A 111239-nucleotide genomic window follows, 5' to 3' on the forward strand; every position below is an offset into this window, starting at 1 on the left:
GGGCTGCCGCGCCGCCGCATCCCGCTCACCCAGATCGTCGATGCCGCCTACATCCCGCACGTCACCCCCCGGCACTGGGGCGGCTGGGGCTACCGCTGGCGCCCCGAGAAGGGCACCGCCGTGGTCGTCCGCCGGGGCGAGGGCATCGTGCTCAGCCTGTGGGACGGCCACACCTTCACCATCACCGTGGACAACGCCGAGTCGGCCGTCCGCGTCATCCGGGCCCGGCTGCGCGCCATCACCCCGGACAACGCGCACTGACCCGCTCAGCCCACCGGCTCCTGCCGGGGCAGCGGCTCCGCGCGGGGCATCCGCTCCTCCTCGCCCCACGGGCGCGCCGTCGCCCACCCGGCCAGCAGGCCCGCGCCCGCCGTCACCGTGGTGAAGCTCAGCGCGTCGCCCACCGACGCGATCACCGCCAGCGCCGTGAGCGCCGCGCCCGCCGTCAGCACCACAGGCGTCGGCCGTGCCGCCCGCCACAGCGCGTACAGCACCCACCCGAACACGGCCGCCAGCAGCAGCGCTCCCACCAGCCCCTGTTCGGCCAGCAACTGGAGCGGCGCGGAGTGCGGCCGTCCCCCCGGTTCGCCCGGCGTCCCGAGGCGCCCCGGCCCCACACCCCCCACCGGCGCCTCATGGGCGAGCCGCACCGCCCGGGCCCACAGCCCCACCCGGTACGGCCCGATCCGCTCCGTGAACTCCGTGGCGCACCCGCCCGGCAGCACCCCGGACGCCAGCCCCCACACCGTGCCCGTCGCCACCCCGGCCACGACCGCCAGCCCGGCGAGCCCCGCACCCCGGTACGGCATCGAACCGGCGGCCACCGAGCACAGCAGTACGGCGCCCCCGGCAGCGCAGCCGCCCGGCGAGCCCAGCAGCGCCCCGGCCGGCACGATCGCGGCTGCCAGCAGCCACAGCGGCGGCCGCATCCCCGGCACCGGAGTCGACCAGGCGGCGCAGCACAGCGCGCCGGTGGCGAGCGCCAGCAGCGCGGCCACGGCACCGGCCTGCCCGAGCGGAGCCGCGTAGGCGGGGCCCGGCAGCGGGCCGGGCATCGTCACGGCCAGCACCAGCGCGGCCGCCGCCCCGGCGCACGGCGCGGCCACCGGGAGCAGCGCCCCCGACATCCGCCCCGCCGCGCAGCCCGCCGCCGTGGCGAGCACTGCCAGCAGCATCCCCTCCGGCCGCCCGTCGTGGGCCGCCGCCGAGATCAGCGCCCAGGCCGCGCACAGCCCGAGCAAAATCATCCCCGTCCCGTCGGACACGTTCCGTGCCGCACGGTCCGCGTCCGCCCCGGACACGGACCCCATTCCCGTCGGTATTCGCGTCGATGCCACCCGTAGCCCCTCGCACCCGGTCCCCCGACCTGTGGCCGCACCTCGCGACGGCATCCGGCCGGGACCGGCCGCACCGCCGAGGCCCGGATCACGCTAATGGCTGCGGGCCGATCTGTGGACGAGTTGAGCGGGAATACCGTGATGACCGGCATGTCAGGGGGTGTGCGGACCGCCGTACACTCCCCAGGGTGACCGTCACCGCAACTTCCGTGGACCAGTCGGAACGGCTTCGGCCGCCCCCGGCCAAGGGCGCCCGCGCCCGTCTGAACCGTCTGGTCCCGGCCCTCGTGTCCGCGCTGAGCGGCGTGCTCCTTTACGTCAGCTTCCCGCCCCGCACCCTGTGGTGGCTGGCGCTGCCCGCCTTCGCCGGCTTCGCCTGGGCGCTGCGCGGCCGGACCTGGAGGACGGCGCTCGGCCTCGGCTACCTCTTCGGCCTCGGCTTCCTGCTGCCGCTCCTGGTGTGGACCGGCGTGGAGGTGGGCCCCGGCCCCTGGATCGCCCTGGTCGTCATCGAGGCGGTCTACGTCGCCCTGGTCGGCGCCGGCATCGCCGCCGTGTCCCGGCTGCCCGGCTGGCCCGTCTGGGCGGCGGCGCTGTGGACCGCCGGAGAGGCGGTCCGTGCGCGGATGCCCTTCGGCGGCTTCCCCTGGGGCAAGGTCGCCTTCGGGCAGGCGGACGGCGTGTTCCTGCCGCTCGCCGCGCTGGGCGGCACCCCGGTGCTCGGCTTCGGCGTCGTCCTGTGCGGCTTCGGCCTCTACGAGACCGTCCGGCTGCTCCTGCGCCGCCGGGACGGCGAGGTGCGGCGGTCGGCCGCCGCCGTGGCGCTGCTCAGCGTCGCGGTGCCGGTGGCGGGCGCGGTCGGCGCGCGTGCGCTGGTCAGCGACCGGGCCGAGGCGGGGACCGCGACCGTGGCGGTGATCCAGGGGAACGTGCCGCGCGCGGGGCTGGAGTTCAACGCCCAGCGGCGCGCGGTGCTCGACTACCACGCGCGGGAGACCCGCAGGCTCGCCGCCCAGGTCGCGGCCGGCAAGGCGCCGCGCCCCGACTTCGTGCTCTGGCCGGAGAACTCCTCCGACATCGACCCCTTTGCCGCCCCCGACGCGGCCGCCGTCATCCAGGGCGCCGCCGAGGCGATCGGCGCGCCCGTCTCGGTCGGGTCGGTCGTCGAGCGGGACGGCAGACTCCTCAACGAGCAGATCCTCTGGGACCCGGTCAAGGGCCCCCTCCAGACCTACGACAAGCGCCAGGTGCAGCCCTTCGGCGAGTACCTCCCGATGCGCTCGCTCATCGGCGCGATCAACGGCGAGTGGACCAGCATGGTCCGCCAGGACTTCAGCCGGGGCGACAAGCCGGGCGTGTTCGACTTCGGCCGCGTCAAGGTCGGCCTGGCCACCTGCTACGAGGCGGCGTTCGACTGGGCCGTGCGGGACACCGTCACCCACGGCGCCCAGATGATCTCCGTGCCGAGCAACAACGCCACCTTCGACCGCAGCGAGATGACCTACCAGCAGCTCGCCATGTCCCGTGTCCGTGCCGTCGAGCACAGCCGTACCGTGACCGTGCCGGTGACCAGCGGCGTCAGCGCGGTGATCATGCCGGACGGGCGGGTCGCGCGGCACACCGGGATGTTCGTCCCCGCCCACATCGACATGAAGGTGCCGCTGCGCACCTCCGAGACGCCCGCCACCCGGCTCGGCATCCTGCCCGAGCTGGCGCTGCTGCTGGTCGCGGCGGGCGGCCTGGGCTGGGCGGGCGCGGCGGCGGTACGCGGCCGGCGCGCGCGTGGGGCGTAGCCGTACGGCCGGCCGAGCGCGCCTGGCCGTGGCGGCCGGCCGGTGTCCCGGCGTTTAGGGTCGGGGCCATGGCCACACCTGAATTCATCACCACACTCCGGGCGACGGCGGGCACCCAGTTGCTCTGGCTGCCCGGTGTCACCGCGATCGTCTTCGACGACGAGGGGCGGCTGCTCCTGGGCCGCCGCGCCGACACCCGCAAGTGGTCGGTGGTCGGCGGCATCCCGGAGCCGGGGGAGCAGCCCGCCGCGTGCGCGGTGCGCGAGGTCTTCGAGGAGACGGCCGTGCACTGCGTGCCCGAGCGGGTCGTGCTGGTGCAGGCTCTCCAGCCGATCACCTACGGCAACGGCGACGAGTGCCAGTACATGGACATCACCTTCCGCTGCCGGGCGGTGGGCGGCGAGGCGCGGGTCAACGACGACGAGTCGCTGGACGTGGGCTGGTTCGCGGTGGACGCGCTGCCGGAGCTGAACGAGTTCTCGCAGTTCCGGATCAAGCAGGCGCTGTCCGACGCACCCACATGGTTCGACCCCATGACTCTGGGCTGAAGTATGGGTGCTCGCCCCATGTGGTGAGCTGCGGCGCTTCATTAGGGTCGAGACATGATCTCGTCCAGCCTCCCGCCCAGTACCCCTTCCGCCCTGGACCTCTCCGGCCGGGTCGCCCTCGTCACGGGTGCCGCCGGCGGCATCGGCAGCGCGTGCGCGCTCCGGCTCGCCGCGGCCGGGGCCGAGGTGCGCGCGCTCGACCTGGACGCGGGTGGTCTGGCAGAGCTGGCCGGACGTGCCGAGGGTCTCGCGGGCCGGGTCGTGCCCCAGGTGGTGGACCTCACCGACCTCGACGCGGCCGAGCGGGCCGCCGCCGGGGCCGACGTACTGGTCAACAACGCGGGGCTGCAACTGGTGCGGCCGCTGGAGGAGTTCCCGCCCGACGTCTTCCACACCGTGCTGACGGTGATGCTGGAGGCGCCGTTCCGGCTCATCCGCGGGGCGTTGCCCCACATGTACGCGCAGGGGTGGGGGCGCATCGTCAATGTGTCCTCCGTCCACGGTCTGCGCGCCTCTGCCTTCAAGTCGGCCTATGTGGCGGCCAAACATGGGCTGGAGGGGCTGTCCAAGACGGCCGCGCTGGAGGGTGCCCCCCATGGTGTGACGTCGAACTGTGTGAACCCGGCCTATGTGCGCACGCCCCTGGTGGAGAAGCAGATCGCCGACCAGGCCGAGGCGCACGGAATCCCGGAGGAGCAGGTCCTCTCCGAGGTCCTGCTCAAGGACAGCGCACTGCGCCGGCTGATCGAGCCCGAGGAGGTCGCGGAGGCCGTCGCCTATCTGTGCGGTCCGCAGGCGTCCTTCGTCACCGGCACCTCATTGGTGCTGGACGGCGGCTGGACGGCCCACTAGCCGGTGCCCGAGCGGCCCTCGTGGGTTATCCACAGGGCTGACCGGCCGAACCCACGATGAGCGATCCTGTGGCCATGTCTCCCGATCAACTTCAGTCGGCCGCGCGCCCCGCCACCGGGGCCGCCGCGGCGGGGGCCGTCGCCTGTGCGGAGGCCCCCTACCTCGAACTGCTCGCCCGCGACGCCTCCCCGGAGGCGTACGAACGCCCCGTCCTCCTCGCCCGCGCCGAGGGAGAGTCCCCCGACCGGGTCGCCGCGCTGGAACACGCCAAGTTCCTCGCGCTGCGCGTCCGCGCCGAACTGGAGGGACGCCGCCGCCGGGAGGCGGAACTCTCCGCCCTCTTCGAGACCGCCCACGACCTGGCCGGGCTCAGGGACGTGGACGCGGTCCTACGGGCCATCGTCCAGCGCGCCCGCTCCCTGCTCGCCACCGACATCGCCTACCTCAGCCTCAACGACCCGGAGCGCGGCGACACCTACATGCTGGTCACCGAGGGCTCCGTCTCCGCCCGCTTCCAGCAGCTCCGGCTCGGCATGGGCGAGGGGCTCGGCGGCCTCGTCGCCCAGACCGCCCGGCCGTACGTCACCGACGACTACTTCCAGGACGCCCGCTTCCAGCACACCGACACCATCGACGTGGCCGTGCGCGACGAGGGCCTCTTCGCCATCGTCGGCGTCCCGCTGACCCTCGGCCCGCAGGTCATCGGCGTCCTCTTCGCCGCCGACCGGCGCGCACGGGTCTTCGAACGCGAACAGATCGCCCTGCTCGGCTCCTTCGCGGCCCTCGCCGCGGCCGCCATCGACACCACCAACCTCCTCACCGGCACCCAGGCCGCCCTCGCCGGACTCGAACGCGCCAACGAGGTCATCCAGGACCGCAGCGCCGTCATCGAGCGCGCCTCCGAGGTGCACGACCGGCTCGCCGAACTCGTCCTGCGCGGCGGGGGAGTCCATGACGTGGCCGCCGCCGTAGCCGAAGTCCTCGACGGAGCCGTGGAGTTCACGGAGACCGGCACCACACCGGCCGAGGCGCTGGAGGCGTCCCGCGCCGAGGGGCACGCCGTGCGCCACGGGCCCGACTGGATCGCGGCCGTGGCGGCGGGGGAGGAGGTGTTCGGCGCACTCGTCCTGCACGGCCACCCCGACCTCGACCCCGTCGACCAGCGCACCCTGGAACGCGCCGCGATGGTCACCTCCCTGCTCCTGCTGGCCCGCCGTTCCGCGGCCGAGGCCGAGCGGCGGGTGCGCGGCGAACTCCTGGACGACCTCCTCGACGCCCGCGACCGCGACCCGCGCCTGCTCCGGGAACGCGCCGCACGGCTCGACGCCGACCTGGACGCCACCCACGCCGTCCTCGCCACCCGCCTGGACGCGCCGTCGGCCGACGCCGACGAGGAGGCCGCCGCCCGGCGCCGCCTGTGGTCCGCCGCCTCCCACCTCGCCACCACCCGGCACGGCCTCGCCGCCACCCGCGACGGCGGCACCGTCCTGCTGCTCCCCCTCGGCCCCGCCGACACCGCCACGGAACTGGCCCGGCGCACCGCCCGCGAACTCGGCACCGCGGTCCGCCAGCCGGTCACCGTCGGAGCCTCCGCCCCCGTCACCGGCCTGGCCGCCCGACCCGACCAGGTGGCCGCCGCCTACGCCGAGGGCCGCCGGTGCCTGGACGCCCTCCACCTGCTCGGCCGGGCGGGGGACGGCGGGGCCGCCGAGGACTTCGGCTTCCTCGGGCTGCTGCTCGCCGGGGACCGGGACATCGGCGGCTTCGTGGAGCGCACGATCGGCCCCCTGGTGGCGTACGACGCGCGGCGCGGCACCGATCTGCTGCGCACCCTGGACGCCTATTTCGCCGCAGCGATGAGCCCGGCCCGCACCAAGGACGTGCTCCATGTGCATGTGAACACCGTCGCCCAGCGGCTGGAACGGGTGGGGCGGCTGCTGGGAGAGGACTGGCAGACGCCGGCTCGCGTCCTGGAGATCCAACTCGCGCTGCGGCTGCACGGGCTGGCCGGTCCGGGACGCCGCTGACCGGCACCCCGCGCGGGGTGCCGGCCGGCGGCGGTCAGGGGGCCGGGGTCTTCGCCACCGCCTCCACCGGGGCGGACGGGGCACCATCGGCCGTGACGTCGGCGAGGTCCCGGTCGCGGGTCTCGCGGGCCACTCCGATGGCCACCAGGGTCAGCAGGACAGCGCCGATGACGTACAGGGCGATCGGGGTCGCGCTGTGGTACTCCGCGAACAGGGCGGTGGCGATGAGCGGGGCGGGCGCACCGGCGGCCACGGAGGAGAACTGGGCGCCGATGGAGGCGCCGGAGTAGCGGACGCGGGTGGCGAACATCTCCGCGAAGAAGGCGGCCTGGGGCGCGTACATGGCGCCGTGGAGGATCAGGCCGACGACAACGGCCAGCACCAGCCGGCCGAAGGTACCCGCGTCCACCAGCGCGAAGAACGGGAAGATCCACAGGCCCACGCCGGCCGCGCCGAACAGGTACACCGGCCGCCGTCCGACCCGGTCCGAGAGCGCGCCCCAGGCCGGGATCACCGCGAAGTGGACGGCGGAACCGATGAGTACGGCGTTGAGCGCGGTCTGCTTGGAGAGGTCGGCGGCGGTGGTGGCGTAGACGAGGATGAAGGCGGTGATGACGTAGTAGCTGATGTTCTCCGCCAGACGGGCGCCCATGGCGATGAGCACCTCGCGCCACTGGTGGCGCAGCACGGACACCAGCGGCAGCTTCTCCGCCGCCTCGCCCTGCCGCGCCTCGGCCCGCGCCAACGCCTGCTTGAACACGGGCGATTCGTCGACGGAGAGACGTATCCACAGCCCCACGACCACCAGCACGCCGGAGAGGAGGAAGGGGACGCGCCAGCCCCAGGCGGTGAACGCGTCGTCCGAGAGGGTGGCGGTGAGCAGGGACAGCACACCGGTGGCGAGCAACTGCCCGGCGGGCGCACCGGTCTGCGGCCACGAGGCCCAGAAGCCGCGCCTGCGCGCGTCCCCGTGCTCGGAGACCAGCAGCACGGCACCACCCCACTCGCCGCCCAGCGCGAAGCCCTGCACCAGCCGGAGCGCGGTCAGCAGCACCGGCGCGGCGGTGCCGATGGTGGCGTGGGTCGGCAGCAGGCCGATGGCGAAGGTGGCGCCGCCCATCAGCAGCAGGCTCAGCACCAGCAGCTTCTTGCGCCCCAGCCGGTCCCCGAAGTGCCCGAACACCAACGCTCCGAGCGGCCGCGCCACGAACCCGGCCGCGTAGGTCACGAACGCCAGCAGCGTCCCCACCAGCGGATCGGAGTCCGGAAAGAAGAGCTTGTTGAACACCAGGGCCGCCGCCGACCCGTACAGAAAGAAGTCGTACCACTCGATGGTGGTTCCGATCAGGCTGGCGGCGACGATGCGGGGGAGCTTCGCCGGGGGCGGGGGAGCGGTGTGGTCGGCTGCCATGTGCGCCACTTCCTTGTGTGCGGTGGGGACGGGTGGTGTCGGCACACCGTAGGAAGGGGCAGGTCAGGGGCACATGTGGTGGGGCAACATAGTTCGGGCCGGGAGTGTGCGTGCGGCCCCCATATGGGTGCCGCGCCGGCCGGCGAGGGAAACTCCCGCGCGCCGGCGCGCCTACCTCTGCGATCATCCCCAAATGGCGCAGAGTTTCGAATCGCTGGTCATCCGGCACACCCACCGTCTTCCCTCCCCCGAAGGTTCGGCCGGTCAAGGCGCCGTCGCCGCGCGGCAGTTCGACGCGGTGCTGGCATCCGTGGGCTTCAAGCTCTCGGCGGAGCTGCTGGAGCGGCTGTCGGGGCTCTCCGCGGCCGCGGTCGTGCACACCGCCCGGCGGACGCTGCGCGTCGTGCGCGAGATGGTGGGCGACCATGTCCAGCACAACGCCTACTTCATCGACTTCCCCGCCAACGTGCCGGACACCGAGGACTTCTGGATGCGGTGCGTGGCGGACGCCCTCGGTGACAAGGCGTCACGCCGACGGGTGCTGGCGCAGGTCACCCGGGGAGCGGTGGACCTGCTCGGCCTCCCCGCGTACGGCAGGTACCAGCACAGCTACGAGGAGATGCTCGCGGCGCAGGACGAGCTGATCGCCTCGGCGGGCGACCGGATCACCGTCCTGCACCTCGGCCGCGACCTGGACGACGAACTCGGCGATCTGTACCTGGCCCTGGCCGGGAGCACGACCCCGCTCGACGAGGATGATCTGTGCGACCTCAAGCTTCTCGCCCAGCACTGCGCGCCCGGCCCCCAGCCCGAGAAGATCCCGGTCCGGGAGAACCGGGCGGTGATCAACGAGGCGCGGCTCGGCGTCGGGGCCGGCCTCCTGCTCGACACCGTCACCGACGTGCTGCGGCTGGCCTGTGCGCTGTCCGGCGGCGACGTCACGCTCCAGGAACCGACCCGGTTCCGCTCGATTCCACGGCCGCTGCGCCGAGGGCTGCTCGCGGGTCTCGACGCCGTGGTCGCGGCGAACCCCGCGAAGCTCGCCGACGTGCACGCGCACCGCGAGCCCTTCAAGCGGCTGGGTGAGCGGCTTCACCCGCACGAGTACCCGCAGTGGCCGCACGCCGCCGACGTGTTCGCGGTCGCGCGGGGCGAGAAGGAGGCGCGGTCCTTCGACAGCCGGATCGAGGAGCTGCTCGACGCCTCCGACGTCCTCGGCGCGGTGAAGGTGCTGGAGTCCGCTCCCGGCAAGCTGTTCCGCGCCCTGGACCTCCTGCTGCGCAGCGCCGCCGGCCAGGAGGAGCGGGACGCGGTGATCGCCGCCGCCGTGCGGGTGGCTCCTGACGTCTCCGGCCGCGTCGTGCTCTCGGTGCGCGAGCATCTCCACAACAGGGCACGGGAGACCGGGCGTTCCCGGATCTTCGTCAACCGCCGGGGCCGCGCCTGGGTGACGCCCGACCTCCGGCCGCCGGTACCGGCCGCCGACCGCGATCGTCTGATCGCCGCCCTCGACGCGGAGATGCGCCGTCGGCTCCCGGCGCCGGGCCGGCTGCTGCTCGACCCCGATGTCCTCGACGTGGCGCTCCCGCTGAGCGGCCGGGCCACCACGGCCGGGCTCGGCGTGCTGCCGCGCGGGTCGGTCTCCGCGGTCGACGGCGCACGGCTCCGCTTCTTCGTGTACTGGAAGCAGGCCGAACGCCGGACCGACTACGACCTGTCGGCACTGCTTCTGCGCGGCGACTACGCCACCGACTCCTGGCTCTCCTACACGTCCCTCAAGGGTGGCGGGGGCCGGCATTCGGGCGACATCACCGAAGCCCCCGACGGGGCCTCGGAGTTCATCGACCTGTCCCTGGACCGGGTGCGCGGCACGTTCATCGTGCCGCAGGTCAACATCTTCGCGGGCGAGAGCTTCGAGGAGGTGGAGGAGTCTTTCTTCGGCTTCATGCTGCGCGACGCGGAGCAGAAGGGGCGCCCGTTCGAGCCGCGCACGGTGCGGATGAAGTCCGAGCTGCGCGGGGCGGGCCGGGTGGCGCTGCCGCTGGTGTTCCGGCGCGGGAAGGACGGCACATGGCGCGCGAAGTGGCTGCACCTGTATCTGAGGGGCATCTCGGCGGCCAACCGGGTCGAGGAGAACCAGGCGTCCGTGTCCACGGTGGTACGGGCCCTCGTGGAGCGGGAGCAGTTGACGGTGCGGTACCTGGTCGACCTGATGTCCGACGAGGCCGCCCCCGTGGAGCGGTGGGACGGTGAGCGGGTTCCGGACGAGCCCGTGACGTACATCGGCCTCGGGCGGCCCGAGGGACTGCACCCGGACTCACGCGTCATCACCCTCGAAAATCTGCGCGACCTGATCCCGGCCTGAGTGCTAGCGTTGCCCACGGCGAGGCCATGAAGGGGCTTCCTTCTCAACTTCCTTTCTGAAACGAGTTCCTTCGCTCTCCTCGCCGCCGACTTGATCCGGGAGGTGCCCACGCGGGCGCCTCCCGGTTCTCGTATGCCGGAGGACTTGCGGAGGACTTGGGTCCGCAAGAGGGCTGGGCAGTGTCCTTGCATCGATGTAAAAGACCCGCATGAAGCCATTTCGCAGCTTCCAAGCTGCCCTCGTGCTCACGGTGTTGGGCGTCCTCGCCGCCCTGCTGTCGCTCTCCTCCGCCGGACCGGCCAAGGCGGAGCAGACCTCGCTGCGGGCCGCCGACCCGAGCGTCATCCGCGTCGGCTCCACCTACATCTCGGCGCAGTCCACCGGCGGCGGAATCGCCGTACGGCAGGCGTCCTCCACCGCTGGGCTCGCCTCCGCTCCGGCCCGCCAGGTGTGGTCGGACACCCAGGGGCGCGGGGAGGTGTGGGCGCCGGAACTGACCACGGACGGCGGGCGCTACTACATCTACTTCACCGCCGGACGGGGCGCCGCACACCGGATGTTCGTCATCAGCTCCGCCAGCCCCGACAGCGGTTACGGAGGCGAGACCCGGCTCGCGCTCCCGGACGACAAGTGGGCCATCGACGGCACCATGTTCAGCCTGGGCGGGCAGCGCTGGTTCGTCTGGTCGGGCTGGGCCGGTGACACCAACGTCGAGCAGAACCTCTACATCGCCCGGATGAGCAGCCCCACCACCCCGACCGGCGCGCGGTACATCATCTCCCAGCCGCGGGAGAGCTGGGAGCGGGTGGTCGGCAACCCGTACATCAACGAGGCTCCCGAGGCGATCCGGGACCCCAATGGCCAACTCCACATCGTCTACTCGGCGAACGGTAGCTGGAGCGACCAGTACTGCCTGGCCGACCTGCGGCTGCGCGCCGGCGGCGATCCGACGTACGTGTGGGACTGGTACAAGTCCAACGGCTGCCTCTTCGGCTCCAACCGCTCGACCATGATGGCCGGCTGGGACCCCACGCTGTACGTCAATGGGCCCGGCCATCACACGTTCGTCCTGCTCAATGGGGACATCGCCACCAGCCCGCCGGCCGGGCCGCGCTTCCCGCTGATGTTCCACGCGGTGGCCAAGGGCACGCCGTACTCCTGGGACAACCGGTACTGGTACACCGGGTCGTTCGCGTGGTGGGGCGACACCACATATCGGCGCGCCAATGTGCCCGGACCCACCTCGGACACCGGGTGGGGGCTGAAGTTCTTCGAGTAGCGGGATTCCGGGGCCCGGCACCATGCCGGGCCCCGGACCCGGTCAGCCCACCGGCACCGTCGAGGGGGCCGGCTCCTGAGCCTCGTCCCCGCGACGCAGCAGGTCCCGTTCGATCTGCTCCAGCGTCCGCCCCCGCGTCTCCGGCAGCAGCTTCTTGACGAAGATGCCGGAGGCGAGGGTCGTCACGGCGAAGATCACGAAGTTGGCGCCTGCGCCCCACGCGTGCAGGAGGGACGGGAAGACCAGCGCCACGGCCATGTTGAACAGCCAGTTGAACACCACACACACGCCCACCGCACCCGCGCGGATACGGGTCGGGAACAGCTCGGGCAGCATCACCCACTGCACCGGGCCCCACGACATGGCGAACGCGGCCACGTACAGGGCGACACCGAAGAGTGTCAGCGGGGCGAGCAGCGAGCCGTCGCCGAGCGGCGTCAGGTTGACCGCGGCCAGTACCACCATGCCGGCGCACATACCGGCAGAGCCCCACAGCAGCAGGGGCCGGCGTCCCCTGCGGTCGATCAGACGCATCGCCGGGAGGGTCATCAGCATGTTGACGACGCCGATGCCGACGTTGGCGAGGATCGCGCCGTTGTCGCCGAAACCGATGCTGGTCAGCAGCGTCGGGGCGTAGTAGATGATCGTGTTGATGCCGCCGAAGTTCTGGAAGAACACCAGCAGCAGACCGACGACCAGCATGGGCCGCAGCCGGGGCGAGAGCAGGTCGCGCAGCGTCAGGCGCCGCGTCTCGGCGCGCTCCTCCTCCAGCGTCCGCTCGATGTCGAGCAGCTCGCTGCGGGCCGCCTCGCCGTCACCGCGCAGGCGGGTCAGCACCTCGCGGGCGTCGTCCCGGCGGCCCCGTCCCACCAGCCAGCGCGGGCTCTCCGGCTGGGTGAGGATGCCGAGGGCGAGGACCGCGGCGGGGAGCACGCCGAGCCCGATCATCCAGCGCCAGGCTTGCGCCGGGGCCAGGGCGTAGTCGGTGAGGTAGGCCAGGAAGATGCCCACGGTCACCAGGAGCTGCATGAGCGAGGCGAGTCCGCCGCGCACCTCCACCGGCGCCAGCTCGGTCAGGTAGAGCGGCACGACGACCGAGGCGATACCGACCCCCACGCCGATCAGCACCCGCGCCCCGATCAGCAGCGACGCCTCGGAAGAGAAAGCCGCGCCGAACGTGCCCACGATGAAGACGAGCGCGGCGCCCAGGATCAGGCGGCGCCTGCCCCACGCGTCGGAGAGCTTTCCGGCCAGCCCGGCGCCCGCCATCGCGCCCACCAGCAGGCCCGAGACGACCAGGCCCTCCAGCAGCGGCGACAGCGCGATGTCCCGGCGGATGAACAGCATCGCACCGGAGATCACCCCCGTGTCGTACCCCCACAGGATGCCGCCGAGGGCGCCGAACACCCAGATCAGGGCGTTCCGCAGCCGTGGGCGCCGCTTCGGCGCCGCCTCCGGCGGGGCGCTCACGACGCCGCGTCCGCGACCGTGGCCGCCGCCGAGCGGATCGCCGCGGTGCGCGGGTCGTCGGCCTGCGGGGCGAGGTGGATCTTCTGTCCGGCGCCGGCGCGGAAGAGGGTGACGGCGTCGTCGAAGTTCTCCAGCGGCAGCACGTCGCTGACCAGCGGGTCGAGGTCCAGGCCGCCCGCGAGGATCTCCACGGCGGGCTGGAAACCGTTGTGCACCGCCATCGAGCCGATGATGTCGATCTCGCGGTTGTAGACCATGAAGGGCGAGAAGGTGGCCCGCCGGGCCGGGTCGGCGACGCCGAACTGGAGGAACGTGCCGCCCTTGCGGACCCGGCCGAGACCGTCCTCGATGGCCGCGATGACACCGGTGGCGTCGATGACGACCTCGAAACCGTGCTCCCTGCCCAGCTCGTCGGCGTTCGCGGCCGTGGCGTCGGCGCCCATGCGCCGGGCCAGCTCCAGCCGGCGGACGTTGGGGTCGACCACGGACACGGAAGCGGCGCCCGCGTTGCCGACCAGGGCCGCCATCATCAGGCCCATGGTCCCGGCGCCGTAGACCAGGTAGTGCTCACCGGGCCGCCGGGGGAGCCGGCTCAGGCCGTGGACGGCGCAGGACAGCGGCTCGACCAGTCCGGCCGCCGCCTCGGACAGACCCTCGGGCAGGACGTGGCAGCGGGCGGCGGGGACGGCCACGTACTCGGCGAAGCCGCCGTTGCGGGTCACGCCGACCGCCGTGTAGTGCTCGCAGAGGTTGCCCCGGCCGATCCGGCAGTAATGGCAAGCCCCGCAAGGGGTGTTGGGGTCGACGGCGACCCGCCGGCCGACGGCCGGGAAGAGCACGTCCTTGCCCGCCTCCACCACGACACCCGTCAGCTCGTGGCCGGGGATCAGCGGATAGGGCACCGACGGCAGCTCGCCGCCCAGGATGTGCATGTCCGTCCCGCACAGGCCGCACGAGCTGACGCGGACGACCACCTCCGAGGGACCGGGACTCGGATCGGGTATGACGGCAAGCTCGGCGCTTCCCGGCTGGGTGACCACGACAGCGCGCATGGCGCCTCCTCACAACAGCGTGCGGACGGATGTCCGAAGACGCCGCGAAACCTAATCCGCGCGTAAGCGTTTGCGCAAACGCTTACGTGTGACTTTTGATAGGTCATTGGCATCTCATGGACGGACGAGCCGGCCTCCCCCCGGTCTGCTCGGCCCCGGCCGGCTCCGGCGCGGGCGGGCGAACACGCGGCACGGGGCACACGAAGGAGAACCGATGCGGACGATGGCGGACGTGGCGAGACACGCGGGTGTCTCGGTGGCCACGGTCTCCCACGTGCTCAACGCCACACGCCCGGTCCGGCCGGCCACGCGGGACGCGGTGCTGCGTGCCATCGACGAGCTGGGCTACGTCCACAACACCCTGGCCCGGTCGCTGGTCACCTCCCGCACCCACTCGGTGGGCCTCGCCGTCTCGGCGATCAGCAACCCGTACTTCACCGAGATCCTCCAGGGGGTCGAGGCGGAGGCCCTCGCCACCGGCTACGGCCTCCTCATCGCCGACCCGCACGACGACCCCGCGCACGAGCTGAGCGTGGTCCGCATGCTCCACGAGCGCCGGGTGGACGGCGTGATCGTCGCCCCCTCCGCCGAACCGTCCGCGCTCCTCGCCTACCTGGAGCGCGCCGACGTCCCGGCGGTCTTCCTGGACCGCCTCGTCGACGAGGCCGAGCGACCCGCGTACGACCAGGTCTGCGCCGACGGCGTCGCGCCCGTACGGGAGTTGGTGGACCACCTCGCCGGGCTCGGGCACCGCCGGATCGCCATGGTGGCCGGACTCGCCGGACTGAGCACCACCAGCGAACGTGTCGAGGGCTACCGCCGGGGACTCGACGCGGCCGGCCTGCCCTTCGACCCCGCCCTGCTCGCCCACGGCTACTCCGCCTCCGAGGGCGCCCGCCACGCCACCGAGCGCCTGCTCGCCTCGCCCGCGCGTCCCACCGCCGTCATCGCGGCCAACAACGCGATGACCATCGGCGCGCTCCAGGCCCTCCGCGACGCGGACCTGCGCATCCCGGAGGACATCGCGCTCGTCAGCTTCGACGACTTCGAGTGGGCCGACCTCTTCTCGCCCAGCCTCACCGCCGTACGCCAGCCCAGCCGCGAGCTCGGCAGGCTGGCGCTGCGCCTGCTCCTGGAGCGGATCGACGCGCCCGACCGCCCCACGCGGACCGTCCGGCTGCCCTGCACCCTCGTCCACCGCACGTCCTGCGGCTGCCCGCCGGACGCCGTCGGCCTCCCCGGCTGATGTCCGCTTCGCCCCGCCGCGCCCCGGCGCACCGAAAGGAAACCGCACAGTGATCGTCGTCGCCGGTGAGGCCCTCATCGACCTCGTGCCCGCCCCCGTCGCCACCGACCCGGCGCCCGCCCTGCCCCCGCTCCTCCCGCAGCGCGGCGGCGGACCGTACAACGCGGCCGTCGCGCTCGGCCGCCTCGGCTCCCCGACGGCGTTCTGCTCACGCGTGTCCACCGACGCCTTCGGCGCCGCCCTGCTGTCGGGGCTGCGGGACGCCGGAGTCGACACGGCACTGGTCCAGCGGGGTCCCGAGCCCACCACGCTTGCCGTCGCCGACGTGGGCAGCGACGGCTCGGCCGGCTACGGCTTCTACACCGAGGGCACCGCCGACCGGCTGTTCGCCCTCCCGCCCGCGCTGCCGGACGGCGTCACCGCCCTCTCCGTCGGCACCTGCTCGCTGGTGCTGGAGCCCGGCGCGAGCGCGTACGAGGCGCTGCTGCGGCGGGAGTCGGGGAACGGGGTCTTCACCGCCCTCGATCCCAACATCCGGGCCGGTCTGATCGCGGACGCCGACGCCTACCGGGAGCGGTTCCTGTCCTGGCTGCCCCACGTGGCCCTGCTGAAGCTGTCGGTGGAGGACGCCATGTGGCTCGCGGACACGGGTGGCGACGAGGATCTCGACGGCCACCTGTCGGCGTGGCTGGAGCATGGGCCGGCGGCGATCGTGCTCACGCGGGGCGGCGACGGACTGAGCGTGTGGAGCCGGGGCGCCGGCCGGGTGAGCGTGCCGGGTACGCCGGTCACGGTGGTCGACACCATCGGGGCGGGCGACACGGTCAACGCGGCGCTGCTGCACCGGCTGCGCGAGATCGACGCGTTGAGCCACGCGGCCGTCGCGGGACTGGACGCGCAGGTCTGGCGCGACGTGCTCGGCTTCGCCGCCCGTGCCGCGGCCCTGACCTGTTCCCGTGCCGGCGCCGAACCGCCCTACGCCTGGGAGCTTTCGGCCTGAACAGGGCTGCGGCCACGCGCAGTTGAGCGCCGCCAGGAGAAGCAGCGACGTCAGCTCGCCGTCGTCGGCATGTCCGTACGACGAGATGGACGCCGCGTGACGGGCGGCGTCCATCTTTTCATCGGCTTCGGGCGTCAGCGGCGTCAGTGGCCCTTGCGCCTGCGGTCCTGTTCGAGGTCGCTGCCGGCCACGGACCGGTCGTCCTCGGAGATGTTCTGGTCGTCCAGAAGCTGGCCCGCCTCGGAGCCGACACGCTTGCTCGTGTGGTGGCCGCGCTCGGTGTCCGACAGGGCGCTGGCGGCGACCGAGCGCTCTTCCGGCGTGGCGTTCGGGTCGCTCATGATGCGTGCGGCCTCTGATGCGTCCATCTTGCCCGTCATGATCGCTCACCTTCCGTGTCGGGGAGCGTCCTGCCCGCACCCCTCGGTTCGCAGCCCCACGGGCACGTGTCGGCGCTCGCGCGGCTACGGCCGTATCCATGCTACCGATATTCATCGGATATGCCGACAAATGTGGACAGGCTGCAACCGTGCAGGTCAGCGGGCTGACAGGCGGCGCGCCAGGTGGTCGGCGGTGGGGCTGCCGCCCGCTCGGGCCACGTCCCGCGGGGGGCCCTCGGCGACGATGCGGCCGCCCTCGTCCCCCGCGCCCGGACCGAGGTCCACGACCCAGTCGGCGGCGGCGACCGTGCGCAGGTCGTGCTCCACCACGACGACCGTGTTCCCGGCGTCGACCAGACGCTGCAACTGCCCGATCAGCAGGTCCACGTCGGCCGGGTGCAGACCCGTGGTCGGCTCGTCCAGCAGGTACAGACTGTGGCCGCGCGGCGCCCGGTGCAGCTCGCTCACCAGCTTGATCCGCTGGGCCTCGCCGCCGGAGAGGGTCGTGGCGCTCTGACCCAGCGTCAAGTAGCCGAGGCCGATGTCGGAGAGCAGCCTGAGGACGCGGGCGGCCGGCTGCACGTCGGCGAGGAACTCGTGCGCCTCCTCCACGCTCATCGCCAGCACGTCCGCGATGGTCCTGTCGCGGTAACGCACCATCAGGGTGCCGGGGTTGTAGCGGGCCCCCTCGCAGACCGGGCAGGGGGAGGTCTCCGTGGGCAGGAAGAGGAGTTCGATGCTCACGACCCCGTCGCCCAGGCAGTGCGGGCAGCGGCCCTGGGCCACGTTGAACGAGAACCGGCTCGCGGTGTAGCCGAGTTCGCGCGCGGTCGGCTGGGCGGCGAACAGCTTGCGGACGCTGTCGAAGAGACCGGTGTAGGTGGCGAGGTTCGAGCGCGGGGTGCGGCCGATGGGCTTCTGGTCCACGACCACCAGCCGGTCGATGTGCTCAAGTCCCGTACTGGAGCGCACCGTCACCCGGTCCTCCGCCAGGTCCCAGACCGGCACCCCGGCCTCCTCCTCGTCGGCGGTCTCCACCGAGGCCGGGTTGCGGGCGATGTCCTCGGCGGTCTCGTCGGCGTGCAGATGGTCGCGGACCGTCTCCGCGAGGGCGCGCCGGACCAGGGTCGACTTGCCTGAGCCGGAGACGCCGGTGACGGCGGTGAGTGTGCCGAGCGGGAAACCGGCGTCCAGATCACGGAGGTTGTGCCCCGTGACCCCCTCCAGGCGCAGCCATCCCGCCGGCCGGCGCGGCTCCTTCGGCCCCGGCACGGTGGGCGCGTCCAGCGGGAGGTACCGGGCGGTCACCGACTCCGGTGCCTCGCTCAGCCCTTCGGCGGTCCCGTTGTAGAGGACCTGGCCGCCGTGCCGTCCGGCGCCCGGCCCCATGTCCACGATCCAGTCCGCGGCGGCGAGCACCTGTGCGTTGTGCTCCACCACGAAGACGCTGTTCCCGGCGCCCCGGAGCCGTCGCAGCGCGGTGAGCAGCAGCTCCGTGTCGGCGGCGTGCAGCCCGGCCGAGGGCTCGTCCAGCACGTACAGCACCCCGAACAGGCCGCTGCGGAGCTGGGTGGCCATGTGCAGCCGTTGCAGCTCGCCGCTGGAGAGGGTGGAGGTCGCGCGGCCGGTGGCGAGGTAGCCGAGGCCCAGGTCGGTCAGTGTGGCGAGCTGATCCTTCAGGCTGCCGATCAGGGCATGCGCGGCCTGCCTGCGCTCGGCGGGCAGGGCCAGGGTGTCGGGGTGGTCGCGGGCCGACTCCAGGAAGGCCGCGAGCCGGCTCAGCGGCATCGAGGTGGCGACGGAGATGTCCTCCCCGGCGATCGTCACCGCCAGCGCCGCCGGGTTGAGCCGCTTGCCGTGGCAGGTCGGGCAGATCTCCTCGGCCATGAACGAGGCGGCCTTCGCCCGCAGGTGCGCCGCCTTGGAGGTGGCGAATGTGTGCATCACCCACTTGCGGGGGCTCATGTATGTGCCCTGGTACGAGCGCTGCACCCGGTGCGCGTCACGGACCGGGTGCACGGTGACCGTCGGCTGCTCGTCCGTGGTCAGCAGCCACTCGCGCCGGGCGGCGGGCAGCTCGCGGAAGGGCACGTCGATGTCGATGCCCAGCTCGGCCAGGATGTCCCGGTAGTTCTTCCCCTGCCAGGCGCCCGGCCAGGCCGCGATGGCGCCCTCCCGGATACTCAGGGAGTCGTCGCCCACGAGCTTGCTCTCGTCGACGCTGTGCAGCCGCCCCAGGCCGGAGCAGGTGGGACAGGCGCCCACCGCCGTGTTCGGCGAGAAGCTGTCCGAGTCCAGCGGCGCGGCGTCGCGGGGGAACGTTCCGGCGAGATCCTCCGGGGTGCGTCCGGCCGGGTAGGTGCCGGCCCGGGAGTACAGCATCCGCAGCACGTTGGAGACCCGGCTGACGGTGCCCACCGTCGAGCGGGTGCTGCCGGCGCTGTGCTGCTGGCGCAGCGCCACGGCCGGCGGCAGACCGGTGATCGAGCCGACCCTGGGGGCCGCGCCCTGGTCGATCAGCCGCCTGGCGTACGGGGCGACGGACTCCAGATAGCGCTGCTGGGCCTCGGCGTAGATGGTGGCGAACGCGAGCGACGATTTGCCGGAACCCGACACTCCGGTGAAGGCCACGACCTGGTCACGTGGTACGTCCACATCGACATGCCGCAGATTGTGTTCGTCGGCACCACGGACCCTGATCAGCCCGTCCTGACCGGTGTCCTGTGGTGCGGCAGGCGATGGCGCGGGCGTCTGTCGTGGGGGTGGAGCCATGGGCAAAACCTAGCCTGACCGGCTGGTCCGTGCCGCGAGCGCCTGGTGATCGGGTGATGCCGTCATGTGTCCGCGGGAATGGGAGCTGGGTCTTGGTCTGGTCGCGGGAAAGCTGGCCCTGAGTCAGGATTTCTCGGGGGCCGGCGCCAGGTGCGCGGGGTGGCGACCAACACCGGCTGCACCTCGTACCCCGGCAGACGAAAGGAGCCCCCATGCCCGCACCCGAGCCCACCACCGACTTCGACCCCCGCTACAGCTCCGCCATCCATCCCCGCCCCGGCGCCGAGGACGCCACGCCCACCCCTTGGCCCGAGGCCGAGCGGCACTTGGAGGAAGCGGAGATCTTCTGGCTCTCCACCGTCCGCCCCGACGGCAGGCTGCACGTCACGCCCGTCATCGCCGCCTGGCACGACGGGGTGCTGTACTTCTCCACCGGGCCGGAGGAGCAGAAGGCGAGGAATCTCGCGCGGGACGCGCACTGCGCGCTGACCACCGGGCGGAACTCCCTCACCGAGGGACTCGATCTCGTCGTCGAGGGGAAGGCCGAGCAGGTCACCGATCCGGCCACGGTGGAGGAGGTGATCGCCGCGTACGAGGACAAGTACGGGGCGCACATCACCTCGCCCGAGGGCACCTTCCACGGGATCTCCGACGCGTTCCGGACCGGTCGGGCCGTGGTGTTCGCGGTGGAGCCCGACACGGCGTACGGATTCGGGCGGGAGGGCGGGGTGTTCACCCACACACGGTGGGTGTTCTGAGCGTCAGGCGAGGCGGTCGAGCCACTCCCCGAGGAGTTGCCGCTCCGCCCCGCTGAGGACGGTCTGCTCGGGCAGGGCGGCGCGCAGGGCGCGGGCCGCTCCTGCCGGGCCGGTGTCCCGTACCGCCGGCTCCGGGTCGGTGACGGCGTTGGTCATGGCGTCCCGGAGGGTGCTCAGCAGGGCGGGGTTGCGGGTCTCCTCGGGGAGGGACAGCCAGGTCAGGGCGGCACCCCGCGCCGTGGCGTGGATGATCTGCACCGCGAGGTCCTCGTCCACCCGGAGCCAGCCGCCGAGCGCGAGCCGGTGCACCCGCTCCTTCAGCATCCGCATCCCGGCCCGGAAGGCCGCCGAGCTGGCCCGGCTGGGCTCGCTGTACATCAGGGCGTACAGCGAGCCTAGGCGGGCAACTCGGCTGACGCGGGCAGCACATGGTCGCCGACCCGGTCCGTGCTCAGGCAGAGCGAGCAGACCACGGCGTCGTGGGTGGCGCACGCGGTCACGTCGGGCCGCTCGTACGCCTGGTGGCAGACATGGCAGTCGTACGCCGTGCCGCTCGGGTTGCCGTCCGCGTCCAGGAGCGGTTCCGCGATGCCGTCGTCGGTGCGCCGCAGGTAGTACCGGCCCCTGGTCGCCACGGCCGTCAGCGGGGTGAGCGCGAAGGCGATGACGGCGGCGGCGACGGGGGAGTACGGCTGGAGGGTGTCGCCGAAGGCGTGGAAGTACATCGCGATGGACAGCCCGGACGCGGCGACGAAGGACACCACGCCCACCGGGTTGACCGGGTGCAGCATGCCCCGGCGGAACTCCGGCGCGTGCGGGGAGAGTTTCAGCAGGTACTTGTTGACGCCGATGTCGGTGGCCACGGTGACGACCCACGCGATGGCGCAGTTGGAGTAGAAGCCCAGGATGCCGCCCAGGAAGCTGAACATGTCGGCCTCCATCAGGGCGAGCGCGAAGCCCAGGTTGACCAGCACGAAGACCATGCGGCCGGGATAGCGACCGGTGAGCCGGGTGAAGGAGTTGGTCCAGGCGAGCGAGCCGGAGTAGGCGTTCGTGACGTTGATCTTGATCTGGCTGATCACCACGAGCACCACGGCCAGCGGCACCACCAGCCAGGAGGGCAGCATCGCGTCGAAGGCGCCCTTGAACTGCTGGATGGGCTCGGGGGCTACGGACGGGCCGGCCGAGGCCAGGATGTAGACGGCGAGGAAGACACCGATCGCCTGCTTCAGCGCGCCGAGCAGCACCCAGCCGGGGCCGGCCATCACCACGGCCGTCCACCAACGGCGCTTGTTCGCCTGGGTCTTGGGCGGCATGAAGCGCAGGTAGTCGATCTGCTCGCCGATCTGCGCGATGAGGGAGAGGCAGACGCCGGCGCCCAGGAGTACGGAGGCGGTGTTCACGCCGCCGTCGCCGTCGGTGCCCGCGTAGGAGAGGAAGCGGTCGACCGTGCCCGGATCGGTGACGACCAGGTACACCAGCGGCCCCACCATCAGTACCAGCCACACCGGTGTCGTCCACACCTGGAGCTTGCTCAGCGCCTTCATGCCGTAGACCACCAGCGGGATCACCATCAGTGTGGAGACCAAGTAGCCCAGCCACAGCGGGAGTCCGAGGCCGAGCCGGAGGCCCTGGGCCATGATCGAGCCTTCGAGCGCGAAGAAGATGAAGGTGAAGCTGGCGAAGATGACGCTGGTCAGGACCGAGCCGTAGTAGCCGAAGCCCGAGCCGCGCGTGATCAGGTCCAGGTCGATGTTGTAGCGGGCGCCGTAGTAGGCGAGCGGGAAGCCGGTGACGAAGATGACCACGGCGGCCACCGCGATCGCCACCAGCGCGTTGCCGGTGCCGTGGGCCAGACCGATGCCGGCGCCGATCGAGAAGTCGGCCATGTACGCGATGCCGCCGAGCGCCGTGGTGGCCACCACCATCGGGGTCCAGCGGCGGTAACTCCGTGGTGCGTAGCGGAGGGTGTAGTCCTCCAGCGTCTCCTTGGTCGCCTGGCTCGCGGCCGGTGCCGCCGGGCCGTCAGCCGTCTCTGCCGTCGGTCGTGACTCTGTCGCGCTCATGCCACGCCTCTCTCCGTACGGGTACCGGGGGAGACCCCCGTCCGGCAGCGCTGCGGGACGGAGGTCGGCGGGCCAGGCTACGAAGCGCTTGTTTCCCTGAAGTCCCGCCCGAGGTGAACGGCCCGTTACGCGGGAGCGGCCCGGCTCAGCTCGGCGACCAGCGCGCGTCCCGCCCGTCCCCGCTCCTGGCGGAATGCCGCGACGGAGGCACCGGAAAGGCACCGCACCTTCACAGGGGCCCCCGCTGTGCGGACGCGCGGGGGGGCATCCGTACAGAGCTGTCTGCCGGGGAGGAGCCCCCACCGTGGCCATCGTCGCAATTCTGCTGCTGCCGGTCGTGACCCTGCTGCTGTACGGGATGGACCGTACCGAGGACTGGCTGGCACGGGCGCCGAAACCGCCCCGCCATGCCCGGGGCCGCCATCTGCGCCTGATCCACGGCGGCCGGCGGCAGACGGCGGCCCCGGCCGCACCCGAAGCCGAGACCGAGGCCGCGTAGACCCTCAGCCGCGCGGACTGCTGATCCGCTCCGGCTCGATGACATAGATCACGCGCACCTGGTCCCGGCCGCCGAACCACGGGTAGGGACCGCCCAGGTACTTCTGCGCGAGCGCCTCGATGTGATCGACCGCACCCTCGGTGGTCACCCGCGTCACCCGGCCGCGGATCTGCGTGTACGACGACGGGTCGGCCGGGTCGGAGACGGCGACCGCCACCCGCGGGTCCCGGGCGATGTTCCTCGTCTTCTGGTGGGACTCCACGCTGTTGATCAGGACGTGCTCACCATCGGTGTCCACCCAGGTCTGGGTGAGCTGGGGCGAGCCGTCGGGCATCGTCGTGGCGATGTAGCAGGTGCTGGCACGGCGCAGCAGCGCCACCAGATCGTCGCCGAGGGGTACGGGCACGGGGAGATCTCCGGAAGGTCGCGGGGTGATCGGGTGAAGACACGCAGGTGTGTCCGAGGGGGCTCAGGGTAACCGGGTCGCTGTAGGACCCATGTGATAGCTGGTCAGAGGGAGAACCCGAGATGCTGATGGCCCACCCCGCCGTGCTTCAGAACCTGATCGAGCAGTACGACGCGCTGCGCATCCTGCACGCCCAGGAGGGCAGCGCCGAAGTCCGGCAGCGGATGGACGACATCGCCTACACCCTGTGCGTCGCCACCGGCACCCGCCACATCGACGCGGCGCTGATCGCCGCCCGCCACCGGCTGCCCGGCGCACGCCCGCAGGACGACTCCCTCCTGCCTGCCTGAACTCCCCCCGCGCGCAGGGGAGTCGGCCGATCGAGAGGTCGATTTGGCCGAGTGTGGTGAATATGTGTGGAAATCTGTCGGGCGTTGCACGTGGCCGGTGGATGCGAGACCGTTGTCATCGGTAAACGTTCTCGAACCGCAGAAAGGTGGTGGAGCGCACGCTTCGCGCTCCCGACTGTGATCTCTTCTCCGGGTACACCCGAAAGTCCGCACGCCGCCGGCACCGCCGTGGCCACGGCGTGGGACGACGCCCCCTGCCCCGTCCTGGTGGTCGACGCCGACGGGACAGTGGCCGAGGCCAACGAGGCGGCACGGCGCCTGATTCCGCTCGCCGCGGGTGACCGCGTCGCGACGGCCGTGCCGTCCTGGCTCGCCGACGCGGACCGTGCGCTGCGCTCCTGCGGCACTCCGGCCGAGGCGGTGACGGGCGACGTGGCCGGCCGCAGCTTCGAGGCGTATCCCTCGCTCTGCGACGACGGCACCGTGGTGTGGTGGCTGCTGGAGGACACCGACCGCCGCCTCGCCGAGCGGGCTCTGCGCGGCGAACGGGAGCGTGCCGCCCTGCTCGCCGAGGTCTCCGGCGCCCTGCTCTCCTCGCTGAACGTCGAGCGGTGCATGACGGTCACCGCGCGGATGGCCGCGGGCCACCTCGCCGACGCCGCGATCATCGTCGCCCCCGCCCAGGGGCGCCGTCATCCGCTGACGTACGCGCGGGCGGGCGGCGAGGTCACCCAGACCATGCTCCCGATCGACCCGCGCTCGGTCGCCGGGCTCGCGGAGGCCCTCCAGGGCTTCCCGCCGGTCCCGGCCCGCTGGATCGACCCCGCGGAGCTGCCGGACTGGGCGGTGCCCGAGGACTTCGACGGCCCGATCGGGTCGGTCATAGTCACCCCGTTGCCGGGCCACGGCGTCCCCGCGGGCGTACTGATCCTGCTGCGCTCCAGCACCCATCAGGCGTTCACGGAGGGAGAGGAGGTCTTCGCCCGGCTCTTCGCCGCGCGCGCCGGGGTGGCGCTCTCGGCGGCGCGGCTGTACGCCGAGCAGCGGTCGATCACCTCCACCCTGATGCGCGAGCTGCTGCCGCCGCGACTGGAGCGCGTGCACGGCGTGGAGTATGCCGGCGCCTACCGGGCGGCACGCGATCACGAGCACGTGGGCGGCGACTTCTACGACGTCCACCCCGGCGCCGACGCCGAGAAGGAGACGTTCGTCGTCCTCGGCGACGTGGCGGGCAAGGGGCTGGAGGCCGCCGTGCTGACCGGCAAGATCCGCAGCGTCCTGCACGCGCTGCTGCCGCTGTCCGGGGACCACCAGCAGGTGCTCTCCCTGCTCAACGGTGCACTGCTCAACTCCCACCACACCCGGTTCGCCACCCTGGTGCTGGCTTCCGTCACCCGCCGGTCCGGCCAGGTCCGGCTCCGGCTGACCAGCGCCGGCCATCTGCCGCCGCTGATCATCAGAAGCGACGGCCGGGTGGAGGAGGCCCCGACGCAGGGGCAGCTCGTCGGCGCGATGCCCGACGTCACCGCGCGCAGCGCCCATGTGTCGCTGGCGCCGGGGGAGACCTGCCTGCTCTACACGGACGGGATCACCGAAGCCTCCGGCGGCCCGCTGGGCGACCAGTTCTTCGGCGAGGAGCGGCTGCGGGCGGCTCTCGGCCCGTGTGCCCGGATGCCCGCGGAAGCGGTGGTGGAGCGGGTGCAGATGCTCGCGACGCAGTGGCTGGGCGGGGGCCGTCACGACGACATGGCCAGCCTCGCCATCACCAACCCGGCCGGCGGTCACGGCGCCCTGCACTCCGTCGACGGCCACCACGGCACCAGGGCCCGGCGCACGGCGGTCCGCCGATGACCACGGACACGGGCACGGCCGTGGAGGAGCGGGCGGAACTGTCGGAGCGGCTGTGGGCCGCCGTGATCGCCAAGGACGAGTCGGCCGCCGTACGCGAGGTCTTCGCGGCGGCCGACGCGGGAGCGGACCGGGAGAACCTGCTGCTGGAGGTGCTCGGCGGGGTCCAGCGCCGGGTCGGCACCGAATGGGCCGCCGACCGGATCAGCGTCGCCGAGGAGCACGCGGCCACCGCGATCATCGACCGGGTCATCGCCGCCCTCGCCCACCGGGTCCCGGCCCCGGCCGGCGCCCCGGCCCGGCCCCGGATCACGGTCGCCTGCGTGGACGGTGAATGGCATGCGCTGCCCGCCCGGCTGCTCGCCGAGGTGCTCACCGGGCGCGGCTGGCAGGTGGACTTCCTCGGCGCCCACACCAGCACCCCCCATCTGATCGCGCACCTGCACGCGACCAATCCGGAGGCCACGCTGCTCTCGGCCTCGCTGCCGCTGCACCTGCCGAACGCGCACATCGCGGTGACGGCCGTGCAGTCCGTCGGCATCCCCGTCATGGTCGGCGGGGCGGCCTTCGGCCAGGACGGCCGCTACGCCCGCCTGATCGGCGCCGACGCCTGGGCTCCCGACGCCCGCGCCGCCGCCGGCCTGCTGGCCGACGGCCTGGTACGCCCCGCGCCGACCGCCAGGCAGCAGGTCGACGACCTGCCGCACCTCGCGGACCAGGAGTACACCCTGATCAAGGGCAACCGGTCCGCCCTCGTCCGGCAGTCCCTCGCGGCCCTGGACGAACGCTGGCCCGGCATGCGCGCGTACACCGAGGCGCAGCGCGAGCGCACCGCCGAGGACCTCGCGCACATCGTGGACTTCCTGTCCACCGCCCTCTACGTGGACGACGCGGAGCTGTTCACCGGCTTCATCACGTGGACCGCGGAGATCCTCCAGGCCCGCCGCGTGCCCCCGCACAGCCTGCGGACCGGGCTGGACATCCTGGCGGGGGAGCTGCGCGACTTCCCCCGCGCCCTCGGCTTCCTGAAGGAGGCCACCGGTGCCCTCCCCGCGCCGCCCGCCACCCGACCCCGTCCCGGCCCAGGAAAGACCGCATGACCCTCCACCAGCCCGTCGGCTTCTCCGTCACGGTCGAGGCCGTGGACCCGCCCGCGATACGCCTGACGCTCCATGGCGTCCTCGACTTCGAGTCCGGGGACGAGTTCCTCGACGTGGTGAGCCGGACACTGGACGCGCATGCCGTGGAGCACGGCCCGGTCCTGCGGGAGCTGCACATCAACTGCGCGGGCCTGCGCCTGCTCGACTCCAGCGGGCTGGCCGCCCTGCTGACGCTGCGGCGCCGGACCCATCCGGCGGGCGTCACCCTGCACCTGCGGCACAGGCCGGTGCAGTTGACCCGGATGCTGGCGCTCACCGGCACCGCCGAGTACCTCACCGCCCGCGCGGACGGCACCGCGGAGACCGTCGCGCCGGGCGGGGAACTCGCCGGCGAGGCCGAGTCGACCTCGTCCTGAGCCTCAGCGCTCCGGGGCCGGCCGCTCCGCGGGCCGACCGGTGGGCAGCTTCCACCATGCGGTGATCGTCTTGCCCCGCGCGGTGGGTGCGACGGCCGTGTGGTCGCTGAGCTTCTCCACCAGCCCCAGTCCCAGACCCCCTCGGCCGTCCAGGGGCGGGTTGGGGCGCGGGGACGGCAGCTCGGGGCTGTCGTCGGTGATCTCCAGGATGAGCTGGCCCTCCTCCAGTCTGAGGACGAGCGACCAGGTGCCGTCGGGGGTGTGCCGGACGGCGTTGGTGACCAGCTCGCTCACGACGATCTGCACCGCCTCCGTGTCCGCGCCGGGACAGTGTGCGTCCAGGTACGCCGCCGCGAGCCGGCGCGCGTCGGCCGGTGACGATGCCTGGGAGTGTGCGGTGAACATGAGCCCCTTTCGCGCGGGCGTGCTTTCCCTGCGCGTGCCCCCGCCCGGACGGTGCACGCCGGTGAGCGGGACGGAGCCGCTCACGGCCGTGCCTGACGCGGCAGCGTGGACAGGGCGGCGCGCGCCGACTCCAGGTCGGGATGCGAGGGCAGCACTTGGTCCGCTCCGGTGAGTTCGAGCAGGCGCCGTACGGTCCGGTCACCGCCGAAGATGCCGACGCTCCGGCGCCGCGCCGTACGCAGCAGATGGTTGAGCAGGGACGAGTCGCAGAAGCCGACTTCGCGCAGGTCGAACACGAGCGGCCCGGTCCAGCGGACCAGGGCGTCCTCGGTGGCGTCCTCGACCGTGTCCAGTTCCTCGGGGTCGAGATGCCCGCGCAGGCCGATGACCCACAGCTCTCCGTCGGCTCGCGAGTACGCCACCGCCGGGGGGATCACTTCCTCAAACGTCTGACCGCGGTTCACCATGAGGCCATGGTGCCGTACGGGGTCCACCGCGACACAGTCCAGGGGGTTTTCGGCCGGGACACCTCACGCTGAGAGGTCGCGCACGTGCTCTATGCAACCCGCGTAGACGCGCGCATCATAAAAGCGCTCCAGCGCTCCACCCCATCTCAGGTTTGTCATGTACCTGCAATCAGGGAGGACTGCACGATGGCTTGCGGATCGACCAGCCTCTGGGCCGGTGAGACCAGTTGGTTCTGCTGCGGCAACTCATGGGGGCCCTGCGGCAGCGCCGGCGGCGGCGCCTGCGGCAACTGCCAGTCCAGCGCGCACCACGGCGCCTGGCCCAACGCCTCGGCGGCGTGCTTCAGCATCACCCGCCCCGACCTCTGCGGCGAGAACATCCCCCGGCGCGGCTGCGGTTCGGTGATGAACGTCCGCCACCAGTGCTCCGGCGCCACGGTGTGCATCACCATCACCGACTGCGGCCCCCGCACCAAGGACTGGTGCGGCGAGGCGACCTGCTGCAACGGCGCGTGCCGCACCAACCGCGTGCTCGACCTGACTCCGGCCGCCTTCTCGGCGATCGGCAACCTCAGCTCCGGCAAGCTCCCCGTCTACATCTACGAGTGAGGAGGCCCGACATGAACGCACGGAACACCGCGGGAGTGCCGTCCGAGGGGATGCGCCGCCGCCGCTTCCTCACCACCGCCGCGCTCGGCGGCGCGACCATCGTAGGCGCCAGCGCGCTCGGCGGACTGGACGCCGACGCGGCCTTCGCCGCCGAGCCGTCGCTGGACCCGGCCATCGCCAAGTCCTCCTTCGTGGAGGGGAGAATCACCGGCATCACCGGCAGCGTGCTGGAGGTGGCCGGCTCCAGCGGCGGCCACGCACGGGTGCAGATGACCAACGTCACCAGCGTGTGGAAGGTACGCCCCACCACCGCCGAGGTCATCGAGGTCGGCGACGGACTCTACGCGCGCGGGGTCCCCATGCCCGACGGCACGGTGGCCGCCGACGCGGTCTGGGTGAACATCGTCAACCTCGACACCACGATCCGGGGCATCGCCAGGAACCGCGTCCACCTCGCCCACGGGCAGCACGAGGTCGTCGGCAACATCCTCACCGACACCGGCGCCTCCTACGCCGGGCGCGGACTGACCTCCGACCTGTCCCGGCTGCGCATCGGGCAGAGCGCCCAAGTGCTGGGCGCCTGGCGGCCGTCCGACGACTCCGTGGACGTCGTCCGTATCTCCGTCGGGCACTGAACCGGACGTTGGGAGAGGCGCAGATGCTGTCACTGACCACGGGACTCCTCCCGCTCCTCCTCGCCGGGCTGCTCGCCTGGACCGGCGCGGCCAAGGCCCTCGGCGGACACGTCGTCCGTACGGCGCCGAAGACCGCGCTGGCCCGCCTGCTCAGCAGCAGCGAGCGGGCCGTCCTGGTGCTGCGGGCCACCGGGTGGGCCGAACTGCTGCTGGCCGGGGCCTTGTCGGCGCTACCCGGCAGTGCGCTGCCGGGGGCGGCCACCGCCGTCCTCGGCGCCGGGTTCCTCGGCTATCTCGGCTACGGCCGGGCGCGGGCCCCGCAGGCGTCCTGCGGCTGTTCGGCGAGCGAGGACACGCCGGTCACCTGGCGGGCCTTCGCCCGCGCCGCGCTCGTCCTGGCGGGCGGGCTCACGGCGGCGGTGGAGCGCCGCACCTGGTGGGGCGCGCTCGGGGACCGGCCGGTGGCCTCGGCCGTACTGCTGGCCGCGGGCGCGCTGGTGCTGTTCGCCCTCTCGGCGGACCTCGACCGGTGGCTGCTGCTGCCGCTGCGCCGCACCCGGCTGCGCGTGTTCGGCCACCCGCTCACCGGCCGGACCGGGGCACGGCAGGTCCCGGTGGCCGCCAGCGTCGAACTGCTGGAGAACTCCCTGGCCTGGCACACCACCTCACCCGTGGTGCGCTCGGCCCTGCTGGACCACTGGGAGAGCGACGGCTGGCGCATCCTGCACTACTCCGGCGTCCACGGTGAGGGCGAGGCGGCCCGCCCGGTGGCGGTCCTGTTCGCCCTGGACGCCACCGCCGGCCGCGACACGCCCGGCGACCCGGTGATCCGCGTCAGTTACGTCGACGCGGACACGGGGGCGCCGGTGGCCGCCGAGGAGCTGCGCACGGCCCCGGCCCGCCGCTCGCTGCGCCTCGTGGAATAGCGGACGGCCCGGTGCGGGCGCCGTGCGAACACGGCGTCCGCACCGGGCCGGTGCGCGGTGCTCTCAGCGGCCGTGCCAGTCCAGGCACACCACCAGCGCGTCGTCGTCCGGTGCCGGGGTGCCCCGGTGCTCGGCCAGCTCGCGCAGCACCGCTCCGGGCACCTCCGAGGCCGGGAGCAGCCGGGTCGCCTGGATGGCCCGCGTCAGCGCCGCGTCCCCGTACGGCTCGCCCTTGGACGAGGCGACCGTGTACACGCCGTCGCTGACGAAGACCAGCCGGTCCCCGGGCTCCACCTGGAGGTCCTGGGTCACGTAGTCGGTCTCCTCGAACATGCCGAGCGGCAACTGCGCCTCGAAGGAGATCCGCTCCACGGCGCCGCCGCGCAGCCGGAGCATCCGCGGGCACCCCGCGTCCACCACCCGGGTGCGGCCGGTGGCGAGGTCGAAGTCCAGCATCAGCACCGACAGGTAGCGGTGTCCCCGGTACTGGGCGTACACCGCCTGGTCGGCCAGGGCCGCCTGGTCGGCGAGCGGGATGCCGGCCCGGCGCGCGTTGCGCAGCGCGTTGACCGCGAGGTTGGTGAGCAGCGCGGCCTCTATGCCCTCGCCCATGCCGTTGGAGACGTACAGGGTGAGCCGGTCCGCGGTGGACGACCAGTCGTAGTTGTCGCCGTGCATGGCGTACGCCGGTTCGAGCTGGGCGCCGAGTTCGAACTCGGGCAGGGAGCAGGAGTGGCCGGGCAGGAGCTGCCACTGCATCTCGGCGGCCAGGGTGAGCCGGTCCTGCCGCCGGGCCTGGAGGTACAGGTCGGTCTCGCGGTCGGCGACCAGCACCTCGTGTCCCAGCACCTGGGCGATCTCGGCCAGTTCGGGCAGTGCCGCGCGGCTGTCCTCGGTGTCGGGCAGGGTCACCGTGAGCACGCCCAGCCGGTCACCGTGCACGGTGACGGGCAACTGGACCCGGACCCGGTGGTCGGCGAGGTTCTCCACGAAGGGCTCCTGTGCGCCGAAGGCACGGCCCGCGGGGCCGTTGCGCAGGGAGACCGGGGGCAGCGCGTGCGGCGGCGTGGTGACCGGCTGGAGCATGGTGAGGCCGTAGTCGGCCAGGAGGAACTCCACGGTCTCGGCCGCGTAGAGCCCGGCCAGCTCCCGGCGGACGGTGTCGGCCAAGGCGTAGGGGGGCGCCGTGCGCAGTGCCCGCTCGACAGCCATGAATCTGTTCACGATCGTAGGTATGCCAATCTCTCACCCGTAAGAACGCTACGCCCGCCCCGCGATGGGCCGAGTGGTGGACGTATCGTGCCGTCTTCTTGGATATTCCGGACCGTCTTGCCTGCTAGTAGGCTGTGGGTCGTCCCCGTACCTGCGAGAGTGTGACCGTGACGAACTTCCACCCCCGCCCAGAACCCGTCGAAGTCGCGCGCGTGACCTCGACGGCCGCGGAACTGCTGGAAGTGCTCTGGGGGCGGGCCTCGACGGCTCCCGCCTCGGCGTCCCAGTTGCGCGTACTGCTCATTCTGGAACACCAGGAGGGCATCAACCTGCGGACTCTCGCGGACCATCTCGCCTCCACCCCGCCCTCCACCAGCCGCCTGTGCGACCGGCTCCAGGCCGCCGGGTTCGTCGAGCGCGAGCTGAGCCGCACCGACCGGCGCGAGGTACGCCTGTACCTCAGCAGCCGGGGCCGCGCCTTCCTGACGGACCTGCGCGCCCGGCGCGAGGAGACGCTGCGCTCGGTGCTGGAGCGGATGTCGTCCGGGGACCGCAGCGCCCTGCTCACCGGCCTCGAGGCGTTCTGCGCGGTGGCGTCGGAGCAGATACACGGGTACGACGAGTCACCCGGCACCCGGACCGCCTGAGCGAGCCGGGCCGCAGCCGCCCGGGCTGCCGTGGATCGTGGCCGGTGAGCGGCGAACGGAGCGGCCTCCGCCGACCGGAACATCCCAGATCCTTCCCCTCCTGCGATGACACCGGATACTTTCTTGCCTCATGGTCATAGTTGTCAAACGGCAAGTGTTTCACGCGATGGTCATGAGATCGACGCCACACGGATACCCCCCCACCTGCGCGGTCCGCCGCATCCAGCACTGATCGAGGAGCGGCCGTGACGACCGACCCGCACTGGCTGTTCGGAGACCAGCTCGGCCCCCACTTCCTCACCCCCGGCCCGGACGGGCCCGACCGGGACGCCCCCGTGGTGCTGATCGAGGCGCGCTCCGTCTTCCGCCGCCGCCGCTTCCACCGCGCCAAGGCCCACCTGATCCTCTCCGCGATGCGCCACCGGGCCGCCGAACTCGGTGACCGCGGCCGCCACGTCCGCGCCGAGACCTACCGCGAGGGCCTGCGCGAGGCCGTCGGCGCCGGCCGCGTCACCGTCCACCACCCCACCTCGCGCGCCGCCCTCGGCCTCGTCCGCTCGCTGGAGCGGGTGCGCGTGCTGCCCGCCCGCGGCTTCCTCTTCCCCCAGGACACCTTCCGCGCCTGGGCCGACGGACGCGGCGGACACCGGCTGCGCCAGGAGGACTTCTACCACTGGGTACGCCGTGAGCTGGACCTCCTCATGGACGGCGGCGAACCGGCCGGCGGCCGCTGGAACCACGACCACGACAACCGCGAACCCCCGCCCAGGGGCGCCCGCACCCTCGGCGCGCCGAAGCCCTACCGGCCCCGCGAGGACGAGATCGACGACGAGGTGCGGGCCGACCTCGACCGCTGGGAGCGCGAGGAGGGCATCACCTTCGTCGGCCGCGACGGCCCGCGCCGCTTCCCCGCCACCCGCCGCGAGGCGCTGGCCGCGCTGCGCCGCTTCACCGCGCACCGGCTCGCCGGGTTCGGCCCGCACGAGGACGCCATGCTCGCCGCCGACCCGGTGATGAGCCACAGCCTCCTCTCCTCCTCCCTCAACCTCGGTCTGCTCGACCCGGCCGAGGTCGTCACCGCCGCCGAGGACGCCTGGCGCGCCGGCGAGGCGCCCATCGCCAGCACCGAGGGGTTCGTCCGGCAGGTCGCGGGCTGGCGGGAGTACGTGTGGCAGCTCTACTGGTACTTCGGCGAGGACTACCGCGGCCGCAACGCCCTCGGGGCCCGCACCCCGCTGCCCGACTGGTTCCTCGAACTCGACGCCGACGCCGTCACCGCCCGCTGTCTGTCCACCGCGCTGGCCCAGGTGCGGGACACCGGCTGGACCCACCACATCCCGCGCCTGATGCTGCTCGGCAGCCACGCGCTCCAGCGGGGCTGGGAGCCGCGCGCGGTCACCGACTGGTTCCACCGCTGCTTCGTCGACGGCTACGACTGGGTGATGCTGCCCAACGTCGTCGGCATGTCCCAGTACGCCGACGGCGGCCGGATGACCACCAAGCCGTACACCTCCGGCGGGGCCTACATCCACAAGATGAGCGACTTCTGTGGTGGCTGCGCCTACAAGCCCGGTGACCGCACGGGGGAACGGGCCTGCCCGTACACCACCGGCTACTGGGCCTTCGTGCACCGCCACCGCGACCTGCTCGCCGCCAACAACCGCACCTCGCGCGCCGTACAGGGCCTGGACCGGCTCGGGGACGTGGAGGAGGTGCTGCGCACCGCGCGCGAGCTGGGCGACTCGCCGCCCTGACCAGGGACGGAAACGCCGCGCGCCGCCGCCCGCGAGGGGCGGCGGCGCGGCGCGTCTGTGTACCGGGGGCTCAGCTCACCTCGGCGCCCTTGGCGGCCGCCTCCTTCTCGGAGTGCACGTCGTCCGTGGCGAGCGTGCCGCGCGCGCTCTCCAGATGGGCCCGCACGAACCACTGGAACTGCTCCAGGTCGCGGAGCTGCTCGATCAGCAGGTCCTCGGTGGCGGGGTCGATCTCGCCCGCCTCCTTGACCGCGGCCCGTACGCCCTCGATCACACCGGTGTAGACCACGTCGAGCGCGGCGAGGTGCGCGATGGCGTCGCCCCGGCCGATGGAGTAGTCGTCCCAGGTGCGCTCGGCCACCAGGGAACCCGGCGTGCCCTGGGCGACACCGCCGAGGGCGGCGGTCCGCTCGGCCACGTCGTCGGCCATGTCACGGACCCGGTCGACCTGCGGGTCGATCATCTCGTGCACGGCGATGAAGTGCGGTCCGACGACGTTCCAGTGCACGTGCTTCAGCGTGAGGTGAAGGTCGTTGAGCGCGTGCAGACGGAGGCGGAGCAGACCGATGAGCTTGCCGGCCGCCTCGCGTTCGAGGCCCGGAACGGTGTACTTCGGGGTCAGATCCTTGGTCTGGCTGGTCATGATTCACCTCTGTCATCACGGTGAGAAGTCCTTGCCTGAGCACATGTGCCCCGGTCCGACCCTCTCAGACGTGCTTTCGTCCCGCCCGCCGCAGTAGGCGGAACGGTCCCGTCCGACCAAACCGCACACCGGGCGGCTACGGATTCCACGTGACGATCCCGTACGACCGCCCGAAGGGAAGGCGCCCCCGTTGAGAGTCCACAGCGACGGCCCGGACGAGAGCACGCACCAGCACGGCGGGGACGGCGCGGAGAGCCCCGAGGCCGCGCTGGTCGTCCGCTACGCGCCCAAGTCCCCGAAGGCCGCGGTGCTCACCCTGCACGGCGGCCGGGCCGAGGACGTCTCCGCCACCCGGCCCTGGCACCTCGCCGCGCTGCGCATGCGCCCCGTGCTGCGCGCCGTCGCCACCGGGCTGCCGGCGGACGGCATCGTGCTCGGCGAGGTGCGCTACCGGCACCGGGGCTGGAACGGCGGGGCCGCCGCCGACGACGTGCTGCGCGCCCTCGGCGAACTCAAGGACAGGTTCGGCCCGTTGCCGGTCGTGCTGGTCGGCCACTCCATGGGCGGCCGGGCCGCCCTGCACGCGGCCGCCCACCCGGCCGTGCGCGGCGTGCTGGCGCTCGCGCCCTGGCTGCCCGCCGCCGAACCCGCCGTCCACCTGCGCGGACAGCGGGTGGTGGTGCTGCACGGCGACGCCGACCGGATCACCGGCGCGGACGACTCCGTGAACTTCGTACTGCGGGCCCGCACGGCCGGCGCGCACGCCGGGATGGTCATGATCACCGGGGCGGAACACGCCATGCTGCGCCGGCTGACCACCTGGCACCGGCTCGCCACCGAGATCGTGGCCGACCTGCTGCGCGACCATCCCGCGAAGGAGGGGACGCTCGCCGAGGCCACCGCGCCGGGCGCACCGGCGTTCCTGCGCGTCTGACCCCTTCCGCCTCCTCCCGCGCGGCCTTCGGCGCCCGTCGACATGTCCCGCTTGTCCCCGTATCGATCCCCGCACTGTGTGCACTGCGGTGATCCGAGCTATCGGGCCGGTGGCGGGCCGAGCCCGGCGGCGGGCACATTCGGACCGTGGACAGGCGGGAGGGGGCAGCCATGGGGGAGAGGCCGACAGCCGGCGTCACCATCGAGGACCTGCGGGCGGAGCTCGACGCGATCGACGAACGTTTCCTGGACGAACTGCGGGCCCGGATCGAGAAGTGTGTGGAGATCGGCCACTTCAAGCGGGAGCACGACGTGCCGATGATGCAGCCGCACCGCATCGGCATCGTCCAGGAACGCGCCGCCCGCTACGGCGAACGGCACGGCATCGACCGGGAGTTCCTGCGGAAGCTGTACGACCTCGTGATCGAGGAGACCTGCCGCGTCGAGGACCGGGTGATCGGAGGTTCCTCGTGAGGACCTTGCTCATCGACAACTACGACTCCTTCACCTACAACCTCTACCAGTTGCTCGGCGAGGTGAACGGACGGCCGCCGGTGGTCGTCCGCAACGGCGCCGACTGGTCCGCGCTGCGCCTGGAGGAGTTCGACGCCGTCGTCATCTCGCCCGGCCCCGGACGCCCGGACCGCGAGCGGGACTTCGGCATCAGCGCCCGCGCCATCCTGGACAGCGGCCTGCCCGTCCTCGGTGTCTGCCTCGGCCACCAGGGCATCACCCATCTGTTCGGCGGCACGGTCGACCTCGCGCCCGAGCCGATGCACGGCCGGATCTCCGCCGTCCACCACACCGGCACCGACCTCTTCGCCGGACTCCCCAGCCCCTTCGACGTGGTCCGCTACCACTCGCTCGCCGCCACCGACCTGCCCGACGAACTCGAGGCCGTCGCCTGGACCGGGGACGGCGTGATCATGGGCGTACGGCATGTGTCCCGGCCGGTGTGGGGCGTGCAGTTCCACCCGGAGTCCATCAGCAGCGAGTACGGCCGTGACCTGCTGCGCAACTTCCGCCGCCTCGCGCTCGCCCACCGGGCCACCGGCGCGAGCGGGTCCCGGTACACCGTGCACACCCGGCGGATCGGCCTCCAGCCCGACACCGAGGCCGCCTACCGCGCCCTCTTCGCCGGGGACGCCCACAGCTTCTGGCTGGACAGCGGCGCCGTCATCGACGGCCTGTCCCGCTTCTCCTTCCTCGGCGACGGACGCGGCCCGCTCGCCGAGTACGTCAGCTACCGGGTCTCCGACGGCGGCGTGACCGTGCGCAGCCCCGGCCGGGCCGACGACGACGGCGAGATCGTCGAGCAGGGCTTCTTCGAGTACCTCGACGAACAGATCCGCACCCGCGCCGTGCCCGTACCGGCCGGACTGCCCTTCGAGTTCAACCTCGGCTATGTCGGCTACCTCGGCTACGAGCTCAAGGCCGAGACCGGCGGCCAGGCCGTGCACAAGTCCGCCACCCCCGACGCGGCCATGCTCTTCACCGACCGCATGCTCGCCGTCGACCACACCGAGGGCGTCAGCTATCTGCTCGCCCTCTCCGCCGACGGCGACGACCGCGACGCGCTGCGCTGGCTGGATGAGACCGAGGCGCGGCTGCGCGCCCTGCCCGCCCCCGGCACCGCACCGGACACCCCGGCCCGCTTCACCGGCATGACCGACCCGGACGCCAGTGCCCTCCTGCGGCTCCGGCACGGCAAGGACGCCTACCTCGACCGGGTCCGGCAGAGCCTGGAGGAGATCCGGCAGGGCGAGACGTACGAGGTCTGCCTGACCAACTCCGTCGTCATGGACGTCCGCATCGACCCGCTCACCACCTACGCGCGGCTGCGCCGGCTGAGCCCGGTGCCGTACGGGGCGCTGCTCGACTTCCAGGGCGTCGCCGTGCTCAGCGCCTCGCCCGAGCGGTTCGTCACGGTCGGCACGGACCGGGTCACCGAGTCCAAGCCCATCAAGGGCACCCGGCCGCGTGGCGCCACGCCGGCCGAGGACGAGGAGCTGCGGCAGGACCTGCTCAGCCAGGAGAAGGACCGCGCCGAGAACCTGATGATCGTCGACCTGATCCGCAACGACCTCAACTCGGTCTCCGAGGTCGGCTCGGTGCACGTACCACGCCTGTTCCACGTGGAGACCTACGCGCCGGTCCACCAGCTCGTCTCCACCATCCGGGGCACGCTGAGGCCCGAGGAGACGGCCGTCTCCTGCGTCCGGGCGGCCTTCCCCGGCGGCTCGATGACGGGGGCGCCGAAGCTGCGCACCATGGAGATCATCGACCGGCTGGAGGAGGGGCCGCGCGGTGTCTACTCCGGGTCGCTCGGCTGGTTCGCGCTCAGCGGGGCCGCCGACCTCAACATCGTGATCCGCACGCTCGTCGCCACGCCCGACCGGGTCGCGTTCGGGGTGGGCGGGGCGATCGTGGCGCTGTCGGACCCCGAGGAGGAGTTCGAGGAGACGGTCGTGAAGTCGCGGGCGATGGTCACGGCCGTGCTGGAGACGGCGCTCGAGACCGGCACCTCCGCGGGGAGCCTGTCGTGACCCGGCGGGCCGTCGTCGTCGGCGGCGCCGGGGCCGTGGGGCGGCTGTTCACCGAGCGGCTGCTCGGGGCGGGCGCCGAGGTGACCGTCGTCGACCCCGCCGACGCCCCGGTGTCCGGCGCGGCGCGGCGGACGCGCGGCGACATCACCGACCCCGGCCCGGCGCTCGCCGCCGAACTCGGCCGGGCCGACCTCGTCGTCCTCGCCGTGCCCGAGCCGGTGGCGCTCGCCGCGCTGCCCGGCCTGGCAGGGACGCTGGCGCCTGGCGCGGTGCTCGCCGACACGCTGTCCGTGAAGCAGGCCGTCACCCGCGCCGTACGCGAACACGCCCCCGGCGTCCAGGCGGTGGGCCTCAACCCGATGTTCGCGCCCGCGCTCGGCTTCGCCGGCCGCCCGGTCGCCGCCGTGGTCGTCCACGACGGCCCCGGCGTCGCCGCGCTGCTGGCGCTGGTCGAGGAGTGGGGCGCCACCGTCGTACGCGTCGACGCCGCCGAGCACGACCGGCTCGCCGCCGCCTCCCAGGCGCTCACCCACGCCGCCGTCCTCGGCTTCGGACTGGCGCTGGCCGGTACGGGGGTGTCCGCCGCCGACCTGCGGCCCGTGGCGCCCCCGCCCGCGACCACGCTGCTCGCGCTGCTGGCCCGGATCGCCTCCGGCACCCCGGAGGTGTACTGGGACGTCCAGCACGCCAACGCCGAGGCCGGGGCGGCCCGCAAGGCGCTGGCCGAGGCGGTGCACCGGGTCGCCGACACCGTGGAGCACGGCACCGAGGCCGACTTCGCCGCCCTGCTCGGCGAACTCCGTACCTATCTGGGCGACGACCTCGCCCACCACCGCGACACCTGCGCCCGGCTCTTCGCACAGCCCTGAAAGATCACCGCGGCCGCCCGGCACCGACGGCGAGGACCTCGCCGCACCCTGCCCGAACCCTGTCCGAGAGGTTGTCCATGACCACGTTCGCCCCCACCGTCCTCACCCCCGAGCAGCGGACCGCGCTCGCCGCCGACCCCACCATCGGCGGCGGCAACCTGCTGCGGGCCGCGCTGGCCGCCAGCCCCCACCCCGACCTGCCGTTCCTGCGCTCCAGCCGCCCGATACCCCTGCCCTCGGGGGAGGAGCGCGAGGAGTTCAGCCTCGCCGAGTTCGACGCGCTGGCCCAGAGCTGGTCCGCCTGGTACCTCGCGCAGGGCGTGGGCCTGCGCGACCGGGTGGCCGTCTGGTTCGAGGACTCCCTCGCCTACTCCCTGCACTTCTACGCCCTCGCCCAGATCGGCGCGGTCGCCCTGCTGATCAACTCCAACGCCCCGCAGGCCATCGCCACCTCGCTGATCGAGCAGACCGCGCCCGTCGGCCTCTACGCCGACCGGGCCCGCCTGGACCGGCTCGGCTCCGCCGTGGACGGCCTCGGGCTGCGCTTCACCGTGTCCGTCGAGGAACTGCCCGCCCCGCCGGCCGCGCCGCTCCCGGAGTCCGCCTACTGGCACCACCACGACGACGACCCGGTGACGATCCTGCACTCCTCCGGCACCACCGGCCGCCCCAAGCCGACCATCCACACCCACAAGTCCATCGTCTCGGGGCCCAAGTTCCGCCTGGTCGACCACACCGAGCACCCCGGCGCCCTGATGATGACCGCGCTGCCCCAGTCCCACCTGGGCTGCATCGCGTACACCGTGTACGCGGTCCTCGGCGGGACCCCGATCGTCGCGCTCAGCGACCGCAGCGGGCCCGGACTCGCCGCCGCGGTCGGCAAGTACAAGCCGACCTCGGTGATGTCCTTCGCGCACGCCTACGCCGAACTCGCCAACACCGAGCCGGAGCCCGGCGCGCTGGACTCTGTGCAGGCGTGGGTGTCCATCGGGGACGCCGTGCACCAGGCGCACATCACCAAGGTGCTGTCCATGCGCAGCCCCGGCCTGGAGCCCGCCGCCTTCCTGGACCGGCTCGGCACCACCGAACTGGGCTGGGGCGTGCTGCTGAAGGCCCGCACCCTGGACAGCGAGCGCAACGACCGCTGTGCGGGCAAGCCGGTCGGTGTCGCCGAGGTCGCCATCCTGCGCAAGGACGGCAGCCACGCCGACGACGGCGAGGTCGGCTTCCTCGGCGCCAAGGGGCCTGCCATCACGCCCGGTTACTGGGGCGACTCCGACCTCACCTACCGCTTCAAGCTGTCCGGCTACTGGCTGCCCGGCGACATGGCCTACCGCGACAGCAACGGCGACTTCTTCCTCGTCGACCGCGCCGCCGACGCCATCGAGACCGAACAGGGCACCGGCTACTCGGTGTTCATGGAGGAGGTCATCCTCAACGACGTCCCCGACACCGGCGACGTCGCCGTGGTCGCCGGGCGCCGCGACGGGCGGACCGTGCCGGTCGCCGTCGTCACCGTCGGCCAGTCGGTCGCCGACCCCGACCCGGAGAAGCTGCTCCGCCAGGCCAACGAGGCGCTGCGGGCCGCTGGTCACCCGGTGCTCGGCCTGCTGGAGATCGTCCCGGAAGAGACCGGTCTGCCCGTGGGTGTCACCGGTAAGGTCCTCAAGCGGCAACTGCGCGAGCAGTACGCCGAGCTGACCGCCTACGTCCGTGACCGCGACGGCGCGCTCGTCGCCGTCCACGAGGAGCCCACCGCATGACCGCAGACACGCCCGCCACCGCGCCGGCCTCCGGCGCCGGTACGGACACCGCCAAGGTCGACTTCTACTTCGACCCGGCCTGCCCCTTCGCCTGGATCACCTCGCGCTGGATTCTCGAGGTCCAGCAGCACCGTCAACTCGACCTCAAATTCCGGGTGATGAGCCTTTACGTGCTCAACGAGGGGCGCGAACTGCCGGACTGGTACCGCGAACTGGTCGACAACTCCCTCGGCCTGATCCGGATCGTCACCGCCGCCGCGCACCACCACGGCGACGAGGTGCTGCCGGGCCTGTACGAGGAGCTGGGCACCCGCATCCACAACGGCGGCGACAAGGACTACCTCGCGGTCGCCGCCGAGGCCCTGGCCGCCCGCGGTCTGCCCGCCTCGCTGCTGGCCGCCGCCGACACCGACACCTACGACGAGGAATTGCGCAAGAGCCACCACGAGGGCATGGACCCGGTCGGCGAGGACGTGGGCACGCCCACCATCCACATCGACGGCGTCGCCTTCTTCGGCCCGGTGCTCAACTCCATCCCGCGCGGCGAGGAAGCCGCCCGGATCTTCGACGGAGCCCGCGCGCTGGCCAACTACCCGGACTTCTTCGAGCTGAAGAGGACCCGGACGGGCAGTCTCCGCTTCGACTGAGACACCCACCCACGGCGACCGGGCCGCCTCCCGCCGACAGGCGGCAGGGGGGCGGCCCGGCCGCCCGGCATCGACATCGGCAACGACATTCGGGGGGAACGGGAGATGGACGAGCCGCAGCGAAGAGAACAGCGCCCGCCCGCCTTCGTACTGGCGGGATCGTTCCTGGTGGTGTGCCGGTCACCGGCCTACCTGGACGAACTCGCCCGGCGCGGCCTGAAGATCCTCCTCATCACCCCCGCCGGCGCCCGCGACGAGGCACTGGCCGGCGCGGCCGACCCCGCCCATCCGGCCGCAGGCATCCACGACTTCGCCTTCGTCGACGGCGACCCCGGCCGCGACAACTCCTTCCTCCCCGGCGCCGTGGCCGCCGCCCTGCGCTGGCGGGAGGAGTACGACATCGTCGGCGCCTGCGCCGTGGGCGAGACCCAGGTCGAACCCGTCGGGCTGCTCGCCGACGCCCTCGGTGTGCCGGGCCCCGGCCTGCGCGCGAGCCGGGCCTGCCGCAGCAAGTACCTCCAGCGCTGGTACCTGCCCGAGTACAGCCCGGCCGTCGTCGTCGTACCGCCCGGCGAGCGCGACCGGGTCGACGTGGCCTCGCTCGCCTACCCGGTGGTGTTCAAGCCGGCCGGGCGGCACTCCAGTTCCGGGGTGGAGAGCGTCGACGGGCCCGCCCGGCTGCGTGAGCTGCTCGCCGGGCACCCGGCGCACGAGACGGTGCTCGTCGAGGAGAAGGTCGCCGGGCAGGAGTTCTCCGTCGAGTCCCTCGTTCAGGGCGGCCGGATCGTCTTCGCCTCCGTCACCCGCAAGGACACCACCGACAGCCACGCGCCCACCTTCGTCGAGCTGTCCCACACCGTGCCCGGCGACCGCCCCGACCAGGCCGAGGCGCTGCTCGGCGCCAACGCGAGCGCCCTGGACACCCTCGGCTTCCGCGACGGCGTCGCCCACGCCGAGTGGCGGATCGGCTCCGAGGGGCGGCCCGTACTGATGGAGGTGGCCGCGCGGCCGCCGGGCGACGGCCTGTGCGTGCTGTACGAACTGGCCACCGGGGCCTCGCTGGAGCGGCAGATCATCCGGATCGCCCTCGGTGAACCCGTCACCTACCCGGCGCCGACCCGCTTCGCCCGCCAGGTCTACCTGGAGCACACGCCGGGCATCCTGCGGGACGTGGCCGTGGACGGCTTCGGGGTCGCGCCCGCCTGGGTCGGGGAACGCGGACTGTGGCCGCACCTGGAACCCGGCCCGCCGGACGCACCGCCCGCCCTGCGCGCCGTCCTCGTCCACCAGGACCGGGGTGCCCGCCTGGGCGAGCTGCACAGCTCCGAGGACCGTGCGGTGTCCTTCCTGATCGACGCCCCGACCGTCGCGGAACTGGACGCGCTGGAGGCCGAGGTGCGCGCGGCCATCACCGTCGACACCGGCCCCGAGGCGCTGCCGGAGGCGTCCGTCACCCATGTCCTCGTCGGCTACAGCCCCGTCATGCTCGGCAAGCTAGACGGGCTCCTCCCGGTCGGCTCCGTGCTGGTGCTGGAGGAACCCGACGTCATCGAGGCGCGCGGGCTCGCCGGCCTCTCCGACCGGCACGCCTGCGTGGCCGCCCTGCTGCCCGCGCCCACCCAGGACGAGGCACACCCCGAGCGCCTGGTGCGGGCCGTACCCCGGCCGCCCCAGGTCCGCGCGGTCGTCCCCGTGGTCGAGTACGGGGTGGTCACCGCCGCCGCGCTCGCCGAGGAGTGGGGGCTGCCCGGCGCGGGCGTCAAGGCCGCTCATCTGCTGCGCGACAAGGGCCTGTTGCGGGCCGCGCTGACCAGTACCGGCACCCTCCAGCCCGACTGGGCGCCCGCCACCGGCCCCGAGACGGTCGCCGCCTTCCGCGCCGCCCACGGCGGAGAGGCCGTCCTCAAGCCCGCCGGACGGCAGGCCAGCCTCGGCGTGCAGCTCCTCGGCCCCGGCGACGACGTGACGGCGGCCTGGGCCCACACCACCACCGCCGACGAGCCGGCTCTGCGCGCCCGCCACTCCGAACCCGCCCGCTACCTGGTCGAACAGCGCCTGCACGGGCCGGAGTTGAGCGTGGAGGCGGTCGTCCACGAGGGCGTCGTCGGCTTCCTCAACATCACCGCCAAGACCGTGCGGGACTCCCGGCACCCGGTGGAGACCGGCCACACCGTGCCCGCCCCGCTGCCCGAGGACACCGAGGCCGGGCTGCGCCGCTCCCTGGTACGGCTCGCCCAGAGCATCGGCTTCCGCACCGGCATCCTGCACTCGGAGTGGCTCCTCGCCGAACCGGACGGACGCCCGCATCTGATCGAGTGCGCCGGGCGGATGCCGGGCGGCGGGATCACCGTCCTCATCGACGAGGCGTACGGCACCGACATCCTGAGCTGCCTGCTCCGGGTGCTGGAGGGACGCGGGCCGGTGGGACCCCGGCCCGCCCTCAAGGGCGCCGCCGTACGCTTCCTCACCCCGCCGCCCGGCCGGGTCGCGCGGGTGTCGGGCGCCGACCAGGCACGGGAGGCGGAGGGGGTGCGCGAGGTGCACCTCGGCGTCGAGCCGGGGGCCGTGGTGCGGCCCGTCACCAGCTCGTGGGAACGCGCCGGGTTCGTCATCGCCACGGCCGAGGAGGGGCCGGACGCGGCGGGCCGGCTCGCGGAGCGGGCGGCCGCGCTGATCGACATCGCGACCGAGCCCGAGTCCGCGCCGAAGTCCGTGCCCGAGTCCGTGCCCGAGTCCGTGCCGGGGGAGGAGGGATGAGCCGCTCCTTCTGGCGCGCCTACGTCCCCGCCACCCCCAACGGCCGTGCCTTCGCGGTCATTTCGCTGGTCAACGCGATCGGCACCGGCCTGTACCTGGCGGCGTCGGCGGTGTTCTTCGTCCGCTCGGTCGGGCTGACCCCGGCCGAGGTCGGCACCGGCCTCGCCGTCTCCGGCGTCGTCGGCTTCCTGACCACCGTGCCGATCGGCGCGGCGGGGGACCGGTTCGGCGCCCGGCGCACCCTGATCGCCCTCCAGGTGTGGCGGGCGGGCGGCTTCGCGCTGTTGTGCCTGGTGCACGGGCTGGTCGGCTTCACGCTCGTCTCCTGCGCGCTGGCCGCCGCCGAGGCGGCCACCCAGCCGATGACCCAGGCGGTGGCGTCCGCGACGGTCGCCGGTGCCGACCGCACCCGCACCATGGCCATCATCCGCACCGTGCGCAACGCCGGCTTCTCCCTCGGCGCGCTGCTCGCCGCGCCGCTGCTGACCGCCGACAGCGTGTGGCCGTACCGGGCCATCGTGCTGGGCACCGCCGCCGCCTTCGTCCTCTCGGCGCTCATGCTGACCCGGCTCCGGCTCGACGGCGCCGACACCGTCCAGCGCAAGGTGGGCCCGCTGGACGCGGTCCGGCGCTTCAAGGACTGGCGGTACGGGCTGCTGACCGTCCTCAACGGCTTCCTCAACCTGCACGTGACGATCCTGTCGGTGGGCCTGCCGCTGTGGGCGCTCACAGCCACCGAGATGCCCGCCGGGGCGCTGCCCTTCCTGGTGCTGGTCAACACCCTGCTGTCGATCGTGCTCCAGGTGCCGGTCGCCCGGATCGCGGAACGCCCGGACGGTGCGGTGCGCTCGCTGCGGCTCGGCGGGGCGGCCCTGACCCTGTGCTGTGCCGCCCTCGCGCTGTCCGGCGGCCCCGACTCGGCCTGGGCGGCCGCGGCCGTGCTCGGGCTGGCCTGTGTGCTGCTGACCTTCGGGGAGATGTGGCAGGCCACCGGCGGCTGGGAACTGAGCTACGCGTGCGCCCCCGAGGACCAGAAGGGGGTCTACCTCTCGGTGTTCAGCCTCGGCGGCACCGGCCAGCGCATCGTGGGCCCCGCGCTGATCACCTCCGTCGTGATCGCCGGGGGTCCGCTCGGCTGGATCGGCCTCGGGGCGGCCTTCGCCCTCGCCGCGCTGCTCGTCACCCCCGTCACCCGACTGCTGCGCATCCCGCCGCCCGCCGATGTGGCGGCCCCCGTCGAGAGGACCGCGTCATGACCGCACCGAGGGAACTGCTGCTGGCCGGCGTCGGCACCATGGGCCGCCCGTACCTGGAGGCCGCCGCCCGGCTGGGCGTCCGGGCCCGCGCGCTGGAGTCCGCCGCGACCTGGGAGAACCGCCCGACCGCGCTCGCGGAGCGCTTCTACCGGGTGCCCGGCGGTCACGAGGAGTCCTGGGCCGGCGCGGTCGCGGCCGCCGTGGCCGAGCGGGTGCCGGACGGCCTGATCGGCTTCGCCGAGCCGCAGGTCGTCGCCGCGGCCCTCGCCCAGCAGCGGCACGGTCTGCGCGGGCCCTCGCTGCACGCGGCCGTCGTCTCCCGCAACAAGGCCCTGCAACGCGCCCTGTTCGGCGCGCACGGCGTCCCGCAGCCCGACCATCTGCACGTGTCCCGGCTCGGCGACGCCCGTGACTGGATGCTCCAGCACCTCCCCGTGGTGGTGAAACCGCTGACCCTGTCCGGCAGCCAGGGCGTGGAGCTGATCCGCACCCCGGAGGAGGTCGAGGAGGTCGCCGCCCGCCGTGACGGCGAGGGGCAGCTCCTTGTCGAAACGGCCGTGGAGGGGCCCGAGTTCAGTTGGGAGGCCCTGGTCCGCGAGGGCGAGGTCCTCTTCGGGAACGTCACCGCCAAGGAGACCACCCCTCCGCCGTACTTCGTCGAACTCGTCCACCGCTGCGGCCATGACCTCGGTCCCGAACAGATGGCACAGGTACGGGAGTTGACCTCGGGCGTGCTCCGCGCCCTCGGCATGGACACCGGCCTGGTGCACCTGGAGTTCCGGATGAGCGCGGCCGGCCCGGTGCTGATGGAGGTCGCGGTCCGCACCCCCGGCGACTATCTGCCCGACGCGATCGGCCTGACCTTCGGCTTCGACCTGTACGAGGCCATGGTGCTGCTGGCGGTCGGCCTGCCCCTGCCCGCCCTGCCTGAGCGGCCGGTGTCCTTCGCGGCCACCGTCTTCCTCACGGCCGCGCCCGGCACCGTCACCGGGATCGAGGGACTGGACGAGGTGCGGGCGCATCCGGCGGTGGTCCGGGTACGGCCGCGCAAGGGAGTGGGGGACACCGTGCGGCCGCTCACCTCGTCCGGCCGGCGGCTCGGGCACGTGCTCGTCGACGCCGGGTCGCCCACCGAGCGGGAGGACGCCGTGAAGTTCGTCCGCGAGACCCTGCGCTTCACCGTGACCCCTCAACAGCCCTAGCGGAACAGCCGTTTCCGGTGGCGCGCCCCACCGCGTACCGGAAAGACTCCTCCCGGCACGGGCCCGTACGGAAGGAAGCGCATGCGCGTCAGCCGGATCATCCCCCCACCGGGGCCGCCCAGGACCCTGGCCCTGGCGCAGCTCACCAACTCCGTGGGCGACGGCGCCTATTACGTGTGTTCGGTGCTGTACTTCAGCCGGGTCATCGGGCTGTCCCCGACCCAGATCGGCGCCGCGCTCACCATCGGCTGGGCGCTCGGCGCCGTCGTCGGCGTGCCGCTCGGCCACCTTGCCGACCGGCGCGGGCCGCGCGGGATCGCCATCCTGATGTCGCTGGCCACCGGCGCCGCCATCGGCTCCCTGCTCTTCGTGCGGACCTATCCGGCGTTCCTGGCCGCCGTGTGCCTGTACACCTGCTGCCAGTGCGGGCTCGCGGCCGCCCGGCAGGCCCTGCTGGCCGGCCTGGTGGAACCCGCCCGGCGCACCGAGACGCGGGCCTACCTCCAGTCGACCGTCAACGCCGGGCTGGCGCTCGGCGCCGCCCTCGGCGGCATCGCCCTCCAGCTCGACAGCGAGGCGGCCTACCTCACGGCGCTGGCCATGGACGCGGTCACCTTCGTCCTGGCCGCGTGGGTCCTGGGCCGGCTGCCCGCGCCCGCGAAACAGCTCCCCGCGGACGGCCGGCCCGCCGGACGCGCGCTCACCGTGCTCCGGGACCGTCCGTACGCGCTGGTCTCGCTGCTGAACATGGTCATGCTGCTGTACATGCCGCTGCTCAGCGTGGTGCTGCCGCTGTGGATCGTGCAGCGGACCGGGGCGCCGGGCTGGACGGTGTCGGCGCTGCTGGTGCTCAACACCCTCAGCGTGGTGCTGTTCCAGGTGCGGATGGCCGCGCGGGTGAAGGGGCTGCGGTCGGCCGCGCGGGCCGTGCGGCAGGCGGGGATCGTGCTGCTGCTGGCCTGTGTGTGCTTCGCGGTGTCGGCGGCCGGCACCTCGGCCTGGCTGCCGGTCCTGGTGCTGCTGCTCGCCGCGTGTGTGCAGGTCTTCGGCGAGATGCTGCTCGGCTCCGGCTCCTGGGAGATCGGCTTCGCCCTCGCCCCCGCCGGCAAACAGGGCCAGTACCAGGGCTTCTACGGCGCCGGGACCGCTGTCGCGCGGCTCGTCGGCCCGCTGCTGCTGACCACGCTCATCCTGTCCTGGGGCACCGGCGGCTGGCTGGTCGTGGGCGCGCTGTTCCTGGGGGCGGGCCTCGCCATGGAGCCCGCCGTGCGCTGGGCGGAGGCGCGCCGCCCGGCCGAGATGCGGGAGCCGGCGCCGGTACGGGACTGAGCCTGAGGTGAGACTGGGCCTCAGGTGAGCGCCGCCGCGATCCGCAGTACGGCGTCGTTCGCCTCCGGGGTGCCGACCGTGAGGCGTACGCCCTCGCCGGGGAAGGCCCGTACGGCGACCCCGGCGCGGGCACACGCCTCGGCGAACGCGGTCGTGCCCTCGCCCAGCGGCAGCCAGACGAAGTTGGCCTCCGACGGGGTCACCGGTACCGCCAGCGCGCCGGTCAGCCGGTCGCGTTCCTTGACCACCGCCTCCACCCGCTCCAGCAGCTCGTCCTCCGCCGCCAGGGAGGCCAGGGCGGCGGTCTGCGCGAGGGCGTTCACCCCGAACGGCACGACGGTGTGCCTGATCCGGGCGGCCACCTCCGCGTGCGCCACCGCGTAGCCGACCCGCAGCGCGGCCAGGCCGTACGCCTTGGAGAAGGTCCGCAGCACGACCAGGTTCGGCCGGTCCCGGTACAGCTCGATGCCGTCCGGGACCTCCGGGTCGCGCACGAACTCCCGGTACGCCTCGTCCAGCAGCACCAGGACGTTCCCCGGCACCCGGTCCAGGAAGGCTTCCAGCTCCGTACGGGTGACGGCGGTGCCGGTCGGGTTGTTGGGGTTGCAGACGATCGCCAGGGCGGTGCGCGGGGTGATCGCGTCGGCCATGGCCGCCAGGTCGTGCCGCTCCTCGCGCAGCGGCACCCGTACCGAGGTGCCCCGGCAGATCTCCGTGAGATGCGGGTACGCCTCGAACGACGGCCAGGCGTACACCACTTCGTCGCCGTCGCGGACCACGGCGTGCAGCAGGTGGTGGGTGACGCCCACCGATCCGGCGCCGGTCACGATGTGCGAGCGCGGCACCCCGTGGCGGGCGGCGAGCGCTTCGCCCAGCTCGGTCACCGTGCGGTCGGGGTAGCGGTTGAGGCCGCCGGCCGCCGCCGCGAGCGCGGTCCGCACCGAGGGCAGCGGCGGGTAGGGGTTCTCGTTCGCGGCCAGCGCGTGACGGGTCATGGACGCGTTTCTCCTGGAGTCGCTCGAAGGCGCGGGGAATTACCGGAATCCGGCCCGGCCGGGGAATGATCGCTCAATGCCATGAGATATCCGAGCTGGAGCCGGTGCTGCGCGCCATAATCCTCTTTCAGGCGCGCCACATGGCTTTGCAGTGACCGCAGGCTCAATCCCAGACGCCGGGCTATCTCTTTGTCCGAGCGGCCCTCGATCAGCAGTTTCCGGATCGATTCCCGCATGTCCGGGATCACTTCTCCGGCGGCCTCCGCGGCGCGCACCGGGACGAAGGGAAACGGTTCGGCGCGGTCCCACTGCCGGGTGAACACGTCCGTGAGGAAACCGACCACGGCCGGCTCCCGGACCAGCACCGCGGTCTGCCGGTCCCGGCTGCCCGGGAGGAACGCCGCCGACCGGTCGATGATGATGAGCCGCTCGAAGAACTCCGGCAGTGTGCGCACCTGGACACCGAACTCGGTCACCACCTTGACGTATTGCTTGGTCGGCTCGTCGAACCGCGTGCTGTGCTGGTAGAGCGTCCGCATGGCCACCCCGGCGGCGAGCTGCCGGCGTACCGAGGCGAGCGCCTCGCGCAGCACCGAGGGCGGGCGCGAGCCGTCCGGCTGGGCGGTGAGGATCTCCTCGCGGGCCCCCGCCAACTCATTCTGAATGGCCCGGTTGATGTCCGGAAGGCCGTTCAGGTACCGGAAAGCGGAGTTCGCGCCGCCGGTTTCCCCGGTGTCCGGACGGACCCCGGAGGCGTCCGGCCGCTGCGGCGCCCAGTCGGCCTGCTCGGCGACGGCGCGCGAGAGGCCGCTCAGGGCCTCGGCGACGTTGCGCATGGTGGTGCGGTAGTCCGGGACGTCCTCGGCGAGGCCGGCCGAGCAGGCGGCTATCGCCTCCTGGAGCGCTCCGGGCCCCTGCTCCTCCAGAGGCGTCCCGGTCATTTCCGTGCCCGATTTACGCTGAGCTGTTTCCATTTCAATCCTTCGTTTCACGGCACTGCGCCGACCCGAAGCATGTTAGGTCTTTTGTGTTCGTTCGCCGACGGGCGACGGTTGTTCCGTCGGAGGATCGAACCCCACGGGTGTTCGCACATTCCCCGAACCCTGATTTTCGATGCCTTTGCCGAAGAGGGGGAGACATGAACGGCGTAATCACCGGCTTTTTGCCGCACGGGTGCGACGACGTCGGCTGGAACCGGTTCGGCCCGGAACGCACCACCGCCTGAGCGGCGGACGTCACCACCGCGCCCGGCGGCGCGCCCGACGGGAGGAAACCGAGCGTGAGGGCCGTTGAGACCGTCCTGCGCAGACACGCCGAGGACGGCGACCGGCCGCTGGTGGAGGTGACGGCCGAGGACGGCACCGCCGTCGTCCACTCCTACCGCGAGATCACCCGCGCCGCCCGCGCCCTGGGGGACCGCCTCGCCCCCGGCCCCCGCGACAGGGTGGGCATCCTGTGCGGCGACACCGCCGAGGCCGTCGTCGCCGAACTCGCCCTGCTGGCCCTGCGGGTGACCGGCTGCCCCGTGCCGTCCGGCGCCTCCGCGCGCACCGCGGCCACCCTGCTCGCGGACGTGTCCGCCGTCCTTGCCGACGCCCGCGGCCTGGCCCTGCTGGCCGGCTGGGCGGACCGGCGCGTCCTGCCCGAGGGCTGCCCGGTCGTCCCCATCGACCTCGCCGCGCTCACCGACTCCGCGCCCGGCGCCTACCGCGTCCCCGACGACGACCGGGACTGGATCTGCAAGATCCTCCCCGCCTCGGCGGGCGCGGCCGGCCGGGTCGGCATCCGCGCCCACGCCGTCGGCACCCATCTCGACGCGCTGCGCGCCGAGTTGCCCGCCGGAGCCTTCGCCCGCTGCGCGGTCACCGTCCCGCTGGGCGCCCTCGCCCACCAGGTGGCCGCCACCCCGATGGCCCTCGCCGACGGCGGCTGCCTGCTGCTGCCCCCGCCCGGCATCCCCGCCACCGCCCTGCCGGAGTGGACGGCCACCGTGCGGCCCACCGCGCTCGCCGTCACCCCGCCCGCCGCGACGGCCCTGATCGGCGCCGCCCGCACCGCGCGCCGCGAGGGCAGACCCGTACCGGCCGCCCTCTTCGGCACCCCCGGCGTGCCGCTGCTGTGGTGCGGCACCGAGGTGCCCCACCCGCTGCTCCGCGAGTGCGAGGGCCTCGGGCTGCCGGTGTACGCCGGGTACGGGCTGGCCGGGAACACCGGCGCGGTGAGCTGGAACACCCCCGCCGCGCGCAGATCCGGCACGGTCGGGCGGCCCCTGTCCCACGTCCGCGCCGAGATCGGCCCCGACGGCGAACTGCTGGTCGGCGGCGCCGGGTTGGCCGTCTCCCTCGGCCCGGACGACCCGGCCGACGGCTGGCTGCACACCGGGGTACGGGCCGCCATCGACGCCGACGGGTTCGTCCACCTCGTCCGCCCGGACCGCGCCCGCCGCGCCGGGGAACCGCTGACCCCCGAGATCGGCCGCCTGCTGTACTCCCTGGTCCGCTCCCTGCGGGCGGACTGCGTGGTGGCGTTCGACGGCACCGCCGACGGCTCCCTCGACCAACTCGCCGCCGGAGCACGGGCGAACGGCGCCGGGCACGTCGTCGGCCACGTGCCCGACGCCCACCGCGCCGCCGACACCCGCGCCCGGCTCACCGCCGCCGGGCTCGCCCCCTGGGCGGAGGTCCGCCATGCCGGCCTGCACGACCTCGGCCGCGCCCCCGCCCCGGTCGACCTCGCCCTGCTCGACTGCCGACCCGACCTGGCCCTGCCCGCGCTCACCGCGCTGGAGGGGCGGATGCGCCCCGGCACCATCGTGCTCGCCCTGGGCTCCGCCCCCACCGGCCCCTACCTCGACCGGGTGCGCGACGGCGCTGACTACCTCTCCATGCCCCTGCCGGTCGGCGCCGGAGCGGAGGTCTCCATCCGGCTCACCCCGGCCGCCGCCGTCCACCGCCCCGTTCCCCGTCCGGTCCCCGGACCGGCCACGCCCACTCCACAGCCCAGCGGAGAGTGACCCCTTGATCAGCACACCCTCGGAGATCTGCGTCGTCGGGGCGGGGCCCCGCGGCGTGTCCGTCCTGGAGCGGCTGCTCGCCCAGGAACGCAAGTCGCCCTCGCGTGAACGGCTCACCGTGCACCTCGTCGACCCCTCGCCCCCGGGGCCGGGCCGGGTCTGGCGCACCGCCCAGTCCCCGCACCTGCTGATGAACACGGTGGCCTCCCAGGTCACCCTGTTCACCGACCACAGCGTCGACATCGTCGGCCCGGTCGAGGACGGCCCCAGCCTCTACGAGTGGGCGCGCCGCCTGGCCGGCACCGGTACCGCGGACGCGTCGATCGCCGCCGAGGCCCGCGCCCTCGGCCCCGACTCCTACCCGACCCGCGCCTTCTACGGCCACTACCTGCGCTGGGTCTTCCGGCGCCTGATCGCCACCGCACCGGCCCACATCACCGTCCGGGTGCACGCCTCGCGCGCCGTCGCCCTGGACGACGCCGGGCCGGTGCCGGGGGGCCCGCAGTGCGTGCTGCTGGCCGACGGGACCAGGCTGACCGGGCTCGACGCCGTCGTCCTCGCCCTAGGCCACCTGCCGAACCAGCCGACCGACGAGATACGCCGGCTCGCCGACTTCGCCGCCACGCACGGACTGACCTATCTGCGACCCGCCAACCCCGCCGACCACGACCTCTCCGCCGTCGGCGCCGGACAGCCGGTGCTGCTGCGCGGGGTCGGCCTCAACTTCTTCGACTACCTCGCGCTGTTCACGCTCGGCCGGGGCGGCTCCTTCGCGCGGGTGGGGGACCGGCTCGTGTACCGGGCCTCCGGCGAGGAACCCCGCATGTTCGCGGGCTCCCGGCGCGGGGTGCCGTACCACGCGCGCGGCGAGAACCAGAAGGGTGCGCACGGCCGCCACGAACCCCGGCTGCTGGACCAGGACGGGGTCGCCGCCCTGCGCGAACGTGCCCGGCGCGGCGAGCGGCTGAGCTTCCGGGCCGACCTGTGGCCGCTGATCGCCCGCGAGGTACAGGGCGTCTACTACGCGGCCCTGCTCACCGCGCGCGGCCAGGACGCCACCGCCTTCGCGGACGCCTACCCGCACGTCCCGGAGAGCGAGGAGCACGCGTTCCTCGACGCGGCCGGCCTCGGCGCGGCCGACCGCTGGGACTGGGCGCGCGTCGCCCGGCCGTACGGGGAGCGGGAGTTCACCTCCATGGCCGAGTACCGCGCGTGGCTGCTCGGGCATCTGCGCCAGGACGTGGCCGACGCCCGCGCCGGGAACGTCACCGGCCCGCTGAAGGCCGCCCTCGACGTGCTGCGCGACCTGCGCAACGAGATCCGTCTCGTGGTGGACCACGACGGCATCGACGGCGCCTCCTACCGCGACCAACTGCACGCCTGGTACACCCCGCTCAACGCCTTCCTCTCCATCGGCCCGCCCGCCTCCCGCATCGAGGAACTCACCGCGCTCATCGAGGCCGGGATCGTGGAGATCCTGCCCCCCGGACTGCTCGTGGACACCGCCGACGACGGCCCCGCGTTCATCGCCCGCACCCTCGGCGGAACGGATGTCGCGCCGCCCTTCGCCGCGCTCATCGAGGCCCGGCTGCCCGAGCCGGACCTGCTGCGCACCGCCGACCCGTTGCTCCGCCACCTGCTGAACACCGGCCAGTGCCGCCCGCACCGGATACCCACCGCGCACGGCGGGGTGTACGAGACCGGGGGGCTCGACGTATCGACGCGCCCCTACCGGCTCATCGACGCCGCCGGCCGCGCCCACCCCCGGCGCTTCGCCTACGGCGTCCCCACCGAGGCCGTGCACTGGGTCACCGCGGCGGGCATCCGGCCCGGCGTGGGCTCCGTGACGCTGGAGGACTCCGACGCCATCGCGCACGCCGTACTGTCCCTGCCCGCGCCCGTCTCCGCCGGGCCTGCGGAGGTGACGGCATGAGCGCCTCACTCGACGTCGGCCTGTTGTCCCCGGTGCGGGCCGGGGTGCCCGTGGAGGAGGCGACCGGGGACCTGGCGTGGCTCCAGGCCATGCTGGACGCCGAGGCCGCGCTGGCGCGCGCCCAGGCCCGGCTCGGCGCCGTACCCGCCTCGGCCGCCGCCGTCATCACCGAGGCCGCCGACGCCCGCCGGCTGGACGCCCGCGCGCTCGCCCTCGCGGCCCGCGAGACCGCCAACCCGGTGGTCGGGCTGGTCCGGGCCTTCACCGCCGTGGTCGCCGCCGCCGACCCGGCCGCCGCCGAGTACGTCCACCGGGGCTCCACCAGCCAGGACATCCTGGACACCGGCACCATGCTGGTGGCCGCCCGCGCGCTGCGGCTCACCGTCGCCGACCTGCGCGCCGCCGCCGAGGAGTTGGCCCGCCTCGCCGGGGAGCACCGGGACACCGTGATGGCCGGGCGCACGCTCGCCCTGCACGCCGTGCCCACCACGTTCGGGCTCAAGGCGGCGGGCTGGCGGTCCCTGGTGCTGGACTCCGCCGAACGGCTCGGCCGGGTCCTCGACCACGGCCTGCCGGTGGCCCTCGGCGGCGCGGCGGGCACCCTCGCCGGATACCTGGAGTACGCCCGCCTCGACGGAGCCACCGGTGCCGACGACCCCGGCGGCTACCTGGACGCCCTCACCGCCGCGTACGCCGACGAGACCGGCCTCGCCCGGCCCGTCCTGCCCTGGCACGCGCTGCGCACCCCGGTCGCCGACCTCGGCACAGCGCTCGCCCACACGGCGGCCGCGCTCGGCAAGATCGCGGTCGATGGGCAGGTACTGGCCCGCACGGAGGTCGGCGAGCTGGCCGAGCCCGCCCCGGGGGGCCGGGGCGCCTCCTCCGCGATGCCCCACAAGCGCAACCCGGTCCTCGCCACGCTGATCCGCTCGGCGGCCCTCCAAGTGCCGGTGCTGTCGGCCGGGTTGACCCAGTGCCTCACCACCGAGGACGAGCGGTCCGCGGGCGCCTGGCACGCCGAGTGGACCCTGCTCCGCGAGGCCCTCCGCCTGACCGGCGGCGCCGCCCACACCGCCCTCGACCTCGCCCGGGGCCTCACGGTCCACCCCGACCGCATGCGCGCCAACGTCGCCCTGACCGGCGGCCAGATCGTCTCCGAACGCCTCGCCGCCGTCCTGGCGCCGCGCCTGGGCAAGGCGGAGGCGCGGCGACTGCTGACCGAGGCGTCCGGGCGGGCGGCGGGGGAGGGGGTGCCGCTGGGCGAAGTCCTGGCGGTCCTGCCGGAGTTGGCGGGTGTGCTGGACGGCGCGGAGTTGTCCGAACTGCTCGACCCGGCTCGCTACACGGGGGCGGCGGGGGCGCTGGTGGACCGGGCGCTGAAGCGCTGAGGCGGCGCGGGAACGGCGTCTGGCCGCCTGTGGTGCTGCCCGACGTGCGCCGGCCGGCTCCCGAGCCGGCCGGGCTGTCGCCGACGGGACCACGGGACGTACGCACCCCGCGTTGCCTACGCTGGCGGCGGCCTGTTCGTGGTGACCGTTTTGGAGGCGACCTGTGTCCAGCCGTACCCGGACCGAGGAGTTTCGTGCGCTGCATCGGCGGCCGGAACCCGGTGACCCGCTGGTGATCCCCAATGTCTGGGACGCGGTGAGTGCCCGGGTGTTCGCCGATGCCGGGCACCGGGTGCTGGCCACCTCCAGTGCCGCGGTGGCCGCCGTCCTCGGGTACTCCGACGGGGGAGCCGTCCCCACGGACGAGGCGTTCGAGGCGCTGGCCCGGATCATCCGCGCGGTGGACGTCCCGGTGACCGTCGACATCGAGGACGGCTACGGACTCGCCCCGGCCGGGATCGTGGAGCGGCTGCTCGGTGCGGGCGCCGTCGGCTGCAACCTGGAGGACACCGACCACGCCTCCGGCAAGCTCAAGGAGGCAGCGGAACACGCCGTCTGGCTCGGCGAGTTCGTGGCGGCCGCCGACGGAGGGCTGGTGCTCAACGCCCGCGTGGACACGTTCCTGCACGGCGCGAGCGACGCCGAGGAGGCGATCGCCCGGGGCCGTCTGTACGCCGAGGCGGGGGCGGACGTGGTCTATCCGATCCTGGCCCCGGCCGAGCTGCTGCCCGAGCTGGCCAAGGGCGTCCCGGCCCCGCTGAACGCCCTGTACCTGCCGAACGGGCCGGCCCCGGCCGAGCTGGGCCGGCTGGGTGCCGCCCGCGTGACCTTCGGCGGCGGCCTGCACCAGCGTGCCGAGGCCGCCCTCACGGAGCTCGCCCGCACCCTGCCCGCCTGACCCCCGGCACAGCGACGCGCCCCGCCCGAGTCCTGGGCGGGGCGCGTCTTTTGGATCTACAGCCCGGCCACCGCGCGCAGCGCCTCCGCCCGGTCCGTGCGCTCCCAGGTGAAGTCCGGCAGCTCGCGGCCGAAGTGGCCGTAGGCGGCGGTCTGCGCGTAGATCGGGCGCAGCAGGTCGAGGTCGCGGATGATGGCCGCCGGGCGCAGGTCGAAGACCTCGTCGACGGCCTTGCCGATCACGTCCACGCCGACCCGGTGGGTGCCGAAGGTCTCGATGAACAGGCCCACCGGCTCGGCCCGCCCGATCGCGTACGCGACCTGCACCTCGCAGCGCGCGGCGAGACCTGCGGCCACGACGTTCTTGGCCACCCAGCGCATGGCGTACGCGGCACTGCGGTCCACCTTGGACGGGTCCTTGCCCGAGAAGGCGCCCCCGCCGTGCCGGGCCATGCCCCCGTAGGTGTCGATGATGATCTTCCGGCCGGTCAGCCCCGCGTCGCCCATCGGCCCCCCGATGTGGAAGCGCCCGGTGGGATTCACCAGCAACCGGCATCCCTCGGTGTCGAGTTCGATGCCCTCCGCGGCCAGCCGCGCCAGCTCCACGTCGACCACGTTCCGGCGCACCTCGGGCACCAGCAGGTCCTCCAGCGAGACGTCCGCCGCGTGCTGCGCGGAGACGACCACCGTGTCCAGCCGGACCGCCCGGTCCCCGTCGTACTCCACGGTGACCTGGGTCTTCCCGTCGGGCCTGAGGTACGGCATGTTCCCGGAGCGGCGCACCTCGGTCAGCCGCTGGGCGAGGCGGTGCGCGAGCCGGATCGGCAGCGGCATCAGCTCCGGGGTCTCGTCCGTCGCGTACCCGAACATCAGGCCCTGGTCCCCGGCGCCCTGGGCGGCCAGGAGATCCTCGCCGTCCGCGTCGACACCGCGCGCGATGTCCGGGGACTGGGCGCCGATGGAGACGGAGACCCCGCAGGAGGCGCCGTCGAAGCCCTTCGCGGAGGCGTCGTAGCCGATGTCGAGCACGGCCTCGCGGACCAGGGCGGGCACGTCCGCCCAGGCCCGCGTCGTGACCTCGCCGGCCACGTGCACCTGGCCGGTGGTGATCAGGGTCTCCACGGCGACGCGCGAGCGCGGGTCACGCGCCAGCAGCGCGTCGAGGACCGTGTCGCTGATCCGGTCGGCCATCTTGTCGGGATGGCCCTCGGTGACGGACTCCGAAGTGAACAGACGGCGGGGCATGACACTCCTCGGGTTGCAGCGGCTGCTGACGGTGCGGGGTGGCCGGGCCGGTTCGCCCCGGCCGGTGTCACCAGGCGTACGCCTCGGGGGCGGGCCGGTGACCGGGGAAGATCTCGTCGAGCCGGGCCAGTGCCTTCGGCTCCAGCTCGACGTCGAGCGCGGCGAGCGCGCTGTGCAACTGGGCCAGGGTGCGCGGGCCGACGACGGGCGCGGTGACGGCGGGGTTGGCGAGCAGCCAGGCCAGCGCGACATGCCCCGGCTCATGGCCCAGCTCGGCGGCCAGGTCCTCGTACTCCTGGATCTGCGGGCGCCGGGTCGCGAGCGCGGCGGCGGCCCGCGCCACCGTGCGCCGTACGCCCCGGCGTTCGTCCCGCAGCACCCCGGCGAGCAGGCCGCTGTGGAGGGGAGACCAGGGGAGCAGGCCGATGCCGTAGCGCCGGGCGGCCGGGATCACCTCCAGCTCGACGGTGCGCTCCAGCAGGTTGTAGTGGGACTGCTCGCTCACCAGGCCGGGCAGGTGCCGGGCGCGCGCGCTCTCCTGGGCCTCGGCCAGGTGCCAGCCCGCGAAGTTGCTGGACCCGACGTAGACGATCTTGCCCTGGGTCACCAGGACGTCCATCGCCTGCCAGATCTCGTCCCAGGGGGTGGACCGGTCGACGTGGTGCATCTGGTAGAGGTCGATGTGGTCGGTGCGCAGCCGCCGCAGGCTGGCCTCGACCGCCCGGCGGATGTGCAGCGCGGACAGCCCGCCCTCGTTGGGCCAGTCGCCCATGTCCGAGTACACCTTGGTGGCCAGCACCGTACGCTCGCGGCGGCCCCCGCCCAGAGCCAGCCAGTTGCCGATCACCGTCTCGGTCAGGCCGGGGTGCTCGGGCCAGCCGTACAGGTCGGCGGTGTCCACGAAGTTGACGCCCGCGTCCAGGGCGGCGTCCAGGATGCGGTGGGCCTCCGCCTCCTCGGTGTGCACCCCGAAGTTCATGGTGCCGAGGCAGAGCCGGGAGACGCGCAGACCGCTGCGGCCGAGCTGGGTGTACTCCATGACGTCCTTTCGGGGCGGGGCGGGGCGGGGCCGGGGCCGGGTGCCGGATCGGCGGGGTCAGCGGAAGTCGTCGGCGTGGTCGGCGGCCCAGCGGGCGAAGGTCCGCGCGGGCCGGCCGGTGAGGTCCTCCACGGCCGTGGTGACCGGCAGGGCGCAGGAAGGGTCGGCCTCGGTCTGGGACCACTCGTTCAGCAGGTCGGCGACGATGCCCGGCCGCAGGAAGCGCTCCGCCTCGGACCGCCAGACCTCCGGGTCGATCCGTGCCACCCGCAGCGGCCGCCCGCTCGCCTCAGCGATCGCGGCGACCTGCTCGGCCTGCGAGACGGGCGCGGGCCCGGTGACCGTGTACCACCGCCCGTGGTGGCCGTCCGTCAGCAGGGCGGCCACGGCCGCCGCCGCGAGGTCGGCCTCGTGGACCACCGGGCAGACGGCGTCGGGATGGGGCAGTCGCACCACCCCGTCCGCCCGTGCGCCCGGCGCCCACCACAGCGCGTTGGTGGCGAAGGGCGCCGGCCGGAGCACCGTCCACCGCTCCGGCCCGTTCTCCGCGAGCGCCGCCTCGGCCGCCCGGTACCTCGGATAGACCCAGGAGGCCCGGTCCCGAGCGGTGTGCCCCGCGGCCCAGGCCCCGGTGAACAGCACCACCTTCTCCACGCCCGCGCGTTTCGCCGTCGCCGTGAATGCCGGAATGGCGTCGAGAACCGGGAAGAGAAATACGGACGACACCCCGTCGAGCGCCGGATAAAGGCTTTCCGGTTCACTCAGGTCACCGCGTACGACACTCGTTCCGGAAGGAACGTTCGCGTTTTCCGGATTGCGGGTCAGTACACGTACTTCTTCGCCCGCCGCCAGCAGTTCCCGCAATACGTGGCGGCCCGTCTTGCCGGTGGCCCCGGTCACCAGAATTGTCATGCGGAGAGCATAGGGAGAACCGCCGGATTCAGGCGATGGTGTTCACCGCCCCCCGCCCGTCGACCGCGCGGGCCCGCTCCTCCAACTGCTGGGCCGCGTCCCGCCAGGAGGCCGCGCATTCGCGGGCAGCGGCCGCCACCTTGGCCGCGCAGTGCGGCGGAATACGGTCCACCAGTTCCTCCCAGCGCCGGTTGGCCAGCGCGTGGGTGTCCAGCAGCCGCAGCAGGAACCGGCCGTGCTCGGTGAGCCGTATCGACGGGTCCCGCTTGAGCAGCAGTAACGTCTCCGCCAGCGCGAAGGCGGTCACCCCGCCCTGCTCCGGACCGCGCGACGCGGGCGGCGCGGCGGCCGGCCTGGGCACCGGGCCGCCGGACGGACGGCCGCCGAGGGTCGGACTCGCGCCCTTCTGCACGCGCTCGCGCACATCGCGGGCGGTCGCCAGGGACAGCCCGCTCTCCCGGGCGATCTCCCGCAGCGTGGCCTGCGGATGGGTGCGGGCGTATTCACCCGCCAGCCGGCGCCGCTCGGTGTTGTCCACCGGGCGCGACCGGCCGTCGCGGCCGATCCGGGCGTTCAACTGAGGAATTGCGTCACCCGAACGGCGCCGGATCGAGCCCACCGTCTTCGGTGAAAGGCCGGTGGCGGACGCGATCATCCGGTCCGACCAGTCCGGGTGCGAGCGGATGATGCGCAGCGCGGCCGCGTTGCGGTCGGCGCGGGTCAGCGGCAGCCCGTGGTGGGCGTTGCGCTCCACCGCCAGCAGGAAGGCGTCCTTGGCGGTGCCGTCGAAGTACTGCACGTCGATGTGGGTCTGCCCGTTGAGCCGGGCGGCCCGCAGCCGGTGGACGCCGTCGATGACGCGGAGCGTGGCGCGGTGCACGATGATCGGCGGCAGCGGCGAGACACACTGCGCCAGGTGCCGGACGTGTTCCTCGTTCTCCCCCGATATACGTGGGGAGTCATCGGTCGACAACGACTCGATGGGCGCCCGTGTCACCGGCAGGCTGTCCGCCTGCGCGTTCCACATTTCCGCCGACTCACAGATCACCGGGGCGGCGAGGTGAATTCCTCTGGTTTCCGTCACAGCCATTCTCAATCTCCTGTTCATATGTCCGTACGGGGGGCATAAAGATGTGAGATTGACGCGCGTGGTCACAGACCGGTCGACCGGTTCGGGAGACCCGTGAGGGCGCCGCGACATACCGGTGACGGTGTTACAGGGCGGTCAGCGACTGTGCGCGAATACCCGGCCGCGACAACGGGCCGGGGATACACGAGAGCCCGGCCGCCGGTGCTGCGCCGCGCTCGAAGGGCGGCGTGGACCGAGTGGGCCGGGCTGGAAGGGGCGGCTCCGGAAAAGGACCCGCCGCGCCGAAAAGCGGCGCCGAGTATCGCGTATCACTGTGAAGAGCCTCCCCCGTTTGGCTCTGGACCTGCTGCCGTGCACCATATCCGGTGCCGGTGAATCGTCAACGCACGATCTGGGAAATCATCCGCCCGGGAACCGGTGCCTCGTGCGAGGCAACAGGTTTTTCGGCCGGGCGTCCCGCGTCGCGCACCGGGGCGCCCGGCCGTGTGGTGGCCGGTGGCGCCCAGGCGAGGATGGCCAAAAAGCGACAGGCCGTCAGCTCGTCGGCGGGCGGAACTCCGGCTGGTCGATGATGCGCAGCCAACTGCCGTCCGCCTGGCGCTTGACCACCTGCGCGCGAGCGCCGGAACCGTCCTTGGGCGGCGTGGAGGTGAGCGCGATGTCACCGAACACCAGCGTGGGCAGGGGCTCCTCGGGCTCGAAGTGCGGCCCGTTGGACAGCACCTTCTCCCAGAGCTGGCGGATCGCCTCCCGGCCCACCGTGGTGCTGCCGGGCGGGTAGGCCATCACGGCCTCCTCGTCGTACAGCGCGGCGAGGCCGGCGGCGTCACCGGCGTTGGCGCGCTCCACGAAGAGGCGGGTGAGGTCTTCCGGCTTCAGGGCCTTCTCGTTCTCGGACACAATCATCCTTTCCTGCGGTCCGGGTACCAACGTGGCAATTTTCCGTCATTGGCCGAGAACAAGTCCAATCAATCATCCGGATCGGCGTGATAATTTGGAGTTATGGAGATCAGGCAGCTCAGGTACTTCATCGCCGTGGCACAGGAAGCCAATTTCACCAGGGCCGCAGAGCTGGTGCATATCAGTCAGCCCGGGATCAGTGCCCAGATCCGCCAACTGGAGAACGACCTCGGGGCCACCCTGATCGACCGCTCCGGCCGGAGTGTGCAGCTCACGGCCGTCGGCGAGGTGGTGCTCGCGCACGCCAAGTCCGTGCTGTCCTCCATGGACTCGCTGCGGCAGGCCGTGGACGAGATGAACGGCCTGGTCCGGGGCAAGCTGGTGGTCGGCATGGTCACCGCCTGCACCGTCCAGCCGCTCTTCGACGCGCTGTCCGGCTTCCATCTCGCCCACCCCGGCGTCGAGATCAGCCTGCTCGAGGACGACTCCGCCAAGCTGGTCGAGTACGTCCGCGAGGGCACCGTCGACCTGGCGCTGATCGGCGCCGCCCATCGCGCGCCGGAGGACCTGGACGGCTGGCAGGTGATCAGCGAGCCGATCGTCGCCGCCGTGCCGCACGAGCACCCGCTGGCCGAAAAGGACGGCGTCACCCTCGCGGAACTGAGTGCCTTCCCGCTCGTCTGCCTGCCCGAGGGGACCGGCATCCGGGCGACCCTGGACGAGGCGTCCGCCGCGCTCGGCCTGACCCCGACCATCGCCCTCCAGGCCAGCGCGCCCGGCGCGGTGATGCAACTGGCCGAGCGGGGCCTCGGGGTCGCGGTGCTCTCCGAGTCGATGACCGCCCACCAGAAGGGGCTCAAGACCGTCGCCATCACCGACGCCGACGTCCCCGCGGTGCTCGCCCTGATCTCCGCGCCCACCAAGAGCCCCGCCCTGCGCGAGCTGCTGCTGCACTGCCGGCAGTCCTTCGGCGAGCCCGCCGCCACGCAGGTCGCCTCGATGAGCGGCGCGTGACCTGACACCACGAAGAGCGGGCCCGTCGGCAACCGGCGGGCCCGCTCTTCGTGTACCTGACTCAGCTCTCCGCGGCCACCGGCGACTGGCCGGGGGCGTCCTTAGCCCCGGGCTTGGGGGCCTGGGCCGCCTGGAAGTCGGCGGGCCGGATCAGCACCAGGGCGAGCACACCGCCCAGCAGGGCCACGCCGGCCGACACGCCGAGCAGGGTGTTGAGGCCGTCCACGAACCCGGTGGTGGCGATCTGCTGCACCTTGTCCCCGTACTGCTCGGGCACCATGCGCACCGCCTCACCGGTCTCGCCGCCCCGCGTCAGGGCGGCCAACTGGTCGCTGCGGCCCGCCAGTTCCGGCACCCCGCGCAGCCCGTCGCGGAACCGGTCGCTGATGACCCCGGCGAAGGTCGAGCCGAGCACCGCGACACCCGCGCTCACACCGAGCTGGCGGAAGGTGCCGTTCACACCCGACGCCATGCCGGAGCGGGAGAAGTCCACGACGCCCACGGCCGTGGAGGCCAGCGGCGGGTTCACCAGACCGGCGCCGACACCGCCCAGCACCAGACCGGGGACGAAGTGCTCCCAGCCGCTGGACTCGTCGATCCCGCTCATCAGCAGCAGCGCGGCACCGACCAGCAGCAGCCCGACCCCGATCATGTAACGGGGCTGCACCTTGGCGCTGAGCCGCCCGGCGATCAGGGAGGCGACCAGCATCGACAGCGAGGCGGTGAGCAGGCGCAGGCCGGTCTCCAGCGAGGAGTAGTCCAGCGCCTCCTGGAAGTAGATCGCCAGGAACAGGAACATCGCGAACAGCGAGCCGTTCATGGCGAACGCGGCGATGGAACCGCCGACGAAGGTGGGGATGCGGAACAGCCGCAGGTCGAACATCGGCTGCTCGGACTTCGCCTCCACCAGCAGGAAGGCGAGCAGCAGCGCCGCGCCCACCACCAGGCCGGTCACCGCGCGGCCGTCGCTCCACTCGGTCTCACCGGCGCGGATCAGGCCGTAGACCAGGGTGGCGAGGCCGCCGGTGAGCAGGACGAAGCCGGGCCAGTCCAGCTTGCGGGCGAACGGCGACTTCGACTCGTCCACGCGCAGCGCGATGATCAGCGCCACGATGACGCCGATCGGCACGTTGACGAGGAAGATGCCGCGCCAGCTAATGCCGCTGGAGATCAGACCGCCGGCCACCGGGCCGATGGCGGAGGCGAGGCCGGTGACCATGCCCCACACGCCGAACGCCATGCCGCGTTCCTTGCCCTGGAAGCTGCCCGCGAGCAGCGCCAGACCGGTGGCGAACATGACCGAGCCGCCCACGCCCTGGAGCACCCGGGACATGATCAGCATCAGCGGGGACTGCGCCACACCGCACAGCAGCGAGGCGACCGTGAACAGGGCCACGCCGATCGCGTAGAGGCGCTTGCGGCCGAACCGGTCGGCCAGCGTGCCGCTCGTCAGCAGGAAGGAGGCCAGCGCCAGCGCGTAACCGTCGATCACCCACTGGAGGTCGGCGAAGCTGGCGTTCAGGTCGCGCTGCACATCGGGCATGACGACGTACACGATGGTGGTGTCCAGCAGGAGCATGAACGTCCCGCCGCACACCCCCAACAGGGTCCACCATTTCTTTTCCATCATCGTTCCTTCTGCTGTCCTGAGCGGTCGGCGGCCCTTCAGCGGGGGCCGGGGGAGGGGTTCGGCGGGATGTTGTGGTTCAGCCGGAAGAGGTTTCCGGGGTCGTACGCGGCCTTGATCCGGACCAGGCGCGCGTAGTCGTCGGGTTCGTACGCCAGGCGCACCTGGTCCGGGGTGGCGGCGGCGCCGTAGAGGAAGTTCAGGTTGCGGCCCGCGGTGAGCGGGGCGAGGGCGTCGGTGAGCCGGGTGTGCGCGGCGCGGACGGGGGCGGCGGTGTCGTCGGTGACCCGGTCGAGCACCGCGAGCAGGAAGCGGGCAGAGCGGTGGCCGACGGAGTTCGGCACGCGCGGAGCGCGGGCCAGGGCCCCGCCCAGGTGGCGGATCTCGACGATGCTGGTGATCGGCGCGTCCGGCCCGGCCAGTTCCAGTACGGTGCGCACCGCGCCCGCGTCGAGCCCGCCGAGCATCACGTTGGTCCCGACGTACGCGGCCGGCGCCACCGGGTCGTTGTGGATCGTCCCCGACTCGGTGTACGGCAGCTCGCGCACCGAGTCCGCCAGCCGGGGCCCGAGCGCCCGCAGCGGGGCGACCAGCCGCTCCCCGTACGCCGGGTCGCCCAGGTAGGCGATCCGGACGTGCACCACGTACCGCCCGCGCAGCGGCGGGGGCAGGGTCGGGGCGTCGGGCAGCGGGACGAGGGCCAGGGAGGAGGTCATCTCCTCGGGAACCGTCTCCGTCCAGCGCAGGTAGGCGTTCAGGACGCGCTCGGCCGAGGAGCCGTCGAAGAACAGGCCGCCGCCGTAGAGCCCGGTCACCGGCACCAGGTCGACTTCGAGGCCGGTGACCAGGCCGAAGTTGTCGCGGCCGCCGCGCAGCGCCCAGAACAGGTCCGGGTCGCTGTCGGCGGTGACCTCGCGGGGCCGGCCGTCGGCGGTGACGCACTCCACGCGCCGGACGTGGTCGGCCGCGTAGCCGAACTTCCGGGCCAGCAGGCCGATTCCGCCGCCCAGGGAGTAGCCGACCGCGCCCACGTCCGGGGCGCTGCCGCTGAGCGGGGCCAGACCGTGCGGCGCGGCGGCCTCGACGACCTGCTTCCACCGCACGCCCGCGCCCACGAAGGCGGTACGGGCGGCCGGGTCCACGCGCACCTCGGTCATCCGGCGGGTGCTGACCAGGACCCCGGTGGCGGCGGGCAGCGCGGGCGCGTGCCCGGTGGCCTGCACGCCGACGGGGAGGTCGCGCGCGGCGGCGAACTCCACCGCGAGCTGGACGTCCTTGGGCTCGGCCGCGCCGACGACGAGCGCCGGGCGGTGCGGCCGGTGGGTCTGGTAGCGGGCGCGTTCCTCGTCGTAGCCGTCCTGGCCCTCGGTGAACAGCGGGCCGCCGACGCGCTCCGCCAGTTGCCGGGCGGCCGCACTCAGATCCTCGCGCGCGGTGGGCGGTTCGGGGCGAGCGGGCACGGTCCGTTCCTTTCGTCGAGGGACGACAGTGCCGCTGACGGGGGTCGCTGCGGCACTGCCGTCCCAGTCATGGTCCCGACGATGCGATCAGAAGTCCAAGACCTAGTTTTTCTGGGATACCGAACTTTTGGTTATGGGTCGGCGGTGACCGCCACGGCCAGCGCGAATCCCGGTGCCGTCAGCTCCCCGACCAGCGCGTACCGGTCGCCGGCCCGTGCCCACAGCCGCCCCTCGCGAAGGCCGAGCCGCACCCGCCAGAACAGCCCGCCATGGGCGTCCACACACTCCGAGAGCGCCTTGAAAGCGGCCTCCTTCGCGGCGAACAGCCGCCGCAGGCCAGCCGGATCGCCCGCCGGCCACAGCTCGGCCCGCTCCCGCTCGTCCAGCAGGAACCGGTGCAGCCGTAGGTCCGGGCAGCGCGGCTCCAGGTCCACCCCCACCCCGCGCGCGCCGGGCGCGACCGCGGCCACCGCCAGCGCGGTGCTGTGGGTCACCGAGGCCGGGAACCCCGCCGGACACACCGGCGCCCCGCTGTACGCGCGGCCCACCGAGGTCACCGGGCTGCCCGCGCGCCGCAGAGCCGCGCCCACCGCGTCCCGGCCGGCCCGGTGCTGTGCCGCTCCGGTGCCCGGCGGGGCGACCGCGGCGCTCGCCAGCACCACTCGCCGGACACGACCGGGGCTCCCGAGCAGCCAAGCGCTCGGGAGCCCCGGAAGCGGTGTCTCAGTCACCCGTCCCGGCGACCCGCTCGACGAACGACTCCACCTCCCGCTGGAACCACTCGGGCTCCTCCAGGAAGGCCAGATGTCCGCCGTCCGGCACGGTGACGGTGACGGCGTCCGGGAACAGCCCCACCATCTCCCGCACCGCGTCCGTGGACAGCGAGAAGTCGTCCCCGCCGACGAACAGCAGCGTGGGCGCGGCCACCTTGGTCATGATCTGCGGGTCCAGCGGCGCCTTCACCGACACCGCGAGCCCGGCCCGCAGGGAGTCCACGGTGTGGATGCCGAGGAAGTTCTGCTTGCGGCCCATGAACCCGATGGGCCCCGCCTCCTCCACCGCCCGGTCGCCGGAGACCAGCGGGTACAACTGCTCGTACAGCACGCCCAGTCCGGACGTCTCCAGCGTCTTCAGCCAGGACTTGGTGATCCGGCGCAGCCGCTGCGGGCCGTGCGGGCTCATCGCGGGACCCGCGAGGATCAGTCCCTGCACCCGGTCCGGGTGGGCCACGGCGAAGTCCCGGCAGATCAGCGTCGAGAACGACGTGCCCACCAGGATCGCCTTCTCCAGACCCAGCCCGTCGAACAGGGCCTTGAGGTCGCTGATGTGGTCCTCCCACACCGGCTCCCCGGCGTGCGGGCTGGAGTCGCCCTGGCCGCGCAGGTCGTAGGAGGTGAGCCGGGCCGTGGTGGCCAGCTTCGCGGTGTAGGACCGCCAGGACTTGCGGTCCATGAAGAAGTTGTTGACGAGGACGATGTCGGGACCGGACCCGCGTCGCTCGTACGCGATCCGGATGTCGTCGTTCACCTGGATCTCGCCGGTCTCCAGGGCGTCGTCGACGGTCGTGTCGGTCATCGGCTCACTTTCGGCGGAGGAGGGCGGGCGGGACTCAGACGGCTTCGAGGACCGCCTCGGCGGCGGACCGGGCGTCACCGAACCGGGCGGTCAGCGCGTGCACCCACCGCTCCAGGCCGAAGGCCAGGCAACTGGTGGAGGCGGGCGCGCCGTCGGGCAGGGAGATCGCGCAGCGCTCCCCGAAGAAGTTGCGGTGGTAGTTCACCGACCCGATGGCCAGGCCGTCCACCACGAACTCCTCCTTCACCGGGAAGAGCCGCTGCATCGTGGCCCGTGATCCGGTGCGGTCGAAGAACGGGTCGGTGGCGACCTCGGTGCTCATCTTCAGGCCCAGCCGGTCGGCGAGGCCCAGCACCTGCTCCTTGGCCCGCTTCAGGTGCCCGGTGGCGCCCTCGGGCGAGCCGACGAACACGATCTCGCGCATGCTGAAGCCGAGCAGCCGGCGCAGGCCCTCGTAGCGCGTCTCGTTGCGGAAACAGGTGGCGACCGTGGTGAACCGGTTCTCCGTCGCCGGCAGGACCCGGTCCTTCAGGTCGAAGTAGACCGAGTAACACGCGGCCGAGGGCAGGGCCAGCGCCGCGTCGCCCAGGACGGACGCCGGCAGCTCCGTCAGCGGGCCCGCCGCACCGGCGCGCAGCTCGCCGAGCCGGGCCGGGTCGGCCGCGACCGCGGCCAGACCCAGGTGCGGGAAGTTCTCGTAGTAGTCGATGGACTCCAGGTCCGCCGGCCGCAGCAGGAACGGGTAGCGCCGCTCCTCCGCCTCCCACTCGTGCGCCCACGACAGCACCAGCGAGTCGAACGCGCGCAGCAGCCGCAGTTCGTCGGGGCCGAGCACCCCGAGGCCGTTGTCCGTCGTCCCCGTGGCGGTGCCCATCAGTGGGCCGCCGCGCCGTGCAGGAAGCGCTTGTCGATGGCGCGCAGGGTGCGGAAGTCCTCGACGTCGATCTCCTCGGGGTCGATGGTCTCCCCGCTCAGCTCCTCCAGCAGGTAGAGGAACTCGACGAAGGCCAGCGAGTCCACCGCGCGGCGGTCGATCAGGTCGTCGTCCAGGTTCAGCTCGCCCACCTCGGGGTTGCGCTGGTGGATGAAGGTGAGGATCTTGGTCAGCTTGTCGTCGCTCATGCCGATGCTCCCTGGACCTGAAGGCCGTTGCGGGCGAGGAACTTGCGGGTGCGGTTGAGGATCGCGGTGTGCGCGGCGTGCCGGGCCGGGTGCTCCAGCAGGCGGCGGCGCAGTTCGAGGGGCTGGTCGAGCCCGGCGTCGCGGTACACGGCCGGGTTGTACAGGCTGCGCACGCTGTACTCCAGGTACGACTCCAGGTAGTTGGCCAGCACCGGGATGTCCTCCGGGCGGCTCTCCTTGACCTGGTCCAGCAGTTGGGTGAACAGGTGCCGCCCGAAGGCGACATGGCGGCTCTCGTCCTGGTGGTGGACCCGGTTGATCTCCTGCGCGATGGGCGGCAGCGAATCGTCCGTCGCCATCCGGGCGTTGAAGTAGTCGACCAGCTCCTCGAAGATCAGGATGCGGGCGAAGATGACCAGTTCGGTCGCGGCGTCGCCCACCCCCTCGATCCGGCCCGGACCGACCTGCGGCACCGCCGGGTACACCTTCCCGCCGTACTTCAGGCAGAAGGTCCCGAAGAACCACATGTGCTCGTTCTCCTCCCCGATGAAGTGGTGGAGGAACTCCGAGGCGTCGGCGTAGGTCTTGGTGTGGATGCGGAGCACGACCTCGCTGAGCAGCTCACGGATGCCGTGCACGTTGAGGCTGAAGAAGTTCACCGCCTCGAACCGGGTCAGGGCGAGCTGCTGCTCACGCGTCAGCTTCCCCCACTCCTCGGTGCCGGCCAGCGTGACCAGGTCCTCGCTCATCCACGGCCGGTCGGTGCCGAGGGACTCGGGCCAGTCGAAGATCGTGTACGGGTTGTAGTAGTCGGACTCCGCCATCGCTTCCAGCCGGGCCAGATCCAGCTTCACGGGTTTGACGGTCGTCGGCATCGGCAGACCTTCTTTCGGGGAACGTTGCTCTGCGGCGGACGCGCGCGGGTCAGGCGCGCTCGGCCAGGACGGACCAGACCGGGAGCTGGGTGCGTCCCGCCTCGTCGATCTCCACCTGGACGCCGGTCTTCTCCAGGAAGGTGCGGGTGGCCTCGGCCACGCCCCAGTAGACGGTCCGGGTCAGCTCCGTCACCGTCCAGCCGGCCCCGGTCAGCACCTCGCGCACCGTCTCCTCCGAGACGGACAGCGGCTCGGGCATCCCGCCGGGGACCGCCGCGAAGCACAGCATGTCCAGCCAGGCACCGGGCCGGGCGGCCCGGCCGAGCGCGGCGGCGTACCGGCGGCGCCCGTCCGCGTCGAGCGTGTGGAACAGCGCGCTGTCGAGGACGGTGTCGAAGCGGCCCTCGTAGCCGGCCAGGCTGGTGGCGTCGGCGACGGCGAACTCGATGTCCGCGCCGCCCTCCTGCTTCGCCGCGCGCTCCCTGGCCCGCTCGATCGCCGTGGAGGCGGCGTCGACAGCGGTGACCCGGTAGCCGCGGGCGGCCAGGAACACCGCGTTGTCACCCAGACCGCAGCCCGCGTCCAGCACCTCGCCGCGAATTCGTCCGCGGCGCTCGAATTCAAGCACACCGGGCTGCGGTTCACCGATGTCCCAGGGGACCCTGGTGATCCCGGCGTCACCCAGCAGTTCACCTCCGCGATATACGGCGTTGAAGTCGGCGGTCGCGTAATCGTAAGACTTCTGGGCGCTATTGCTCATGCCAGTCTCCTGAGGAATAGATCCGGCGTCCGGCCCTGTCGAACCAAAGGGATTACCACAGCCGCCGAGGCCCGCGTAAGGCGCGCCGACGCACTCCGGCGCCCGTTCAACCGAGGAGATTCCACGGTTGAACGCCCGCTCCCAGGTGGCCGGGTGGATGGAAAGAGCGTATTCCGCTTTTCCCGGCCGTGCGTGCGCCGGAGCGCCCGGCAAGCGGAACGGCAAGTTTCGTATCCGGCGCGGCGAATTCAACGGGGGTGGCTGTGCCGAACCGGCCCACGTACGATGCCGGGGCGGCCGGAGGAAACGGACCGCCAATCGTCCGGAGCGCCACCCGCACCGGGGCTTCCTGCGTCCCGAAAATCCGGAAGGAAAAAGAAATTGCGCGGTTCACGCAATAACCTCGACGCGCGTGCCGCGGAGCTGGTGAACCAGGCCGCCGGCCTCCGTGAGGAACTCTGGAAAAGCGCCGCCGACAGCGACCGCGACCGGCGGCTGCCCGACGAGGTCATGGCCCGCGTCACCGGCGCCGGGCTGACCCGGCTGCTGGTGCCGGAGAGCAACGGCGGCCACGAGACCTCGATCCGCACCCTGCTGGAGGTCTGTACCGAGCTGGGCCGCGGCTGTGTCTCCGCGGCCTGGGTCACCGGCGTCCTCAACGTCGGCAACTTCGTCGTCTCCCTCTTCCCCGAGCGCACCCGCGCCGAGGTCTGGGACGACGACCCCGACGCCCGTACCGCCCTCATCCTCGGCGCCCCCGTGCGCACCGTGGAACCGGTGGACGGCGGGGTCCGGGTCAGCGGTGAATGGCCGTACGCCTCCGGGTCGTTGCACGCGGAGTGGATCGGCGGACTGCTCCTCGCCGACACCGGCACCGGGCTCCAGCCGCACTTCGCGCTGATGCCCGCCGCCGACATCACCGTCCGCGACACCTGGCACTTCGTCGGAATGCGCGGCACCGGCAGCAACACGGTCGTCGCCGAGAAGGTGTTCGTGCCCGCGCACCGGCTGCTGCCCTACAAGCCCCTGATCGACGGCGAGAGCGACGGCCTGGTGCCGGCCGACCGCCGCTACCGGAACAGCCTGACCGGCGTCTTCATGGTCGGCCTGATCGGCTCGCTGCTCGGCGGCGCCGACACCGCCCTGCGCCACGCCCTGGAACACGCCGGGACCCGGCGCGTGGCCGGGACCACCTTCGCCAACCAGGCCGAGTCGCCCACCGCCCGGCTCGCGCTCGCGGCCGTCGCCACCCGGCTGGACACGGCCCGGCTGCACGCCCGCCGCCTCGCCGACAGCGTGGACGAGCACGCGCTGGCGGGCGAGAACCCCGACCTGCTCACCCGGGCCCGCGCCCGCATGGACGCCACCCATGTCGTCCAGCAGTGCCGCCAGGCCGTCGACGACATCGTCACCCTCTACGGCTCCTCCGCCCTGGACGAGTCCAACCCGCTCCAGCGGCTGTGGCGCGACGTCCACACCGGCAGCCGGCACGCCGGCTTCGGCATGGGCGTGCCCGAGCAGGTCTACGGCGCCGCCCTCGTCGGCCAGGACCCGCGCACCATCAGCATGCTGGTCTGACCGCCGTACGACCCCGCGAACTCCCCTTTCGTTCCGCTGTGCTCCAGGCCCGCCCGCCCCCTTCGGCGCGGGAGCGGCCCTTCGCCTCCCAGTGACGGAAAGCGAGATCAGACATGTCCGACGAGCACGAGATCCGCGAACAGAACCGCGCCATCGTCGACCGGTACATGAACACCCGCGGCCAGGACCGGCTGAAGCGGCACCTGCTGTTCACCGAGGACGGCACCGGCGGCCTGTGGACCACCGAGACCGGCGAGCCCATCGTCATCCGCGGCCGGGACCGGCTCGGCGAGCACGCGGTCTGGTCGCTCAAGTGCTTCCCCGACTGGGCCTGGATCAACGTCGAGATCTTCGACACCCAGGACCCCGACCGGTTCTGGGTCGAGTGCGACGGCGAGGGCCAGATCCTCTTCCCCGGCTACGAACCCGGCATCTACCGCAACCACTTCCTGCACTCCTTCACCTTCGAGAACGGGAAGATCAAGCAGCAGCGCGAGTTCATGAACCCCTGCCAGCAGTTCCGGGCCCTCGGTATCGACGTCCCCGCGGTCCGCCGCGACGGAATCCCGACCTGACGCCGGCCGGCCGGCCCCCGGTCCCCGCCCCGACCCCGCAAGAGGAAGCCGTGCGCCCCTCCCTCCAGGACATCCAAGCGTCACTCGCCCTGCAGCAGCCCCAGTGGGACGACGCCCGCCCGGTCGAGCGGGTGCGCGCCACCCTCCGCACCTGTCCACCCCTGGTCACCGCCGACGCCGCCGAAGGGCTGCGCCGGCTGCTCGCCGACGTCGCCGCCGGGCGGGCCCTGCTGCTCCAGGCGGGGGACTGCGCCGAGGACCCGGCCGAGTCCACCCCACGGCACGTGCGCCGCAAGACCGACCTGCTCGACCACCTCGCGGAGGCGGCCGGCGCGGTCACCGGCAAGCCCGTGCTGCGCGTCGGCCGGATCGCCGGACAGTTCGCCAAGCCCCGCTCCAAGCCCGTGGAGCAGGTCGGCGGCATCACCCTGCCCGTCTTCCGCGGCCACATGGTCAACGCCCCCGAGGCCGATCCGGTCAGCCGCCGCGCCGACCCCGAGCGCATCCTCACCTGCCACCGGGCCGCCCAGGAGATCGTCCGCGAACTGGCCGCCGTCAACGCCGGCCGGCCCCCCGCCGAACAGGTGTGGACCAGCCATGAGGCGCTGCTGCTCGACTACGAGCTGCCCATGCTGCGCCTGGACGCCGGCCGCCCCTACCTGGGCTCCACGCACCTGCCGTGGATCGGGGAACGCACCCGTCAGCCCGAGGGCGCCCATGTCCGGCTGCTCGCCGAGGTGGTGAACCCGGTGGCCTGCAAGATCGGCTCCGGTACCACCACCGAGGACGTCCTCGCCCTGGCCGCCCGTCTCGACCCGCACCGGGAACCCGGCCGGCTCGTGCTGGTCGCCCGCATGGGCACCGACTTCGTGGCCAGCAGGCTGCCCCCGCTGGTGGAGGCGGTACGGGCCGCCGGGCACCCGGCGATCTGGCTGTGCGACCCCATGCACGGCAACACCATCACCAGCCCCGCCGGGCACAAGACCCGCCTGGTGGACGCGATGCTCGCCGAGATCGAGGGCTTCGGCACCGCCCTGGCCGGGAGCGGCGGCGTCAACGGCGGCCTCCACCTGGAGACCACCCCGGACGACGTCACCGAGTGCGCCGCCGACGTCTCCCGGCTCGGCAGCGTGGGGGACCGGCACACCACGTTCTGCGACCCCCGGCTCAACCCCGACCAGGCGCTGCGCATGGTCACCGGCTGGGCGCACACCCTGCGCTGAGCCCTCGCCGCGCCCCGGCAGGCCCGAATCCCTCCCGCCCCGAAAGGAGCCGACTGGTGGTCGGCATACCCCGTATCGCGCCCTACGCCCTGCCGGCGGCGGACAGCCTCCCGGCGAACACGGCCCACTGGACGCCGGACCCGCAGCGGGCCACGCTGCTGATCCACGACATGCAGCACTTCTTCCTGCGGTCCGTACCGGACCCGCTGCGCTCCGAACTCGTCGACAACGCCGCCCGGTTGCGCAAACGCGCCGCGAGCCTCGCCGTGCCGGTCGCCTACACCGCGCAGCCGGGCGGCATGACCGACGAGGACCGGGGTCTGCTCAAGGACTTCTGGGGTCCGGGCATGCGCACCGCCCCCGAGGACCGCGAGGTGGTGCCCGAACTCGCCCCCGACCCCGGCGACTGGATGCTCACCAAGTACCGCTACAGCGCCTTCCACCGCTCCGGCCTGCTGCGCCGGCTGCGCGCCGCCGGACGCGACCAGCTCGTGCTCTGCGGGGTCTACGCCCACATCGGCGTCCTCGCCACGGCCGTCGAGGCGTTCAGCAACGACATCCAGGTCTTCCTCGCCGCCGACGCCGTCGCCGACTTCTCCGCCGAACGGCACCGCCTCGCCCTGGACTACGTGGCCGAGCGCTGCGGGGTGGTCCTGCCCAGCGCGGAGGTGTTCCGGTGAGCCCGCCCAGCGACCTCCTGGACCGCCTGCTCGCCGCGCCCGGCGAGCACGACTTCGCCCTGCTGCACCGGCCGGAGAGCGGCACCCCCGGCACCGTCGACGTCCTGCTGGGCGAGGTCTCCCACCCGGCCACCCTCGCCGGGCTGCCGCTGCCCGAGAGCACGGAGGGCGCCCGCCACGAGGCCCTCGTCCTGGTGCCCTACCGCCAGCTCGCCGAACGGGACTTCGCCGCCCCCGACGACGGCGCGCCCCTGGTCGCGCTCACCGTCACCGAACAGGCCGAGCTGCCGCTGGCGGACGTGCTTCAGCGGCTGCCCGACACGCCGGTCGGCATGAGCGGCCACCGCTTCGACCTCTCCGACGACGAGTACGCCGAGAAGGTACGGCGGGTCGTCGCGGACGAGATCGGCACCGGCGAGGGCGCCAACTTCGTGCTGCGCCGCACCCTGCTCGCCGACCTCGACGGCTACACCCCGCACACCGCGCTGGCCGTGTTCCGCCGGCTGACCGCGGTCGAGCACAGCGCCTACTGGACCTTCGTCATCCACGTCGGCGGCCGCGCCCTCGTCGGCGCCACCCCGGAACGGCACATCTCGGTGCGGGACGGCCACGCCGTGATGAACCCCATCAGCGGCACCTACCGCTACCCGCCCGGCGGCGCCGACCTGGCCGGCCTCACCGCGTTCCTCAAGGACCGCAAGGAGACCGACGAGCTGTACATGGTGCTGGACGAGGAACTCAAGATGATGTCCCGCGTCTGCGAGCCCGGCGTCCGCGTCACCGGACCCCGGCTGAAAGAGATGGCCCGGCTCGCCCACACCGAGTACTTCATCGAGGGCCGCACCCGCCGCGACCTGCGCGACATCCTCCGCGAGACCCTGTTCGCGCCCACCGTCACCGGCAGCCCGGTGGAGAGCGCGGCCCGCGTCATCCAGCGCCACGAACCCCAGGGGCGCGGCTACTACAGCGGCGTCGCCGCGCTGATCAGCCGCGAACCCGGCGGCGGACGCTCGCTGGACTCCGCCATCCTGATCCGCACCGCCGACATCGCCGCCGACGGCAAGCTGCGGCTCGCGGTCGGAGCGACCCTCGTACGCCACTCCTCCCCGCGCGCGGAGGCCGCCGAGACCCGTGCCAAGGCGGCCGGGCTGCTGCACGCCCTGGGCGGCGCGGCCGGCCCCGACGTCCCGCCGGTGCTCGCGGCGCGCTTCGCGGACCGCCCCGAGGTCCAGGAGGCGCTGCGCGGCCGGAACGCCGACATCGCGGACTTCTGGCTCGCGGCCACGCCGCCCGGCGCGCTCAGGGTGCCCGAGCTGAAGGGGCTGAAGATCCTGGTGGTGGACGCGGAGGACGCCTTCACCGCGATGATCGTCCAGCAGCTCGAAGCCCTCGGCCCGACCGCCGAGGTGCTGCGCTACGACCGGCTGCAGGGACGCCTCGACGGATTCGACGCGGTCGTGATGGGCCCCGGCCCCGGCGACCCGCAGGACACCGCCGACCCGAAGATCGCCGCCCTGGACGCCGCCGTGGCCCAACTCCTGCGCGACCGGCTGCCGTTCCTCGCGGTCTGCCTCAGCCACCAGGTGCTCAGCCGCCGCCTCGGCCTCCCGCTGATCCGGCGCGCGGAACCCAACCAGGGGCTGCAGCGCGCCATCGACCTGTTCGGCCGGCGTGAACGCGTCGGCTACTACAACACCTTCGCCGCCGTCAGCCCCGCCGACCACCACCACGTACCCGGCACCGGAGAGGTCGCGGTCAGCCGGGACCCGGAGACCGGCGAGGTCGACGCGCTGCGCGGGCCGCACTTCGCCTCCTTCCAGTTCCACGCCGAGTCCGTGCTCACCGTCGACGGGCCCCGGCTGCTCGGGGACGCGCTGCGGGGGGTGCTCGCCCGATGAGGCTGGAGATCGCCTGGTGGGACCTGGACGACTCGCCCCAGAGCATCCGCACCCTCAACGCGCACCTGTCGGAGGGGGTGACCGGCGACTGGGCGGAGGTGCCCGGCCTGATGGTGAAGTACTGGGTCGCGGACCCGGCGCACAACCGCTGGGGCGCCGTCATGGTGTGGGAGACCGACCGGCCCGCCGGCCACCCGCTGCCGCCCAACCGCGCCGCCGACCTCATCGGCCGTCCCCCGGACCACCGCATGGGCTTCGCCGTCGAAGCCCTCGCCGACCCCACCGCCGCCCTCCCGATCCCCCAGGTCACCGAGGAGTCCCGCTGATGCACGAGTACCTGCTCGTGGACGCCTTCTCCCGCAAGCCGCTCCACGGCAACCCGGTCGCCGTCTTCCTGGACGCCGGCGACCTGTCCGCCGAGCGAATGCAGCGGATCGCGCGGGAGATGAACCTCTCCGAGACCACCTTCGTCCACCCCGCCCGCGAGGGCGGCGACGCGCGAATCCGCATCTTCACCCCGGTCAACGAACTGCCCTTCGCCGGACACCCGTTGCTCGGCACGGCGGTGGCGCTGGGCGAGGTGCTCAAGCGGGACCGGCTGCGGCTGGAGACCGCCATGGGTACCATCCCCGTCGAACTCGGCGACGACGACGGCGCGGTGACCGTCCGCATGCAGCAGCCGCACCCCGTCTGGGAGCCGTACGAGCACGCCGGGGAACTCCTCCAGGCGCTCGGCGTCAGCGGGACCACCGCGCCGGTGGAGATCTACCGCAACGGGCCCCGGCACGTCTTCGTCGGGCTGGAGAGCGTCGCCGCGCTCTCCGCGCTCACCCCGGACCACCGCGCCCTCACCCGCTTCCCCGACATGGCGGCCAACTGCTTCGCCGGGGAGGGCTCGCACTGGCGGACCCGGATGTTCTCCCCGGCCTACGGCGTCGTCGAGGACGCGGCGACCGGCTCGGCGGCCGGCCCCCTCGCCATCCACCTCGCCCGGCACGGCCTGGCCCGCTACGGGCAGCCGCTGGAGATCCTCCAGGGCGTGGAGATGGGCCGCCCCTCGCTGATGCTCGCCACCGCCGAGGGCACCGGGGAGCACGTCACCTCCGTCCAGGTCGGCGGCCACGGCGTCCCGGTGGGGCGCGGAACCCTCTACGTCTAGGGCCCCGACTCAAGGAAGGCACGGCATGAACAGCAGCAAGTTCGAGAGCCTCACCGGCCGCACCGACCGCCGCTTCCCGGAGTACGACGACCCGCCGGCCGAGCCCCTCGGCCTGGTCCGGGAGTGGCTGGCCCAGGCCGTCGAGCAGGGGGTGCGCGAGCCCAGGGCGCTCGCCCTGGCCACCGCCGACAAGCGCGGGCGCGCCTCCACCCGGGTCGTGGTGTTCGGCGGCATCGACGACCAGGGGCTGCTGTTCACCACGCACAGCACCAGCCGCAAGAGCCGGGACATCGAGGAGACCGGCTGGGCGTCCGGCCTGCTCTACTGGCGCGAGACCGCCCAGCAGATCAGCATCGGCGGGCCGGCCGTCCCGATCGGGGAGGCCGAGGCGGACGCCCTGTGGCACGCGCGGCCCGTCCCGCTGCACGCCATGTCCGCCGCGTCCCAGCAGAGCGAACCCCTCACCGACCCGGACGCGCTGCGCGCCGCCGCCGAGTCCCTCGCCGCCACCGGCGCCGCCCTCGACCGCCCCGCCCGGTTCACCGGCTACCGGCTGGTCCCGCACGAGGTGGAGTTCTGGTCCGCCCGCTCCGACCGGATGCACCACCGGCTGCGCTACGAGCGCGACGGCGCCGACTGGCACGTCACCCGGCTCCAGCCATGACCGCCCCCGACGACAGGAGCCGCCCCGCCATGCAGGAACGCGCCTTCCCCCTGGTCTTCGCCGAACGCGTCCCGGCGACCGCCGCCTTCTACGAACGGCTCGGCTTCACCCGGCTGCGGCAGAACCCGCCCGAGGGCGAGCCCACGTACATCGCCCTCGCCCGCGGCACCGCCGAGCTGGCCGTGGTCTCCGCCGACTGGCCGCCCACCCAGTACGGCAGGCCGCTGGGCAGCGGGGTCCGGTTCGAGATGTTCGTCCTCGTCGACGACCTGGACACCCTGCTGAAGGAACTCGCCGGCGTGGGCGTCCCGTTGCTGCGCGACCCCGTGGAGATGCCGTGGGGCGAGCGGATCGCCTATGTCACCGACCCCGACGGCAACCCCGTGGCCCTCGCCGCCGGACCCCACTCCTGACCATCCGACCTGGGACGCGCCATGACGCTGGACATCGCCGAGACCGACCGCATCCTCGAACCGCCGCACGGCACCCGCCCCGACCCGGACGCCTTCGTCCAGGCCGCCATGGCCTGGCACTTCGACCCGGACACCGGATCGCCGTTCTGGCTCAAGCGGGCCACCGCCTTCGACTTCGACCCCCGCCGCGACATCCGCACCCACGCCGACCTCGCCCGCTTCCCCAACGTCGCCGCCGAACTCCGGCAGGTCCCCGCCGCCGACCTCGTCCCGCGCGGCTACGGCGACCGTCCCGACGTGATCGGGGTGTACGAGAGCGGCGGCACCACCGGCGCCCCCAAGCGCGTGGTGCTGCTGCGGGACTGGCTGGAGCGCACCCTGCACTGGAGCAACGAGGCCCTCGACGCGCACGGCTTCCCGCGCGGCGCCGACTGGCTCGGCCTGGTGCCCGGCGGCCCGCACATCGTCGGCGAGTACTTCCAGCGCTCCGCCGCCACCCACGGCCGGTTCGGGTTCCGCGTCGACCTCGACCCGCGCTGGGTCAAGCGGACCATCGCCGAGGGACGCGGACCCGAGGCGGGCGCCTACGCCGAGCACGTCATCGACCAGGCCGCCGAGGTGCTGCGCACCCAGGACATCGGGGTCATGACCATCACCCCGCCCCTGCTGGAGCGGCTGGCCCGCCGGGACGACCTGGTCGACCTCGTCAACGACAAGGTCCGCGCGATCCGCTGGGGCGGCACCCAGATGGACGCCGACTCCCGCCACCTCTACCGCACCGAGGTCTTCCCCGACACCGTCCTCAGCGGCAACTACGGCAGCACGATGATCCTCGGCTTCGCGGGGGAGCGGCCGGGCCTGCCCGACGACGCGCCCTGCGTCTTCGACACCCTCGACCCCTGGGTCACCTTCGGCGTGGTCGACCCCGAGACCGGCCGGCCCGTCCCCTACGGCGAGCGGGGGCGCGTGGTCGCCCACCACGTCAGCAAGTCCTTCCTGCTGCCCAACAACCTCGAACGCGACGTGGCCACCCGCGTACGGCCGCCGGAGGGCGGGACAGGGGACTCCGTCGCCGACATCGCGCCGGTCGGCGTCTTCGAGAACGAGACGGTCATCGAGGGGGTCTACTGATGCCGCCCGCGCTGGAAGAGGAGGAGCTGCCCCAGCTCGACGCGCTCGGGCCGAGGGGCCCGTACCGCGCCCGCAACCGGCTCACCGTCACCGATGTCTCCGGGGCTCCGGTCGCCCGACTCAGCCTGGTTCCGGGGGTGTTCCTGCACCGTGCGCTGACCGCGCTGCGCCGTGCCGAGCCGCCGGCACCCGACCGGCGGGCCGCCGCACTCGCCCGTGCGGCGGAGCTGTTCACCACCGGCCGGGTGGGCGGGCTGACCCTCGCCGAGCACGAGCACCTCGTCAGCCGGGTCGGCGGAGTGCCCCTCGGCGTCGTCCGCACCGCGACCCGCGCCATCGGTGAGCGCCTGGCCGCCGCGTACGACAGTGCGCGGCGGGCCAGGCCGGTGGACGCCCGCGACGACTGGCGCGACCCGCTCACCCGCGCCGGGCGCGCGGTGTGGACCCGGCGCGGCGAGGTGTTCGCGGTGAACGCGGCCGGGAACCACCCCGGCACCCACAGCCTCTGGCCCGAGGCGCTGGCACTCGGCTTCCGGGTCGCCGTCCGCCCCTCCCGCCGGGAGCCGTTCACCCCGTACCGTCTGATCACCGCGCTCCGCGAGGCCGGGCTCGGGCCGGACCAGGTGGCGTTCCTGCCCACCGGGCACGAGCTGGCCGACGAGCTGCTGCGCGGCGCCGACCTCGGCATGGTGTACGGCGGCGACGACGCGGTCCGGCGCCACCGGACCGACCCGGCGGTGCTGACCCAGGGCCCCGGCCGCTCCAAGATCCTCGTCACCGCCGACGTGGACTGGCGCGAGCACCTGGACACCATCGTCGACTCCGTCAGCCACCACGGCGGCACCGGGTGCGTCAACGCCACCGCCGTCCTCGTCGAGGGCGACCCGGCACCGCTGTGCGCCGCGCTCGCCGAACGGCTCGGCGCGCTGCCCGCGCTCGCGCCCGAGGACGACAAAGCCGTACTCCCCGTCCAACCCACCGCCACGGCAAGGGCGTTCGGCGCCCACCTGGCGAACCGGGCCGCGGGAACCCGGCCCTGGCTGGGCGCGGACGGGGTGGTGGCCGAACTCGGGGACGGCAGCGCCGCGTTGCGCCCCGCCGTGCATCAGGTCGACCGGCCCGACGCACCCCAGCTCGGCGTCGAACTGCCCTTCCCCTGCGTCTGGGTGGCGCCCTGGACCCCCGAGGCCGGCACCGCCGTCCTGCGGGACAGCCTCGTCGTCACCGCGCTGACCGGACGGGAGGAGCTGATCGACCGGCTGCTGGAGGAGCCCACCATCGGCAACGTCTACGTCGGCGACACCCCCACCTACCGCATCGCGCCCGGACTGCCGCACGACGGCTTCCTCGGCGACTTCCTGATGCGCACCAAGGCGGTCATCCGCACCTGATCCTCCGCCTCAACTGCCCTGCTGAACCAGCGCACTCACCGCGCACTTGTCGAAGGGACCACCACACCCATGCACGCCGTTTCGTACACCGCCCAGTGGATGGCCGCCGCCCGCGCCCTGGAGTCCGAGCGCGAGGACGCCCTCTACGTCGACCCGCTGGCCCGCGACCTCGCCGAGCCCAAGGGGTTCGAGCTGATCGACCGCTATGTCGGCGGCGGTCTGCTCCCGTTCATCTCCATCCGCACCCGCTTCCTGGACGACGCCATCCGCGACCTGCTCGCGGACGGCTCTATAGGCCAGGTCGTGCTGATCGCCGCCGGCATGGACACCCGCGCCTTCCGGCTCGACTGGCCCGACGACGTCGACGTCTACGAGGTCGACCACGGCCCCCTCATCACCGAGAAGCGCCGTCGTCTCGACGCGCTGGGCGCCAAGCCCGGCGTACGGCGCCACGAGGTGTCCGCGGACCTCACCAAGGAGTGGCTGCCCGACCTGGAGGCGGCGGGCTTCGACCGGACGCGGCCCACGCTGTGGGTCGCCGAGGCGCTGACCTTCTTCCTCACCGAGGAGCAGGCCGCCGGGCTGCTGCGCCTGCTGGCCTCGGCCTCCGCGCCCGGCAGCCACCTCGCCTTCGACATCCTGGGCCGGACCCTGCTGCGCAGCCCGTTCTCCAAGCCGTTCCTGGACCGGCTCGCGGAGGACGGCACCCCGTGGATCTTCGGCACCGACGAGCCGGAGCCGTTCCTCGAGGCCAACGGCTGGGAGATCGAGTCGCTGAAGGAGCCGGGCCAGCCCGGCGCGGGGGAGGGGCGCTGGCCGTACGACGTCCAGCCGCGCGGGCGCCGCTTCGCCAACCGGCTCTGGCTGATCCGCGCCCGGCTCGCCGCACAGTGACGCCGGGTCCCTGAGCACCTGGCTGCCGGAACCCCGCCGACGGGGTTCCGGCGCCGCTCAGTCCCGCGCCTGGAGCCGCTCCCGCAGCTCCAGGTTCTCCTCCGCCAGCATCCGCAGCCGCTCCCGCACCGGCTCCAGCGCCTCGGCCAGCTCCGGCTCGGAGTAGCGCGGGGTGATGTGCTTGGGGCAGTTCCAGAACAGGCCCTCCACCCGGATCAGCATGAGCTGCTCCAGCGGACCGTCGGTGCGCAGATCGGACAACCGCTCGTGCAGCTCGGGGAATTCGGCCGGGTCACGCGTCTCCGCGCGGCCGAAGATCTTCAGCCGGGTGGGGTTCGCGTAGTCCATGAAGAACAGCGACACCCGGTCGTCGGAGCGGAGGTTGCCGGCCGTGATGTACTGCCGGTTGCCCCGCACCTCCACCCAGCCCAGCGTGCCGCTGTCCAGCACATGCACGAAGCCGGGCGGGCCGCCCCGGAACTGCACGTACGGCCAGCCGTCCTCACCGGTGCTGGCCAGGTAGAACCCGTCGCGGGCCCCGATGAAGTCCGCCTCGTCCGGCCCCATCCGGTCCGGCTCGTCGGTGTCCCGCGCCAGCAGCCGCGCCATCGCCTGCGCACTGCCCCGCTCCTCCTGCACACCGCGCACGTTCTTGGTGAACGCCAACCGCGCGTACCGGCTCATCCACGCCCCCTGAAGCCCACACCATCAAAACCCGGTCGACGGCCGACCCTATCCACGCCCCGCCGCCCGGCAAAGGACCACCAGGGTCCGGACGCGCGAGGACCCCCGCCCGGCGGGCTGCCGGGCGGGGGTCCTCGCTCACCTCATCAGGTGCGGTAGGCGTAGAACGCCGCCGTCGGGTAGGACGCGACGAGGCTGGCCACCGACCGGTTGTAGGTGTTGGTGGAGTGGTACGTCACGTAGGGCACGCCCTGGGCGTCGCGCTTGGTGACGATCATCGTGTGGTCCTTGGACCCGTCCTTGTTGAAGTCCATCTGGATGACATCGCCGATGTCGGCCTGGTAGACATTCGCAAGGCTCGTGACCCGCTTCGAGGACAGCGCGAACCAGGAGAACTCGTTCACACCCACGAAGGAGTCCGACTGGATGTCGGCGGTACCGAACCAGTTGTGGAAGTCGTTCGTGTAACCGGGAACGTGCTTCCAGCCACCCGCCTTCAGCGACTGGCTGACGAAGTTGGTGCAGTCACCGCCCGCGCCGGCCCCGTTGAAGTTCGGGTACGCGGTGTTGTAGTTGCTCCAGTACTTCGTCGCGTACGCGACCATGGCCTTGTAGTCGTAGGCCGCACCGGTCAGGGTCTTCGGCTTCGCCGGAGCCGGCCGCGTGGTGGCCGCGCGGGGCGCGTCCGGCGGGCTGTCGTCCGCCTTGACCGTGACCTTGGCGACCTCGGGCTTCGCCACCTGGTTCACCGCGAGGTAACCCTCATCGGTGTCCTTGATGCGCGTGAGCTGCCAGTTGCCACCGCGGTCCGCCTGGAAGGTCAGCTCGTGGTGCGCCTGGAACCCCGTGGTGGGGGGCTCGTTGCCCGTGGTCTTCTTGTACGTGAGCGACGTGGTCTCGGTGACGGCCACCGTGGCGCGCCGGCCCTTGACCTGCGTGGCGTCCAGCTTCACGGTGGTGCTGCCCGCGCTGTACTGCTCACCCAGCGCGGCCAGACGGCTCTTGCGGCCGCGAAGCTGGCTGAGCGCCGAGTCCTCCTGGCGCGACTGCGTGCCGGACAGGCGCACATCGCCGGAGAAACCGGAGGTCCGCTGCTTGCGGCCCTCCGAAGCGCCGCCCACCAGAGCCTGGGTGCGGTCGGTGAAGACCGCGTCCGCCAGCTTCTGGAAGGTCGCCTTGGTCGCCGTGTCGACGGTCGGGTCGTCGGTGACCGCCGCGCCCGCGCTCCAGTTCGGCAGCAGGGCGACGCCCGCCACCACGGAGGCGGCCGCCGCCGAGATTATGGTGGCGCGGCTCCGCTTACGGCTCAATTTCCTTGACTTCAATGATGTTCCCCTCTACGCCGGTACACAGACCGGGACTCCGGTGACAGAGACCGGGCGAACGCATCTTCGCATGCCGTGTGCGGCAGGTGTGAAGACGGGACGCACAAGTGGAACCAGACTGTTTCACAGGTCACTTGACGACCGACGACCAGTCCGGCGACTGCGCGGGGTCCAGGGTGCGCAGCCGCGCCAGCGTCTGCGGTGTCTGGACGTCCATCCAGTCGGCCAGTTCCTTGAAGGACACGCACTTCACGCCCTTCTTGGTGCACACGTTCTTGACCACCTGGTCGATGGCCCGCATGTAGATGCCGCCGTTCCAGTCCTCGAAGTGGTTGCCGATGAACAGCGGCGCCCGGCTCCCGTAGTACACCCGGTTGAAACCGGCCATGTACGAATCGACCGTCTGCTGCTCCCACTTGGGGAACTCGGCCGGGTTGCCCTGCGTCTCGCCGTCCGACTGGTTGTACAGGAAGTTGAAGTCCATGGACAGGCCCTGGTACTTGCCCGACTCGTAGGGCAGCATCTGGAGCGGGAAGTCCCAGATGCCGTCCTTCTTCGCCGGCCAGATCTGGAAGTCGCCCGCGGAACTGGCGTCGTAGCGCCAGCCGTAGCTCTTGATGGCCTTGAGCAGGTTCTTCTGGCCCTCCAGGCAGGGCGCCCGGCCGCCGGTGACCTCCTTCTTGAAGTCGAAGGGCAGCGGTTCGACGTCCTTGTTACCGGTGTTGGTCTTCCAGTGCTCGACGAACGAGAAGAACTGGTCGATCTCGCTCTTCCACTCCGTCACGCTCCAGTCGCCGCCGCCCTTGGCGCCGCAGAAGTGGCCGTTGAAGTGGGTGCCGATCTCGTTGCCGTCCTCGTACGCCTTGCGCAACTGCTCCACGGTCTCGCGGATGTGCTCGTCGGTGGCGTAGTCGATGGCGGCGGCGCCGGGGGAGTGCTGCGGCGGGTGGTAGAGGTTCTTCTTGGCCTTGGGCAGCAGGTAGATGCCGGTCAGGAAGAACGTCATATGGGCGTCGTACTGCTTGGCCAGTTGACGGTAGTGCGAGAAGAGATGGTCGCTGCCCTCGAGCCCGCCGTCCCAGGAGAAGACGACGAACTGGGGCGGTTTCTCACCGGGCTTGAGCCGTACGGGCTTCAACGTGCCCTTCTGCGGCCCGGTGTAGGACGTGGAGCCGTCCCCGAGCACCTTGGTCTTCCCGTCCCACTCCGGCTCCGCGGACGGGGCGGGTCCATGGGCGGGGGAGACCGCGGAGGCCGTGCCGTCCTCGTGGTCCAGCAGCAGGTACCCCGTGACCGTGGAGACGAGCACGAGCAGTACGGCCAGCGCGAGGACGGCGGGACGCGTGACACGGCCGCCCTCGGGGTTGCGTGCCTTGCGACGGCGGCCTGTGCTCGACGACTTCATACGGATCGATCTCCGGGGCGGGTTGCGGGTTGAGGAGCCGGGAGGGGGTGGGCCGGGGCGGCGGCGGGGCTCAGCCGACACCCACGGCCTGCGACCAGATTCCGAACGGCACGCTGTTCTCGCGCGTTCCGGCCAGACCGTCCAGCGGCAGCGGTTCCAGGCTCTTGCCCAGGTCGATGCGGTAGACGACGATCGCGGTCGACACCGATCTGAGGGTGCCCGTGTACCAGAGCGCGGTGTCCTTGTCGGTGGTCCCGTCCTTTCCCGCGGCCGGGGTGGTCGCCGCGGGGGTGGGATGGAAGGTGCGGAAGTTGTCCGCGAGCGCCTCGCTGACCTGCTGGGCGACCTCGGGGCGTACCGCCCGGCGCCGGTCGGGCGCGTCGAGGCGTACCCCGGCGCCGTTGCGGGTGACCCGGCGCACCGAGTACGGCTCGGTGTGCCGGCCGTCCGCCGCGAAGGTCGCGTAGCCGCTGGCCATGCGGATCGTGCTGGGCGTGGAGGTGCCGAGCGACAGGTTGGGCGTCGCCGGGCCCAGGCTGGACGGCAGGAGTCCGGCCGCCTTGGCGGTGGCCTTCACCTTCGCCAGCCCGGTGTCCATGCCGAGCTGCATGAACGGCGTGTTCACCGAGCGGGCGAGCGCCTGGCGCAGGGAGATCGGCCCGTAGGAGCGCTTGCCGTCGTTGTGCGCGGCGACCTTCTTGCCGCTGCGGTCCCAGTAGGGGCCCTCGGGGGTGGTGACGGGCACCGCGTCGTCGCCGTTGTACACCGACTCCGGGGTGACCGGGGTGGCCGGGCCCTCGCGGGTCTTGCGCACACCGTTCTCCAGACCCGCCGCGTAGACGAAGGGTGTGAAGGCCGAACCCGCGGGCACGGTGGTGGCGTTGGACTCGTTGTAGCCCTGCTTGCGGTGGTCGGGGCCGCCGTAGACGGCGACGATCCGGCCGTCGGTGGCGACCGAGGCGGCGCCGTAGTGGGCGGTGCGCGCGGCCTTGGGGTCCTTCTTCAGGGCGTCCTTGCGGGCCTTGGTGACCGCGTCGGTCAGCTCGCTCTCCCGCTTGCGGTCGAAGGTGGTGTAGATCTGATAGCCGCCGAGGTCGAACTCCTTGTCCGAGAGGTGGGCGTTCTTCCTGGCGTAGCTCGACGCCAGCTCCACCAGGTAGTCGCTCTGCTTGCCCGTGTCATAGATCTGGAGCGTCTTGATCGGCTCGGGGAACTTGGTGTAGGTGGCGCGCTCGGCCGGGGACAGCTTGCCGATCGTGACCATGCGGTCGAGAATCCACGACCACCGCTCCACCGCCCGGCGGTGGTTGGCCGCGCTGAGCGTCGGGTCGTACAGTCCGGCGCCCTTGAGCAGCGAGGCGAGCATGGCGGCCTCGCTGGGGTTCAGCTTGCTGACGTCCTTGCCGTAGTACGCCTGGGAGGCGCGCTGGATGCCGTAGGTGCCGCGGCCGAACCAACTGGTGTTGAGGTAGCCCTCCAGGATCTTGTCCTTGCTCATCCGGTTGTCGAGCTTGAGGGCGATCATCGCCTCGGTGAGCTTGCGGCCGAGGGTCTGGTCCTGGTTGAGATAGACGTTCTTGACGTACTGCTGGGTGATGGTGGAGCCGCCCTCGGTGTCACCCTGGCCGACCGTGCGCCACAGGGCGCGGGTGATGCCCTTGGCGGAGATGCCGGGGTCGGAGTAGAAGCTCTCGTTCTCCGCCGCCAGCACCGCCCAGCGCACCCCCTCCGGGATGTCCTTGAGCGGCATCGCCTGCCGGCGCACCCACCCGGTGCGGGCCATCGGGGTGCCGTCGGACCAGAAGTAGACGTTGTCCTGCTGGGTGGCGTAGGAGTTGAGGTTGGCGGGGACGTCGGTCGCCGCGTAGGCCACGGTCAGGACGAGGCCGGACAGGCCGGCCACGGCGAGCCAGCCCGCGAGCCACTGGCGCCAGGACGGTATCCAGCGCCGCCAGTCCTCCCGGCCCGGACGCGGATACTCCGGGCGCAGCCTGCGGACGTACGGCGCGGCGAGCGCCGCGTACGGGGCGAGCCGGGCGGTGACCGGGGCCAGGAGGCGGCGCAGTACGGCGAGGACGGTCAGTAGCGGAGCCAGGACGCGGGAGGGTTGGGGGGCGCCTGCCTCCTCGGTGGCCTTCGGCTCGGGCTTCAGCGCGGGGCGGATGCCGTCCAGGTCGACGATCTTGAGCTGCATCGTCTCGTCGGGGCGCACGGTGCCGACCCGGAGCTGCATGGTGGCCTCGGGCTCGAACACGGCCGGGTCCGGGGCGTTTTCGGGCTCCCGCCGGTCCGGCCCCTGGGCACGGCGTCCCCACGTCCGCCTCGGCGCCGCGCGCCGGCCGCGCCCACGCCGGGCGCCGTCATGGGCGTCCTCGGCATCTTTGGCGTCCTCGGGGTCAGCCCCCTGCCCTGCCTCGGTCACGACAGGTCTCCCTCCCCACTCGGCCTTGCTCGCGTGGGCAGACGGACCGGCCGGAATCGGTGACCATCACGGTGGCACCGACGGCCAATTTGTTACCCCCTGGCCCCGTGTCTGCCCGCGAGCTTCACAAATTATCAGCTAATACTTTCGAAACCTGGAGGGCAGGGTCGGTCATGGGTCACACCCGGTCGCGGGGGTGACCGCCGCCGGTCACCCACCTGGTCAACTCCCGTGCCCCGCATGCAGAATGACGAGCATCACTCGATGATCGTCTGTGTTCGCACCGGCCAGAATCATGACGGAGCCCGCCCATGACCACCGGCACCCCCGGCCCCCGGCAGATCGACACCAGCACGGCCCACCCCGCGCGGGTATACGACTGGCTGCTCGGCGGCAAGGACAACTACCCCGTGGACGAGGCGGTGGGGGAGCGGCTGCCCGCCGAGGCGCGGGACGGCGCCCGCCAGAACCGCGCCTTCATGAACCGCGCGGTCGCCTGGCTCGCCGCGCAGGGGGTCGACCAGTTCCTCGACATCGGCACCGGCATCCCGACCGAGCCGAACCTGCACCAGATCGTCCAGCGGATCGTGCCGACCGCCCGGATCGTCTACACCGACAACGACCCGATCGTGCTGCGGCACGCGGAGGCGCTGCTGGTCGGCCGCCCCGAGGGCGCCACCCAGTACGTGGAGGCCGATGTCCGCGACCCGGCCTCGATCATCAAGAACGCCCGCCAGACGCTCGACTTCGACCGGCCCATCGCCCTGTCCCTGATCGCCCTGATGCACTTCATCAACGACGACCAGGACCCGTACGGGCTCGTCTCCAACCTCCTCGCCACCCTGCCCCCGGGCAGCTACCTGGTCCTCTCGCACGCCTCCTCCGACATCTTCCCGGAGCTGTCGGCGCAGGTCACGGCCGAGTACGCCAAGGGCGGCATCCGGCTCGGCTTCCGCGACCGCGCGGGCGTGGAGCGCTTCTTCGAGGGGCTCGAACTGGTCGAGCCCGGCCTCGTCACGGCCACCGAGTGGTTCAAGGACGGCGAGGCCCCGGCGGACGAGAAGAGCGGGATCTACGCAGGGGTGGCGCGCCTCCCCTGACGCATGCCGCCGGCTGCGTCGAAGGGGCGCGACGGGGCGCGAAGGGGCGCAGCAGGCGCGCGACCATGAGCCCTGTACGCGCCCCTTCGAAGGCGGCGAGAATGCCCGTGGCGGCGGAGGCGGCCGTTCGCCGGACCCCCGAGGAAAGGCAGGTTGCCACTGTGCTGCTGCGTCTGCCCACGTCCGTGTCCGAAGCGCGGGAACACCTGGCCGAGGGAGCCGTGCCGATAGGCGGCGCCACCCTGGTCTGGGCCACCTGGCAGCGCGACGGGTTCCCGGCCCAGGCCGTGTCGCTGCGCGAACTGCCCGAGGCCAACGTCCTCGGCCCGGGGGAACTGGGCGGCGCCGTCGTCCTCAGCCGCGTCGACGACCGCGTCCCCGAGGTGCTGCGCCGCGCGGCGGGCTCGGTCGGCACCGGCGCCGTACGCCGCGCGGCCACGGTCGGCGGCAACATAGCGGGCAGCACCCTGCGCTGCCTCCTCCCGGCGGCCCTCGTCCTGGAGACCCGCGCCACGGTCCTGACCTCCACCGGGGTGTACGACACCGACCTCGCCGAGGTCGTCGCCAAGAGCCCCGTCCTGCTCAGCCTGCGCTGGCGCACCCCCGTGGCCAGCGCCTACCGCAAGCACGAGGGCGAGCCGGGCGGACGGCCTCCCCTGGTCGTCGCCTCCGCCCTGCACGCCCTCGGCGATGGCCGCCACCGGCTCAACATCGCCGTACGCGACGGCTACGAGGTCGTCAGCGAGAGCACCGAGTGCGGCACCGACCCCGAGGAGCCGCTGTCGGTGCTCGAACCGACGCTCCTGAGCGACATCCCGGCCGCCCGCGCGGCGGTCCACGACCAGATCAACGGACTGCTGCCCCGCTGAGACCCCGAAAAGCTGAGACCCCGAAAAAAGGGGGCCATGGCTCTCCACGCCATGGCCCCCTTCGCCGTACGCCGCTCAGACCGCGCTGTCGCGCAGCTCCGCCAGCGCGCCCTCGGTCAACTGCCGGGGCACCGACTCCGCGTCCACCAACAGCACGTCGCAGGGCGCGCCGTGGGCGAGGGCGGAGGTGATGCTGCCGTCCGCGAACTGGGCCAGCGGCCCGCGCGGCGAACGGCCCACCGCCACCGCCCGCGCGCCCACCCGCGCCGCGTGCTCGGCCAGCACCCGCCCGGCGGCGGCATGGTCGCCGACGCTGGTGAGCACCTGCCCCGACGCGGTCACGCCGTGCGCGGCCAGCCGGGCGAGATGGGCGGACACGGCCGCCCGTGCCTCCTCGGCACTCTCCGGCTCCACCGCCTGCTCCTCCACCACGACCGTCTCCCGGACGTGCACGACCTCCAGCGGGCTGCCGGTCTCCCGCGCCAGCCGCGCCGCCGCGTCCACGATGGCGGGCGCCCCGCCGTGCGCGCCGACCGCCACGATGACCCGCGGCACCCCCGCCTCGACGGGCGTACCCACAGCGGTGAGCGAGGGCGTGGCGACCGGCTCCTCCTCCGGCCGCTCCTCCGCCTTCCGCAGCAGCCCGTGCCCGCTGGCCAGTACCGGGATGGCCAGCACGAACGTCGCCGCGCCCAGGTAGAACGGCACGCTCAGCTCGGTGGCGTCCGCCAGCTTGCCCGCGACGAACGGCGCGAGACCACCGCCGATGAACCGCAGGAAGCCGTACGCGGAGGACGCCACCGGACGCTCGACGGGGGAGACGAGCATGACGGCCTGCGTGGTCAGCGTGTTGTTGATACCGATGAACGCCCCGGACACGATGACCGCCACGATCACCACCGTCGGACTGCCCACCCCGGCCGCGATGACCGCCATCACGACGCCCAGGCCCAGCAGGTTGGCGTACAGCACCGGCGCGGTGCCGAAGCGGGCCTGGAGGCGCGGGGCGAAGAACACGCTGAACGCGGCCACCAGCAGACCCCAGCCGGTGAAGACCAGGCCCAGCTCATGGGCGCTCAGCTTCATCGGGTAGGGCGCGTAGCCCAGCATGGTGAAGAAGCCCCAGTTGTAGAGCAGCGCCATGATGCCCATCGTCAGCAGCCCCCGGTGCCGCAGCGCCTTCAGCGGCGCGATGGGTGACGTGGGCCGGGCGGGCTTCGGTATCGAGGGGACGAAGGCCAGCGTGGCGAGCAGCGCCACGGCCATCAGCGCGGCCACTCCGAAGAACGGCCCGCGCCAACTGATCGCCCCCAACTCCCCGCCCAGCAGCGGCCCGACGGCGATGCCGAGGCCGAGCGCGGTCTCGTACAGGATGATCGCGCCGCCGAAGCCGCCGCTGGCCGAGGCGACGATGACGGCGAGCGAGGTGGCGATGAAGAGGGCGTTGCCCAGCCCCCAGCCGGCCCGGAAGCCGACGATGCCGTTGATCGAGTCGGTGCACCCGGCCAGCGCCGCGAAGACCACGATCACCGCGAGGCCGACGACCAGGGTGCGCTTGGCGCCGAACCGGCTGGAGAACCAGCCGACGAACAGCATGGCGACGGCCGTCACGATCAGATAGCTGCTGAAGAGCAGGGACACCTGGCTCGGCGTGGCGTGCAGACTGTCGGCCAGGGCGGGCAGGATCGGGTCGACGAGCCCGATGCCCATGAACGAGATCACGCAGGCGAACGCCACGGCCCACACGGCCTTCGGCTGCCGGAACGGGCTCGCGGCCCTTTCACGCGGTGCACTCATTACCGCTTCTCTCCAGTCGAGTCGCTCTCCCCGGCCCTGCCGCGGCGGCGCCGGAGAGATCCGACGGGTGGCTCAGGAACGCTCCTGTATCGCGCGGGCCAGGGCCGGCAGCGCGACCCGCACGGCCTGCCGCTCCGGCTCGGACAGTTCACCGACGAGCTGTCCCAGCGCCTCGGCCCGCTCGGCCCGGCGCTCCCGGAACACCTGCTCGCCCAGCTCGGTGACCTCCACCAGCACGCCCCGCCGGTCCGTGCGGTCGGCGACGCGCCGCACCAGACCCGCACGCTCCATGCGGGTGACGAGCTGGGTCATGTTCGGCTGGGTGGCGTTCTCCGCCCGCGCCAGCTCGGTCAGCCGCTGCGGCCCCTCACGGCCCAGCCGGCCGAGCACCGAGGAGGCGGCGGTACTGAGCCCGCCGGCCGTGGCGCTGCGCCGTACATGACGGACGAGCTGCTCCACGGCGATCATCAGATCCTCGGCGGAGGTCCCGGCGGTGATTTCGGCGGGACCGCTGTTCATAACCCGCTTATGCATAAGCTCATTATGCAGATGCGTGTACGGTGAAGCAACTTTTTGGGACGTGAGGGGATGTCAGGCGGTGGCCGGGAAGAGGGTGCCGAGGTCGGCGAAGACGGCGAGGGCTGCCCACCCTCTGCCGCCCCAACGCCTACGTCCGGCCCACCGGCTGACGCCGGGTCGTTCCTTGCACCCCTCCACCCACCCGCCTAGCGTGGACGCGACACGTCAGGACAGGTAGGTCGCCGATGACGCAGCCGCAGCACCCCCAGGAGAGCGGAGCCGACGGCCGCCAGATCCAACTGGAGACCCACGGCCTCGACGTCATCGGGGACGCGGACCGCAAGGGCACCCCGCGCACCCTCTTCTGGCCCTGGTTCGGCGCCAACGTCAGCGTCCTCGGCCTCAGTTACGGCGCCTTCGCTCTCGGCTTCGGCATCTCCTTCTGGCAGGCCCTCGCCGCCGGAGTCCTCGGCATCGTCGCGTCGTTCCTGCTGTGCGGCCTCATCGCCGTAGCCGGCAAGCGCGGGTCCGCGCCCACCATGGTGCTCAGCCGCGCCGCCTACGGAGTACGCGGCAACCGCCTGCCGTCCGTCATCTCCTGGATACTCACCGTCGGCTGGGAAACCGTACTCGCCACTCTTGCCACCCTCGCCACCGCCACCGTCTTCAGCCGGCTCGGCTGGGGCGGCGGCGCCGAGACCAAGGCCGTGGCCCTGCTCGTCGTCGCCGCGCTCACCGTGGTCGGCGGCGTCATCGGCTTCGACCTGATCATGCGCCTGCAGACCGTGATCACCGTCGTCACCGGCGTGCTCACCCTGGTCTACGTCGCCCTCGTCGCCGACCACGTCCACTGGCCGACCGTCAGCGCCGTCCCGGCGGGCTCGCCCCAGCAGTTCATCGGCGCGCTGGTGTTCATGATGACCGGCTTCGGACTCGGCTGGGTCAACGCCGCCGCCGACTACTCCCGTTACCTCCCGCGCTCCTCCTCCAGCCGCGGCGTCATCGGCTGGACCACCCTCGGCGCCTCCGCCGCCCCGCTGCTCCTGCTCGTCTTCGGCCTGCTGCTCGCCGGGTCCTCCGACGAGCTGAGCCACGCCATCGCCGCCGACCCCATCGGCGCGCTGACCACCCTCCTGCCGACCTGGTTCCTCGTCCCCTTCGCCCTGGTCGCCGTGCTCGGCCTGGTCGGCGGCGCGGTGCTGGACATCTACTCCTCCGGCCTCGCCCTGCTCTCCGCCGGACTGCGTGTGCCGCGCTACCTGGCCGCCCTCGTCGACGGCGTCCTGATGATCGCCGGCTCGCTGTACATCGTGTTCTTCGGCGGGGCCTTCCTGAGCGATTTCATGGGCTTCCTCACCACCCTCGGCGTCCCGATCGCCGCCTGGTGCGGCGTGATGCTCGCCGACCTCGCCCTGCGCCACCGGGACTACGACGAGGGCGACCTGTTCCGCCCCGACGGGCGCTACGGCGACGCCCGCGCCCTGCCCCTCGTCCTCACCGTCGGCGCCACCGTGATCGGCTGGGGCCTGGTCACCAACACCGCCGCGGGCTGGCTGAGCTGGCAGGGCTATCTCCTGGGCCCGCTCGGCCTCGGCGGCCGGTCCGGCCAGTGGGCCGCCGCCAACCTCGGCGTCCTCGTGGCCCTCGCCCTCGCCTTCCTCGGCACCCTGCTCCTGGGCCGGAGGCGGGTCCGCGCCCAGGAGGCACTTCCGCCGAGCCCGGCCCCGGTCCAGGGGATGTACGGGGCGTGATGCCGGTGCCGGGGCTGCTCGCCGTCATCGACATGCAGCGCGTCTTCGCCGAACCGGGCAGCCCCTGGGCCACCCCGCGCTATGCCGAGGCGGCGGCGGGGGTGGCACGGCTGCTGCCCGCGTTCGCGGACCGGGTGGTCTTCACCCGCTTCCTCGCCCCCGCCCGGCCCACCGGGGTCTGGCGCGCCTACTACGAGCAGTGGCCCTTCGCCCGTCAGCCGCCCGACGCGGAGCTGTGGCGGCTGACGCCGGAGTTCGCGGACCTGGACGCTCCGGTGCTGGACGCGGAGACCTTCGGCAAGTGGACCCCGGAACTCGCCGCCCGCCTCGCACCGGACTCGCGGCTGGTCCTGGCCGGGGTCAGCACCGAGTGCTGCGTCCTCAGCACCGCCCTGGCCGCCGCCGACGCGGGGACCGAGGTGGTGGTCGTCGCGGACGCCTGCGCGGGCGTGGACGACGAGGCGCACGCCAAGGCGCTGCACGTGCTGGACCTGTACCGCCCTCTCGCCCGCGTCACCACGGTGGACGAGCTGCTGGGCGAGGGCGGGCCCTGAGGGGCGCGGCCGACCGCCGTCCGATCGGGTGAACCGCTTGTGAAGGGCTCCGGCCCGCCGAAAACCGTGCGCATGGTCCGGTTCCGGATGGGTACGCGGCCGGGAGCGCGCTCGGGCCCCGGTCCAGCGTGAGCCCGTACGACCGCACTACCTGGGGATGTGCCATGGAGACACCCGCACACGACGACCTTCCGACGCCGACGCCCGCCCAGCAGGCGCTGGACGTGCTGGCCGTCAACACCGACGACCAGGCCGCCCTTGAGACCCTCGCGCACAGCGACGTGCTCGTCCCGATGCCCGACGAGGCCGTGGACGCGGAGGGTGCCGACTCCACCATGGTCGCCCTGCCGGTGCTCGAGCAGCCCGGTGGCGAGCAGGTGGTACCCGTCTTCACCTCGGAACTGGAGATGGCCGGGCTGCTGCCCTCCGTCTCCCGCTACCGCCTCATCCAGCTCGGCGCCCTCGCCTCCCAGTGGCCCGAGGAGGAGCTGTCGCTCACCATCGACGGCAGCTCGGAGCACGGGCTGACGCTGACCTCGCAGGGCGTGCGCTCACTGCTGGCGCGCTGAACCGCCTGACGTATGGCGGAGTCGCACATGGGCGGCTTCGCCATACGGGTGTGTCTGCGGGTGTGGGGGTGCGCGGCCGCTGATGTGTCGCAGACCCATGTGGGCAGCGCACATGTGCCTAGCGCCGGTGTGGGCGGCACACATGTGCCCAGCAGCTGTGTGCCAAGCGGCTATGTGCCCTGCACCTATGTGTGAGCCAGCGGGTCAGTCCGAAGACTCCGCCAGCATCCGCTCCAGCACCCCGCGCTGCAGCGGCAGCACCTCCGCGTGCAGTTCGCGGCCCCGGCGGGTGAGGCTCACCCACACCCCGCGCCGGTCCTCCACGCACACCGAGCGCTCGACCAGCCCTTCCTTCTCCAGCCGTCCGATCAGCCGCGAGAGCGCGGACTGGCTGAGGTGGACCCGGCCGACCAGGTTCTGCACCCGGCAGTGGTCGCCCTCCACGGGCGTCTCCGCCGACAGGATGTCCAGCACCTCGAAGTCGCTGGCACCCAGCCCGTGCGGATGCAGGGCTCGGTCTATCTCGCACATGGTGCGCGCGTGCACCGCGAGGATGTCCCGCCAACGTTCTTCGAGCCGGGCGCCCTCACCCGTCTTCACTGCCATACCCGCACGGTAGCACCGATCCAGCCAATCGTTGACTGTGCAACTAGTACGGAAGCAAGCCGCCGTCCGGGCGGTCCCGGCCCTCCGGCCTCACCCCGCCCCGGCAACGCCCCCGCACCGCCCGCCGTCCGGTACCGGACAACCCGTCCCGAGAGCCGGACGCGCCCCCGTCGCCTGCGCCACAGTGGGACCACGGGACACAAGCAGCCCCGGGGCCGGGGGAGGGAGGCGCAGGCGTGATGGGCACTCCCTCGGGCCGTATCCGGCAGACGGTCCTGCACTGGCTCAAGGACCCGCACGCCCACTTCCCCCCGGCGAGCCTCGACCCCCTCGGCACCGGCGTCACTTCGCGCGCCGTCGCCGCCAAACTCGGTGTGCCCCGCCGTACGGCTGCCGCCCATCTCGACTTCCTCGCCCGACTCGGCCTGCTGCGCACTCGCCGCCGGCTGCTGCGCACCTACTACCGCCGCGACGAGGCCCGGATCGCCGAGGTGGCGCAGCTCTTCGAGAAGAACTGGTGATCCTCACTTCCCTGGGCAATACGGGCACCGACGGTAAGAAGTCGTTGTGAGGGAGCCGGGTTCCGCCCGGCGCGCGCGTGGCCGCGTTCCGTCCCACACCCCGGGTGCCTCTACGCTGCCGTACGCGCGGGCGGCACTCCGGAGCGGTCCGCGCCGGTGCCGTACGGGCGCGCCAAGGCGTGTCCGCACCGCCGTCGACCCCCTCTCCCCAGAACTGGAATCCATGAGTGCCATCTCTGTCGGTCAGGCCGTCGTCCTCGGCGTAGTGGAGGGGGTGACCGAGTTCCTCCCGGTGTCCTCCACCGGCCATCTGAAGATCACCGAGGGGCTCATGGGCATCCCTGTGGACGACAAGTCCGTGGTCGGGTTCTCCGCGGTGATCCAGGTCGGCGCCATCGCGGCCGTGCTCGTGTACTTCTTCAAGGACATCAAGCGGATCGTCAGCGCCTGGTTCCGGGGCCTGTTCCACCCGGAGGAGCGCTACCGCCACGACTACAAGTTCGCCTGGTGGGTGATCGCGGCCACCGTCCCGATCGTCGTCGTCGGACTGGCCGCCAAGCCGCTGATCGACGGCCCGCTCGCCTCCCTCTGGGTCGTCGCCGGCTCGCTGATCGTGGGCTCCGGCGTCATGTGGGCCGCCGACCAGATGGGCCGCCACAAGAGGGGCGAGGACGACACCTCGTTCAAGGACGCGATGCTGGTCGGCTGCTCGCAGATCCTCGCGCTGCTCTTCCCCGGCTTCTCCCGCTCCGGCGCCACCATGTCGACGGCGCTCATCCTCGACCTCGACCGGGTCGCCGCCACCCGCCTCTCCTTCTTCCTCGGCATCCCGGCCCTCACCGGCGCCGGTGTCTACGAGCTGAAGGACGCCCTCGGCGCCGGTGTGAGCGCCGCCCCGCTGGCGGTCGGCACCGTCGTCTCCTTCGTCGTCGCCTACGCCTCCATCGCCTGGCTGCTGAAGTTCGTCGCCAAGCACTCGTTCAACGCCTTCGTGATCTACCGGATCGTCGTCGGCGTGGCGCTGATCGGCCTGCTGGCCACCGGCACGCTCAGCAACTGAGGCGAGCACGCCACCGCACGGGGTGCGGACGTCCGGACAAGCCGGGCGTCCGCACCCCGTGCGCGTCCCGGATCGTCACGCCTTGACAGGTTCTGGCCTCAGACCGCACGATCGCCCAGTGAACCTGTCAGACAGCCAGACAGGTGGTCCGGCCCCCCGGCGTGTCAGCGCCCTGGAGGCGGTCCTCGGCCACCTCCGCGGCGCCATCGAGCGCGGCGAGTACGCGATCGGGGACAAGCTGCCCTCCGAGGCCGAGCTGTGCCGCACCCTGGAGGTCTCCCGGCCCGTCGTCCGCGAGGCCCTGCGCGCCCTGCACACCATGGGGCTCACGGTCTCGCGTACCGGCCGGGGCACGTTCGTCACGGCCGACGCCGTTCAGGACCCCACCTTCGGCGACTACGCGGCCAGTGACCTGCTGGAGGTCCGCCGGCACATCGAGGTGCCGGTCGCGGGGTACGCGGCCCGGCGCCGCACCCCGGAGGACCTGGACCGGCTGACCCAGCTCCTGGACCGCATGGAGCGGGAGACGGACACCGCGGCCTGGGTCGCCATGGACACCCTGTTCCACCTCGCCGTCGCGGAGGCCGCCCGGAACCCGGTCTTCCGCAAGGTGATCGAGGAGATCCGCGACGCCCTCGCCCGCCAGTCGGCCTTCCTCACCGAACTGGGCGGGCGCCGCGAGCAGTCCGACCGCGAGCACCGAACCCTCCTCGACGCGCTCGTCGCGGGCTCCGAACGCGACGCCGTCGCCGCGATGACCCACCACCTCGACCGGGTCGCCACGACCCTCACCCGAATCGTCCGCCCCGCGGGCACCGCCACACCCCCGGCGCTGCCCGTACCGGGCGGCCCCGACACCACCGGAGCCGACGCGTGACCCGTGCCCAGGCCGTTCCCGACCCCGCGATCCTCGAGGCCCCCGCTCTCCGCGAACCCGGTCACACCCCCGTCGCCCACCTGGTGCGCGGCGGAGTGATCGAGGGCGTCCACCACGGCTCGGTCCTCGTCCTCGACGCCGACGGCGGGGTGCGACTGCGGCTCGGTGACACCGAGGCCGCCTTCTACCCGCGCTCGGCGCTCAAGCCGCTCCAGGCCGTCGCCATGCTCCGCGCGGGCCTGCCCCTCGACGGCGACCTCCTCTCCCTGGCCGCCGCCAGCCACTCCGGGGAGGAACGCCACCTCGACGGCACCCGGCGCATCCTGGACCTCGCCGGACTCACCGAGGCCGAGCTGCGCAACACCCCCGACATGCCGTTCGACCCCGTCGTCCGCGACACCTGGGTCCGCGAGGGCCGGGGCCCCTCCCGGCTCGCACAGAACTGCTCCGGCAAGCATGCCGCCATGCTGTGGACCGCCAAGCTCAACGGCTGGTCCCTGGACGACTACCTCGACCCGGCCCACCCCCTCCAGCGGGCCGTCGCCGACACGATCGAGGACCTCACCGGCCAGCGGGTCGCCCACGTCACCGTCGACGGCTGCGGCGCGCCCCTGTTCGCCGTCTCCCTGCACGGCCTCGCCCGGGCCCTCGCCCGCATCACCACCGCCGCCCCCGGCACGCCCGAGGCCCGCGTGGCGGACGCGATGCGCGAGCACGCCGAGATGGCCTCCGGGGTCCGCCGCGACGTGGCCGCGCTGATGCGGACCGTGCCCGGACTGCTCGCCAAGGACGGCTTCGAGGGCGTCCAGGTGGCCGCGCTGCCCGACGGCCGCGCCATCGCCGTGAAGATCGCGGACGGTGCCGACCGGGCCCGTGTCCCCGTCGCCGCGGCCGCCCTCGCCCACGCCGGGATCGACCCGGCCCTCCTCACCGAGTTCGCGGGCGCGCCCCTGCTGGGCGGGGGCCGGCCGGTGGGCGCGGTGCGTACCGTACCGGCGCTGGACCTGGCCTCCTGACCTGCGGGTACGCGCCGGTCAGGCTCGGGTGCCGCTTCCGGTGTCCTTGCCGCCCTTGCTCCGCAGGGCCAAGGTCACGCCGGCCGCGCCGAGAATGACGATCCCGGCGATGGTCGCGGTACGGGTCCAGTCGGTGTCGTCGTCCGGTGCCGGGGAGGTGGCGGCCGCGACGGGGATCGCGGAGTGCGTGGGCTCCGGGGTGGCGCGCAGCCCGTCCAGCGAGCCCACCGGGTCCACCCGGCCGGCGGCGGCGAAGCCCCAGTCCAGCAGTTGGCGGGCCTCCTCGTAGACGGCGAGTCCGCCGCCCTCCTGAGGGTTCATCACCGTGACCACCAGGGTGCGGCCGCCCCGGCGGGCGGCGGCGACCAGGGTGTTGCCCGCGTTGCTGGTGTAGCCGTTCTTGATCCCGATGATGCCGGGGTACGGGGCGACACCGTCCTCGCCGCTCAGCAGCCGGTTGGTGTTCTCGATGGCGAACGGCCAGCCGTCACCGGGGAACTCGGCCTGCGCGGTGGAGCAGTACCGGGCGAAGTCGGGGTTGTGCAGCCCGGCCCGGCCGAACACCGCCAGGTCGAACGCCGAGGACACCTGGCCGGGGGCGTCGTAGCCGTCCGGGGAGATCACATGGGTGTCCATCGCGCCCAGCGTGCGGGCCTTGGCCTGCATCTTGGCGACGGTGGTGTCCACACCGCCGTCCAGGGCCGCCAGTACGTGCACGGCGTCGTTGCCGGAGCTGAGGAACACGCCGCGCCACAGATCCGCCACCTGATAGGTGTGGCCCTCCTCCACCCCGACCAGGCTGCTGCCCTCGCCGACGTCGGCCAGCTCCTGGTAACTCACCTTGTGCTGCTGGGTCGCGGGCAGCGTCGGCAGGACGGTGAGAGCGAACAGGGTCTTCAGGGTGCTCGCGGGTGGCAGCTTGCGGTGCGCCCCGTCGGCGGCGAGCACATCACCGCTGCCGGCGTCGGCCACCAGCCAGGACAGCGCCGAGACCTGCGGGGTCTCGGGAGCACCGGCGCGGGGGCGCACCTGGACGCCGGAGTCGTAGAGCAGGGACGGCTGCGGGACGGCCGCCCGTGGTGCGGGCGGCGCGGGTTCCCCGCCGCTTCCGGTGGCGGCGGCCGCGGGCGCGAGGGCCAACGCTCCCACCATGCACAGGGAACAGACGGAAACGGTCGCCCGACGTGAGAATCCGGTGCTCATATGATCAACGTAGGAAGGTCGGCGAGGTGCGGCGAGCTGCCCGCGCCGGACGGCTGACCCGAGCAACCCGGATGCCACACTCGGGGACCATGCGGCGGTGCTCCCTGGGTGGCTGCTGTGGGTGGGCTGTGAACACACCCCTACGTGCGTCGACGTCTGACGGGGCGACATGGTGCGGCGCCACATGGTGGGGTGTCACATGGTGTGGCGCCACATGGTGTGGCGCCACATGTGCCCCGCCCCTATGACCCGTGTCCGGATGCCGTAACGATCCCGGTCGAGCGGGATACCCGCGCGCCGACTGTGCCCTATCGTCACGACATGTCCACGCCACCGCAGCAGCCCGCGCAGCCCGCCGACGGGCCGCCGCAGCCCGGACCGCCCGCGCAGCCGCCTTCGGTCCCGCCCCAGCCGACCGCATACCCCTACCCGAGCCCGCAGTCGACTCCGCCGAGCCCCCAGTCCGCGCCGCCGGTCCCGCAGGCGCCTCCGCCGGGCCCGTTCCAGCAGCCGACGATGCCCGTCGCACCCCAGCCGGGGAACCCCTACGCCCAGCCCCCGCAGTACGGGCCCCCGCCGTTCCCGCCCGCGGCCGGCGGAAGCGGTGCCGCAGGACGGGCGGTGCTCTGGGCCGCCGTCGGAGCGGTCGTGGCCTCCGCCGCCTGGGCCGCCGGCGTCTTCCTGATCGGCGCCGCAGCGAACGCGGCCGACCTGCGCGGCTACGCGGCCCCCTCCGACCTCTGCTCCCGCGCGGACTACGGCTCCTTCAAGGACGAGTACACCGCGAGCGACACCACCCCGACCCACAGCTCCCTCAAGGACCGCGCGCTGGAGGAGAGTTACTGCAGCGCGAGCCTGAAGAAATCCGGCTCCTCCTACGCCGACGCCTACCTCTCCCTCCAGGTCGACCTCCACAAGAAGACCGACCCGGGGCCCGAGTTCACCGCCACCTGGAAGAACTACGGGCGCAGCCACACCGGTTACGACGTCGACGCGGTCGAGGACATCGGCGACGAGGCGTACCTCGTCAGCCAGGACACCACCACCGGCACCTCCTCCGGCTCCCGCTACGCCACCCTCGCCGTCCGCGACGGCTGGGTCACCTACACGATGACCTACAGCGCCTACCTCTCCTCGTACGACCCCGACAAGGACCCCCCGAAGATCGACGAGATCTCCGACTGGCTGAAGACGGACACCCGCAACACCCTGGACCGCCTGAAGGACTGACAGGGCTTACGCCGTGACGGCCGCCGGGGCAGACTTCCCGTCATGCCCACCTACTCCGCGCCCGACGGCACCCGGCTGGCCTACCGCACTCTCGGCGCGGGGGACGGTGACCCGGTGGTCTGCGTGCCCGGCGGCCCCACCGACTCCCGCTACCTGGGTGACCTCGGCGGCCTGACCGGGCACCGGCGGCTGGCCGTCCCCGACCTGCGCGGCATCGGCCGCTCCGCGACCCCCGACGACCCCGCCTCCTACCGCTGCGACCGGCTCGTCGACGACATCGAGGCCCTCCGTGTCCACCTCGGCCTGGAACGGATGGACCTGCTCGGCCACTCCGCGGGCACCAACATCGCCACGCAGTACGCCGCCCGCCACCCGCACCGGGTGCGCCGCCTCGCCCTGATCGGACCCAGCACCCATGCGGTCGGCCTGGACATCACGGGCGAGAGCAGGCGCCAGGTCGCCCGTCTCCGCAAGGACGAACCGTGGTTCCCGGCGGCCTTCGCCGCACTGGAGGCCATCACCCAGGGCACCGGCACGGACTGGGACGCCATCAGCCCCTTCTTCTACGGCCGTTGGGACGCCACGGCCCAGCGGCACCATGCCGAGAGCCGCCCGGCGAACATGGAGGCCGTCACCCGCTTCGGCGAGGAGGGCGCCTTCGACCCGCCGGCCACGCGCACCGCGCTCACCGAGGTGACCGCGCCCGTCCTGCTGCTCACCGGCGAGTTCGACCTGAACAGCCCGCCCGAGGCCATCGCGGGAATCGCGGAACTCTTCGCCGACGCGCGGCTCGCCGTCCAACCCGGAGCGGGGCACTACCCCTGGCTGGACGACCGGCACGGCTTCACGGCGGTCGTCGCCGGCTTCCTCGGCCGCCCCTGATCCGGCAGACGTACCCCCTACGCTGGAGCCATGTTCAGCCCCGAAGGTCCCACCACGCGTGAACTGGCCGTGCAGGCGCTGTCGTCCGTGGAGCGGGGGTACGACCTGCTGGCGCCCAAGTTCGACCACACGCCGTTCCGGACGCCCGCGTCGGTGCTGGACGCGGTGGGTAAGGCGCTCGGGCCGCTGGGGCCCTTCGAGGACGGGCTCGATCTGTGCTGCGGCACCGGAGCCGGTCTCTCGGTGCTGGGCGGGGTGTGCCGTCGGAGTGTCACCGGGGTCGACTTCAGCGCGGGCATGCTCGACGTGGCCCGGCGGGGACAGGGGGAGGACGTCGCCCTGGTGCGGGCCGACGCCCGCGCGCTGCCGTTCGTCGACGCCTTCGACCTGGTCGTCAGCTTCGGAGCGTTCGGGCACTTCCTGCCCCGTGAACTGCCCGGCCTCTTCGCCCAGGTCCACTCGGCGCTGCGGCCGGGCGGGCGGTTCGCCTTCCCGGTGGTGGCGCCGCCCCGGCCGTCCACCCCGGCGTACTGGATGCTGCTCGGCTTCGACGCGGTGATGCGGGTGCGCAACGCCGTGTGGCGGCCGCCCTTCGTCATGTACTACCGGGCGTTCCGCCTCGGTGACGTACGCCGGGAACTGGAGCTGGCCGGGTTCACCGTGGAGTTCCGGCCGCTCCCGGAGTTCGGGCTGCGGGCCGACGGCAGTCCCCGCGCCCGGCTGGTGACGGCGCGGCGCGGATAGCCGGTACGGCGGCGATCACGCGCGTCGTCGTGTCCACGCCGGGCCGGTGCGCGCCCAGGCGCGTTCCCACTCGGCCAGCCGGTGCCGCAGCGCGATCCGACGCTCCACCGCATGGGCCAGGAGCACGATCGTGGCCGTGCCGCCCGCCATGCCCAGGCCGACCGCGACGGTGTGCTGCCAGACCGCCACGTCGTTCGCCGGCGGCGCCACCGCGCGCCCCCGGCTGTCGAACCACACGGTCACCGTGTCCCCGGCCCGCGTCCCGGCCGGCACGTCGGCGACGGCGGTACGCGTCGGGCGGCCCGGCTCCGTCCAGCGGACCTCGGCCCGGTAGCCGTGGCCGCGGTCGCCGTGCACGGTGGGCCGGGACGCGGGCCGGCCGAGCACCACGGCCCGTTCCGCGTGCCGCTCGGCCTGCTGCTCCTCGGCGTGCGTACGCGCCCGGTCGTAGGTGAACAGCCCGGCCGCCGCCCCCGCCAGCGGCGCGGCCACACAGAGCAGGACGGCGACGACGGCCAGCACCCACGCCTCCACCACGTCCGACCGCCGCCGCAGCGGATTGTGCCGCCGACGCGGGCGGTGCGACCGAGTACGCATGTCCACACCCGTCAGGTACCCCGCCCGACGCCCCCTCGCGCATCCCGCGCGCCACCGGCTCCCGCCGGTTCAGCCGAAGCGCTCGATGCGGATGCGGTCCACCGGCTGACCGGCCGCGACGAGCAGACGGGAGGCATGCTCGGCGAAGCCGTTGGAGCCGCATACATAGGCTTCCCACCCGCCCGGCGGCTGCTCGGCCAGGAGCGGCGCCACATGTGCGGCCGACATACGTCCCACCGGTACACCCGCCGGGGCGTTCCGGGTGAACACGGCCGTCGTCTCCGCCCCCAGTTCCCCGGCGTAGATCAGTTCCTCCGGACCGCGCGCCGACACCAGCATCCGCAGCGGAACCGACAGACCCCGGCCGCGATGGTGCCGGACCATCGACATCAGCGGGACGATCCCGGAACCGGCCCCCAGCAGCAGCGCCGGACGGTCGCCCGGCCACGCGAAGAAGCCGCTCAGCGGGCCGCGCACGTCGATCCTGTCACCGGGCCGCGCCACCGTGTGGAACCAGCCGGAGACCTCGCCGTCCGGCACCCGGTCCAGGGTCAGCTCGATGTGCCCGGAGTCGTCCGGCGCGGAGGCGATGGAGTAGTGGCGCTGCGCCACATAACCGTCGGCGGCGGTCAGCCGCAGCATCAGGTGCTGTCCCGGCAGATGGCCCGCCCACTCCGGCACCGCGAGCCGGAACGTCGACGCGTACGGCGTCTCCCGCCGTACCTCGGTCAGCGTGGCCGTCTGCCAGGCGGCTGCCACCTGCTCGCTCACCGCGATACGGCCCGGCACCGCGAAGCGGACCGAGGGAGCGGCGGCTGTCCCCGGCGTCCCGTACATCTGCTCAGTCACCCCGGTACCGCTGTTCCTCCCACGGGTTGCCCCGCTCGTGATAGCCGTTGCCCTCCCAGAAGCCCGGCTCGTCGTGATCGAGGAGGGTGAGGCCGGCGATCCACTTCACGCTCTTCCAGAAGTACAGATGCGGCACGATCAGCCGGGCCGGGCCGCCGTGCTCCGGGGCCAGCGGCACCCCGTCGTGCTCCCGGGCGATCCAGGCCCGGCCACCGGTGAGGTCGGCCAGCGGCAGGTTCGCGGTGTAGCCGGTGTGCGAGCGGGCCAGCACATGGGTGGCGGACACATGTGGCCGCACCACAGCGAGGAAGGTGTCCAGCGAGACCCCGCCGAAGCGCACCCCGAACTTGGACCACCCGGTCACACAGTGGATGTCACCCTCGTACTCGGAGCCGGGCAGGGCCTCTGCCTCGTCCCAGCTCCACGTGTGCGGCCGCTCCACCAGGCCGTCGACGCGGAAGGACCAGTCGGCGGGAGCCAGGCCGGGGGTGACCTCGGCGGACAGGACGGGCCAGTCGTCGCCCGCGTCGTACTGCCCGGGAGGCAGTCCCGGACGGGAGACGCGCCGGCGGCCCGTGAAGCCTCGGGTGACGTTCATGGCTCAACCGTACGCCCCCGCCACGGACCCCCCGCCCCTGGTCAGTGCCCCGGCACGCGACCTCGGCCACACTCCGGACACCCTCGGGAATAGCCGTCCCGCCGCCGTACTTGGGGACAAGTGCCGGCGCTCCGCCGCGCCGGCGCAGGACGAGCGAAACGAGGACGTGAGGATGCCCGAGGCGTACGTCTCCCCGCGGTACGACGGCCGGGAGGCCGACACCCCGGCCGGTGCGGAGCCCGGCCCCGCCGGCACCAAGGCCCCGCACCCGCTCGACAACGCCGCCCGCGCCTCCCTCACCGGCCCGCACGCCCACTTCGCCGAGCGGCACGGCCGGGTGCTCCGGTACCCGGTCGAGGTCTCGCCCTGGCTGGCCCTGCCCGACGCACCCGAGCCCGCCGACTGGGCCGGGATCGCCGCGCTCGCCGGACCCGGTGGCGAGGTACCCCTGCTCGGCTACCGGGGCCCGGTTCCGGAGGGCTGGGAGATCACCTTCGACGTGGCCGGCGTGCAGATGGCGGACGACGGCGTGGCCGGCGTCCCGGACCCGGAGGCGGTCCCGCTCGGCCCCGCCGACGTGCCCGAGATGCTGGACCTCGTCGCGCGCACCCAGCCCGGCCCGTTCATGCCGCGCACCATCGAGATGGGCACCTACCTCGGCCTCCGGCGCGACGGTGCGCTGATCGCCATGGCGGGGGAACGGCTGCACCCGCCGGGCTGGACCGAGATCAGCGCGGTCTGCACCGACCCCGCCTTCCGGGGCGAGGGCCTGGCCACCCGGCTGATCCTCGCCGTCGCGCACGGCATCCGCGAGCGCGGCGAGCGCCCGTTCCTGCACACCGGCGCGGGCAACACCGGCGCCATCCGCCTCTATGAGACCCTCGGCTTCCGGCACCGGCTGGACACCCGCTTCTTCGGCGTGCGCGTACCGCTCGGGGCGTGACCGGCCCCTACTCGGGGGACGACCCCGCGTTGTACCGCTCCAGGTACGCCGCGAAGCGGACCAGGTCGTCCTCCGGCCAGTCGGCGAGCCGTTCCCTGAAGGCGGCCCGGCGGCTGCGGGTGACCTGGGCCAGGATCTCCTCGCCCGCCCCGGTGAGATGGAGCACCTGCACGCGGGCGTCCTCCGGGGCGAGCCGCCGCTCGATCAGCCCGGCCCGCTCCAGCGCGCTCACCTGACGGCTGACCGTCGACTTGTCCAGTGCGTAGTGCGCGGCCAGGTCGGTCGCCCGGCAGCCCCCGCGCTCCTCCAGATGCCCCAGCAGCGTGTACGACACCAGCGACAGCTCGGGATGCATACGCCCCGCCGAGGCGCGGGCCCGGCGCGCGAACGACGTCATCTCCCGCTGGATCGTCTCGACGGCCGCGTCCGCCGCCGTCATGAGATCACCTGCGCCATGAGAACCCCTTCACGGAACTCCTCCGACTTCACGGAACTCCTCCGACCTGTTCTCCGACCCGTTCCCACCATTCTGGTTGTATAGTACAACTTGAACGTGAGTTGTATAAGACAACCATTGGAGGTTCCGGTCGATGAAGTCACCGGCACTGCGTCATGTGCTCACGCACCTGATCACCCCCCTGCTGATGTGCATAGGTATGGGGCTCGCCTATATGGGTGCCTTCGTCACCCCGGAGCCCCACCACATGCCGGTGGCCGTGGTCGGCGCCGGACCCGAGGCGAAGGTCTTCGCGCAGACGGTGAAGGACACGGCGGGGGACAAGCTCGACGTCCGTACCGTCTCGTCCCGGGCCGCCGCCGTCGAGCTGGTCGAGCACCGGGATGTCACCGGTGCCTATGTGCCCAGCGCACATAAGCCCGAGCTGATCGTGGCGACCGCCGCGTCCGACATGGGCGCCACCGCCGTCGAGAAGGTCTTCACGCCGGTCGCCGCGCGGCAGGGCACCCCGCTCAAGGTCACCGACATCGCCGAGCCGGTCTCCGACGACCCCACCGGCCAGGGCCTGTTCTTCCTGCTGATCGCCGTCAGCATCGGCTCCTACGCTTCCGTCGCCGCCATCGGCGCGGCCGGTGCCGCGCTCGCCGTACGGGTGCGCGCGCTCATCGCGGTCGGTACGGCCGCCGTGGTCGCCGGCATCGGCGCCCTGCTCGCCGGGCCGGTGTTCCACCTGGCCCACCACGACCTGGGCACCTTGTGGGCCATGGCATGGCTGTACTCGGCGGGCATCCTGCTCATCGGCGTCGGCCTGCACACCTTCCTCAAGCGCTGGACCACGCTGGCCATGATGGTGCTGTTCGTGATGCTGAACTTCACCAGCTCCGGCGGGCTGTTCCGGCCCGAGCTGCAGAACGGGTTCTTCGGCACCCTGCACGCCTTCTGGAACGGCGCCGGATTCGTCGAGGGCATCCGCTCGCTGCTGTACTTCGGCGACGACGGCATCGCCCGCAACGTCTGGACCCTCGTCGCCTGGCTGGCCGTCGGCATCGCCGTCACCGGGATCGCCGCCCTCTGGGAGCGCCCCGCCCGCCGGGCCCTCGCGGCAGCGCCGGCCACTCAGGAAACCCCCGCCCCCGAGGCCCGACGGGAGGCCGAACGCGAGGCCGAGGAGGAGACCGAGGAGAGCGTGGCCGTCTGAGCCACGACCGAGGTACGGCCACCGGCCGCGCCAGAGACCCGGCTCCGCCCGGGCACCCCGGCACGGTATGGTGGCCGTCCGGTCGCGCGGAGTGCGCGGCCGGTGCGACCGAGGAGGTGAGAGTCATCAACGCTGTGTCAGCCAGGGCGCTCTCTCCTCGCTCCCCTGCCGTGTGACGGCCGGACCGACGCGACGGTGACCGCGGGAGCGCCCTGAGGCCCCAGGTCCCCGAAAGGCTCCAGGCTCTTATGGCCGCCGTGCCCGCATCACCCGCTCCGCTCGCCGACCCCTTCTCCCTCGTCGCCGCCCTGCGCGCCGCCGGCTGTGTCTTCGCCGAGGACGAGGCCCGGCTCATCCTCGCCACCGCCCGCACCGCCGCCGAGGCCACCGCGATGGCCGAGGCCCGCGCCTCCGGGCTCCCGCTCGAACACGTCCTCGGCTGGGCCGAGTTCCACGGCCTGCGCATCACCGTCGAACCCGGCGTCTTCGTACCCCGCCGCCGCACCGAGTTCCTGGTGGACCAGGCCCTCGCCCAGGCGCCCGACGCCCGCGTGGTCGTCGACCTGTGCTGCGGCTCCGGCGCCCTCGGCACTGCCCTGGCCGTCGCGCTCGACGGCGCCGAGGTGCACGCCGCCGACATCGACCCGGCCGCCGTACGCTGCGCCCGCCGCAACCTCGCCCCCCACGGGGGCCGCGCCCACACCGGCGACCTCTACGCGGCGCTCCCCGCCGCACTGCGCGGCCGTATCGGCATCCTGACCGCCAACGTGCCCTACGTGCCCACCGCCGAGGTCCCCCTGCTCCCCGCCGAGGCCCGCGACCACGAACCGGCGGTCGCGCTCGACGGCGGGCCCGACGGACTCGACGTCCTGCGCCGGGTCGCCGCCGGAGCTGCCGAGTGGCTGGCCCCCGGCGGGTGCCTGCTCTCCGAGACCAGCGCCCGCCAGGCGCCCGCCGCCACCGACGTCTTCACCCGGGCTGGGCTCGCCACACATGTGGCGGTCTCACATGAGTGGGACGCACATGTGGTGATCGGCGTGCGGTGATGTGCGCCTATGGGCCTGCGCCCTATGTGCGCCTACGCCAGGTCACGGGCCCGCGCGATGAGGACGGCCACGTCGTCGTGGTTGTCGGGCTCGTACAGCGTCTCCAGGAGCAGCCGGCAGACCTCCTCCAGCGGGCGTTCCGCAGAGCCGTCCAGCAGCGACAGCAGCCGCTCCAGCCGCTCGTCCAGGGAGTGGCTGCGGGTCTCCACCAGGCCGTCGGTGTACAGCACCAGCTCGTCGCCCGGCTCGAAGTCGACGGTCACGGTGGCGAACTCCACCCCGCCCACCCCCAGCGGCACCCCCGTGGGCAGATCCAGCAGCTCCGGCGGCCGGCCCGGCCGGACGCGCACCGGCGGCAGATGCCCGGCGTTGGCGATCAGACACCGGCCCTGCCGGGGGTCGTGCACGGCGTACACACAGGTGGCGATGGAGTGCTCGGTCGCCGCCGTCGCCTTGTCGAGCTGCTCCAGCAGCAGTGACGGATCGAGGTCGAGGGAGGCCAGCGTGGTGGTGGCGGTGCGCAGCAGGCCCATGGTGGCGGCCGCGCTGATGCCGCTGCCCATCACGTCGCCGACCACCAGCGCCGTCTTGTCGCCCTCCAGCGGTATGACGTCGAACCAGTCGCCGCCGACCTCGCTGGTGGACCCGGCCGGCTGGTAGCGGGACGCCACCTCGAGACCCGCCGTCACCGGCGGATGGCTCGGCAGCAGGCTGCGCTGGAGGGTGAGCGCGGTGCTGCGGGCGTTCTGGTACCAGCGGGCGTTGTCGATCTGCACCGCCGCCCGCGCCGCCAGCTCCCGCGCCAGCAGCACGTCGTCCTCGCCGAAGGGCTCCGGGTTGCGGGTCCGCTTCAGGTCCAGCGCACCCAGGATCTCGCCGCGCGCGATCAACGGCACCGCGAGGTACGAGTGCAGCCCCGCCCGGCTCAGCATGACGGCGGCCTCGGGGGAGCGGGCGATGCGCGGCAGGTCCTCGTCCTTCACCCGGGGCACCAGCACCGCCTCGCCGGTGCGCACGCACTCGGTGACCAGCCGGTCCGGGCCGTACCAGGCGATCCCACCGGGGCGGTCGGCCGCCCGGGTGGCGTCGCCGCCGTCGTCCGGGCGGACGGCGAGCGCGCGGATCACGGCGGCCTCGGCCGGGCCGAGCGTACTGCGTCTGCCCTCCACCACCGCGTCCAGGAGGTCGACGGCGGCCACGTCGGCCAGCGCGGGTACGGCGACCTCGGCCAGCTCGCAGGCGGTGCGCTCCAGCTCCAGCGTCGTACCGATCCGGGCGGAGGCGTCCGCGATCAGGGCGAGCCGGCGCCGCGCGTTCTCCGCCTCCACCGCCGCCCGGTGCTGCTCGGTGATGTCGGTCAGCGACAGCGCGATACCGAGCACATTGCCGAGCGAGTCGTCCAGGCGGTACAGGGACAGCGACCACGTGTGCTCCGCGTCCGGGTCGGCCGGGGTACGGCCCACCACGGTCCGGTCGATCACCGGGTCCCCGGACGTCAGCACCTCCCGCAGCGCCTCCTCCGCCACGTCGGCGTCCAGCAGCGGCAGCACCTCGCGCAGCATCCGCCCCTCGTGCCGCTCGGCGGGGACCCCGCTGAGTCGCTCCAGCGCGGGGTTCACCGAGACGAACCGCAGCCCGGTGTCCAGGACGGCCAGCCCGAGGGGGGACTGGTGCACCATCCGCTCGGACAGCGCCACGTCGTGCTCCAGGCGCCGTACCGTCGACTGGTCCGCGGCCAGGCCCAGCGCGTACACGTCGCCCCGCTCGTCCAGCAGACGCATGTTGCGGAACTCCACCAGCCGGGTGGTGCCGTCCTTGCGGCGGATGGGGAAGCCGCCCGCCCAGCTCTGCCCGGTGCGCATCACGTCCTCGAACAGCTCACCGACCAGCCCGATGTGCCGTTCGTGCACCATCAGCCGGGCCGCGTACCGGCCGAGCGCCTCGTCGGCGGTGTAGCCGAACAGCTCCTCGGCCTGCGGGCTCCACAGCACGATGCGGCCCCGGCCGTCCAGCACCACGGAGGCCACGTTCAGCATGTCGAGCAGCCCGCCGGGCCGCACCGGGCCGCGCTCGGGCCCGCCGTTCCCGGCCGCCTGAGTCTCGGCTGCACTCATGCCACGCACCGCCTTCGCCCGTCCGCACGGCACGCCGTCCCCCGTGCCGACTCCCCTTGTTGTACCGCGCTCACACCCGGCGTGCCGAGGGCTGTGGCCCCCGCACACCTCCGCATCCACCATCCCGCACTTCGGCCCCGGGCGTACTCCCGGGCCCCGGCGGCCCCGTGACGCACGGTGCGCCTGTCATCCGACGAGACGACAGAGTTCACCGTCATCTTCCCTTGTTGGTCTGTACATGCCTACGCCGCCGGGCCAGACTGTCCGCCGACCGAGTGCCACCACCCCCCATGACCGAGGAGTCGGCCCATGCCCTCGCCTGCCCGAAAGCGCCGCCACGCCTTATCCGCCGGACTCGTCACCCTGGCCACCGCCGCCGCCGTCTCGCTGGGCGCCGCCGCCCCCGCCTCGGCGGCGGACACCTGGACCGAGACCGGTTCCGACCGCGCCGACCCGCTGACCGAGAGCCAGGGCCTGACCTCCGTGGAGGTCCCGGCGAACAGCCCCAACCGCTACACCGGCATCGGCACCATCCCGGTCGGCGTCTCCAGCCGGGGCTGGAACCACGTCGGCGACCCCGACGCCTCGTACAACGGCTACTACGTCGAGCCCTACCAGCGGGACTCGGGCAACACCAAGATGTACCGGGTGCAGGCGCCCGGCGGAGCCTGGTCGGAGTACGTGCACACGCTCGCCCCCGGCGAGGCGATGAACAACTCCTGGTCCGCCATCTCTCCCGACGGCCAGTGGATGCTCTCCGGCGAGTGGGGCACCATGAACCGCCTGCTGGTCTTCCCCACCCCCGGCGTCAACCCCGCCACCTCGCCTTCGGCCGACCTGAAGCTGGCCTCCCAGGTCACCCTGGACCACCCGGTGCGCGACGTGCAGGGCTGCGACTTCTCCGGGCCCACCACGCTGCTCTGCTCCTCCGACGACCCGGAGGGCACGCTGTTCGGCATGACCAAGCCGCTCCTCCAGATCGACCTGTCGGCGGCGCCCAACGGCACGTCCGACGTGTCCGGCCATGTCACCGCCCTGCGCCAGTTGCCGCTGCGCAGCTCCTGCTCGGGCAGCTTCGAGACCGAGGGCGTCGACTACGACCGGCGCAGCGGCATCCTGCGCGTGATCGTCGTCTCGCCCGGGTTCTGTGTGATCACGGACAGCAAGACGTACAAGTTCACCCGGAGCTGATCTCGCCGGTCCGCCCCTGTCCGGGGGATGACCGGCGCCGGCCGGGGTACCCGAGCCGTGCGCACGGCCAGGAAAGGAGCGGACAT

105 protein-coding genes (2 of these 105 running past the window's edge) are annotated in these 111239 nt (G+C 72.9%); 64 read left to right on the forward strand and 41 right to left on the reverse strand.

The features are described from left to right. Positions 1 to 261 carry the final stretch of a hypothetical protein gene (locus ACZ3HQ_RS21240; RefSeq protein ID WP_467513071.1) on the forward strand. The gene continues 285 nt to the left of window position 1, outside the view, so the window shows 261 of its 546 coding nt (coding positions 286–546); its start codon lies beyond the left edge, outside the window; its stop codon occupies positions 259 to 261. Between the two features lie 5 nt (positions 262 to 266). On the opposite strand, the gene ACZ3HQ_RS21245 is transcribed toward ACZ3HQ_RS21240, so the two are convergent. Further along, positions 267 to 1247: an O-antigen ligase family protein gene (locus ACZ3HQ_RS21245; RefSeq protein ID WP_467513546.1), complete on the reverse strand. Its 981-nt coding sequence runs from the start codon at positions 1245 to 1247 to the stop codon at positions 267 to 269. A gap of 278 nt (positions 1248 to 1525) precedes the next feature. On the opposite strand from ACZ3HQ_RS21245, the gene lnt reads away from it, so the two are divergent. The 4 genes from lnt to ACZ3HQ_RS21265 all read left to right on the forward strand — a co-directional run bounded on the left by lnt (position 1526) and on the right by ACZ3HQ_RS21265 (position 6557). Continuing rightward, positions 1526 to 3130, forward strand: coding sequence for an apolipoprotein N-acyltransferase (gene lnt, locus ACZ3HQ_RS21250; RefSeq protein ID WP_467513072.1), 1605 nt, complete (start codon positions 1526 to 1528; stop codon positions 3128 to 3130). Positions 3131 to 3198: 68 nt separating this feature from the next. Continuing rightward, entirely contained in the window at positions 3199 to 3678 is a 480-nt protein-coding gene (locus ACZ3HQ_RS21255) for an NUDIX hydrolase (protein WP_467513073.1), read from the forward strand. Between the two features lie 54 nt (positions 3679 to 3732). Then, positions 3733 to 4530 (forward strand): 3-hydroxybutyrate dehydrogenase, encoded by a 798-nt coding sequence (locus tag ACZ3HQ_RS21260; RefSeq protein WP_467513075.1) that lies wholly within the window; start codon positions 3733 to 3735, stop codon positions 4528 to 4530. A gap of 74 nt (positions 4531 to 4604) precedes the next feature. Then, the gene (locus ACZ3HQ_RS21265) at positions 4605 to 6557 is read left to right on the forward strand and encodes a helix-turn-helix domain-containing protein (protein WP_467513076.1); all 1953 of its coding nucleotides are present in this window, start codon (positions 4605 to 4607) and stop codon (positions 6555 to 6557) included. A 34-nt stretch (positions 6558 to 6591) separates the two neighbouring features. Here the strand turns inward: ACZ3HQ_RS21265 and ACZ3HQ_RS21270 are convergent, their stop codons facing one another. Next, positions 6592 to 7968, reverse strand: coding sequence for an MFS transporter (locus ACZ3HQ_RS21270; protein WP_467513077.1), 1377 nt, complete (start codon positions 7966 to 7968; stop codon positions 6592 to 6594). A 193-nt stretch (positions 7969 to 8161) separates the two neighbouring features. On the opposite strand from ACZ3HQ_RS21270, the gene ACZ3HQ_RS21275 reads away from it, so the two are divergent. Next, complete coding sequence (locus ACZ3HQ_RS21275; RefSeq protein WP_467513079.1) at positions 8162 to 10333, forward strand: TerD family protein; 2172 nt, start codon at positions 8162 to 8164, stop codon at positions 10331 to 10333. Positions 10334 to 10541: 208 nt separating this feature from the next. Then, positions 10542 to 11612, forward strand: coding sequence for a glycoside hydrolase family 43 protein (locus tag ACZ3HQ_RS21280; protein WP_467513080.1), 1071 nt, complete (start codon positions 10542 to 10544; stop codon positions 11610 to 11612). 42 nt (positions 11613 to 11654) lie between these two features. Here the strand turns inward: ACZ3HQ_RS21280 and ACZ3HQ_RS21285 are convergent, their stop codons facing one another. Then, positions 11655 to 13082: a sugar porter family MFS transporter gene (locus ACZ3HQ_RS21285; RefSeq protein WP_467513082.1), complete on the reverse strand. Its 1428-nt coding sequence runs from the start codon at positions 13080 to 13082 to the stop codon at positions 11655 to 11657. Beyond that, positions 13079 to 14134: a zinc-dependent alcohol dehydrogenase family protein gene (locus ACZ3HQ_RS21290; protein ID WP_467513083.1), complete on the reverse strand. Its 1056-nt coding sequence runs from the start codon at positions 14132 to 14134 to the stop codon at positions 13079 to 13081. Before ACZ3HQ_RS21290 ends, ACZ3HQ_RS21285 begins: the two co-directional genes overlap by 4 nt. Before the next feature lie 214 nt (positions 14135 to 14348). Here ACZ3HQ_RS21290 and ACZ3HQ_RS21295 point away from each other — a divergent pair, with 214 nt between their 5' ends. Further along, positions 14349 to 15380, forward strand: coding sequence for a LacI family DNA-binding transcriptional regulator (locus tag ACZ3HQ_RS21295; protein WP_467513085.1), 1032 nt, complete (start codon positions 14349 to 14351; stop codon positions 15378 to 15380). Positions 15381 to 15429: 49 nt separating this feature from the next. Next, a complete protein-coding gene (locus ACZ3HQ_RS21300) occupies positions 15430 to 16380 on the forward strand; it encodes a carbohydrate kinase family protein (protein WP_467513086.1) in 951 nt (316 codons plus the stop codon). 143 nt (positions 16381 to 16523) lie between these two features. Here ACZ3HQ_RS21300 and ACZ3HQ_RS21305 read toward each other — a convergent pair whose 3' ends face one another. Continuing rightward, entirely contained in the window at positions 16524 to 16760 is a 237-nt protein-coding gene (locus ACZ3HQ_RS21305) for a hypothetical protein (RefSeq protein WP_030803808.1), read from the reverse strand. A 156-nt stretch (positions 16761 to 16916) separates the two neighbouring features. After that, the gene (locus ACZ3HQ_RS21310; protein ID WP_467513088.1) at positions 16917 to 19532 is read right to left on the reverse strand and encodes an excinuclease ABC subunit UvrA; all 2616 of its coding nucleotides are present in this window, start codon (positions 19530 to 19532) and stop codon (positions 16917 to 16919) included. A gap of 212 nt (positions 19533 to 19744) precedes the next feature. Here ACZ3HQ_RS21310 and ACZ3HQ_RS21315 point away from each other — a divergent pair, with 212 nt between their 5' ends. Beyond that, positions 19745 to 20290: a pyridoxamine 5'-phosphate oxidase family protein gene (locus tag ACZ3HQ_RS21315; protein ID WP_467513090.1), complete on the forward strand. Its 546-nt coding sequence runs from the start codon at positions 19745 to 19747 to the stop codon at positions 20288 to 20290. Positions 20291 to 20293: 3 nt separating this feature from the next. Here the strand turns inward: ACZ3HQ_RS21315 and ACZ3HQ_RS21320 are convergent, their stop codons facing one another. Together ACZ3HQ_RS21320 and ACZ3HQ_RS21325 are read right to left on the reverse strand one after the other, a co-directional pair. After that, complete coding sequence (locus tag ACZ3HQ_RS21320; protein WP_467513091.1) at positions 20294 to 20668, reverse strand: hypothetical protein; 375 nt, start codon at positions 20666 to 20668, stop codon at positions 20294 to 20296. A 17-nt stretch (positions 20669 to 20685) separates the two neighbouring features. Next, positions 20686 to 22356, reverse strand: a complete 1671-nt coding sequence (locus ACZ3HQ_RS21325; RefSeq protein ID WP_467513093.1) for a purine-cytosine permease family protein — start codon at positions 22354 to 22356, stop codon at positions 20686 to 20688. A gap of 304 nt (positions 22357 to 22660) precedes the next feature. On the opposite strand from ACZ3HQ_RS21325, the gene ACZ3HQ_RS21330 reads away from it, so the two are divergent. After that, positions 22661 to 22855, forward strand: coding sequence for a hypothetical protein (locus ACZ3HQ_RS21330; protein WP_467513095.1), 195 nt, complete (start codon positions 22661 to 22663; stop codon positions 22853 to 22855). A gap of 4 nt (positions 22856 to 22859) precedes the next feature. Here ACZ3HQ_RS21330 and ACZ3HQ_RS21335 read toward each other — a convergent pair whose 3' ends face one another. Next, the gene (locus tag ACZ3HQ_RS21335) at positions 22860 to 23261 is read right to left on the reverse strand and encodes a PPOX class F420-dependent oxidoreductase (RefSeq protein WP_467513096.1); all 402 of its coding nucleotides are present in this window, start codon (positions 23259 to 23261) and stop codon (positions 22860 to 22862) included. 122 nt (positions 23262 to 23383) lie between these two features. Between ACZ3HQ_RS21335 and ACZ3HQ_RS21340 the strand changes: the two genes are divergently transcribed. The 4 genes from ACZ3HQ_RS21340 to ACZ3HQ_RS21355 all read left to right on the forward strand — a co-directional run bounded on the left by ACZ3HQ_RS21340 (position 23384) and on the right by ACZ3HQ_RS21355 (position 26975). After that, positions 23384 to 23611, forward strand: coding sequence for a DUF5133 domain-containing protein (locus tag ACZ3HQ_RS21340; protein ID WP_350906384.1), 228 nt, complete (start codon positions 23384 to 23386; stop codon positions 23609 to 23611). A 177-nt stretch (positions 23612 to 23788) separates the two neighbouring features. Then, complete coding sequence (locus ACZ3HQ_RS21345) at positions 23789 to 25462, forward strand: PP2C family protein-serine/threonine phosphatase (RefSeq protein WP_467513098.1); 1674 nt, start codon at positions 23789 to 23791, stop codon at positions 25460 to 25462. Continuing rightward, positions 25459 to 26559: a cobalamin B12-binding domain-containing protein gene (locus tag ACZ3HQ_RS21350; RefSeq protein ID WP_467513099.1), complete on the forward strand. Its 1101-nt coding sequence runs from the start codon at positions 25459 to 25461 to the stop codon at positions 26557 to 26559. The genes ACZ3HQ_RS21345 and ACZ3HQ_RS21350 overlap by 4 nt, the downstream gene beginning before the upstream one ends. Next, positions 26556 to 26975, forward strand: a complete 420-nt coding sequence (locus ACZ3HQ_RS21355) for an STAS domain-containing protein (RefSeq protein ID WP_467513101.1) — start codon at positions 26556 to 26558, stop codon at positions 26973 to 26975. Before ACZ3HQ_RS21350 ends, ACZ3HQ_RS21355 begins: the two co-directional genes overlap by 4 nt. A gap of 3 nt (positions 26976 to 26978) precedes the next feature. On the opposite strand, the gene ACZ3HQ_RS21360 is transcribed toward ACZ3HQ_RS21355, so the two are convergent. Both ACZ3HQ_RS21360 and ACZ3HQ_RS21365 read right to left on the reverse strand, forming a co-directional pair. After that, positions 26979 to 27380, reverse strand: coding sequence for an ATP-binding protein (locus tag ACZ3HQ_RS21360; RefSeq protein ID WP_467513102.1), 402 nt, complete (start codon positions 27378 to 27380; stop codon positions 26979 to 26981). 80 nt (positions 27381 to 27460) lie between these two features. Then, positions 27461 to 27802 carry an STAS domain-containing protein gene (locus ACZ3HQ_RS21365; protein ID WP_467513104.1) on the reverse strand — a complete coding sequence of 114 codons (342 nt, stop codon included), beginning with the start codon at positions 27800 to 27802 and terminating at the stop codon, positions 27461 to 27463. A 231-nt stretch (positions 27803 to 28033) separates the two neighbouring features. Here ACZ3HQ_RS21365 and ACZ3HQ_RS21370 point away from each other — a divergent pair, with 231 nt between their 5' ends. The 3 genes from ACZ3HQ_RS21370 to ACZ3HQ_RS21380 are packed head-to-tail and all read left to right on the forward strand — an operon-like array spanning position 28034 to position 30017. Then, positions 28034 to 28456 (forward strand): RlpA-like double-psi beta-barrel domain-containing protein, encoded by a 423-nt coding sequence (locus ACZ3HQ_RS21370; protein WP_130335673.1) that lies wholly within the window; start codon positions 28034 to 28036, stop codon positions 28454 to 28456. 11 nt (positions 28457 to 28467) lie between these two features. Further along, positions 28468 to 29091, forward strand: coding sequence for a cell wall protein (locus ACZ3HQ_RS21375; protein WP_467513106.1), 624 nt, complete (start codon positions 28468 to 28470; stop codon positions 29089 to 29091). Positions 29092 to 29114: 23 nt separating this feature from the next. Further along, entirely contained in the window at positions 29115 to 30017 is a 903-nt protein-coding gene (locus ACZ3HQ_RS21380) for a MauE/DoxX family redox-associated membrane protein (RefSeq protein ID WP_467513107.1), read from the forward strand. 63 nt (positions 30018 to 30080) lie between these two features. Here the strand turns inward: ACZ3HQ_RS21380 and ACZ3HQ_RS21385 are convergent, their stop codons facing one another. Further along, on the reverse strand, positions 30081 to 31229 hold the full coding sequence (locus ACZ3HQ_RS21385) for a PP2C family protein-serine/threonine phosphatase (RefSeq protein ID WP_467513108.1): 1149 nt from the start codon (positions 31227 to 31229) through the stop codon (positions 30081 to 30083). Between the two features lie 161 nt (positions 31230 to 31390). Here ACZ3HQ_RS21385 and ACZ3HQ_RS21390 point away from each other — a divergent pair, with 161 nt between their 5' ends. Both ACZ3HQ_RS21390 and ACZ3HQ_RS21395 read left to right on the forward strand, forming a co-directional pair. Continuing rightward, on the forward strand, positions 31391 to 31876 hold the full coding sequence (locus ACZ3HQ_RS21390; RefSeq protein WP_467513109.1) for a MarR family winged helix-turn-helix transcriptional regulator: 486 nt from the start codon (positions 31391 to 31393) through the stop codon (positions 31874 to 31876). A 245-nt stretch (positions 31877 to 32121) separates the two neighbouring features. After that, positions 32122 to 33630: a cryptochrome/photolyase family protein gene (locus ACZ3HQ_RS21395; RefSeq protein WP_467513110.1), complete on the forward strand. Its 1509-nt coding sequence runs from the start codon at positions 32122 to 32124 to the stop codon at positions 33628 to 33630. 70 nt (positions 33631 to 33700) lie between these two features. On the opposite strand, the gene ACZ3HQ_RS21400 is transcribed toward ACZ3HQ_RS21395, so the two are convergent. Next, a complete protein-coding gene (locus ACZ3HQ_RS21400; RefSeq protein WP_467513112.1) occupies positions 33701 to 34273 on the reverse strand; it encodes a Dps family protein in 573 nt (190 codons plus the stop codon). Between the two features lie 190 nt (positions 34274 to 34463). Here ACZ3HQ_RS21400 and ACZ3HQ_RS21405 point away from each other — a divergent pair, with 190 nt between their 5' ends. The 10 genes from ACZ3HQ_RS21405 to ACZ3HQ_RS21450 all read left to right on the forward strand — a co-directional run bounded on the left by ACZ3HQ_RS21405 (position 34464) and on the right by ACZ3HQ_RS21450 (position 47575). After that, the gene (locus ACZ3HQ_RS21405; RefSeq protein WP_467513113.1) at positions 34464 to 35207 is read left to right on the forward strand and encodes an alpha/beta family hydrolase; all 744 of its coding nucleotides are present in this window, start codon (positions 34464 to 34466) and stop codon (positions 35205 to 35207) included. Positions 35208 to 35377: 170 nt separating this feature from the next. Continuing rightward, positions 35378 to 35680: a chorismate mutase family protein gene (locus ACZ3HQ_RS21410; RefSeq protein WP_030803911.1), complete on the forward strand. Its 303-nt coding sequence runs from the start codon at positions 35378 to 35380 to the stop codon at positions 35678 to 35680. Continuing rightward, a complete protein-coding gene (gene pabB, locus ACZ3HQ_RS21415; protein WP_467513115.1) occupies positions 35677 to 37752 on the forward strand; it encodes an aminodeoxychorismate synthase component I in 2076 nt (691 codons plus the stop codon). The genes ACZ3HQ_RS21410 and pabB overlap by 4 nt, the downstream gene beginning before the upstream one ends. After that, positions 37749 to 38621, forward strand: coding sequence for a prephenate dehydrogenase/arogenate dehydrogenase family protein (locus tag ACZ3HQ_RS21420; protein WP_467513117.1), 873 nt, complete (start codon positions 37749 to 37751; stop codon positions 38619 to 38621). Before pabB ends, ACZ3HQ_RS21420 begins: the two co-directional genes overlap by 4 nt. 77 nt (positions 38622 to 38698) lie before the next feature. Beyond that, positions 38699 to 40384, forward strand: coding sequence for a class I adenylate-forming enzyme family protein (locus tag ACZ3HQ_RS21425; RefSeq protein WP_467513119.1), 1686 nt, complete (start codon positions 38699 to 38701; stop codon positions 40382 to 40384). After that, positions 40381 to 41031: a mycothiol-dependent nitroreductase Rv2466c family protein gene (locus tag ACZ3HQ_RS21430; protein WP_467513121.1), complete on the forward strand. Its 651-nt coding sequence runs from the start codon at positions 40381 to 40383 to the stop codon at positions 41029 to 41031. The genes ACZ3HQ_RS21425 and ACZ3HQ_RS21430 overlap by 4 nt, the downstream gene beginning before the upstream one ends. 105 nt (positions 41032 to 41136) lie before the next feature. Then, positions 41137 to 43788 carry an ATP-grasp domain-containing protein gene (locus ACZ3HQ_RS21435; RefSeq protein WP_467513123.1) on the forward strand — a complete coding sequence of 884 codons (2652 nt, stop codon included), beginning with the start codon at positions 41137 to 41139 and terminating at the stop codon, positions 43786 to 43788. Then, a complete protein-coding gene (locus tag ACZ3HQ_RS21440) occupies positions 43785 to 45044 on the forward strand; it encodes an MFS transporter (RefSeq protein WP_467513124.1) in 1260 nt (419 codons plus the stop codon). The genes ACZ3HQ_RS21435 and ACZ3HQ_RS21440 overlap by 4 nt, the downstream gene beginning before the upstream one ends. Next, on the forward strand, positions 45041 to 46246 hold the full coding sequence (locus ACZ3HQ_RS21445; protein ID WP_467513125.1) for an ATP-grasp domain-containing protein: 1206 nt from the start codon (positions 45041 to 45043) through the stop codon (positions 46244 to 46246). Before ACZ3HQ_RS21440 ends, ACZ3HQ_RS21445 begins: the two co-directional genes overlap by 4 nt. A gap of 81 nt (positions 46247 to 46327) precedes the next feature. Continuing rightward, positions 46328 to 47575, forward strand: a complete 1248-nt coding sequence (locus ACZ3HQ_RS21450) for an MFS transporter (RefSeq protein ID WP_467513126.1) — start codon at positions 46328 to 46330, stop codon at positions 47573 to 47575. Positions 47576 to 47595: 20 nt separating this feature from the next. Here the strand turns inward: ACZ3HQ_RS21450 and ACZ3HQ_RS21455 are convergent, their stop codons facing one another. Both ACZ3HQ_RS21455 and ACZ3HQ_RS21460 read right to left on the reverse strand, forming a co-directional pair. Continuing rightward, positions 47596 to 48570, reverse strand: a complete 975-nt coding sequence (locus ACZ3HQ_RS21455) for a histidinol-phosphate transaminase (protein WP_467513128.1) — start codon at positions 48568 to 48570, stop codon at positions 47596 to 47598. Further along, positions 48567 to 49544, reverse strand: coding sequence for a hypothetical protein (locus ACZ3HQ_RS21460; RefSeq protein ID WP_467513130.1), 978 nt, complete (start codon positions 49542 to 49544; stop codon positions 48567 to 48569). Before ACZ3HQ_RS21460 ends, ACZ3HQ_RS21455 begins: the two co-directional genes overlap by 4 nt. A 305-nt stretch (positions 49545 to 49849) precedes the next feature. On the opposite strand from ACZ3HQ_RS21460, the gene ACZ3HQ_RS21465 reads away from it, so the two are divergent. From ACZ3HQ_RS21465 to ACZ3HQ_RS21480, 4 genes are all read left to right on the forward strand, one after another. Then, on the forward strand, positions 49850 to 51583 hold the full coding sequence (locus ACZ3HQ_RS21465) for an AMP-binding protein (protein ID WP_467513132.1): 1734 nt from the start codon (positions 49850 to 49852) through the stop codon (positions 51581 to 51583). A 4-nt stretch (positions 51584 to 51587) separates the two neighbouring features. Beyond that, entirely contained in the window at positions 51588 to 53516 is a 1929-nt protein-coding gene (locus tag ACZ3HQ_RS21470) for an FAD/NAD(P)-binding protein (RefSeq protein ID WP_467513133.1), read from the forward strand. Beyond that, the gene (locus tag ACZ3HQ_RS21475; RefSeq protein WP_467513135.1) at positions 53513 to 54904 is read left to right on the forward strand and encodes a nitrosuccinate lyase; all 1392 of its coding nucleotides are present in this window, start codon (positions 53513 to 53515) and stop codon (positions 54902 to 54904) included. Before ACZ3HQ_RS21470 ends, ACZ3HQ_RS21475 begins: the two co-directional genes overlap by 4 nt. A gap of 163 nt (positions 54905 to 55067) precedes the next feature. Continuing rightward, complete coding sequence (locus ACZ3HQ_RS21480) at positions 55068 to 55802, forward strand: isocitrate lyase/PEP mutase family protein (protein WP_467513136.1); 735 nt, start codon at positions 55068 to 55070, stop codon at positions 55800 to 55802. Positions 55803 to 55858: 56 nt separating this feature from the next. Here the strand turns inward: ACZ3HQ_RS21480 and metK are convergent, their stop codons facing one another. The 5 genes from metK to ACZ3HQ_RS21505 form a co-directional block, all read right to left on the reverse strand. Continuing rightward, positions 55859 to 57046: a methionine adenosyltransferase gene (gene metK, locus ACZ3HQ_RS21485; RefSeq protein ID WP_467513138.1), complete on the reverse strand. Its 1188-nt coding sequence runs from the start codon at positions 57044 to 57046 to the stop codon at positions 55859 to 55861. A 67-nt stretch (positions 57047 to 57113) separates the two neighbouring features. Then, entirely contained in the window at positions 57114 to 58085 is a 972-nt protein-coding gene (locus ACZ3HQ_RS21490) for an aldo/keto reductase (protein WP_467513139.1), read from the reverse strand. A gap of 57 nt (positions 58086 to 58142) precedes the next feature. Continuing rightward, on the reverse strand, positions 58143 to 58997 hold the full coding sequence (locus ACZ3HQ_RS21495) for an SDR family oxidoreductase (RefSeq protein WP_467513141.1): 855 nt from the start codon (positions 58995 to 58997) through the stop codon (positions 58143 to 58145). 28 nt (positions 58998 to 59025) lie between these two features. Beyond that, positions 59026 to 60087: a ParB N-terminal domain-containing protein gene (locus ACZ3HQ_RS21500; protein WP_350906431.1), complete on the reverse strand. Its 1062-nt coding sequence runs from the start codon at positions 60085 to 60087 to the stop codon at positions 59026 to 59028. Between the two features lie 534 nt (positions 60088 to 60621). Then, a complete protein-coding gene (locus ACZ3HQ_RS21505) occupies positions 60622 to 60987 on the reverse strand; it encodes a YybH family protein (protein ID WP_031180449.1) in 366 nt (121 codons plus the stop codon). A 102-nt stretch (positions 60988 to 61089) separates the two neighbouring features. Between ACZ3HQ_RS21505 and ACZ3HQ_RS21510 the strand changes: the two genes are divergently transcribed. Further along, positions 61090 to 62001: a LysR family transcriptional regulator gene (locus ACZ3HQ_RS21510; protein ID WP_467513144.1), complete on the forward strand. Its 912-nt coding sequence runs from the start codon at positions 61090 to 61092 to the stop codon at positions 61999 to 62001. A 61-nt stretch (positions 62002 to 62062) separates the two neighbouring features. On the opposite strand, the gene ACZ3HQ_RS21515 is transcribed toward ACZ3HQ_RS21510, so the two are convergent. The 8 genes from ACZ3HQ_RS21515 to ACZ3HQ_RS21550 form a co-directional block, all read right to left on the reverse strand. Continuing rightward, positions 62063 to 63631, reverse strand: a complete 1569-nt coding sequence (locus ACZ3HQ_RS21515; RefSeq protein WP_467513146.1) for an MFS transporter — start codon at positions 63629 to 63631, stop codon at positions 62063 to 62065. A 35-nt stretch (positions 63632 to 63666) separates the two neighbouring features. Further along, complete coding sequence (locus ACZ3HQ_RS21520) at positions 63667 to 65088, reverse strand: FAD-binding oxidoreductase (RefSeq protein ID WP_467513148.1); 1422 nt, start codon at positions 65086 to 65088, stop codon at positions 63667 to 63669. A gap of 131 nt (positions 65089 to 65219) precedes the next feature. Continuing rightward, on the reverse strand, positions 65220 to 65750 hold the full coding sequence (locus ACZ3HQ_RS21525; RefSeq protein WP_467513150.1) for a 4'-phosphopantetheinyl transferase superfamily protein: 531 nt from the start codon (positions 65748 to 65750) through the stop codon (positions 65220 to 65222). A 61-nt stretch (positions 65751 to 65811) separates the two neighbouring features. Then, the gene (locus tag ACZ3HQ_RS21530; RefSeq protein WP_467513152.1) at positions 65812 to 66663 is read right to left on the reverse strand and encodes an alpha/beta fold hydrolase; all 852 of its coding nucleotides are present in this window, start codon (positions 66661 to 66663) and stop codon (positions 65812 to 65814) included. 34 nt (positions 66664 to 66697) lie between these two features. After that, a complete protein-coding gene (locus tag ACZ3HQ_RS21535; protein ID WP_467513154.1) occupies positions 66698 to 67537 on the reverse strand; it encodes a class-II aminoacyl-tRNA synthetase family protein in 840 nt (279 codons plus the stop codon). Beyond that, a complete protein-coding gene (locus tag ACZ3HQ_RS21540; RefSeq protein WP_051887550.1) occupies positions 67537 to 67785 on the reverse strand; it encodes a hypothetical protein in 249 nt (82 codons plus the stop codon). The genes ACZ3HQ_RS21535 and ACZ3HQ_RS21540 overlap by 1 nt, the downstream gene beginning before the upstream one ends. After that, positions 67782 to 68660: a diiron oxygenase gene (locus ACZ3HQ_RS21545; protein ID WP_467513156.1), complete on the reverse strand. Its 879-nt coding sequence runs from the start codon at positions 68658 to 68660 to the stop codon at positions 67782 to 67784. Before ACZ3HQ_RS21545 ends, ACZ3HQ_RS21540 begins: the two co-directional genes overlap by 4 nt. Positions 68661 to 68709: 49 nt before the next feature. After that, entirely contained in the window at positions 68710 to 69420 is a 711-nt protein-coding gene (locus ACZ3HQ_RS21550) for a class I SAM-dependent methyltransferase (protein WP_467513158.1), read from the reverse strand. A gap of 381 nt (positions 69421 to 69801) precedes the next feature. Between ACZ3HQ_RS21550 and ACZ3HQ_RS21555 the strand changes: the two genes are divergently transcribed. The 12 genes from ACZ3HQ_RS21555 to ACZ3HQ_RS21610 all read left to right on the forward strand — a co-directional run bounded on the left by ACZ3HQ_RS21555 (position 69802) and on the right by ACZ3HQ_RS21610 (position 81026). Continuing rightward, positions 69802 to 70998, forward strand: a complete 1197-nt coding sequence (locus ACZ3HQ_RS21555; protein WP_467513159.1) for an acyl-CoA dehydrogenase family protein — start codon at positions 69802 to 69804, stop codon at positions 70996 to 70998. A 113-nt stretch (positions 70999 to 71111) separates the two neighbouring features. Next, complete coding sequence (locus ACZ3HQ_RS21560) at positions 71112 to 71573, forward strand: PhzA/PhzB family protein (RefSeq protein WP_467513161.1); 462 nt, start codon at positions 71112 to 71114, stop codon at positions 71571 to 71573. A 50-nt stretch (positions 71574 to 71623) separates the two neighbouring features. Continuing rightward, entirely contained in the window at positions 71624 to 72796 is a 1173-nt protein-coding gene (locus tag ACZ3HQ_RS21565) for a 3-deoxy-7-phosphoheptulonate synthase (RefSeq protein WP_467513163.1), read from the forward strand. Positions 72797 to 72852: 56 nt separating this feature from the next. After that, positions 72853 to 73476 (forward strand): isochorismatase family protein, encoded by a 624-nt coding sequence (locus ACZ3HQ_RS21570; protein WP_467513165.1) that lies wholly within the window; start codon positions 72853 to 72855, stop codon positions 73474 to 73476. Continuing rightward, entirely contained in the window at positions 73473 to 75374 is a 1902-nt protein-coding gene (locus ACZ3HQ_RS21575) for an anthranilate synthase family protein (RefSeq protein ID WP_467513167.1), read from the forward strand. The genes ACZ3HQ_RS21570 and ACZ3HQ_RS21575 overlap by 4 nt, the downstream gene beginning before the upstream one ends. Further along, the gene (locus ACZ3HQ_RS21580; protein WP_467513169.1) at positions 75371 to 75700 is read left to right on the forward strand and encodes a hypothetical protein; all 330 of its coding nucleotides are present in this window, start codon (positions 75371 to 75373) and stop codon (positions 75698 to 75700) included. The genes ACZ3HQ_RS21575 and ACZ3HQ_RS21580 overlap by 4 nt, the downstream gene beginning before the upstream one ends. Further along, the gene (locus ACZ3HQ_RS21585) at positions 75700 to 76533 is read left to right on the forward strand and encodes a PhzF family phenazine biosynthesis protein (RefSeq protein ID WP_467513170.1); all 834 of its coding nucleotides are present in this window, start codon (positions 75700 to 75702) and stop codon (positions 76531 to 76533) included. The genes ACZ3HQ_RS21580 and ACZ3HQ_RS21585 overlap by 1 nt, the downstream gene beginning before the upstream one ends. 25 nt (positions 76534 to 76558) lie before the next feature. Then, the gene (gene phzG, locus ACZ3HQ_RS21590) at positions 76559 to 77197 is read left to right on the forward strand and encodes a phenazine biosynthesis FMN-dependent oxidase PhzG (protein WP_467513172.1); all 639 of its coding nucleotides are present in this window, start codon (positions 76559 to 76561) and stop codon (positions 77195 to 77197) included. Next, the gene (locus tag ACZ3HQ_RS21595) at positions 77194 to 77610 is read left to right on the forward strand and encodes a VOC family protein (protein WP_467513174.1); all 417 of its coding nucleotides are present in this window, start codon (positions 77194 to 77196) and stop codon (positions 77608 to 77610) included. Before phzG ends, ACZ3HQ_RS21595 begins: the two co-directional genes overlap by 4 nt. A 21-nt stretch (positions 77611 to 77631) precedes the next feature. Continuing rightward, positions 77632 to 78741: a phenylacetate--CoA ligase family protein gene (locus ACZ3HQ_RS21600; RefSeq protein ID WP_467513175.1), complete on the forward strand. Its 1110-nt coding sequence runs from the start codon at positions 77632 to 77634 to the stop codon at positions 78739 to 78741. Next, positions 78741 to 80132: an aldehyde dehydrogenase family protein gene (locus ACZ3HQ_RS21605; RefSeq protein WP_467513177.1), complete on the forward strand. Its 1392-nt coding sequence runs from the start codon at positions 78741 to 78743 to the stop codon at positions 80130 to 80132. Before ACZ3HQ_RS21600 ends, ACZ3HQ_RS21605 begins: the two co-directional genes overlap by 1 nt. A 69-nt stretch (positions 80133 to 80201) precedes the next feature. Beyond that, entirely contained in the window at positions 80202 to 81026 is an 825-nt protein-coding gene (locus ACZ3HQ_RS21610; RefSeq protein ID WP_467513178.1) for a class I SAM-dependent methyltransferase, read from the forward strand. 57 nt (positions 81027 to 81083) lie between these two features. Here the strand turns inward: ACZ3HQ_RS21610 and ACZ3HQ_RS21615 are convergent, their stop codons facing one another. The 4 genes from ACZ3HQ_RS21615 to ACZ3HQ_RS21630 form a co-directional block, all read right to left on the reverse strand. Further along, positions 81084 to 81710, reverse strand: a complete 627-nt coding sequence (locus ACZ3HQ_RS21615) for a pyridoxamine 5'-phosphate oxidase family protein (RefSeq protein WP_467513180.1) — start codon at positions 81708 to 81710, stop codon at positions 81084 to 81086. A 146-nt stretch (positions 81711 to 81856) separates the two neighbouring features. Further along, positions 81857 to 82969, reverse strand: coding sequence for an amidase domain-containing protein (locus tag ACZ3HQ_RS21620; protein ID WP_467513548.1), 1113 nt, complete (start codon positions 82967 to 82969; stop codon positions 81857 to 81859). Between the two features lie 196 nt (positions 82970 to 83165). After that, positions 83166 to 84440: a polysaccharide deacetylase family protein gene (locus ACZ3HQ_RS21625; protein WP_467513181.1), complete on the reverse strand. Its 1275-nt coding sequence runs from the start codon at positions 84438 to 84440 to the stop codon at positions 83166 to 83168. Positions 84441 to 84510: 70 nt separating this feature from the next. Continuing rightward, positions 84511 to 86673 (reverse strand): transglycosylase domain-containing protein, encoded by a 2163-nt coding sequence (locus ACZ3HQ_RS21630; RefSeq protein ID WP_467513549.1) that lies wholly within the window; start codon positions 86671 to 86673, stop codon positions 84511 to 84513. Positions 86674 to 87173: 500 nt separating this feature from the next. On the opposite strand from ACZ3HQ_RS21630, the gene ACZ3HQ_RS21635 reads away from it, so the two are divergent. Both ACZ3HQ_RS21635 and ACZ3HQ_RS21640 read left to right on the forward strand, forming a co-directional pair. Beyond that, positions 87174 to 87962, forward strand: a complete 789-nt coding sequence (locus ACZ3HQ_RS21635; protein ID WP_467513182.1) for an SAM-dependent methyltransferase — start codon at positions 87174 to 87176, stop codon at positions 87960 to 87962. Between the two features lie 161 nt (positions 87963 to 88123). After that, complete coding sequence (locus ACZ3HQ_RS21640) at positions 88124 to 88831, forward strand: FAD binding domain-containing protein (RefSeq protein ID WP_467513184.1); 708 nt, start codon at positions 88124 to 88126, stop codon at positions 88829 to 88831. Positions 88832 to 88906: 75 nt separating this feature from the next. Here the strand turns inward: ACZ3HQ_RS21640 and ACZ3HQ_RS21645 are convergent, their stop codons facing one another. Together ACZ3HQ_RS21645 and ACZ3HQ_RS21650 are read right to left on the reverse strand one after the other, a co-directional pair. Continuing rightward, entirely contained in the window at positions 88907 to 90628 is a 1722-nt protein-coding gene (locus ACZ3HQ_RS21645) for an MFS transporter (protein ID WP_467513185.1), read from the reverse strand. A 72-nt stretch (positions 90629 to 90700) separates the two neighbouring features. Next, on the reverse strand, positions 90701 to 91162 hold the full coding sequence (locus tag ACZ3HQ_RS21650) for a MarR family winged helix-turn-helix transcriptional regulator (protein ID WP_467513186.1): 462 nt from the start codon (positions 91160 to 91162) through the stop codon (positions 90701 to 90703). Positions 91163 to 91392: 230 nt separating this feature from the next. On the opposite strand from ACZ3HQ_RS21650, the gene ACZ3HQ_RS21655 reads away from it, so the two are divergent. From ACZ3HQ_RS21655 to ACZ3HQ_RS21665, 3 genes are all read left to right on the forward strand, one after another. Further along, positions 91393 to 92898, forward strand: a complete 1506-nt coding sequence (locus tag ACZ3HQ_RS21655; protein ID WP_467513188.1) for a purine-cytosine permease family protein — start codon at positions 91393 to 91395, stop codon at positions 92896 to 92898. Then, a complete protein-coding gene (locus ACZ3HQ_RS21660; protein ID WP_467513550.1) occupies positions 92898 to 93452 on the forward strand; it encodes a cysteine hydrolase family protein in 555 nt (184 codons plus the stop codon). The genes ACZ3HQ_RS21655 and ACZ3HQ_RS21660 overlap by 1 nt, the downstream gene beginning before the upstream one ends. A 164-nt stretch (positions 93453 to 93616) precedes the next feature. Next, the gene (locus tag ACZ3HQ_RS21665) at positions 93617 to 94021 is read left to right on the forward strand and encodes an SseB family protein (protein WP_030804053.1); all 405 of its coding nucleotides are present in this window, start codon (positions 93617 to 93619) and stop codon (positions 94019 to 94021) included. A gap of 204 nt (positions 94022 to 94225) precedes the next feature. Here ACZ3HQ_RS21665 and ACZ3HQ_RS21670 read toward each other — a convergent pair whose 3' ends face one another. Then, the gene (locus ACZ3HQ_RS21670) at positions 94226 to 94627 is read right to left on the reverse strand and encodes a MarR family winged helix-turn-helix transcriptional regulator (RefSeq protein WP_467513189.1); all 402 of its coding nucleotides are present in this window, start codon (positions 94625 to 94627) and stop codon (positions 94226 to 94228) included. A gap of 236 nt (positions 94628 to 94863) precedes the next feature. Between ACZ3HQ_RS21670 and ACZ3HQ_RS21675 the strand changes: the two genes are divergently transcribed. The 4 genes from ACZ3HQ_RS21675 to ACZ3HQ_RS21690 all read left to right on the forward strand — a co-directional run bounded on the left by ACZ3HQ_RS21675 (position 94864) and on the right by ACZ3HQ_RS21690 (position 98101). After that, positions 94864 to 95148, forward strand: coding sequence for an ArsR family transcriptional regulator (locus ACZ3HQ_RS21675; protein ID WP_467513190.1), 285 nt, complete (start codon positions 94864 to 94866; stop codon positions 95146 to 95148). A 223-nt stretch (positions 95149 to 95371) separates the two neighbouring features. Continuing rightward, complete coding sequence (locus ACZ3HQ_RS21680) at positions 95372 to 96208, forward strand: undecaprenyl-diphosphate phosphatase (protein ID WP_467513191.1); 837 nt, start codon at positions 95372 to 95374, stop codon at positions 96206 to 96208. A gap of 118 nt (positions 96209 to 96326) precedes the next feature. Continuing rightward, a complete protein-coding gene (locus ACZ3HQ_RS21685; protein WP_467513193.1) occupies positions 96327 to 97085 on the forward strand; it encodes a FadR/GntR family transcriptional regulator in 759 nt (252 codons plus the stop codon). Continuing rightward, positions 97082 to 98101 carry an asparaginase gene (locus tag ACZ3HQ_RS21690; RefSeq protein ID WP_467513194.1) on the forward strand — a complete coding sequence of 340 codons (1020 nt, stop codon included), beginning with the start codon at positions 97082 to 97084 and terminating at the stop codon, positions 98099 to 98101. The genes ACZ3HQ_RS21685 and ACZ3HQ_RS21690 overlap by 4 nt, the downstream gene beginning before the upstream one ends. A gap of 18 nt (positions 98102 to 98119) precedes the next feature. Here ACZ3HQ_RS21690 and ACZ3HQ_RS21695 read toward each other — a convergent pair whose 3' ends face one another. Beyond that, positions 98120 to 99304, reverse strand: coding sequence for a D-alanyl-D-alanine carboxypeptidase family protein (locus tag ACZ3HQ_RS21695; protein WP_467513196.1), 1185 nt, complete (start codon positions 99302 to 99304; stop codon positions 98120 to 98122). Between the two features lie 321 nt (positions 99305 to 99625). On the opposite strand from ACZ3HQ_RS21695, the gene ACZ3HQ_RS21700 reads away from it, so the two are divergent. From ACZ3HQ_RS21700 to ACZ3HQ_RS21710, 3 genes are read left to right on the forward strand one after another with little or no spacing between them, the layout of a single operon-like run. Beyond that, a complete protein-coding gene (locus tag ACZ3HQ_RS21700) occupies positions 99626 to 100534 on the forward strand; it encodes a hypothetical protein (RefSeq protein ID WP_467513198.1) in 909 nt (302 codons plus the stop codon). A gap of 42 nt (positions 100535 to 100576) precedes the next feature. Next, positions 100577 to 101416, forward strand: coding sequence for an alpha/beta fold hydrolase (locus ACZ3HQ_RS21705; RefSeq protein WP_467513200.1), 840 nt, complete (start codon positions 100577 to 100579; stop codon positions 101414 to 101416). A 30-nt stretch (positions 101417 to 101446) separates the two neighbouring features. Continuing rightward, complete coding sequence (locus ACZ3HQ_RS21710; RefSeq protein WP_467513202.1) at positions 101447 to 102160, forward strand: class I SAM-dependent methyltransferase; 714 nt, start codon at positions 101447 to 101449, stop codon at positions 102158 to 102160. A gap of 15 nt (positions 102161 to 102175) precedes the next feature. Here the strand turns inward: ACZ3HQ_RS21710 and ACZ3HQ_RS21715 are convergent, their stop codons facing one another. The 3 genes from ACZ3HQ_RS21715 to ACZ3HQ_RS21725 all read right to left on the reverse strand — a co-directional run bounded on the left by ACZ3HQ_RS21715 (position 102176) and on the right by ACZ3HQ_RS21725 (position 104204). Next, positions 102176 to 102757 (reverse strand): Rv1733c family protein, encoded by a 582-nt coding sequence (locus ACZ3HQ_RS21715; RefSeq protein WP_467513204.1) that lies wholly within the window; start codon positions 102755 to 102757, stop codon positions 102176 to 102178. Between the two features lie 69 nt (positions 102758 to 102826). Continuing rightward, positions 102827 to 103594, reverse strand: coding sequence for a ferredoxin reductase (locus ACZ3HQ_RS21720; protein ID WP_467513552.1), 768 nt, complete (start codon positions 103592 to 103594; stop codon positions 102827 to 102829). Positions 103595 to 103598: 4 nt separating this feature from the next. After that, positions 103599 to 104204: a sulfite oxidase-like oxidoreductase gene (locus ACZ3HQ_RS21725; protein ID WP_467513205.1), complete on the reverse strand. Its 606-nt coding sequence runs from the start codon at positions 104202 to 104204 to the stop codon at positions 103599 to 103601. Between the two features lie 172 nt (positions 104205 to 104376). Here ACZ3HQ_RS21725 and ACZ3HQ_RS21730 point away from each other — a divergent pair, with 172 nt between their 5' ends. After that, complete coding sequence (locus tag ACZ3HQ_RS21730) at positions 104377 to 105147, forward strand: GNAT family N-acetyltransferase (protein ID WP_467513207.1); 771 nt, start codon at positions 104377 to 104379, stop codon at positions 105145 to 105147. Between the two features lie 7 nt (positions 105148 to 105154). Here ACZ3HQ_RS21730 and ACZ3HQ_RS21735 read toward each other — a convergent pair whose 3' ends face one another. Beyond that, a complete protein-coding gene (locus tag ACZ3HQ_RS21735; protein WP_467513208.1) occupies positions 105155 to 105586 on the reverse strand; it encodes a MarR family winged helix-turn-helix transcriptional regulator in 432 nt (143 codons plus the stop codon). A 151-nt stretch (positions 105587 to 105737) separates the two neighbouring features. Between ACZ3HQ_RS21735 and ACZ3HQ_RS21740 the strand changes: the two genes are divergently transcribed. Both ACZ3HQ_RS21740 and ACZ3HQ_RS21745 read left to right on the forward strand, forming a co-directional pair. Beyond that, positions 105738 to 106802, forward strand: a complete 1065-nt coding sequence (locus ACZ3HQ_RS21740; protein WP_467513209.1) for an ABC-2 transporter permease — start codon at positions 105738 to 105740, stop codon at positions 106800 to 106802. A 248-nt stretch (positions 106803 to 107050) separates the two neighbouring features. Next, complete coding sequence (locus ACZ3HQ_RS21745; protein WP_467513211.1) at positions 107051 to 107848, forward strand: putative protein N(5)-glutamine methyltransferase; 798 nt, start codon at positions 107051 to 107053, stop codon at positions 107846 to 107848. 32 nt (positions 107849 to 107880) lie between these two features. On the opposite strand, the gene ACZ3HQ_RS21750 is transcribed toward ACZ3HQ_RS21745, so the two are convergent. After that, positions 107881 to 109962 carry a SpoIIE family protein phosphatase gene (locus ACZ3HQ_RS21750; protein ID WP_467513212.1) on the reverse strand — a complete coding sequence of 694 codons (2082 nt, stop codon included), beginning with the start codon at positions 109960 to 109962 and terminating at the stop codon, positions 107881 to 107883. A gap of 309 nt (positions 109963 to 110271) precedes the next feature. Here ACZ3HQ_RS21750 and ACZ3HQ_RS21755 point away from each other — a divergent pair, with 309 nt between their 5' ends. Both ACZ3HQ_RS21755 and ACZ3HQ_RS21760 read left to right on the forward strand, forming a co-directional pair. Continuing rightward, positions 110272 to 111153: a hypothetical protein gene (locus ACZ3HQ_RS21755; protein ID WP_467513213.1), complete on the forward strand. Its 882-nt coding sequence runs from the start codon at positions 110272 to 110274 to the stop codon at positions 111151 to 111153. An 84-nt stretch (positions 111154 to 111237) separates the two neighbouring features. After that, positions 111238 to 111239: a 2-nt sliver of a hypothetical protein gene (locus ACZ3HQ_RS21760; RefSeq protein WP_467513215.1), read on the forward strand. 373 nt of this gene lie beyond the right edge of the window; just 2 of its 375 coding nucleotides fall inside the window; only part of the start codon is in view: it crosses the right edge, with 2 bases visible at positions 111238 to 111239; its stop codon lies beyond the right edge, outside the window.

The sequence above is a fragment of the Streptomyces sp. NPDC018263 genome (genome assembly GCF_055562575.1).

Bases quoted from the DNA above. Each gene is read 5' to 3' on its own strand.
- ACZ3HQ_RS21605 (WP_467513177.1), top strand. From the start codon at position 78,741: ATGCCGCCCGCGCTGGAAGAGGAGGAGCTGCCCCAGCTCGACGCGCTC.
- ACZ3HQ_RS21695 (WP_467513196.1), bottom strand. From the start codon at position 99,304: ATGAGCACCGGATTCTCACGTCGGGCGACCGTTTCCGTCTGTTCCCTG.
- ACZ3HQ_RS21545 (WP_467513156.1), bottom strand. From the start codon at position 68,660: ATGCCGACGACCGTCAAACCCGTGAAGCTGGATCTGGCCCGGCTGGAA.
- ACZ3HQ_RS21655 (WP_467513188.1), top strand. From the start codon at position 91,393: ATGACGCAGCCGCAGCACCCCCAGGAGAGCGGAGCCGACGGCCGCCAG.
- ACZ3HQ_RS21535 (WP_467513154.1), bottom strand. From the start codon at position 67,537: ATGGGCACCGCCACGGGGACGACGGACAACGGCCTCGGGGTGCTCGGC.
- ACZ3HQ_RS21550 (WP_467513158.1), bottom strand. From the start codon at position 69,420: ATGAGCAATAGCGCCCAGAAGTCTTACGATTACGCGACCGCCGACTTC.
- ACZ3HQ_RS21615 (WP_467513180.1), bottom strand. From the start codon at position 81,710: ATGAGCCGGTACGCGCGGTTGGCGTTCACCAAGAACGTGCGCGGTGTG.
- ACZ3HQ_RS21445 (WP_467513125.1), top strand. From the start codon at position 45,041: ATGACCGCACCGAGGGAACTGCTGCTGGCCGGCGTCGGCACCATGGGC.
- ACZ3HQ_RS21585 (WP_467513170.1), top strand. From the start codon at position 75,700: ATGCACGAGTACCTGCTCGTGGACGCCTTCTCCCGCAAGCCGCTCCAC.
- ACZ3HQ_RS21325 (WP_467513093.1), bottom strand. From the start codon at position 22,356: ATGAGCGCGACAGAGTCACGACCGACGGCAGAGACGGCTGACGGCCCG.
- ACZ3HQ_RS21275 (WP_467513079.1), top strand. From the start codon at position 8,162: ATGGCGCAGAGTTTCGAATCGCTGGTCATCCGGCACACCCACCGTCTT.
- ACZ3HQ_RS21740 (WP_467513209.1), top strand. From the start codon at position 105,738: ATGAAGTCACCGGCACTGCGTCATGTGCTCACGCACCTGATCACCCCC.
- ACZ3HQ_RS21490 (WP_467513139.1), bottom strand. From the start codon at position 58,085: ATGGAGTACACCCAGCTCGGCCGCAGCGGTCTGCGCGTCTCCCGGCTC.
- ACZ3HQ_RS21305 (WP_030803808.1), bottom strand. From the start codon at position 16,760: ATGACGGGCAAGATGGACGCATCAGAGGCCGCACGCATCATGAGCGAC.
- ACZ3HQ_RS21440 (WP_467513124.1), top strand. From the start codon at position 43,785: ATGAGCCGCTCCTTCTGGCGCGCCTACGTCCCCGCCACCCCCAACGGC.
- ACZ3HQ_RS21530 (WP_467513152.1), bottom strand. From the start codon at position 66,663: ATGACCGACACGACCGTCGACGACGCCCTGGAGACCGGCGAGATCCAG.
- ACZ3HQ_RS21610 (WP_467513178.1), top strand. From the start codon at position 80,202: ATGCACGCCGTTTCGTACACCGCCCAGTGGATGGCCGCCGCCCGCGCC.
- ACZ3HQ_RS21730 (WP_467513207.1), top strand. From the start codon at position 104,377: ATGCCCGAGGCGTACGTCTCCCCGCGGTACGACGGCCGGGAGGCCGAC.
- ACZ3HQ_RS21380 (WP_467513107.1), top strand. From the start codon at position 29,115: ATGCTGTCACTGACCACGGGACTCCTCCCGCTCCTCCTCGCCGGGCTG.
- ACZ3HQ_RS21295 (WP_467513085.1), top strand. From the start codon at position 14,349: ATGCGGACGATGGCGGACGTGGCGAGACACGCGGGTGTCTCGGTGGCC.
- ACZ3HQ_RS21720 (WP_467513552.1), bottom strand. From the start codon at position 103,594: ATGTACGGGACGCCGGGGACAGCCGCCGCTCCCTCGGTCCGCTTCGCG.
- ACZ3HQ_RS21560 (WP_467513161.1), top strand. From the start codon at position 71,112: ATGTCCGACGAGCACGAGATCCGCGAACAGAACCGCGCCATCGTCGAC.
- ACZ3HQ_RS21260 (WP_467513075.1), top strand. From the start codon at position 3,733: ATGATCTCGTCCAGCCTCCCGCCCAGTACCCCTTCCGCCCTGGACCTC.
- ACZ3HQ_RS21425 (WP_467513119.1), top strand. From the start codon at position 38,699: ATGACCACGTTCGCCCCCACCGTCCTCACCCCCGAGCAGCGGACCGCG.
- ACZ3HQ_RS21665 (WP_030804053.1), top strand. From the start codon at position 93,617: ATGGAGACACCCGCACACGACGACCTTCCGACGCCGACGCCCGCCCAG.
- ACZ3HQ_RS21455 (WP_467513128.1), bottom strand. From the start codon at position 48,570: ATGACCCGTCACGCGCTGGCCGCGAACGAGAACCCCTACCCGCCGCTG.
- ACZ3HQ_RS21370 (WP_130335673.1), top strand. From the start codon at position 28,034: ATGGCTTGCGGATCGACCAGCCTCTGGGCCGGTGAGACCAGTTGGTTC.
- ACZ3HQ_RS21320 (WP_467513091.1), bottom strand. From the start codon at position 20,668: ATGTACAGCGAGCCCAGCCGGGCCAGCTCGGCGGCCTTCCGGGCCGGG.
- ACZ3HQ_RS21290 (WP_467513083.1), bottom strand. From the start codon at position 14,134: ATGCGCGCTGTCGTGGTCACCCAGCCGGGAAGCGCCGAGCTTGCCGTC.
- ACZ3HQ_RS21750 (WP_467513212.1), bottom strand. From the start codon at position 109,962: ATGAGTGCAGCCGAGACTCAGGCGGCCGGGAACGGCGGGCCCGAGCGC.
- ACZ3HQ_RS21270 (WP_467513077.1), bottom strand. From the start codon at position 7,968: ATGGCAGCCGACCACACCGCTCCCCCGCCCCCGGCGAAGCTCCCCCGC.
- ACZ3HQ_RS21745 (WP_467513211.1), top strand. From the start codon at position 107,051: ATGGCCGCCGTGCCCGCATCACCCGCTCCGCTCGCCGACCCCTTCTCC.
- ACZ3HQ_RS21340 (WP_350906384.1), top strand. From the start codon at position 23,384: ATGCTGATGGCCCACCCCGCCGTGCTTCAGAACCTGATCGAGCAGTAC.
- ACZ3HQ_RS21450 (WP_467513126.1), top strand. From the start codon at position 46,328: ATGCGCGTCAGCCGGATCATCCCCCCACCGGGGCCGCCCAGGACCCTG.
- ACZ3HQ_RS21755 (WP_467513213.1), top strand. From the start codon at position 110,272: ATGCCCTCGCCTGCCCGAAAGCGCCGCCACGCCTTATCCGCCGGACTC.
- ACZ3HQ_RS21375 (WP_467513106.1), top strand. From the start codon at position 28,468: ATGAACGCACGGAACACCGCGGGAGTGCCGTCCGAGGGGATGCGCCGC.
- ACZ3HQ_RS21630 (WP_467513549.1), bottom strand. From the start codon at position 86,673: ATGCAGCTCCGGGTCGGCACCGTGCGCCCCGACGAGACGATGCAGCTC.
- ACZ3HQ_RS21495 (WP_467513141.1), bottom strand. From the start codon at position 58,997: ATGACAATTCTGGTGACCGGGGCCACCGGCAAGACGGGCCGCCACGTA.
- ACZ3HQ_RS21460 (WP_467513130.1), bottom strand. From the start codon at position 49,544: ATGGAAACAGCTCAGCGTAAATCGGGCACGGAAATGACCGGGACGCCT.
- ACZ3HQ_RS21350 (WP_467513099.1), top strand. From the start codon at position 25,459: ATGACCACGGACACGGGCACGGCCGTGGAGGAGCGGGCGGAACTGTCG.
- ACZ3HQ_RS21315 (WP_467513090.1), top strand. From the start codon at position 19,745: ATGCCCGCACCCGAGCCCACCACCGACTTCGACCCCCGCTACAGCTCC.
- ACZ3HQ_RS21715 (WP_467513204.1), bottom strand. From the start codon at position 102,757: ATGCGTACTCGGTCGCACCGCCCGCGTCGGCGGCACAATCCGCTGCGG.
- ACZ3HQ_RS21265 (WP_467513076.1), top strand. From the start codon at position 4,605: ATGTCTCCCGATCAACTTCAGTCGGCCGCGCGCCCCGCCACCGGGGCC.
- ACZ3HQ_RS21625 (WP_467513181.1), bottom strand. From the start codon at position 84,440: ATGAAGTCGTCGAGCACAGGCCGCCGTCGCAAGGCACGCAACCCCGAG.
- ACZ3HQ_RS21310 (WP_467513088.1), bottom strand. From the start codon at position 19,532: ATGGCTCCACCCCCACGACAGACGCCCGCGCCATCGCCTGCCGCACCA.
- ACZ3HQ_RS21580 (WP_467513169.1), top strand. From the start codon at position 75,371: ATGAGGCTGGAGATCGCCTGGTGGGACCTGGACGACTCGCCCCAGAGC.
- ACZ3HQ_RS21650 (WP_467513186.1), bottom strand. From the start codon at position 91,162: ATGCATAAGCGGGTTATGAACAGCGGTCCCGCCGAAATCACCGCCGGG.
- ACZ3HQ_RS21400 (WP_467513112.1), bottom strand. From the start codon at position 34,273: ATGACCAGCCAGACCAAGGATCTGACCCCGAAGTACACCGTTCCGGGC.
- ACZ3HQ_RS21725 (WP_467513205.1), bottom strand. From the start codon at position 104,204: ATGAACGTCACCCGAGGCTTCACGGGCCGCCGGCGCGTCTCCCGTCCG.
- ACZ3HQ_RS21510 (WP_467513144.1), top strand. From the start codon at position 61,090: ATGGAGATCAGGCAGCTCAGGTACTTCATCGCCGTGGCACAGGAAGCC.
- ACZ3HQ_RS21385 (WP_467513108.1), bottom strand. From the start codon at position 31,229: ATGGCTGTCGAGCGGGCACTGCGCACGGCGCCCCCCTACGCCTTGGCC.
- ACZ3HQ_RS21710 (WP_467513202.1), top strand. From the start codon at position 101,447: ATGTTCAGCCCCGAAGGTCCCACCACGCGTGAACTGGCCGTGCAGGCG.
- ACZ3HQ_RS21660 (WP_467513550.1), top strand. From the start codon at position 92,898: ATGCCGGTGCCGGGGCTGCTCGCCGTCATCGACATGCAGCGCGTCTTC.
- ACZ3HQ_RS21645 (WP_467513185.1), bottom strand. From the start codon at position 90,628: ATGAGTGCACCGCGTGAAAGGGCCGCGAGCCCGTTCCGGCAGCCGAAG.
- ACZ3HQ_RS21635 (WP_467513182.1), top strand. From the start codon at position 87,174: ATGACCACCGGCACCCCCGGCCCCCGGCAGATCGACACCAGCACGGCC.
- ACZ3HQ_RS21410 (WP_030803911.1), top strand. From the start codon at position 35,378: ATGGGGGAGAGGCCGACAGCCGGCGTCACCATCGAGGACCTGCGGGCG.
- ACZ3HQ_RS21355 (WP_467513101.1), top strand. From the start codon at position 26,556: ATGACCCTCCACCAGCCCGTCGGCTTCTCCGTCACGGTCGAGGCCGTG.
- ACZ3HQ_RS21245 (WP_467513546.1), bottom strand. From the start codon at position 1,247: ATGATTTTGCTCGGGCTGTGCGCGGCCTGGGCGCTGATCTCGGCGGCG.
- ACZ3HQ_RS21515 (WP_467513146.1), bottom strand. From the start codon at position 63,631: ATGATGGAAAAGAAATGGTGGACCCTGTTGGGGGTGTGCGGCGGGACG.
- ACZ3HQ_RS21430 (WP_467513121.1), top strand. From the start codon at position 40,381: ATGACCGCAGACACGCCCGCCACCGCGCCGGCCTCCGGCGCCGGTACG.
- metK (WP_467513138.1), bottom strand. From the start codon at position 57,046: ATGCCCCGCCGTCTGTTCACTTCGGAGTCCGTCACCGAGGGCCATCCC.
- ACZ3HQ_RS21700 (WP_467513198.1), top strand. From the start codon at position 99,626: ATGTCCACGCCACCGCAGCAGCCCGCGCAGCCCGCCGACGGGCCGCCG.
- ACZ3HQ_RS21735 (WP_467513208.1), bottom strand. From the start codon at position 105,586: ATGACGGCGGCGGACGCGGCCGTCGAGACGATCCAGCGGGAGATGACG.
- ACZ3HQ_RS21705 (WP_467513200.1), top strand. From the start codon at position 100,577: ATGCCCACCTACTCCGCGCCCGACGGCACCCGGCTGGCCTACCGCACT.
- ACZ3HQ_RS21435 (WP_467513123.1), top strand. From the start codon at position 41,137: ATGGACGAGCCGCAGCGAAGAGAACAGCGCCCGCCCGCCTTCGTACTG.
- ACZ3HQ_RS21600 (WP_467513175.1), top strand. From the start codon at position 77,632: ATGACGCTGGACATCGCCGAGACCGACCGCATCCTCGAACCGCCGCAC.
- ACZ3HQ_RS21680 (WP_467513191.1), top strand. From the start codon at position 95,372: ATGAGTGCCATCTCTGTCGGTCAGGCCGTCGTCCTCGGCGTAGTGGAG.
- ACZ3HQ_RS21500 (WP_350906431.1), bottom strand. From the start codon at position 60,087: ATGGCTGTGACGGAAACCAGAGGAATTCACCTCGCCGCCCCGGTGATC.
- phzG (WP_467513172.1), top strand. From the start codon at position 76,559: ATGAACAGCAGCAAGTTCGAGAGCCTCACCGGCCGCACCGACCGCCGC.
- ACZ3HQ_RS21360 (WP_467513102.1), bottom strand. From the start codon at position 27,380: ATGTTCACCGCACACTCCCAGGCATCGTCACCGGCCGACGCGCGCCGG.
- ACZ3HQ_RS21280 (WP_467513080.1), top strand. From the start codon at position 10,542: ATGAAGCCATTTCGCAGCTTCCAAGCTGCCCTCGTGCTCACGGTGTTG.
- ACZ3HQ_RS21475 (WP_467513135.1), top strand. From the start codon at position 53,513: ATGAGCGCCTCACTCGACGTCGGCCTGTTGTCCCCGGTGCGGGCCGGG.
- ACZ3HQ_RS21540 (WP_051887550.1), bottom strand. From the start codon at position 67,785: ATGAGCGACGACAAGCTGACCAAGATCCTCACCTTCATCCACCAGCGC.
- ACZ3HQ_RS21595 (WP_467513174.1), top strand. From the start codon at position 77,194: ATGACCGCCCCCGACGACAGGAGCCGCCCCGCCATGCAGGAACGCGCC.
- ACZ3HQ_RS21255 (WP_467513073.1), top strand. From the start codon at position 3,199: ATGGCCACACCTGAATTCATCACCACACTCCGGGCGACGGCGGGCACC.
- ACZ3HQ_RS21670 (WP_467513189.1), bottom strand. From the start codon at position 94,627: ATGGCAGTGAAGACGGGTGAGGGCGCCCGGCTCGAAGAACGTTGGCGG.